The following is an 82,052-nucleotide window of genomic DNA, read 5'->3' on the forward strand; positions in this document are numbered from 1 at the left end:
CGAAATCTGTGTAGAAAAGAGAGGGGATTTTCAATGTTGACGAAGTCTAGGCTTCTGCGTATATAATAACCTTACTCCTCTCTTTTGTCTTTTCTGTTTATTTATCTAATTTAATGAATTGTAAACTTAAGACGTATATAAAAAATAGCGGTTTAGTCGTTTAAACGAAACAAAATGAATAAATTAAAGGTCTATTATAATCCGAAAAGTTAGTGTATAAAATCCGCTACTTTTCATATACAAGACCGTTGTAAGTAATGCGGAAATCGTGCTTAACATCAACATTTGAACTAAAAAAGCCAACCGCACAAACAGCACATTTGGTTTTTTTTCCAACACAGAAGCCAACGCTAAAAAAAACCAAAAGAGCTGTTTCTTGCCAACGCTCAACTTTGTTGGAAATTGATAATAATTACTTAAATTGACAGAAAAATTGAATGCTTAAACGATTAATAATATTAAACTCTGACATCTACTCAAAAGCAGATATAGAACTTGACAATTGTAATTCTCTTCAAATTGTAGGACCAAACAACATCGGAAAAAGTACGCTGATTTACGCTCTAAACTTTCTATTTATTATTGATGGAAGAGAAATGACTTTTAGCGGAAATCGAACAGGAGACAAAACTACCTTCAACCATTATTTCCCTTCGATAAATTCTAGTTTTATAATCTTTGAAATTTTCAAAAATCGCTACTACTCTATTTTGGTAAAGAAAAATGCCGAAGGCAATTTAGATTACTATAAAATTGATAGCGAATACAAAGAGAAACTTTATTTTATGGAAACTGCTAATGGTCAAAAAATTAGAAAATTTGACTCATTGCTATCTGAATTTGCTACGAATGGAATAGAACATAGTAAATTCCCTAATCGTAGAGACGTTTTTAATTTTGTATACCAAAAAGGAAAAAGAAACAACGGAGTTGTTTGGCTAAATCAAAGCGTAAATCAAGATGGACGTGGTATAAGCAATAATTTTTCTAAAATCTACAAATACTTAATAAACTCAAAATTAATCAACAACGATTCACTTAAAGAATCTTTAATTATAGCGGATAACAAAGAAAATGAGAGTGTTTCATTTTCAAAGAAAAATCAAAAAGACATTCAAACTTTATTAAGGCATAATCGAGATATAAAAGTAATCAAGAGCATTCAACGAAGCTTTTCTGATTTCAAGGAATTGGTAAATCAATACAAAGGAAAAAGTGCAATTTTGTCTGAATTAATTTTTGCATTTGACCAACAATATTCTTCACTTTATTCTGAGTTGGGAACTTCTGTTTCTAAAATGAAAACAGAAAGAGATAAAAACCGAACTTATTTAAATGAAACCCTAAATCCAAAAAAAGACAGATTGAACCAAGAATTGGGTAAAATAAAAACCCAATCGGAGCAGAAACAGAAAGATATTGACAAAAAAGATGAACTGATAAAAGAAGTTAAGTCGTTTGAGAGTTTGGAATTTTTGGAACAATCTCTTGAAAATTTGGATACTGAAAGAAAAACAAAAGAAAGTCAAATAACTCAAATAGAGCATCAAAATTTAAGCAGTAAAGACATTGAGAGCAAGGTTGAAAAATTCAAAACTCAAATCGATAAACTCACAAAACAAGTTGAGAGCTATTCAAATCAATTGATTCATCAGATATCAGATAATCAAGAGCACAAAGAATTACTAAATAGAATTCTGTCAACAGAGATAACCAGTCTGCCATCAGAAAATATTTCTTCAAAAATCAATCATATAGAGAACTTGATGAAACTTTTTGATGGAGCAATAGAATTACCTAATGACTTGAAAGGAAAATCAATAGATTCAATTGAAGATTTAAAAAAACAAGTAAGGGAATTTGAGAAAGAAAAGATTTACAATGAAAAATTACTACCAATTGCTAAAGATTTAGAAAAGCATCAAAAAGATTTAGAAGAAATAAAGAAAAAAATCAAAAATGTATCCGATAAAATTGAGAAGCTAAATAAACTACCAACTTTAGAGAAGGAATTAGAAATATTAAAAGCTGAATTCAGTAAGCTACTAGAAGAACAAGAGAAATCTACAAGAGATATTAAACTTCTTGAGGAAGAAATAAGAAAGCTAGCTGAGTCTATAAGGCAAGACGATAGAGAAATTACTACAAAAGAAAATCGAATCAAAGAAATCCAAACTTGGAAAGTAGAACTTGAACAGCTTGGAATTAAACCTATTGAATATCAATCAACGGATTCACTTGACAATATCTACAAGAACCTCAAAAGAAACTTTGAAGAAAGACGAGAAATTAAACTCAAAAAGGATAGTTTATTTGAACGCTTGAAACTAAAAACAGAAACATCTTTCGCTAATGAAATTGATTTTATTAAACACGTTGATTCTGAATTAGTAACATTAGAAGATAAACAAAAGGCAATTGATGGTTTGCTTAAAAATATATCAACCCAATTTGCAAATCCTTGTCGAACAATTTATTCAAGATTTGAAGAATTTAACTCATTCATTACAAATCAATTCAATTCAAAAATTAAGAAAATAAAAATATCCGATATCGATACCTTAAAGATTGAAATTGTAGAAAACGACAAACTTATTAAGGACTTAAATAAAATCATTCAAATTAGAGATTTAACATCAGAACTAATTTTTGACGACCAATCAGAAAACCTAAACACACTCAATAAATATTTAGACAATCAAACCACTATTACATTTAATGATTTATTTGATATCAAACTTCATCTACATAAAAAAGGACATCACAAAGTTGTAGACCTTAAAAATCAAATTGAATCTGATGGAACAGATAAAATGATTCGGTTGGTACTAATTATGTCTATTATTAATCAAATAGTTGTAAAAGATGATGAAAACAAAATTGTCCTATTTGTTGATGAAATAGGAACTATTGACGAAGCAAACAGAATTGAAATATTGAACTTCTGCAAAGAACACAATTTTATACCGATTTCAGCTGCACCACTTCATCCATATAATGGATTTGATAAATACTATCTCGTCAGAAGAAACAAAGGTAAAATCGTGGTTAGCGAGAAGAATGGAAATGTCATATTAAGAAAACCGATTGAAGCATAATGAAAGAAGTTGACTTCAAAACATATAAACTATTATTTGAAAGTAAATCGGTTTCAAAATCGGAAATACCTAAAACCGTTTTAAAATCTGATATTTTTCAAAACTTGCTTCGTGCTGAAATTTTAGAATCATTTAAACTTGGCAGAGGTTTCAAAATTATAGTTTCTAAAGAAAATGAATTTGAAAAATTTTTTAAAACGTCATTTCCAGAACAAAAAGTTAGCAAAAGCAAATCAGGAAATATTAAAAAATATAGAAACTCAAAAGCAACAAAAATTGACAATAACCCAATTTTCTTGCTAAGAGGTTTTAATTCAGTTCAAATAAACAATCAACTTACAGATATTAAAAAACAGACTCTTGATTTTGGTTTATTTTCTGTAATTCCTAATTCAATTAATGCTAATAAAATCTGCTTTGTAGAAAATTTAGAAACTTTCTTAAATGCAGAAAAACTCTTAGGTAAAAAGTATCTGTTTCTACATAAATATGGTAGAATCGGAAAAGAATCTATTTCAAAAATTAGTGCAAAGGAAGTTTTAGTTTTTGTCGATTTTGACTTTAATGGACTTGATGAATATTTACGAATAAAAGAAGTTTTTACTAATGCTCAATTGTATTTGCCTTCCAATTATAATGAACTTTTCGACAAACATTCAGCATCTTTAAAAGGAAATAAGGCTAAAATGAGCAACCTTGTAAAAAACTCGAAAGATTCAATCGTTATACAAATTCGAGAACAAGTTGCTCGTACAAATAGATTTTTAGAACAAGAAATTTTAATCAATGTTTAAGTCAGAACCGAAAACTATATTACATTTTTTGGCAACTCATTTTGACTTGTTAAGGCAACTCTTTGACATACAAGTTAAGAATGAAATTATCTTAAAAAGTCAAGTTTCTGATGCACTTAAAGAATTTGGAAGTGATATTGAGAATCAGCTTTTTGAACACAAATTACTTGTTGAACAAAATGACGATTATATAATCAATGAACCATATTTCGTTTTATTTGAGTTTGTTCTTCAACAATTCAAACCATTACTTCCAGAAGAGATTGAAAAATTTGGTCAATCGATTAGAACTTTGTTTTTAAATATAAAAGAAGGCATCAATCAAGACAAAAATATTTTGCTGGATAGAATTGAAGCTTTGGCAAACGAGATTAAGAAATTTTCAAATGCAGTAACAAATAACACAATAAGTCTTCTAAATGAATCTAGAGAATTAAAAGCAAATACTCGAAAAATTGAATATCAAGAAAAAGTACAAAAAGCTAGATATTTAATTGATTATTATATCATTCCTTTAAACACAATTTTAGATATAAATCATTCTCAATCAATCTATAATGAACTACTAAGTATTTCTCAATTTTCAAATAATAAGCGTTTTGATTATACAGACGAAAGCATAAGAAGGCAGTTCGAAAAACTTTATAATTTGTTAAGGCAAGTAGTAAAAGATATTAGCAAACAGTCTTCTATCTTAAGTAATGAACTTTTACCTCTTATAGATAGGATTAGGACAGAAAGTGAATATTTACAAGGTTTTCACTTGTATTTAACAAATGGAAACTGCTATAAGAGGATTAAACCACCAGAGCTTTTTAATACAACAAGGGATAATCTTTATAATCCGTTTATTTACGAAAACACAAAAGAATATTTTGACCAATTTAAAAATGAAGAAGATGTATTTATCGAAGAGGAAACAGAAATTGTAGACCAATGGATTTTCAATAAAAGTGAATACAAATCACAGCTAAACTCAAAACTTCCAGTTGACGACTTTTTTACTTGGTGTAAAACAACATTGGAAAACGAAAACGAGAACTTTGATTTTGACAACTACTTTATGGTAACGAGTTTAATCTTTGAAGAAGATTATGAAGTACAACAGGACAAAGAGAATCGAAATATTTCTTTTAAAACGGAACAAGGAGAGCTAATAATGCCAAAACTAAAAATCACTAAAAAAGAAAATGTATCCAAATAAACACAAACAAATAGTTACATCTTTAATGGATGGAAGATTTATAACCATTGACGAATCTTACTTTGATATCGTAAAGGATAATCAAGATTTCTATGCTGAATTTTTTGATAAGTCGTTTGGTTTTGAATTAAAGAAAACACAAGAATTTTATTATCTAATTTCAAAAGAAACAAATGAAAATACTTCTCGTGATATAAGCATATTTTTCTCAATCTTCTGCTATGAACTAGATAAAGACGGAAAGAATTTTATGGATGAATTAGGGTTTTCGGACTTTCACATTGACGAAATAGTTGATTACATAAAAAATAGCTCTTGGTCTGATATAGTTAAATCAAATAAGCAATTAAATGATGCAGATAGTATCAAAAGGTTAGTTGGTTCTACAATGGTAAAAAGGAACATAGCTGTTAAACATTCAGATGACAACTATTCATTTACAAAAGCATATAAATTATTCATTGATTTTGCACGTGAATTGATAAAATCTGAACCGAATAATGCCAACGCCTAAGCCATACACATTTGCAATTCGCTTCAGCCATCACACAAGCCCAAAATTGCAAAAGAGTATGTCTTGCCAACGCACAGATTTGAGCTAAACAAGAAACATCGGAAAACAACCTGAATGAAAAAAGCACTACTTACAACAAAGTACTGTGGTAAAAAACAAGTAAAAACTCATTAATTTTTCACTAAAGTACTTCTGTAATTTGTATCATAAAGCAACTAGTATTTTGCAACTGCAAATAAGTGTTTTTGTCAATTAAAGAAATCTCAATAGCTGTAAAAACTAGAGAAGTATTTTATATACTAACTTGCTCACTTAGAACTTAAATAAGTTTTATAAAAACCTATTGACAACTATAAATAAAATCGCATAAAAAAATCCGCACTCAATGATTAGATTGCGGATTTTTAATATTAATTAATTCTAATTATTTAGGCATTACTACAGAGTCAATTGCATGAATTACTCCATTTGATGCTGCAACATCTGCAATTACTACTTTAGATTTGTTTCCTATTTCATCGGTTAACATTACATTACCATCTTCTAGAGATGCCACTAGTTTTCCTCCTTGAACAGTAGCAACTTCAAATTTTCCTTTATTAGCTTTAATTGCTTCGACTACAGCTGCAGCTTCAAATTTTCCTGAAACAACATGGTATGTTAATATAGAGGTTAATGTTTCTTTACTTTCTGGTTTTAGTAAACTTGTCACTGTTCCTTCTGGTAATTTATTAAAGGCATCGTTTGTTGGTGCAAACACTGTAAAGGGACCTTTACCACTTAAAGTTTCTACCAGATCTGCTGCTTTTACTGCTGCAACTAACGTGGAGAAATTTTTGTTTCCTACAGCAACTCCAACAATATTAGGCGTTTCCTGAACCTCTTTTTTAGTCTCTTCTACTTTTTGAGCCACTTCCTTGTTTGTAGTTTCTACTTCTTTTTGAGCGTCTTTGCAAGACGTTAATCCAATAAGACCAACAAGTGCAAAGGCCATAAATACATTTTTTGTTTTCATAGTTTTTGTTTTTAGATTTACTCAAAGATAAGTGATGACAATCTTAAATATTCCCAATTTTGTTTAAAGTTTAGTTAAAACATTTAAACAAAATAAGATTGAAAAATTTTTATAGCCTACTTTTTTAATGATCTATTTTTTAAATTCTCATAGAAAAAAGGGACCAAAAAGAAATCCATTTATTAAAATAGTTTGGGTTATTTCTATATCTAAAAATCGCTAGCTTTGTTTAACGAATGCTATATAACATTTGAAAACGGCTAACATCAGAAGACATTAAACGAATTTCCAAAAATAAAAATTCTTGCTTTACTAGAAATTTGCTACTCCAAATAACCCATTTCCTTCATCCAGTCGTTATTAAACATTTTACCTACATAACGGCTTCCATGGTCGTGAAAGAGTACCACAACAACATCGTCCTTAGTAAAATGTTCTTTTAATTGTAACACGCCTTTTATTGCAGAACCTGCGGAGTTGCCTAAAAACATACCTTCTTCTTTAGCAAGACGTTGTGTGTAAACACAAGCATCTTTATCGGTTACTTTAGTAAACCCATCTATTATGCTAAAGTCCACGTTTTTTGGCAGTATGTCTTCTCCAATGCCTTCGGTTACGTAAGGATAGATTTCGTTTTCGTCAAAAATTCCTGTTTCGTGGTATTTTTTAAATACTGAGCCATAGGTATCCACTCCCCAAATTTTTATATTTGGGTTTTGCTCTTTTAGGTATTTACCTACTCCAGAAATGGTTCCTCCTGTTCCTACTCCAACAACGAAGTGTGTGATTTTACCTTCGGTTTGTTTCCAGATTTCTGGTCCTGTACTTTCGTAATGCGCTACAGTATTACTTGGATTGTCGTATTGGTTAACATACCATGAGTTTGGTATTTCTTTGCCTAAACGTTTGGATACAGAGTAGTACGATCTTGGGTCGTCTGGTTCTACTGCTGTTGGGCAAACTACAACTTCTGCTCCTACTGCTTTTAATATATCTACTTTTTCTTTAGATTGCTTATCTGCCATTACAAAAATACATTTGTAGCCTTTTACAATTGCTGCTAAGGCTAAACCCATTCCTGTATTTCCAGAGGTGCCTTCTATGATTGTTCCGCCTGGTTTTAATCTGCCATCTGCTTCTGCATCTTCAATCATTTTTAATGCCATACGATCTTTAACCGAGTTTCCTGGATTAAAGGTTTCGTATTTTGAAAGCACTAAACAGGGTAAGTCTTTAGTTAATGCATTAATTTTTACTAATGGTGTATTGCCTATAGTTTCTAATATATTTTTTGCGTAATCCATACGTTATTTTTTGCTTTTGCAAATTTAAGTGTTTGCTACCAATACACGAATTATTTTTACTGTTTAATGTTGTATTCTGGATTTTGCGTTAAGGATTGAAAGGTTTGTTTGAGCTCCTCGCAGAGAGCGAGCCTTGAAAGCCTGACCCTTGTGGTAACGCCATAATTATTACATTTACTCAAACTTTATTGCTTTTACTGGCGAAATTTTGGAGATGAGCAAAGATGGGATAAGTAGCATTAGTAAGCAGAGTACAAAGGTGCCTAAATTTAGTGCTAATATGTAGGTGATGTTGATGTAAACTGGTGCTTCGGACACGTAATAGACTGATGGATCTAAGGGAAAAAGTTTGAGGTATTTTTGTGCGAATAACAATCCTAAACCTATTAAATTTCCCCAAAATAAGCCTAACAGTATAAGGTACGAGGCGTTGTACAAAAAGATTTTTTGTATGCTTTTACTGCTGCTTCCTAAGGCTTTGAGTATGCCTATCATTTGTGTGCGTTCGAGGATAAGAACGAGTAAGGCTGTAATCATATTTATGCCTGCCACGAGTATCATTATGCCAATTATACCATAAATATTTTTAACAAATATACCAATCCAATCGAATACGATTGGGTATTTTTGCTTTACAGTTACGGAGTCTATTAAAGGTGGTAAATTGTTATGTATTTCTAGGCCTTTGGTGTCTAATTCGTCGTAATTAGTGATAAAAACTTCGAAATTACCTACTTGATGGTCTTCCCATTTATTGAGTTTTTGTAAGTGTTTTATATCTCCAATTACATATAACTCGTCGAATTCTTTAAAACCAGAATTATAAATACCTACTACTTTATATGGTCGTATTCGTGGTGCTTTATCTAAATTATCTTGCAAGAAATAGGTGTTTATTCTATCGTTTAATTTAATGTTTAGTCGTTGTGATAAATACTCCGAGATTATAACCTCTACACTAATGGATTGTTTGTAATCTGGCAGTTTGCCTTGTACTAAATACTCCTCAAAATATTGCCAATCGTAATCTGCGCCAACGCCTTTAACGACTATATATTCGAAATCATCGACCTTTCTAATTACTGCAGATTTTGTTGCTACACCTTGAATGTGTGAAATGCCATCGACAGCTTTAAAGTCTGGATAAAAATCTTGGTTTTTAGAGATTGGTTTTAAACTTTCTTGCGAGTTATTATTGTCGTAATTAGAAATTGTTGCGTGTCCATTAAAAGCAACAACTTTATCTGTAATTTTTTGCTTTAAACCAATTCCTGTTGCGATTGCAATGAGCATTACAATTATGCCTATAGCAATTGCTGCAATTCCTATTTTTATTATTGGTGCGGAAATGCTACTTTTATACGATTTACTATCGATAATGCGTTTAGCTATAAAATACTCGAAATTCAAAGTTTATGATACGATTTATGATGTTCAAAAATACAGTTTTATTATTTGTTTTCTTAGTAATTTCTTGTGGAAATGGAAACCCAAAACAGAGTGCTGCGCTTGAAGATTCTACTGAAAAAACTGCTGCTAATTTAGATGTTGAAACTTCTAAAGTTACTAATAACAGCAAACAACTTGTGGTTGGTGCTAACCAAACTGCACTTTATTTGCCTTTATTAGAAGGGAAAAAAGTTGGGATTGTTGCCAACCAAACCAGTGTACTCTTTAAAGATAAAACTGAAGCTTTACAAACCACTAATTATACACATTTAGTAGATTCTTTAGTCGCTTTAAACGTAACAGTAAGTAAAGTTTTTGCGCCTGAACATGGCTTTAGAGGTACTGCTGATGCTGGAGAAGTTGTAAAAGATGGTATTGACACAAAAACTGGATTGCCTATCATTTCGCTTTACGGAAAGAATAAAAAACCTACTGCTAAGCAATTACAAGGTTTAGAGGTAATGATTTTTGATATTCAAGATGTTGGTGTTAGGTTTTATACGTATATCTCTACCCTGCATTATATAATGGAGGCGTGTGCAGAACAGAATATTCCATTAATAATTTTAGATAGACCAAATCCTAATGGTCATTACATAGATGGTCCTGTTTTGGAATTAGAACACAAAAGTTTTGTTGGTATGCATCCTGTTCCTGTTGTACATGGAATGACTATTGGCGAATATGCACAAATGATAAATGGTGAAAAATGGCTAAAAAACAAAGTTCAATGTGACATCACAGTTATTCCTGTAAAAAATTATACACACAATACGTTTTATAGCTTACCAATACAACCTTCTCCAAATTTACCAAATGATGTGGCTATAAATTTATATCCTAGTTTATGCTTTTTTGAAGGTACTAATGTAAGTGCTGGTCGAGGAACTGATAAGCAGTTTCAGGTTTTTGGGAGTCCGTTTTTAAATACTGAAATGTATAATTTTAATTACACGTTTACACCTCAACCAAACATTGGTGCAAAATATCCTAAACATGAAGGTAAACTTTGTTATGGTTTAGATTTAAGTGAAACACAGCGTTTAAACAGGTTAGATTTAAACTATGTAATTGATGCGTATAATAGCACTGAGAACAAGGATGAATTCTTTAATGATTTTTTTACCAAACTAGCTGGTACAAAATCGCTACAACAACAAATTGAAGGGAAGCACACGGCTTACGAATTAAAGAAAAATTGGGTTAGAGGCATTGAAGATTACAAGCTTAAACGCAAAGCATATTTACTTTACGACTAGTTTAAACTAATCGTAATCTTTACCATTTGGACGTTTGTTATTACGTCTATATTCTGCCCTACTTTGTACTTTAGAGCCTCTGTTTTTAATTGTAGATAAATTATAAGTTTGTTCCCTATCTTCTTGTAAAGTTGTTGGTCTTTGCTTAGGTTTTCTTTCCTTTTTAGGCTTAGTTACTTGAGCTATTTGCTCTTCTTCCTTCACTTCTTTTTTAACTTCTTTTACACTAATTGCAGGCTTAACTTCTGCCTTTGGTTTAGGCAAGGTTTTCTTTTTAACTTCTGTTTTCTTTTTAGGTTTAGGTTCTGGTTTTGATTTTTTTATTGGCTTAGGCTCCTCTTTCTTTTCTTTCTCAACCTTTTTGGTTTTTGGTTGCTTAACTTTTACAACTTTCGCTTTCTTAATCTTAGCCTTTTTAACTTTTTTTGGTTTAATTTTTTTAGCCTTAACACCTTTTACTTTTGCTTCTTTTATAGGTTTTGGCTCTTTTTTAGTTTTAACCTTTTTAATTTTAGGCTCTTTAACTTTTACAACCTTCTCTTTATTAATTTTCTGCTTTTTTTCTTTTATTTTTTTAACCTTTTTAGGCTTTACCTTCTTTGCTTTAGGAGCTGGTTTTTCTTTAACCTTCTTCGCTTTAGGCTGTTTAACTTTTACAACCTTTTCTTTCTTGTTTTTTTTAGGCTTAACTTTCTTTTCCTTTATAGGTTTTGGAAGTTTGGTCACTTTAGGTTTAACTTCTTTCTTTTTAGAATCTATTGCAGGTTTTTCTACTCTAACGTTTTTTGGTTTTTCGATTATAGGTATAACCTCGTCTGTATTAGTAGCAACCACATCTTCTAACTTCTCCTTTTTTACGCGTTTTGGTGGCGAAATATATTTTTGCCTTTCTGCTTTTGGAGCATTAGCAATCCTTGGTCTTACATTACGTTTTAATAATTCTTCTTTAGAGAGACTTGCTCTTAAAACACTCATTTGCAAATCGTCTTCAGCGCCTTCTGGCTTTACAATAAATTTTATTCGATTGAATGCTATAGCTATAATCCCTTCTGTACAATACACAGCAACAGTATATCGTCCTTCAGAAAAATGATACATTGGTATTTTTATAACCTGACTATCTACACTTAAATATCTTGTTTTTTTATTATCGTGACTAATTACGCTTGCACCTTCGATACCACGATCTGCTCTTAAAAAAAGAGTGTCTTCTGTTTTGTTAAGTTCGTGCTTTAAAAATTTTGCTTTTTCGCTAAAATTAGGCTCTAACTTAGTGATTAAATTAGATTGCGAAAAACTAAATAGTGTCGTAGCAAAAACTATTAAAGCCAATGCTTTAGTTTTTCTTGCTATTAGAAAATTTAGTTTAGTTTTTTTCAAGGAAGGGTAAGTTTAGGTTATAAAAATACTAATCGTATTTTTTACCGTTTGGTCTTAAATTATTTTTTCTGTAATCTTCTCTAGATTGCTTATCTACACTACCATCATTATAGGTAGTAATATCATATTCTATGACGCGTTTTTCGCCAATAGTAGTTTTAACAGGTCCTTTAGGAGTTGAGTTTCTTCTGTTTTTATCTCTAGAGTTAAGGACATCTGGTCGCTTTACAGTTTCTCGATCTGCCACTTGGGTTTTTGGATTTGTTTTAATATGCCTTACAACTACTTCTGGATTTGGTTTAGTCTGTACTCTTGGCCTTTTTATAACAGGTTTTTTCTTGTTTATTTTGGCAACTGTTTGCTGAGAAACTCGTTTTGTGTCTTCTACTTTTTGAGGCGCTTTTTTAGGCTTACTAGAGCTTGAAGCTATAGAAGGCGAGGACTTTACCGTTTCTTGCTTTGACTTAACAGGTTTTTTTATTGGCACTTTAGGCTTACTAACTTTTGCAATAACTTCTTTAGGCTTTGGTGTAACAGATGCTGGTTTTTTTCTAGGCTTCATGTTTCTTGCCAGTTGTTCTTCTTCAGATAAACTACCTCTTAAAATACTTTCGGCTAAATCGTCTTCTGCACCATCTGGTTTTACAATGGTTATTAGTCTGTTAAAATCAAAAGCAATAATTTTTTCTTCGGTATAAACAGCTACAGTATATCTTCCTTTTTCGAAATGGTATAATGGTATTACCACTTTCTCTGTAGTACCAATATCTATTTGCTGACTACTTTTGCCTTCGTGACTTAAAAAACTAACTCTTAAAATTTGAGTTGTAGAATGCAAATACACAGAATCTGCAGTTGCATTTAATTCATGCCTTAATCCTGTAGCATCTATATTTATATTTTTATTTAATTTAGTGAGAGAGTTTTGACTAAATGTTAAATAACAGATAGACACAAACAGAAGGGTTGTAAGTAGGTTTTTTTGACTTTTCATAATGAAAAATTTAATAATTAAATTTTGCTAAAATCAGGCTTTTTAGGGAACACCAAAAATATAGCATTTAAAATATTTATTGGCAAAGCTATACTGAAAATATAAAGAAATGTGACAAAACACCAAAATACTCGACAAAGTACTAACTTATCTGATGTTTAGAATGTTATTGTACATTTTCTCGGTCAAAAGGGCTTCTGTATTTATGGAAAGGTTGTTTTAAAAGTGCTGTTAGACTTGCGTTTTCTACTTCATCAGGAAATGTATCGACACCATATTGTATTTTTTCTCGATCTAAACTCATAAATGTTCCAAGTAAACGGTCCCAAATAGAAAAAATGTTTCCATAATTAGAATCTGTATAAGGTAATTTATAGTGATGGTGTACTTTATGCATATCTGGTGTTACAATCACATAGCTCAATGCTTTATCTAAAGCTTTAGGCATTTTAATATTAGCGTGCGAAAATTGCGTTGCCACAATAGATAACGATTGGTATAGCATTACAATACCTATTGGAGCTCCAATAATAAACACACCAAAAAGTGTGAATATAAAACGAATAACACTCTCTAAAGGATGGTGTCTATTTGCTGTTGTGGTATCTACATTATGATCTGTATGATGTACCAAATGCACCATCCACAATGGTTTTACTTTATGCTCTACATAATGCGCTAAATAAGCACCAAAAAAATCCAATAATAAAACGCCTAAAACAATATATAACCAAAGTGGTATTTCTGGTAGCCAATTGAGGATTCCAAAATTATTTTTATTTACCCAAACTGAAGTGTACAATAACAAACCAGCTAATGCAAAATTTATAACGATTGTTGTTGCTGTAAAAAATAAATTAGGCCAAGCATGTTGCCATTTTTTATACTTAAAATTTACTAGTGGCAAAATGCCTTCTAAAAACCAAAATAAGGTAATACCACCAATAAGAATAGCTGCTCTATGTGGTGACGGAATGGTTTCAAAATAATTTAAAAGCGCTTCCAAAGATTTATGTGGTTTTTAAAAATAATTTTACTTTTTTCTTATCTGCATCGCTTAGTTTACTTTCAATTTTTTGCGCAATATCATTATGTTCTAAAGCTTTATGAGCAAGATAGCTTAAAAAATAGTAAAAGGGTATGTTCGCTTTCTCTAAATTAGAGACCTCAAATTTTTCAAGCATTTTAAGTGCTTTTTTGGGATTGTTTAATACTATTTTTTTTTGTACTGCAAATAGTGCTAATTTTTCTTTAAAAACAGATTTATTGGACAATTCTGCTTTTTTTAGCTTTTTCTCTGCCTCATTAAAATAAAGATCGGCAGTTTTTATAAATTTACTTTTTAAATCTTTATTCAAATAAGTACAATATTCTTGGTATTTTACAGCTAATCTAAACGTATTAGAAAAATTATCCTTCGAATAATAATTAATTAAATCCCGCTTTAAATATTTTGTGTTTAGTGCGTATTTTTTTAAAAGTGACATCACTTCACTTTTTTTCTTGTAGCTCATTTGCTGATAAACAATTTTACCATTAGCATCTAAAATAAAAATATAAGGAATTCCTTTAACGCCATAATTTGCAGCTAAACTTTTATTAGCATCAATATCAATTTTTACAGGAACATAATTTTGCATTAAACTCTTCACATCGGTAGTATTCCAAGATTCAAAATCCATTTTTTTACAAGGTCCACACCACGATGCCCAAAAATCTACTAAAATTAATTTGTTCTCTGCTAAAGCTATTTTTTTTGCGTTTTCAAAAGAATACAACCAATTATCTGCATAAAGGGTTTGGAAACTTAGTAATAAAACACTGGTAAGAAGTACTATTTTTTTCATATTAAAATTTATTAGGTTCTAAAAATAATATTTTTATTTAATTCGCAATTTCATAGCCTCAACAATATTAAAAGCTGCTGGACAAATAGCTACATTTTGGAGTGTTAAGTTACTAATTTGTTGAAACTTTTTTCGGTTTGTATGCGGAAATTCTGCACAAGCCTTTGGTCTCACCTCATAAATCGAACAATAATTATCTGCTCCTAAAAACGTACAAGGGACAGATTGTAATACGTAATCGTTATCTTCATCAATACGCAAATACTGTTCTACAAATTGTTGTGTTTTCATTTTAAAATGTTTCGCAATTCGCGCAACATCTTTATCTGTAAATAATGGTCCAGTAGTTTTACAGCAATTGGCACATTGCAAACAATCGGTTTTTTCAAACTCATTGTCGTGCAACTCTTGCATTAAATAATCCAGTTGTTTTGGTGGCTTTTTTTTAAGCTTGGTAAAAAACGTTTTATTCTCCTTATGCTTATCTTTGGCAAGCTTTGGAAGATTATTTATAAACTCTTGCATAAAGCAAAAATAACAATAATGAGATACTGAATCCAATTCAGTATAAAAATTAATTTTTAAATGAAAGACCTATTCGGAAAAGCGTTGTTAGATTATTATAATGGAAATTATACCGAAGATATTATAACGTCAACCAATATTTCTGAAGAAGACATACTACCTCTTCCTTATTTATTTCGTAGTTTTTCTGAAATGCCTTTAATCGAACAACAGGCTTTAAAACTGTCTAGAGGAAAAATTTTAGATGTTGGTTGTGGCTCAGGTTGTCATAGCTTGTATTTACAACAGAAGCATCTACACGTAAAAGCAATAGATATTTCTAAAGGCGCTATTGAAGTTGCTAAAAAAAGAGGTGTTAAAAACGCTGAAGTTTTACCACTTTTAGAAGAAACTGAAACTTTTGATACCATTTTATTATTAATGAATGGTACAGGAATTTTTAAAGAGTTACAACAAGTTGCCACTTACTTAAGCCATTTAAAAACACTGTTAAATCCCAATGGTCAAATTTTAATAGATAGTAGTGATATTAAATACATGTATCAAGACGAAGATGGTGGATTTTGGCAGGATTTAAATACTACATATTATGGCGAATTAGACTATTATTTAAGTTATAAAAACGAGAAAGAATTGCCTCTAAAATGGCTATATCTCGATTTTAAAACGTTAAGTATAGCTTGCGCAAGGGTTGGCTTAAAATGCCAAATGCTCACCGAAGGCGAGCATTTTGATTATTTGGCTAAAGTTTTTATTTAATTATAAGTCATATCCTTTTTCAGACAATTTATTAATCACAGATTTGTATAAATCACTACTCCACATTTGTGCAATTTTGCTCATTGCAGCATTCATTTCATCTTGAGAGCCTACAATTTTCTGTCCTGTATCACTAGCGTAAAATTCGTTTAAAATCACTTTATCTCCTTCACTAAGATCTCCTTGTTTAAACATGTTTTTTCCTGCATTAGTTTTATATAACGCATTCATATTTTTTACATCTTGGTGTGTAAACAATCCTTTATATGCAGACACTATCATTTGGCTTAACTCTGCTAAAGATTCTTTTTTAACAGATTTTAATTCCGTCCAAACTTCTGCAGGCACATTTTTACTTTCGTATTGCTTTTCTACCATAGTAAACATTTGATCTACTACATTCTCGTAATACGCATACGTTCCATTACTTTTAATACATTGTTTTACATCTTCACTATATGCATCTACTTGAGCAAATACAGGCGAAATTGCCAGTGTAAGGAATAAAAAAGCTACTATTTTTTTCATGTTTTTGTTTATTAGATGTTTTTTTAAAATCAATTATTGTGCCACACCATTAATATAGGTCTCAATTACATTTATGTTTGGAATATCTTGCTCTGGGACAGTCATTATATCGTTATCTAAAATAATAAAATCTGCCGATTTGCCAACTTCTATACTTCCTTTTTCCTGGTCTTCAAAATTAGCATAAGCAGCCCAAATAGTCATTCCTTTTAATGTTTCTTCTCGTGTTAACCCATTTTCTTTATTAAATCCATTTTCAGGATACCCTTTTACATCTTGCCTAGACACAGCTGCGTAAAAGGTTAAAAACGGACTCACATGTTCTACAGGAAAATCGGTTCCTAAAGCTATTTTGCCACTAACTTCTAAGAGTTTTTTATAAGCGTAAGCACCTTTAATCCTGTCTTCTCCTACTCTATCTTCTGCCCAATACATATCGCTAGTAGCATGTGTTGGTTGAACAGAAGGGAAAATATTTATATTTTTAAACAATTCAAAATCATTATCAGTAATAATTTGAGCGTGTTCTACTCTCCAACGTCTATCAGATTGGTTTTCTAAAACCTTATTATAGGTTTGTAACACAAAACGGTTAGCAGAATCTCCAATAGCATGTGTATTCATTTGGTATTCGGAATTGGCAATTCTATTCGCTAAAGCTTCGTAATCATTAACACCAATAACCAATGCTCCAAAATGATGTTTTTGGTCAGCATAAGGCGCTTTTAAAGCAGCTCCACGAGAACCCAATGCACCATCTGCATAGACTTTAACAGATTGTACATTTAGTCGCTCTGTTTTTATTTTTCCTTTGGGTAAAAAATAGTCTAAATTTTCTTTTGTATTACTAATCATCGCATACATCTTAGTATTTAAAGTACCTGCTTGTTGTAAACTGTCTATTAAATTTATAACCTCTTTTTCTAAACCTGCATCAGAAACTGTGGTCAATCCCAAATTTGTACAAATGTTTTGAGCCTCGAGTAAGGCATCAATTTGTTGTTGTTTAGTTGATTTTGGAAAAATAGCTTCGACTAATTCCATAGGATTATCGATTAAAACACCTGTTAATTCTCCATCTTCTTTTAGTATTTCTCCACCTTCAACAATGGTGTTTTTATCAATTTTAGCCAAATCTAAAGCGGCTTGGTTACATAACATCGCATGACCATCGATACGTGTTAAAGCAACAGGTGTGTTTGGAAATAATTGATCTAATAATTTTTTGTTTGGATATTGCTTTACATCCCAATCGTTTTGGTCCCAACCTCTACCAATAATAAAGTTAGCGTTTTTCTGGTTTTGAAAATCGGTAACCCGTTTCATCACCTCGTTAAAACTTGTTGTGCCTACTAGGTTTACTTTTTGTTGGTTTAATCCTAATCCATAAAAATGGCAATGTGCATCTATAAAGCCAGGAAGTATTGTTTGTCCTTTTGCATCAATAGTAGAAGTGGAATTGTATTTTTTTTGAATAGCAGCAGTTGTACCTACTTCAATGATTTTTCCGTTTTTAATTGCGAATGCTTCAGCTGTATTAAACGAGTTGTTTACAGTATAAATGTTTCCGTTTATGACTATGCTATCGGCTTTTTGTTTTTCCGAAGTACAAGAAAACAATAACACACAAATTACAATGAGTTGAGGGATTTTCATTTTAAAAATTTTTGTAAATATAAGCATAAAAAAAGCCTCAAAAACTGAGGCTATAATTATTAATATGAAAGTTTAAAATAGATTATAATTAAAGATTCCTATTTATTTGTGAACTAGAAATCAAACTTATACGTCGCTCCTGCTAAAAACTGAATGCCTTGAACTGGTGTGTTTTGCCATTTCTCGTAGTTTTCTCCAATAATATTGTTCGCTTTAACAAATACTGAAAAACGATCGTTTATATGGTAGCCAACATGAGCATTAGCATCGAAATAACTCTCTAAAGTCACTACACTTGTTGGGTTTAAAAAAGAAGGAAAGGCTGGATTTCCAATATCATTAAATCCTGCTAAGTCTTTACGTTCGCCAACGTAAAATAAATTTGCTCCTGTAAACCATTGGTCGTTAATTTGGTAATCCATAAATAAAGACCCTTTAATTTCTGGTAAATTCCAAGCTTCGGCTTGCGAGTCTGTATTGTAAGCAAAGTATTCTACTTTAACTCCTAAGGTGAAATTTCTGTTCATATCTACACTCAATTCACCTGCAAAACTAAGGGTTGTTACATTATCGTAAACTAATCCAAACGAGTTTCCGTATTGGTAATCTTCGGAAGCATTAAAACCATAAGGCACTAAGTTATTTTGGTATAGTGCTTTGTTTTTTTCTGAAACGTAACGTGCGTTTACAGCGTAGCTCATAGTATTAGACAACTTCCCTTTTAAACCTGCAAAAGCGTTGTATTGCTGGTCTGTTGGAATTATAAATAACGTTGGTGACACAAAGGGATTGAGTTGTGCAAAATCGTAGTAGGAATTCTGGATTAATTCTCCTGTTACACCTCCAAATGCAATTAAAACATCATCTACTAACCTGTAAGAGGCATTGAAATTCGGGTAGATATATAGCTTACTTTCACTTGCCTCGGTATTATTTAAGTAATTTACAGTAAAACCTAAATCAACGGTTAAATCTTCTTGAGTTAATTGAAATGAAGGTGACAATCCTACTATAAAATTTCCATAATTAATGGCGTCTGTAGTGCTATAATTTCTATCGAAACTACCTCCTAAATAATCGAGACTTAATGCAGTTTTAACACCTTCTTCCAAAACAGGAACAGTAAATACGCCTTTAGCTTTAAACCTGTTTTCTCCAGAGTTTTGGTTGTCTCCAAAGCGTCTGAATAAAATTTCGGCAGCATTTACAACACCATCTTCAAATTTAACATCTCCACCAATGTGTGCTGTAGTAAAATTATGTGCGACATTTAAAGTATCTGCAGTGGTTTGATCAAATGTAGCCTGTGGCAAACCATACCAATTAAATTTTTGAAAGGCAAAACCACCTTCGGCATTCCAAGATAAATCGCGTAATTTTTTGGAGTAATTTAAATTGATTTTAGAATCTATAAAATCGTCGTTTAAAAGTACGTCTTCAATTCCTCCACCAGAAGAATGATGGCTTACATAAGCACCAATATTTTCGTTGTTAGAAATTTCGTGATTTAAATAGACTTCGCCTAAAACAGTGGTATAAGTTCCAACACCTAAAGTTGCGTAATGGTTATACAGTTTAACTTTTTCGGCTTTATCCACTACTGCAGCTTTTCCTTTTGCTGGAGTAAAGGTTGAGGCTACAGGAAAAGAAAATATATTATAGTGTATTTCTTTTTTAGTCGTGGTTTCCTCATCGTTTAAATTAGGTGTTTCCTTCACCTTAAAAGCATCAGAAATTGTTGGCTCATAAGGTTTTATAACATTAATAACATCTGTTTTAATGGTATCCTGTTCGCGTTCTTGAGCAAAAATTACGGTTGTAATTAATACTAAACACAATACTATGCATTGATTTCTTTTATTAAACATAAAGTTTATGTGTTTATTTAATCTTTAATTATTTTATAAGCCGTTTAAAGCAGGATCATATCCATTAGAATTTTCACAATCTGCAAAACTAACACCTTCAGGCTGAAGTCCTTTAACTAAACAGAATGTTCCTGACTTTAAATACGTGTCTTCATTTTCTACAACAATTTTGTATTTGTAAGTTCCTTCAGCTAAATCATCAAAATTATTATCTATAATTACTGGAAAAAAATTATTGGATTCACCATAATTGGAACTGGAATACACCAAATTATCTTCGTAAAAAATACTTACAGTGTGGTTGGCATAGAGTTGAATATTTTCTATTGAAAACTTATCGTTAAAACCATCATTATTAGCAGTTAAGATGTTGTACACTTTTATTTCACCTTCTGATTCGTCTAAATTATTAACATTATCTCCAAACACTGGATCTACTGAGCAACAGCCTAAAAAAACGTTCTCTTCCTCGCTAGGTGAATCCTCATTATTATTACAGGAAATACATAATAATATTCCGCTAAGTACTGTTATAATTGCTTTTCTATTCATAATTAAATTAATCTTCTGGTATAATTGAAGCGTTTGTTTTTGCTTGTTCTGTTTTTATTTTATTGAGTTCTGCTTGTGCCTCTTCAATAACATCGTCGTATTCTTTAGAGTTTTTTAATACATTTTCTAAAATATATGTGGCTTGAAAAGCATCGTCTAAAGCATAAAAGTTTTTAGCCATTACCACTAATCCTTTTGCAACGTAATATTTGTAAGTAGAATAGTCTTTTACTAGTTTTTGTAAGGTTGTATTTGAACTTGCAAAATTGCTGTCTTTATGTTTAAAATAGGCATTATAATACAACGCTTCTGCTGCAGTAATTCCTGTTGCAGTTGTTTCTACTTGCGCATAGGCTTGTCTTGCTTTAGCTTCATCATTAGTTTTTATTGCAGAACGTGCTATAATAACATGAGCATCGCTTTTAATTTTATTATCTAAATTTGAATTTAGTAGAACTTTTTCGGCGTAAGCCACAGCATTATTGTAGTTTTCTAATTGGTATTCCGCATTCATGATATTAGATTGTGCAAACACGATGTTTTGCGGAAAACTTGCTTCGTTTTCAAATCGTTTTAACTGCGGAATTGCACTAGACCAACTTTTACTGTCCAGATAAATTTGTGATAAACGCAGTAAGGCTTCTTCTGTAAATTCGCTTTGCGATGCGTTAGTAACATACTCATAATGAGGAGTTGCATTCTCTTTTAATTCTTTTTTAAAATACAGTTGTGCTAAATAAAAATGAGATTGCAAGGCATGCAATCCATTTGGAAACTGATTTAAATAGCTATTAAATTGCTTAATGGCTTTATTGGTATTGTTGTCTAAATATTGTTTTTCGGCAGATTCGTAAGTCGCATTATCCAAATCTGCATCTGTAACCTCTACGTAATCTAAGGTGTTTACCCAAGTTGCATAATCATCTACTCTACCTAAATCTATAAAAATTAATCGTGCTGTTGCTACTGCTTGATTGGCTTCTGGAGTACCAGGAAAATCCGAAGCTACTTTTTTAAGTTTAGTTAGTGCTTGCTCATTTTGTCTAGCGTTATAGTACACTAAACCTTGACGTAACATGGCTTTTGGAACAAAAATACTTGTTGGATATTCTGTAGCTAAACGCTCATACACTTGCATGGCTTTATCGTTTGCATTGCTTTTGGTGTACTCATTTCCTAAATCGTACATCGCATCGTCGCGTAATTTGGATTTTGGGTACTGCTGTAAAAAGGATACTAATGCGTTAATTTTAGTGTCTTTTTGACCTAAAAAACCTCTACTCATTGCTTTTTGGAAGCTTGCATAATCTGCTTCTACTTTACCTACTTGGATCGCTTTATCGTAAGCTTCAATAGCTTGTGTATAATTACTAGACACAAAATACGCGTCTCCAAGTCTTAAATAAGCATCGTTTAATCTTACTTTATCTTCTTGATTGCTCGTTATAAATTGATTAAAATAAGTTGTTGCTTGGCTATAGTCCTTTTTCTTAAAATAAGTATAAGCAATATTGTAGTCTATATTTTGTTTTTCTGGCGAAGTGATATTCATGCCATCAAACTGTTTAAACCCAATTAAAGCATCGTCGTAATTAGTTAAATTATAATCGGTTTCTGCTTTCCAAAACGTTGCTCTAGCTGTGTAAGTTTCGTTTTGTTGTTCTTTTAACGAGGCGTTGAATAATTGTAAAGCTTCTTGGTAATTGTTTTCATTATATAGTTCTAAACCTCTATAAAATGCTACTTTTTGGTAAGCCACTTTACTTTCAAAGCTATTTTTTCCTTTTAATAATACTAAAGCGTCTTTGTAGTTTTTGGATGTAATGTAAGAATCTATGAGTAAAATCTCGATATCTTCTTTGTATTTAGTGTTTGGGTATTTACTTAAATAATCCGACAATACTTGTGGAACAGACTGGTAAGGATTCCCAATCTCGTAACTTACTTTCGCATAATTTAGCCAAGCATCTTCTTGGATTTTTAAGTCAAAATCCATTTGAGAAGCGTTTCTAAACGCATTTAAAGCTTCTTGTTTTTTGTTAACACTTACATAACTTTCGCCTAAATGATAATATGCATTTTGAGCTACGCTATCTTTACCCTCTATTATTTTATTAAATTCTGAAATAGCGTTTTCGTAGTCTTTTTGTTTGTAATATGCATAGCCTAATTGGTAGTAATCTGTGTTATTCCATTTGCCTTTTGTGCCTTCGTAGGCTTTTAAAAACGGAATAGCCTCTGCATAGTGCTCTAAATTAAAATGGCTTTCGCCTATAATTTTGTTGAGTTGAGAGATTTCGTTTTTATCACTATTTTGTAATTGTGCTGTTGCGAGTTCTATAGCTTTTTCAAACTTGCCTAATTTAAAATTTAAATCTGCTTGATAATACGAGAGTTTTTCTTTGTATTTATCGTCGTCACCAACTTGGTCAAAATAGGTGTTTGCTTGATCGTAATCATCGCCTTCATAAGCCATAAAACCTATATAATACTTAGCTTGCGAGCCATATTTATTGGAGTTTTCTACACGAGATAAATAGTCTTTAGCTACTTTATAATTTTTGGTGGTGAATGAAGCATACCCATTATTAAAATAAAATTTTTCACGTTCTGTTCTTGCTAATGCAGCTTCATCTACTTTTGCATACCATTTTTGAGCATAGGCATATTTTCCGTTTTCAAAATAGTAGTCAGCTACATCTGTAAATGCAGAATTCTTTTTTGTACTTGTTGGGTACTCTTCTACAAATGCTTCAATAAGTTGGTCTGCATTTTTTTGATTTAAACGTACAGCACTATTAGCAATGTAATACGTGCAATCGCCTTTTAAAATAGGATCTTTAGTTTCTTTTTTAATTTTACTAAATAAAGATTGTGCAGCAAGATATTGACTGTTATTATATAGTGTAAGTGCTTTTTGATAATCGACCAAATCACTTGTATAGGTTGTAGATTGTTGCGCAATCAACTGCATGCTAAAGCATAAGGCCAAAAACAATGAAATGCTATTTTTTAAAGTCATTTAAACGCGTTTTTATTAAAAATCAAATATAATTTAATCCTAAAATGATAACGTTAGAATTTTGTTATAATTATGAACTAAGTTATTAAATGTTAAAAATGATTGTAAAGGGTTTTAGTTCTGGTTTTGCTAATCCATTATTAAATAATACTTTTACAAGTGTTAGAAATCCATAGTATTTGTGTTCTAACTTAAAGCACTTACATGTCTAAAACTTGCATCATTATCCCTTGTTACAATGAAGAACACCGACTAAAGCGTCAGGTGTTTATTGATTTTCAAAATAAAAATGATGTGTTTGATTTGTGCTTTGTAAATGATGGCAGTACAGATGCCACACAAAAAGTTTTAGAACACTTAATTCACCAAGCAAAAAACACCAGTTTTATTAATTTAAACACTAATAAAGGTAAAGCCGAAGCAATTAGAACTGCAGTTTTAAAATTAAACACCAATTACGATTTTATTGGGTATTTAGATGCCGATTTATCTACACCTTTAGAAGAAATGCAACGCATACAAAGCATAGCAATTGCTAAAAACAAAAAAATTGTAATTGGATCGCGAGTTAAAGTACTTGGTGCTTCAATACAACGAAAAGCTTATAGGCACGTTTTTGGACGAATGATTGCAACATTTATAGACGATTTTATACTTAAATTAGAAATTTACGACACGCAATGTGGAGCGAAATTGTTTGAAAGCAAGCTAGCAAACGAGTTGTTTACTCTACCTTTTAAAAGCAAATGGTTGTTTGATGTAGAGCTTTTTGCACGCGCAAAAAACACTTACGGAATTGACTTTTGTAAAGAAGAAATTTTAGAAATCCCTTTAAAACAATGGCATGACGAAGGTGATAGTAGAATCACTTTTTTAGATGTGCTAAAAACACCTTTTAATCTCCTAAAACTATATAGTCACTATCGCTAAAAATGTTAAGAACACTCAACGCTTTTATTTCACAACATAGTATTAAAGTTTTAGTGCTTTATGCTATTTTAATTCGCTTAATACTTTTTGTGATTTACCAAGGTGTAACCATATATCCTGATAGCGAAAACTATATAGATTTAGCCAATTACCTTTCTGGTTTTAGCTTAGAAAATTATACTGGAGAACGTACTCCTGGTTTTCCTGCATTAATTGCTCTTGCTAATAACAACTTACAAATTACTGTACTATTTCAGTTAGTACTTGGTGTTTTAAGCACCTATTTAGTTTATGATTTTAGTAAGATAAAATCCAAACAGATTAACTTATCGTTTTGGATTGCAACACTATATACATCGTTTTTTCATGTGCTCTTTTTTGAATTTTCTATGTTAACAGAAGCGCTTTCTATTTTTCTAGTTATTTTAAGTTTTTGGTATATTGAAAAATTTCAGTTGTTACAAAAACAAACTACAATTAAACATTATATTATTCTCTCGCTTATTTTAAGTTGGATGTATTTAACACGACCTCTTTTTATTTACTTCCCATTGGGTTTCTTCTTATTTTACAGTGTTAAGCACTTTAAATTAAAGTATATTTTAAAAAGCACACTCGTTTTAATACTTCCTTTTATAAGCTATTATGCTTGGAATAGCCTAAACGAAAAAAACATAGGTTACTTTACCAATACTTATTATTTTGGTATTAATTTATCGCAAACTGCAACCTCTTTTTTTGATAAAGCACCAGATAAAGACAAACTTATTAGAGATATTTTTGTTAAACATAGAGACTCTATTGCAATCTATGCTCCAAAAAAACACCCAATGTCTGTATGGTATGCTTACGATGAGTTGTTAGAAAAAACAAAGTTGAATGCACCAGATTTATCTAATAAACTAGGGAAAATTTCCATAGATTTATTTAAAGAGTATCCAGAATTATATATCAAACAGGTTGCTTATTCGTGGTATTTATTTTGGAATGCACCAGGCTTACATTGGAATGCAGAAAAACTTAGTAACACAAAAATTAGAGGAGGCATTAGTGTATTATGGACGCTTATTTTAAGACATGTAGTTGTTATTTTTAATGTACTGTTTATCTTTTTTGCACTAAAAACTCTAATCGCTTTTTTTAAAAACAAATTAAAACCTTTAGATTCAGACTTATTTTTGCTTTGTATTGTACTGTCAGGCTCTATTTCGCAGGCTTTAGTTGCTTATGGTACAAATTCGAGATTTAGCTTTCCTTTTTTCGCGTTAATTGTTTACTTTGTCGTTTCTAAACTATATGCTTTAAAACGCAATGTTTTCAGCTTAAAAAAATAATATAAAACGATGTCACAACCAGTTCTAGAGTTAAAAGATGTTTCTATTTTTCAAGGAGAAAGTTTAATACTATCTAACGTAAATGTAGAAGTTAACAAAGGAGATTTTGTGTATTTAATTGGAAAAACGGGCTCTGGTAAAAGTAGTTTTATGAAAATGCTTTATGGCGATTTAAAACTTAATGAAGGCGAAGGCCATATTGTAGATTTCGATTTAAAGACGTTAAAAGAAAAAGACATTCCGTTTTTAAGACGAAAACTAGGTATTGTTTTTCAGGATTTTAAACTCCTTACAGATCGTACAGTTAATGCTAATTTAATGTTTGTTTTAAAAGCTACAGGCTGGAAAGATAAAGAAAAAATGAAAGCACAAGTTGAGGCTGTTTTAGATAAAGTAGGTATGAAAACTAAAGGTTTTAAATTCCCTCACGAATTGTCTGGAGGAGAACAACAACGTATTGCTATTGCACGTGCATTACTTAACGACCCAGAACTTATATTGGCAGATGAGCCTACTGGTAATTTAGATCCTCAAACGAGTGTTGAAGTTATGGAAGTGTTACAAGAAATCAACAAAAATGGCAATACTATTTTAATGGCTACGCACGATTATGCACTGCTTTTAAAATACCCAAGTAAGACTTTAAAATGTGATGATAATAAGATTTTTGAAGTGGTACAGCGTAAAGCTTAATCTATTAGTTCACTCAATAATTTTGTGCATTTCTCTGCACCTTTTTTGTTTAAGTGATTAGCGTCAAAAAAATCCGAAGCTTCAAAAAATTCGTTATGCATTAAATTAATATAATTTACATTGCTATTGGCTTTTGCTAGCACTTTTGATGTACTATCTATAGTTTTTAAATTTTTAGCATCCAAGCCGTTTAAATAAGGCTTACTTATTGGAAAACTCACTAAATATACTTGTATGCGTTTAGCTTTACAACTGTCTATTATGGACTGCAAGCGTTTAACGTTTTTATTAATTTGTAAAGAGTCCTTTTTTACTTTACTTAATTTGCTTTTCGCAGATTCTTCTAAGTTCGGCACACTAGCTTCTAAAGTATTTAACGTTGTAAATCCGTTTGGCAATGCAGTAACTAACGACTTATTTTGTTTTGAGTTTTTATAAAATTTATAGTTTGCCTTAATAGATTTTGTGAAAACTAAGCTGTATTTTTTTAAGTTGAAAGCCGATAATTCAGGAAACTCCAAATCCATCTGGTTTGCATAATAATATTTTAAGTTTTTTAAATTGTTGGAGTAGCTTTCGTTTAAATTCCCTTCAGTAATAGTTAAAATTATATTTTTTAACTTCGGAAAACTATCTACGTGTTTATCAAATAACAATTTATCTATAATAATAGGCTGAAAATTATTTGATGCATTAAATGTTTTCGTTTTTAAATATTCTGGGTTTAAACCATAAAATGCATGCGAATCTCCAAAAACTAAAGTTTCAGCAGAAGCATAATTATTTAGAAGTTGCTCGTGTTTATAAGAATAATTTGTAGCTGTTGTTTTGTATAACGAATGGGTTAAAAAAAATAAAACTAACACAGTAATTACAACTGCAACACATCCATAAATTAAAATTTTCTTTATCAAAGCTTTACTATCTTAGTCGTTGTAAATTTTCTTTTATAATTTACTACGAATGTAATATTTTATTGATAATTTGAGCATTTAAATATCAAATACCTCTTTTAAATTTTATTTAGTTTCAAAAATTTAACAAGAAGCTATAACTATATGATTTCTATATTAATTCCAACATATAATTACGATGTATCGCCATTAGTAGCTCAATTGCATAAACAATTAAGTACCAACGCAATTGTATTTGAAATCCTAATTTTTGAGGATGGAAGCAAAAAATTTATTAATGCTGTTAGTGGTTTTAGCTCTACTAAGCTTATTATTAATAAAGAAAATTTAGGACGTGTAAAAGCAAGACAACAACTTGCGACTCTTGCACGCTATGATTGGTTACTATTTTTAGATGCAGATGTTTTACCGCAATCCAATGAGTTTATATCCAATTACTTAAAATCAAAAATATTACATTTTGATGCTGTTTTTGGAGGATTTGCATATTACGAGTCTGCTCCAAAAAAAGAGTTTATGCTACGTTGGAAATATGGTAAAACTAAAGAACAAGTACCAGCTGCAGTAAGAAACAAAACCCCTTATAAGGTTATAATTTCGGCAAATTATTTAATAAAAAAGGATGTTTTTAACACTATAAACCAACAAATTGAAGACACTAAAGGCTATGGATTTGACACCTATTTTGGTGCATTACTACAACAAAACAAAGTAAAAGTGCTACATATTGACAATACTGTTTATCACTTAGGCATAGAAAAAAGTGAAGTGTATTTAAAAAAGAAAGAAATGGCTGCTTTAACTTTATTACATTTTTACAATTCCAAATCCTATAATGAGAACAACAGTAATGATTTGCTAAAGTTTTTTTTAAAAATAAAACGTTTAAGGTTGGTTTGGTTTTTTAGTTTGGCACACACTGTTTTAGGCGCTGTAATTAAACGCCAATTAATGAGTAAAAACCCATCTATCAATCTGTTACAGCTGTATAAAATTTCGTTTATGTGCTCTGCTTATAAAAAAAATCTTAATGTTTAGATTTTTTAAATTCGTCATATTCGCGTATGTAATCGGTTTCGTCAAAAACTTCTGAGGCTAAAACTAAACACACTGCTCCTGACGAAAAATTTTCGAGTTCGCGCCAAATTCCTGGTACAATTAATAAGCCTTTATTGGGTTTATTTAAAGTTACTGTTTTTTTGTTTTTCCCATCGTCTATAATCACATCAAAACTACCACTTAATGGTAAAAGCAATTGATATAATACTTTATGCGCATGCCCTCCTCTATATGCATCACTTGGTACATCGTATAAATAGTAAACTCTATTTATTTTAAATGGAATTGTAGCATCTTCAATAACAGCAATATTACCTCTAACATCATGTATTTTAGGTATTTCAATTATTTTAACGTCTTCTATTTTCATTTTAATCTATACTTTCTATGAGATTTTTCCATTGTTTAGCACTTTGTATCATTGAAAATCTTTGGACACTTCTTACAGCATTTTGTTTACAAGTAGCATATAATTTATTATCAAATATAAAACTATTTAAAGCTTCGGAAAGTATTTTAGCATTATGATTTTCTACTAGTAAACCATTATACTTGTGTTGTATTATTTCATTTGGTCCAGACTCACAATCTACAGACACTACAGGAGTACTTAAACTTAAAGCTTCTGGCAAAACCATCGGAAATCCTTCATTTCTACTCGTTAGTACTGTAAATTTGGCGTTTTTAATATATGGAAATGGGTTGCGTGTATGTGGCAAAAACACAATAAAATTTTGCAGTTTTAATGTATTTACTTTTGTTTTAAGCATCTGCAAATCTTCACCATTACCTAATATAACTAATTTTATAGCATTATCTTTAAGTTTTGATTGTTTGTAAGCTTCAATTAAAAGTGAAATATTTTTTACTTTGTCTATTAGTCTTCCGTAGAACAAAATATACTTATAATCAATGTCAATATTTTCTGTTGCTTGTTTTGCATTGTATTCAATATCCACAGCATTATAAATAGTAACCACGTTACTTAATTTGTAAAAATTTTTAAGCTTAGTATGTATAGCATTACTTACGGTAACATGAGTTATTGAAGTATCAAAAAACAAATCGTAAATCCATTTTTGTTTTGGTAAATAATGTTCTGTTTTATAACTATGGACAACATTAACTATCTTTCTGTTTTTATAAACTAGTTTTTGAATTAAAAATTCTTTTAGTGCATTTGGTTTAGAACGATGATCTATAATAACATCAAAGTTATGAGTTTTTAAATACTTTTTAAATACTTTAAAACGCTTCCTTCTACTTAAAACATGACCATTTTTGTCTCTTAGATCTCCTAAATTTAATAGTGTGCCCTTAAAATCATATTCTATGTGATTTAATACAGTAACAATATGAACATTATAGCCTAAATCACTTAACATAATTGAATTTAAAGCTGTTGAACGTTCAACACCTCCTTTTCCTAATGAGGAAACCACTAAACAAATTTTTTTATTGTTATTTTGCAATTCTAAAGAGATTAGAAACCAAATATAGTAAATGAAAATCTTATTAATAGGAGAATATAGCAGATTGCATAATTCGCTAAAAGAAGGCTTAGTTGAACAAGGACATGAGGTTTTGCTAATTGGTACTGAAGACGGGTTTAAAAATTTTGATGTAGATATACATATTGGCTCCAAAATAGCCAAGTATCCTATTTTAAAGTTTATAAATTTAGTGCTCTATAAATTACTAAACATAAACTGTATTGAGCGTGAGCATGCGTATAGATTTAGAAAACTACTCCCTATTTTAAAGGATTACGATGTTGTACAATTAATTAATGAACGTGCAATAAAATGTAGCCCAGAGCAAGAAATAAAATTAATAAAAAAAGTAAAACAACAGAATAAAAAAATAGTTCTGTTGTCTTGTGGTGTGGATTACACAAGCGTTAAATATGCTTTGGACAAAAAATTTAGATATTCGGTTTTAACTCCTTATTTAGAAAACCCAGCATTAGAAAAAGAGTTTAAGTATGTATTAATTTATAATACTGAGCCATATTTTAAACTTCATAAATTTTTACATGAAAATAGTAATGGTGTAATCGCTTCTGATTTAGATTATCATATTCCATTAAAAAACGAAAAAAACTATTTAGGCCTTATACCCAATCCTGTTAATTATAAAAAATTAGAATACGTTGATTTATCTATAAACGAAAAAATAATAATTTTCCATGGTATAAATAGTGCCAATTATACAAAGAAAGGTAACGTGTTTTTTGAAAAAGCGTTACATAGCTTAAAAGAAAAATATAATGATAAGGTTGAAATTATAGTAACTACAGACATAAAGTACAAAGAGTATATAAAACTTTACAATAGCGCACACATTGTTTTAGACCAAGTCTATGCCTACGATCAAGGCTACAATGCTTTAGAAGCTATGGCAAAAGGAAAAGTAGTGTTTACAGGAGCTGAGCAAGAATGGTTAGATTTTTATAATCTTGAAGCAGACACTGTAGCAATTAATGCGCTACCTAATGAAGTTGACATTTTTAAAAAATTAGAATGGTTGATTTTAAATCCTGAAAACATTATTAATATCTCTAAAAACGCCAGAGCATTTATAGAAAAAGAGCACGATTATGTTGCTATTGCTAAGCGTTATGTGTCTGTTTGGGAAAATGCTTAATTAAAATCTTCGGCATCTTCACTCTCTGGAATAATCCCAAATAACGACGAACTGAAAATAAATAAAATTAAAGCATAATACATTACATAAGTCACAAAGTGAGCAATAGTTGCTCCTTCTACACCAAACTCGTCTATAAAAAACACACTTGTTGCGTATAAGATTAAGACTGAAAATGCTTCTGTAATAATATAGTGCCAAAACATTCTTTTAGCCAAAAACTGATAAGCAATTACAATAGAAAGTACTTTAATAAAATCGCCTAAAAGTTGCCATAAAAAGAGGTCTGTAACTGGTTCAAATTCTTCAGTAAAAAGTACTTTAACAATAAAAGATCTTAAAAAATAAATGACAACTAAACCTATTGCAAAAATCGGAATTATTGTTTTGTAAAAATTAAAAACTTCTGCTCTAAAATCTTTAATATTATTAATTTCTGCGAATCTAGGCAAAATATAAAGTGCTAGTAAAGAGCTTACAAACATTAAATAGTATTTAGAGATTCTATTCATAGCTTCCCAAAAACCTGCTTCTTGTATTCCTATATTATCTATTAAATAATTTCTAATAAATACAGCAACTAGAGGTAACATAAAAGCAGAAAATAATGCCATTATAGAGTATGAGCTCAGCTTTTTTGCTAAGTTTATACTCACAGCACTTGCTTTAATATAAGGTAAAAAACTGCGTTGATTTAATATAGAAACAATTGTTATTAAAAACAGTAAAGACTCAACAATTACAATGGCAGTTAAAGCTCCATCTATCCTATTTTGCCAAATTAAAAATAGCGTAATAAGAGTCCCAAACACTTGGCCTACAATATTTATTATTATAAGTGTTTTAAATTTAGAGAATCCGTTTAAAATGGAAAATGCCAACATATTTAATGCATAAAATGGCAATGCTAATGCCATAATTCTAATAACATAGGCATAATCATCATATACAGGAAAAATAAGACCATTAATATAATCTGCATTATAATAGCAAAACACAGAAATTAGTGAGGTTGAAAAAACACCTAAATAAAAAACAGTAGAAATTGTTTTAGTTAATCCAACAACGTTTGTTTTATACTGCGCTATATATTTAACAACTCCGTTATAAAGTCCTAAAATAGATATGGATTGTACTGCGCTTAATAAATTTCTTAAATTGCCAATAAACGCTAATCCTTCTGGCCCAATAAATATGGCAATTGCTTTAGATGTTAAAAAGCCTGTAAAGATTTTTACTAGCATGGACACCGAGTTTAACGATGCCAATTTTATAAGCACATTATTGTTTATGTATTTAAAAAATGCTTTCAATTAGTAGCTGTTTAATACATTAATAACTGTATCTACCTCATTGCTTTCCATAACTGGACTTATAGGAATGCTAATTATTTGCTCATGTATTTGTGCTGTAATTGGCAGTTTTAGTGACTTAAATTGAGTTAGCGCTTGTTGTAGATGTGGTGGTTTTGGATAGTGAATTAACGTTCCAATTGCGTTAGTATTTAGATAGTCTGCGAAGTGCTTTCTATCGTTAACTCTAACTACAAATACATGAAACACATGGTCGTTTAAACCACTGTAAAAAGGCATTTGTATTTTATGATTATTAATCTCAGATAAATAACGTACTGCGATTTCTCTCCTTTTTTCGTTATCGCTATCAAGTACTGGTAATTTTACGTTTAATAAGGCAGCCTGTAATTCGTCCAATCTATTATTAAAACCTACATGTTCATTTTCGTATTTTTTAGAAGAACCATAGTTACGTAATTGCCTTAATAAACTGTTTAATTCCGAATCGTTAGTGGTAATTGCACCTGCATCTCCTAAAGCGCCCAAGTTTTTTGAAGGATAGAAACTAAAAGCTGCTGCATTACTTAAATTACCTGCTTTTATACCTTTACTATTTACGGCTCCATGCGCTTGAGCAGCATCCTCTATAACTAATAGATTGTTTGTTTTAGCTAAAGCTGTTATAGATTCCATATTCGCTAATTGCCCATACAAATGCACTACTAAAACAGCCTTAGTTTTATGGGTTAAATGCTTTTTTATAGTAGAACTCTCTATATTAAAAGTATCAGGATTGGGTTCAACTAATACAGGTATTAAACCTGCTTGGATTATTGATAGTATAGAGGCTATATAGGTGTTTGCTGGCACAATAATTTCGTCACCAACACTTAGTTTTCCTAATTTTATGTAGGCTTTAAAAATTAAAATTAAAGCATCTAAACCATTACTAACACCAACACAATGTTTGGTACCACAATAGTTTGCATATTCGGTTTCAAATTGTTCTACCTGATTGCCTAATATATAATAACCAGAATCTAGAAAAACGGAAAACACCTCTTTAAATTCAGGCTCAAAACGCTTGTTTATTTTATGTAAGTCTAAAAATTTAATCATAGCATTACAGAATTTAAATTAGTATAATCACTTGTTGTAATACTATAAAAATCTTGTACTACTGTTCGCGCTCCAAAACCTTCTTTCCAATATTGTAATCCTTCGTTAATATTCTTTCCTTGGTTTTCGTTAGAAATTCCAAAATCGAAATAGCTTTTTTCTTTAAACACAGTATCTATTAAATGAACATGTAAAAAATCTAAGCTACCAAGCGCATTTTTATCTTCATTACCAGAAATATATTGTGAGTGCGCCACATGTTTAGTTTCAAAAATTGTAGTTCCTGCCACAATCTCTTCATTTTTATACACATTAAACTGCCTGATGTTTTTTGGGAATTTCTGTTTTAGCAGCTGTATTTCTTGCAGGCTATGCACAGGATTTGCATGGTGTTTTTCTAGTAAATTTTTGGTTAGAATAGTTGTCCAAAACTCATCGAAATGATCCACTTCCTTTACTACTAAACCATTTTTTAATCCTCTTTTATAGCCTTCTACTCTATCCTTAGAGTATTTAGGTTTTCTGTTTAAATTTATAACTGCCAACGCATCTCTTCTAGTAGGTTTAGCATCTAATAAAAAAAGTATATACAAAAGTTCTTCGCTAGGCACTGCTGTATATATAGAAGGTAACAATTTTAGTTCTATAGTTTCTATAGAGTGTTCATTTAGCGTTTTAAGTAAGGTTTTAAATAGCTCCAAAACCTCTCTAAACTTAGTTTTAGAATGTAAAACTAAACCTCCATAAGTTAATCCTTGATGAGAATATAGTGTGTTTCCTATTCTATTTGCAGGTAAAACAGCAATTAGCTTATTGTTTTTATAAATCATTTGCGAAAAATCATTAAATCTATCGCTGTGATAGTCCATAAAATCACGCTGAAATAAAAACGTGCTATTCTTAGCTTCAGCTATAAAAGCATCCCAAATAGGTTGCTCATTTTCTGAATATGTTTTAATTAAAAAAATAGTCTTAGCGATTTGGTTTATTAGTGCCTCAAATTACTAATTTTATTGTAATAAATTGAAAAATTAGCAGGAAATACGACTAATTACAGTAACGCTAATCTAACTTAAAAATTATTTACAAATGGTGTTCTTTAAATTTCCAACTGTTAGCTTTAGAAATAAACAGTCTATAGCATTAACCTTAAGAGTATAAATTAAAAAAGACATCCTAAACAGGATGCCTTTTTTAAATATGTAAATCCCTTTATGTTGCGTTTGGCAACCTAAGGGTATTGTAATTAAATACTCTTGTTACGTTTACGCTCTACTTCAGTTAAATAAATTTTACGCAAACGTAAGAAATTAGGAGTAACCTCAACATACTCATCTTTTTGTATGTATTCTAAAGCTTCCTCTAAACTAAATTTAATAGCTGGTACTATCTTCGCTTTATCATCTGCTCCAGAACTACGTACGTTACTCAACTTTTTAGTTTTTGTTACGTTAACAGCCATATCATCACCACGAGAATTCTCTCCAATAACCTGACCTTCGTAAATATCTTCACCTGGATCTACAAAAAACTTACCTCTATCTTGTAATTTATCAATAGAATAAGGTATTGCTTGACCTTTTTCCATAGACACTAAAGATCCATTCTGACGTTCCGGAATTCCACCTTTAAGCGGTTGGTATTCTTTAAAACGGTGTGCCATAATAGCCTCACCAGCAGTAGCAGTTAATAATTGGTTACGTAAACCAATAATACCACGAGAAGGTACTATAAACTCACAAACCATACGATCGCCTTTAGCCACCATACTTAACATTTCTCCTTTACGCATCGTTACCATTTCTATAGCTTTTCCAGAAACTGTTTCTGGCAAATCAATAGTCATTTCCTCAACTGGCTCACATTTAACACCATCAATTTCTTTTATGATAACTTGTGGTTGTCCAATTTGAAGCTCGTAACCTTCGCGACGCATAGTTTCTATTAAAACCGATAAGTGTAAGACACCACGACCAAAAACCATAAATTTATCTGCACTATCTGTTTCCTCAACACGTAAGGCTAAGTTTTTTTCAAGCTCTTTATTTAAACGATCTTTAATATGACGAGACGTTACAAACTTTCCGTCTTGTCCAAAGAAAGGCGAATCGTTAATAGTAAACAACATACTCATTGTTGGCTCATCAATAGCAATTGTTTTTAAGCCTTCAGGATTTTCAAAATCGGCAACAGTATCACCAATTTCAAAACCTTCTAAACCAACAATAGCACAAATGTCTCCTGTTTCTACTTGCTCTACTTTTAAACGGCCTAAACCTTCAAAAGTATGAAGCTCTTTAATTTTATTTTTAACAATAGAACCATCTCTTTTCACTAAAGATATATTTTGTCCTACCTTTAAACCACCTCGTGTTAATCTACCAATTGCAATACGACCAGTAAACGAAGAAAAATCTAAAGATGTAATAAGCATTTGCGTCGTTCCTTCCTCAATTTTAGGCTCAGGAATATGCTCAATAACCATATCTAAAAGTGGCTCAATATTTTCTGTTTCTTTTTTCCAATCGTCACTCATCCAATTGTTTTTGGCAGAGCCATAAACCGTTGGGAAATCTAATTGCCACTCCTCTGCACCAAGCTCAAACATTAAGTCAAACACTTTTTCGTGCACCTCATCTGGAGTACAGTTTTCTTTATCAACCTTATTGATAACCACACAAGGTTTTAAACCTAAATCAATTGCTTTTTGTAAAACAAAACGCGTTTGTGGCATTGGACCTTCAAAAGCATCTACTAAAAGTAAAACACCATCTGCCATGTTTAATACACGCTCCACTTCTCCTCCAAAATCCGCGTGACCAGGAGTGTCAATAATATTAATTTTAGTATCCTTGTAAACTACAGAAACGTTTTTAGAAGTAATTGTAATTCCTCTCTCACGCTCCAAATCGTTGTTATCTAAAATTAAATCACCTGTATTTTCGTTTTCACGAAACAGTTGACAGTGATACATAATTTTATCAACCAAAGTTGTTTTTCCGTGATCGACGTGTGCAATAATTGCAATATTTTTTGTTTTGCCCATTCTATTAGTGCCTTATTTTAAGCGTGCAAAGGTACTTAATTTTTATGGATAAATATCTATTTTATTTTTATTTGGGCATTCCCCTTTGTTGCTAGCCATTTTAAGCGCTTTAATTATGGTAACTAACTCAGCAACAAAGCGTCGCGCTATCCACTATATCTTTTTTTTGCCATTAGCCGAAGCAAAAAAAAGGATGCCGCTTCTATCGCTAATGCAGTGCTTGCCAAAAAGTAGTTTTTTAATAGTAACTTTGTACCTTAAATTTAAGACTACAACTTATGCAACTGCAAGACATACCTAAAATAAAACATACTAATTCTAATAATTTTTTCCTTTTATGTGGACCATGTGCTATAGAAAGTGAAGAAATGGCATTTCGTATTGCCGACAAAGTGGTTACTATTACCAATAAACTAGAAATCCCTTATGTATTTAAAGGCAGCTTTAAAAAGGCAAACAGAAGTAGAATAGACAGTTTTACAGGTATTGGAGACGAAAAAGCATTAGAAATACTTGCCAAAGTATCCGAAAAATTTGATGTCCCAACCGTTACAGACATTCACGAAGTTAGCGATGCTGCAAAAGCAGCACAATATGTAGATGTGTTGCAAATTCCTGCTTTTTTAGTACGCCAAACCGATTTGGTAGTAGCTGCTGCAAAAACAGGTAAAGTGGTTAATTTAAAGAAAGGACAGTTTATGAGCCCAGAAGCCATGAAACACGCTGTGCAAAAAGTAAAAGATTCTGGTAGCGACAAAGCTTGGATAACAGACCGAGGAACTATGTTTGGTTACCAAGATATGATAGTCGATTTTAGAGGCATACCAACAATGCGAAGCTATGCTCCTACTGTTTTAGATGTTACACACTCTTTACAACAACCCAACCAAAGTGTTGGTGTTACTGGAGGACGACCAGATATGATAGAAACTATTGCACGAGCTGGAATTGTAAATAATGTAGATGGTTTATTTATAGAAACTCATTTTGATCCTGCAAATGCAAAAAGTGATGGTGCAAACATGTTGCATTTAGACAATTTAGAAGGCTTATTGAGTAATTTAGTGGCCATTAGAAAAACTATAAACACTTTATAAATCTATGAGACTTCTTTTAATTTTTCTACTAGTTATTTCTGTTTCGTGTAGTAACTCTAAACGTGAGAAAAAAATTGTTACAACTAATGATGCCAAACAAAATATGGCTTTAGAAAAAGATTCTACATTAATAGAAGTTGCAGATATACCAATACATATAGACAGTACTCGCTTTTTAATTCATCCTATAGGAGAATATAAAATGTATAAATCTAGAAGCAAAATTGGTTTTGGGTCTTCTAGTTATGGTAAATCAGGTAGTTTTAATATTTCTAGCTTTAATCGGTATCAAATAAATGGCGATTTACTTAATATAAAGTTTGAATCTCTAGATACAGGAAACATTACATCTTTAACAAACAGTAATATTAGAATCCAAACCATTACTTTTTTAAGAGACATTTATAACTCTAAACAAGAGCAGTTTTTAGTTTACAAAGTCATTGATAAAGACACTAATTTAGACAAAAAACTAGATAATAACGATGTAAAGTCGTTATACATGAGTGCAATTGATGGTTCTAATTTTATAAAATTAACCGAAGAGTTTCATGAGTTAATAGATTGGAAAGTTATTACTGTTAATAATAAATTATACTTCCGTAGTCTAGAAGATTCAAATAACAATGGAGAGTTTGATAACAAAGATCAAATTCATTATCATGTTGTAGATTTTAATGCTACAAACAGAAAAGTAACCCGTTACAATCCTATTTAAAAACAGTGTTTCGAAATTAATTATTTTCCTTTTTAGGATTATAAAACGATTTTCCTTTTTGTTTTTCTGCCTCTTTTAAGATGGCAATAAAAATAGCATCATCTATAGCTTCCAAGGTTTTATAACGTAAGGATTTTACAACCTTTCGGTTTTCGCTAACCAAATAATGGTTAAATTTTTCTAGATAAGCCGAGTGCCAAAAACCTACATCCACAAATTGTTTTTTATGACTAGCATTAAAATAACAAACAGGTGTTTCGCCTAAATAATAACAGGGAATTCGCCATTTATATTTTAATTCTGCATCTGGCAAAGTATGCTCCAAAACAAGTTGCAAATGCATTAAAATAGAACGATAAGGTTCTGGCTGGTTAAGTATGTATTCTTCGGCAGGTTTCATAGTATTTAAAATAATCAAATTAAAATAAACGTATCAGTTCGAGTGTTTCGACTTTAGTAGAAATGTATCGAAAAAAATTATAAGTAAAGATACCATTCTAGTTTTTAACAGATTCTCGACACAATTTGTATAAACTTCGCTTAGGTGACTTCAAGCAAATAATATTTTGATTTCGATACTCTCACAAATCACTCGAAATGATGTTACGCAAAGCACAACATTTTATTTTTATAATAAGTTTTAAGTAATCACGTCAGTTCGAGTGTTTCGACGTTAGGAGAAATGTATCGAGAACCCAATCAAAACTTAGAACTTGTTTATACAATTTGTTCGTTCTCATAAATCGCTCGAAGTGATGTTACGCAAAGCACAACATTTTATTTTTATAATAAGTTTTAAGTAATCACGTCACGTCAGTTCGAGTGTTTCGACGTTAGGAGAAATGTATCGAGAACCCAATCAAAACTTAGAACTTCTCGATACAAAATTCTGAAAAAAGAATTTCACTCGAAGTGACAACTATAAGAGCCCATAATTTTTTTAAACGTTTTATAAAATTAAAAAAAATTTATAAGAGAACATTGGATTATTTTTATTTACTTTGTAATTCAAAGTACTTTTTATTATGAGCGAACAGGATTATTTAAAAGACATCAGTGAGATTAAAAACTTAATGAACAAAAGTTCTCGCTTTATTTCCCTTAGTGGTCTCTCTGGTATTTTAGCTGGAGTATATGCCTTAATAGGTGCTGCTGTAGCCTATTATATAGTAAGCAACTCTACTAGAGGCTATTTAATATTAGATGGTAAAATTTTTATAATTTGTGTTGCTATTTTAATGGGAGTTGCGTTTTTAAGTATTGCAACTGGTATTTATTTAACCACTAGAAAAGCAAAAAAAACTGGTGAAAAAATTTGGGATAACTCCTCCAAGCGTTTGCTTTTAAACTTTTTAATTCCGTTAATTACTGGTGGAATATATATTCTTATTATTTTAAACCAAGAACGTTATGGACACACAGCAGCTTTAATGCTAATATTTTATGGATTGGCATTAGTAAATGCTTCAAAATATAGTATTGGCGATATTCGCTATTTAGGCTATACCGAAATTATTTTAGGATTAATCTGTGCATTTTTGCCTAGTTATGGCTTCTGGTTTTGGGTTGCTGGCTTTGGAATTATGCACATAGTTTATGGCAGTATTATGCATTTTAAATACGATACAAAATGAAAAAAGCACTAAAAATTGGAGTGATTGTAACATTAATTATTTATGGTTGCGGACTGGCTTACACCTATTATTCTGACAAAAAATTTACAGCACAGTTTGAAGTGTTTGATGCAGACAAAAATGGTACTATAAGTGGTAATGAAGTTACCGAAGATGCACAACTGTATTTAAACCAAAAGGCCAAACGTAAAACTTTAAAACAAGGCGTAATATTATTAATTCCTGTGGCATTAGTAATTGGTATTATAAGCTTTGCCATAGCGTTGCTTTTTAGTAAAATGAAAAAAATTGACGATAATGAAATTAATTATGGAAGTAGAAACTAATTGGTATAAAGACATATTGTAAACAACAAACTATTATTGTAAACAGCTAAACTATTAATATCATTTAAAATAAAATTCCTGCCTTCGCAGGAAGTATTATGAGCATAATAACAAACATTAACAAAGTATTTGATCACAGAATAAGATTAGGCATTATGTCTATTTTAATGGTGAATGAGTATGCCGATTTTAATATGCTAAAAAACCTTTTAGGTGCCACAGATGGTAATTTAGCCAGCCATACCAAAGCACTTGAAAAAGCTGAATATATTACAGTCGAAAAACAGTTTATTGGCAGAAAACCAAATACACGATACAGTACTACTAAACTCGGAAAGGCTGAGTTTAAAAAGCATATTAATGCTTTAGAAAAATTAATAAATAAAACTTAACTCTATTTTTTTATCTACTTACTTTGTATTTCAAAGTACTTTTAAATAACTATTATGAAACAACTTACCATTATTATCTCGTCTATTTTATTTAGTACATTATTTTACCAACAAAACCTAGGTTTAAATCTTTCGGTTTTTAGTGTGTTTACAATCGTTGTATTAGCTATTAATAATACTAAAGCATTTAAAAACAAAACCACACTTCTTTATACTTCTATTTATTTTATAACTGCTGTTTTGGTGTTTTACCAACATACTTACTTATCTATTATTACAAATTGTATTGCCTTTTTTACTGTTATTGGTAAAATTACAGAATCTAAGTCTTCTCTATTTGTAAGTTGGTTAAATGGATTATTTTCTAGTATTGGTGGATGGTACCATCGTAATGTTGATTTTGATGACACCAAAGGGCAACCAAAACTAAAAAAAGATATTGATGTTTGGCATTGGACAAAACTTATTGGAATTCCAATAGTGTTTATTGTCGTTTTTATACTGCTTTATAAAAATGGAAATTCGGTTTTTAACGATTTAATCTCTCAAATTAGTTTCAGTTTTATCAACTTACAATGGATTCTATTTTCGATTTTAGGCTATTTCTTATTCAGTAATATTATAAATCCAATACAAGTAGAGACAACAACACAAGCCGATTTAAATACCGGAAATACACTTGTTAAAACGGAGAACGCTTCTGCGGAAGCGCTAAAAAAAGAAACACAATTAGGGACAACGTTAATGGTTTTTCTAAATATATTAATAGTGTTTTATGTGATCACAGATCTTATTGCATTAAACAGTAAAAACCTTTATACTGCTGCAGGTTTATCTAATAATGTGCATAATGGCATTAACGCTTTAATTGCGTCGATAGTGATTGCTATTGCCATAATACTGTACTTTTTTAGAGGAAATCTTAATTTTTATAAGGATAATAACACAATTAAAAATCTATCGTATGGTTGGATATTTCTAAATGCTATTTTGGTTATTCTTATCGCTATAAAAAACCATGAGTATGTTTCTGCTTTTGGATTTACGTATAAACGCATTGGTGTATATGTGTATTTATTGCTCACATTTATTGGTTTAGTAACCACGTTTTTAAAGGTGTATAGCATTAAAAACTTATTGTTTTTGTTTAGAGTAAATACTCAAATCGCATTTGTAATCCTATTGTTAGGTAGTACTATAAATTGGGATAATGAAATTACTAAATACAATATTAATTATGCTCAAAATTTAGATTTGGACTACTTGATAAACCTCTCTAACAACAATGCAGAATTACTAAACGCTTATAGCAAAACAAAAGTTTTAGACGCTACACAACATCGTAAAATTGATTATAAATACCAAGATTATGTACAACTAGTAACAAACAGAAATTGGCAAGAATACACCTTCGCAAACTATACGATTTCTAATATCCAAAAAGAGAATTACTAATGAACATTTCAGCAAACATAGGGAAGTCCATACTTTTAGCCTTTGTGGTGTTTTGGACTATAAATTTTACAGACGACATAGATTTTGATACAGATATGTTAGGATTGGCTATACTGTCAATAATTCCCATTGGGATCTGTGTTACAATAGTGATAGTTGCAACAATATGTCCTGTGTTTTGGATTTTTAGCAATAAAGACATGGATAGGAAAAAAGTATTTAAAAACTATTTTCCTTTTTATACAATAGTCGCTTTTAGCGTATGCGCTTTTGGGATTTACACTTTTAATTCGGAGGTGTTTATAATTAGTTTTTTAATAACCGCTTACATCACAACTGCTCAATCTTGGGTTTGGTTTGCAAAACAAAAATAGACTATGAAAGCATTAAGAAAACAACTTATAAACTGGCTATTTGAGGTGTCGAGCAAACTATATACTCAGCTATTTAAAAACCACGAGCCTTGGGGAATTTCTAAAAAAGAGCTCCTCTCCTACTCAAAAACCACATTTGGCTATCACTTAGGTGTGTTTTTAGAGACTAATAATTTTGAGCTTATTCCAAAAGTAGAACGACACGATTGCTACCACGTACTTACTGGTTATTGCACAAAAGTGGAAGACGAAATCGCACTACAATACCTCAGCCTAGGCAATGGCAAACGCAGTCCATATCTTTTTGGAGCAGTAATTTTAGGTACCATACTATTACCTGATTATTTGGGTTATTATATAAAATCCTATCACATAGGAAGGCAAGCTAATACGTTTCATAGCTTAGACTTTAAGCCACTTTTAAAGATAAATATGAAAGATTTTAAGCAAGCCATTTTCTCTAAAAAACAATTACAAACCATTAAAATATTACATTATGAGCACAATTAAAAAGAAGCTATTTAAATACACAAAACGGTTGTTTATTGTAGGTTTACTAATTACTAGCTTTATAATATTATGTAATATGCTTATTATTTTTAATGCTGAAGGAAAGACGTTTTCTAATATTGAAACTATTCCAGAAAATAAGGTAGGATTAGTTTTAGGTGCAAGTAAATTTACTAATGAAAACAGAATGAATTTATATTACAAATACCGTTTAGAAGCTGCTGAAGCGCTCTACAAAGCAGGAAAAATAGAATACCTATTAATAAGTGGCGACAATAGCCGAAAAGACTACGATGAGCCCTCCGACTTTAAAAACGATTTAATAGCTAAAGGCATCCCAAAACACAAAATATTTTTAGATTATGCTGGCTTTAGGACTTTAGACTCAGTAGTACGTGCAAACGCTATTTTTAGTGTTACAGAGTGTACCATTATTTCACAACAATTTCACAACGAACGAGCAGTATATCTTGCTCAAAAAAAAGGAATTAATGCCATTGCTTACAACGCAAAAGATATTAATGGTCGTTACGGTTTAAAAACAAATTTAAGAGAATACTTAGCCAAAACAAAAGCTGTAATAGATATTGTTTTTAGTGTACAGCCTAAATTTTTAGGTAAAAAAATAGACATCCAATGAAACTTACCTTTAAACCCTTCTATTTTATCTGTTTCTGCTTTCTTCTCGCAGTAGAAATAGCCATTGCTCTATTTTTAAAAGATGGTTTTATACGCTTTACTGTTGGCGATTACTTATCTGTAATGTTAGTCTATTGCTTTTTTAGAAGTGTTTCTAACTATAAACCAATACCTATTGCAATACTTACTTTAATCATTGCTTTTGGAATTGAATTTCTTCAGCTTTTTAATGTTTTAGACTGGCTACAATTAAGAGATAATTATGTAGTAGCAACTGTACTTGGCAGTCATTTTAGCATTCAAGATTTAATAGCCTATAGCTTAGGCACACTCACTATTCTAGTACTAGATTTAAAATTTATTAGCAATGAAAACAATTGAATATTTATTAACCAACAGGTTTAAAACCATAATCGCTTTAACTACAGTAATGCTATTTAGCATAGTATTACTTATGGTTAGAATAAAGCTCACACAATCCTACCATTTTCTTTTTTTAGTATGGAATTTATTTTTAGCTACTATCCCATTTGCGATAACGTGCTATTTACTCACATTAAAAAAAATGTCCATTTTTACATTTAGTATATGCTTTACAGTTTGGCTTCTGTTTTTACCAAATGCACCTTATATTATTACAGATTTGTTTCATTTAAGATTAAGCAATCCTAAATTTATCTGGTTGGATGTACTCGTAATCTCAACCTTTGCAATTAGTGGTTTACTGTTATTCTATTTTTCTATAATCGATTTTAAAACTATTATAAACAGGCAGTTTAAAAAGTTTTGGCAACCCTTATTTTATAGTCTATTTTTCTTATCTAGTTTTGGAATGTATTTAGGTCGGTTTTTACGTTATAATTCTTGGGAAATACTAAATCATCCTCAACTTATTATTTTAGATATTTGGACAATTCTAACACAACCTTCAACGCATAGTGAGGCTTGGCTATTTACAATTATTGTTGGTGCATTTTTAAGTCTTGGCTATTGGTTAATAGCCTCATTCTTAGAATTTAATGTAAAAAAATTATAAAAAATTAGCTTCGGAAGTGTGATTTATGTAAGTTTAGTATTCTAATCAAAAAAAGTTTACAATGAAAAAATCTGTAGTTCAGTTTTTATTACTTCTATTAATTGTCTCTTCGTGTAAAGAGGACAAAAAAGAAACCACTCCGTTTGAAATAGGTGACTTCACATTTTCTTCGGAATACATTACACAAAACCAGCCATTTACAATAACATATAATGGTACTGGAGATTTAGGCGACAGCCATTATTACCAAGTAAAACACGATGGTGTTTTGGCTTATGATTTAGATTTTAACGATAATAAAGCAACTATTACCATTCCAGACTCTATTGCTGCAGTTGCTTTTAATTTTAAAGTGAATGATAACTATGACGATAATGACAAAAAAGGGTATCTATTTGCTGCAAAAAACAGCAAAGACAATATAGTTAGTACTGCCGAAGCAGCCAAAGGCTTCTACCTTTTACAAACAGGACAAAATTATGGTTTAAAAGCTGATAATAAGGCAATATTAGCAACAATTGAACAAACCATTACTAACCATCCTGAATTAAAAGAAGATTTAGCATCAATGCACATTAATTTAGCAAGACAATTAGACCCTAAAAAAGGGAAAGCAGTTGCAGAGCAATACATTTCTGAGATCACCTCTAAAAAGGAATTGGGAGAAAAAGATTACTCTGCATTAGCAGGCTATTATTATACTACTAGAGACACTAAACGTGGAGACTCTATTGCTCAAATTGTGAAACAAAACTTTCCAAACAGTAAATACGCAAGCAGAGCAGTTATTAATGAGTTTTTTGATGCGAAATCTTTAAAAGAACAAGAAAATATTTTCAATAACAATAAAGAGGCGATACTAAAATCTGAAAGTGCAAAATTTGCATTTCGAGCATTAGCTATGGGACATCAAAATGCAGGAAATATGGATAAGTACAACCAGTACGTAGGTTATATTAAAGATAAATCGATAAAAGCCTCTCTATACAATTCTGTAGCTTGGCCTCTTGCCGAAAAAGGAGAAAATTTAGAAATGGCAAGCACTATCTCTAAACAATCTTTAGATTTAGTTGAAGACGAAAAAAACACATTAGAGAATAAACCGCTTTATTATACACCTAAACAATACAAAAAAAATCTAGAAAGCGCTTATAACATGTATGCAGATACTTATGCATTAATTCAATTTAAGCAAGGCAATATAAAAGAAGCAATCAAGTACCAAAGTAAAGCGATTGGAAAAGGAACAGACGCTGAATTGAACGCGCGTTATATTGAGTTTTTAATGGCAGATAAACAATATGAAACAGCAAAAGATAAAGCTGCACATTTTATTGAAGAAGGTCATAGTTCTGCAAAAATAAACGCGTTTTACATAGCTGCTCACAACGCATTAGGAACAAAAGGCGATGCCATTTTAGCCGATTTGCAAGCAAAAGCACAAGCTAAGGAATTTGAGGAACTTAAAAATTCAATGATTAGCGAAGAAGCTCCAGATTTTAATTTAAAAAATCTTGATGGTGAAAACGTAACCTTAGCCTCTTTAAAAGGAAAAACGGTAATATTAGATTTCTGGGCAACTTGGTGTGGACCTTGTAAAGCCTCTTTTCCTGGTATGCAACAAGCGGTTACTAAATACAAAGATAATAAGGATGTTGTGTTTTTATTTGTAGATACTTTTGAAGATGGAGCAAAAAGAGAAGAAAAAGTCGCTAAATTTATTAAAGATAACAACTACGATTTTCATGTATTAATAGATGAAAAAATAAAAGACAGTAACAAATACCAAGTGGCAAGTAACTTTGATATTACTGGCATACCAACTAAAATTATTATTGGTCCAAGTGGTAAAATAAACTTTAAAGCTGTTGGGTTTAGTGGCTCTAATGAAAAGCTAGTAAATGAAATTGATATGATGGTAGATTTGTTGAAGCCTTAAATTAACTCAATATTCAGTAAATAAAAAAGGCTTCCGTTTGGAAGCCTTTTTTATGTTTTAGATTAATTTACAGTAACAGTTACTGTAGCTGTTGCCGTTTCTCCAGAAGCAGAAGTAATGTAGTATTGAAACGTATCTACTCCAACAAAGTTGTTTGATGGTGTATATAATATTGTATCATCTGTTGGATCATTTGGCGTACCTCCATCATCAACAGTTACTAAACCACCTTCTGTAGTTGTACTTGATACAACATCTATCTGTCCATTATTTGGACCACTATCACCAAACGAATCAGCTCCAAAACCATTATCTGATAAAACATCAATAATATAATTTATACTATTTCCAGGTACATCAACTTGATCCTCTTGTGCTATAGGAGGAGCAACAGGGAAACTAGAAGCATCATTTGGATCTGTTCCATTTTGTGCTTCTACACAATCATCAAAACCATCATCATCACTATCTGCATCGTTTGGATCTGTTATGTTTCCGTTTGGATTACAATTAGAGTTTCCATCAATTCCTGTAGTTTCCTCACAATCTGTTAATCCATCTTGGTCGGAATCTACGTATTCTTCATAAAAATAAACTTCAGAAATAGCAGTTTGACCACTTACAGTATTGGTAGCCTTCACAAAAACTACAGTTGTTGTACCATCGTCTGTATATGGATTTGGCAATGGGTTTACATCTGCTAACGCATCTGCTTCGGTTAAGTAAAACGCATAGGTATTATTAATTAAACCAGAATATGCTTGAGCGATTAAATTGTCAAAATTAAAAGTTAAGTTTGGTAAACAGCCTTCTCCACCAAACTCAGAAGGATAAATTTGTACATCTAAATCATCTAAATAATCTGGGATTTGGTCACCATCACTATCCTCGTTCTTTGGGTTCCCATCGTTATCGTAATCTTCGTCTATTGTATTTACGCCATCATTATCATCGTCTTCATCTAAATAATCTGGTATGTCATCTTGGTCTGTATCGTCGTTTGTTAAATCATTATCTCCATTTAAATCTTCGTCTATATCAATTACGCCATCGCCATCAGAATCTGACAAATCTACACAAGACATTTGCGATCCTATATCTGTAGTTGGATCCATAAAATTACCTGTAAAAACTTCTGTAGTTTGACTATTATTTAAATCGATTACTTGTGCAGAAAACGCAGAGTTATTATCACAATAATCAATAATTAAATCTAACGCTCCATTGGTAATTGGTATAGTTTGCGTAGAGTCGTTATAAAATAGCTGCATATAGCCATTAGTAATTGCTTCTCCAGAACAATCGTTAAAAAAACCAAGCAAATAGGTTGTTTGCGCATTAGCATCTGGTACTGCAATTGTAATATTTTCGTCTGTAGAGAAAGGTCCAATTGTAGTTGTGTAATTATTATTATCGCAACCATAGTTTGGAACAGTAAGCGTTAACTCATCGTCCATTGGCACTAAACCACATTCTTGTCCGTTTACATCTGTATAGCCATACGTTCCTGTAGAGGCTAAAGCAGGTGAGTATAAATCTAATGCTGTATAAGGGAGTAAATTACCATCGGAATCGGTTAAGGTAATACAAACTGTTACAGCAGGATATTGAAAATCCCAATTCCAAAACGAAAAGTGGCTAACATTACCAACATACTTATTACCTTGTAGTGTTGCTGCTCCTTCTTCTTTCCAATAGCCATTATCATCATCAAAAGCCCAAAGTGGAATTGAATCTGGTGTTACATTTACACTTGTTGGTACTGGAGCAGATATTTGTGCTGTACTACCTTCTGCTAATTGTAATTTTCCACCAGAAGCATCAAGAAGCTCTACTGCTATCATTCCGTAAGTTTCTAAAACTCGTGGTTCTCCATTTGCATTTTCTGCAAATAACATTCCTGGCATTTGCAATTCCATAGCTTCATCGTCTGGAGTTAAGTGCTTTAACACTACTTTTACTGCTCCAGAATATGCAGTATTATTAGCATCTACAAAATCGCCATCGAAAATAACCTCTGTTCCGTTAGGTAAATTTACAGTGCTTTGTTCTCCACTATTAATTGTTGTTGTTGGCTCTAAACTCAACAACATTATGTTAACTTGATTTACAGTGTCTGACGATGGAATTAAAGCTCTAGATCCATCTATAAATCCTGCTTTTGTTGCTCTTATATAGGCGAAATTCTCAAAAACGGAAGCTTGCTCAATAGAGAATATACCATTACTATCTGTAATTGCTACCACTCCTCCAACGGTTACTGCGACTCCAGAAATTGGATTGTTGTTTTCGTTTACAATTTTACCTAAAAAACGTGCGTTTAGTTGGTTTCCGAAATTTTCAGAGAATGTAGATTCTGGTTCTTCTGTGGTTTGGTCTTCATTTAAAGGAATATTATTATCCTTTTCACAAGAAAAAAAACATACTAATAGAAAAATTGGTAATAGTTGTTTAACTAATTTCATAATGTTTGGTTTGGTTGCTATGAATATAACATTTTAAGTCTAAAAATTCCTACCAAATTATGAATTTTCACTTTAATGTCTTTTTATTTTATGTACTCATTTTTAATTATTCTTTTCCATCTACATAATCTTGCAGGTAAGAAAAGCGCTTAGTAAGTTTCCCTTCGCTTGTTGTTATCTGCGCACGTTTTAAAATTCCACGCTCATCGTTATTAAAAAATGCTGGTATTACGTGTTCTAAAAACATTTCTCCAAAACCTTCGCTTGCATCTTTTGGTAGTTCGCAAGGCAAATTATCTACAGCCATTACTGTTATTGCATTTTTGGCATCGAAAGCAACTTCTTTTTCGGTTTGTGCATTGTAGCCATAAAATGGGTCTGCAATGGTGGATGGTCTAATGGTAGTGGCTACTGGTCCATCGATATCGCAAGAGATATCTGCTACTAAATTTATACGAAAGTCTTTATGTTTAGCGTCTTCTCTTGTAAATAAATAAGGTGCATTGTTTCCATAAAAATGTCCTGCAATAAAAAAGTCTGTTTCTTTTGCATAAGGCATAAAATTACTTTCGTAACCTGTTGGGTCTTTATAAAACTCTTGTTTATTACCTACTTTACCATCTTTTCGTTTTGCATATTCCATAACGTCTGCCATAACATAAACAGGTTCTGAAAATTGTGAGGTAAGATATAAAGCGTCGCTAACTTCTTTAATTTTTAAATGGTCTAAAATTTCTTTTGCTCCTTGTGCAACTTTACCTGTTCCTGTAAGTAGTATTTTAATATTTGGTAGCGTTATTTTGTTTAATTCTGCTTTTACCTCGTTTAAATCTGCAAGGGTTTCTACTTTTGGAAGTGTGAATAGTCCATCTCTTAAACCTAAGGCTCTAAACCCATTGTAAGCGCCTACCAAACCAGCATAACGACCAAAACCAATTAAACGTGCTCCACTTTGTTTTACAATGGTTTCGTGATCGAACATTTCGATTTTTTTATCTAAAATGGCCTTTAATAGTTTGCGGTTATAAGGTTGTTTTTTTATGGTATGACTAAAGAAAAAATACTTTTTGTTTGGTATTAAAGCCTCTATTGGGACTTCCTTTACGCCAATCATTACATCGCAATCAGAAACATCTTTAGCGACTTCAAAGCCTTGTGCTTTATAGGCTTCGTCTTTAAATACGCGTATTGGAGAAGCTTCTACTTTAAAAGTAGCTTTTGGAAATTTAGATTTGGCCTCTGCTAATTTTAGTGGTGAAAATACAACACGTCTGTCTGGTGGATTTTTACGTTCTGTGATGATTGAGAATGTCATAGAAAAATAGAATTTTTATTTGTTTACGAAAATAAGTCGATTTTAATGCTTAAACAAAATTATAGACTATCAATCTGCGCGTTTAACTTCGCTTTCGCTTTTAAGCACAAAATCGCCATCGTCTTGCTTAATGTATAAGGCTTTGTTCCCTTCTTCGCCTTTACGAGTAATAGTGTTGCCTTTTATTGTTTTTGTAATTTCTTTGGTGTAGGTTTCTTGTACTTTACCTTTTGCGGTTCCGTTTCCCCATTTCCAGGTGACTGTTGTTCCTTTTTTAATCATAATTTTTTTCTTTTTATTAAATTTAAAATGAATTACTGACATTTTTTCTTAATTGTATTATAATTTTAGTTTGGAATGGCTTTTGAGTTACTATTTTTAGTAATTTCGCACTCCTTGTTATACTTATTGTTGTAATCTGGATTTGCGTTAAGGATAGAACGGCTTGTTTGAGCTCCTCGCAGAGAGCGAGTAGTGATAGCCTGACCGATTTTTGCCATTAAAAGCAAAAATGGGTAACGCCATAAAAATTACTTAGAGGGTATTGATGAGTTCCCAAAACAAGTTTGGGATTAATTCGATATCGTAAATTAAAATTTTACTATCTCATAAATTTGGGGTCGACTGGTTTTGACAGCGAGATTAATGGACTAGTAAGCACGTCGAGTAATGAAATTATACTCGTAAATACTTATTTCAACTTTTTAAACGGCGAGAATAACTACGCTTTAGCTGCCTAATCCGAATTATAGTAGGATTAAGCCTCGGCTCACAAGGTGAGCAAGCTTTATGTCTCCGGAAAGCCATGATTGACGGCGTTCCATTTGAGATATCGTAAATGTCAATATAGATTAGGTAGTGCTTTGTTGCCTTTTCGAGATGAAGAAGATAAGGTTTAAGTGGGTTGTTTCTAACCAGCTTAAACTCGAAAACCTAAGAAGAAAATAAACGTGTAGAAAGCTATTGTATTACTTGTTTGGACGAGAGTTCGATTCTCTCCGACTCCACAAAGCCTCATAATCAATAGATTATGAGGCTTTTTTTTACATAAATAGGTTTTTAGCTCTATTTTAAAATTTTAAATCTAAGCTCTACTATAGTTTTATAATTTACTTGCATACCGTCACTTAAAAATGATTTTTCTATTAAAGCTAGCGCATCCTTTTTCTGCTTTTTAAAACGTTTTAAAACACTATTGATTTGTTTTTTAGACAATCCTAATCCTGTACCGAAGTCAAGAAAATTTTGAAGTGTTATTTTTTTCTTCTTACCAGTAATTGTTAAAGCTAATTCTTCGGTATCTTCTGGATTAACAATTGTTGTGTTTAACAAATCGTAAGCTGGAGATAATGCCCAACCATAAGATGTTTTAATCATAGAAAAGTTTTTTAAATGCATATCGTTATTTGCAGTTAGGTAGTTAAAGAGCGTAAGTTCAAAAAAACGAAGTTTATCCAATAATGTATTATCTGCATGAGCGTCAATTGCTGTTCCTATGCGCTCCATTGAACCTCGGTATTTATCGAAAGCTTCTGTTACTTGAAACATATCAATCATATGTATTTTAGACCCATCCTCTGCTCTATCAATTCGTTTGGTGATATAAGACAATTCTCCTGAAGCTAATTTAATTAATGAATGAGGCACAACGCTAATATTAAATAGATTTGCCATTTTCATAGTTAAATGCTCATTTGCTGGCATTTCTGCATAATCTTTAGATGGTGGTTTAAAAATATAATTTCCTCCTAATGCACCAACTACTGTTAATCTACTATCGGCTTTATCATAGTTTAATACAGACATGGATAATTTTGGTTGTACTCCTGGAACTGACACACTTCTTTCAACAACTTGTTTTGCCAAATCATGCATATCATTTAAAGAGTATTCTATTTTAGGCGGTGTTTCTGTACCAAAAAAAGATAAGCTACATGCTGTATGAAAGTCGCTACCAGACTCTACTTCTTTATAACAATATAAACACTTACTCATCATTTTGATTTACAGCTTTAACACTTACTGCTCCAATACAGTTTTCACAACAAGCTAATAGTAAACCCATTCTGTCATTTCTATTAATTTTCCAGCTTTTTGATGCAATATCTAACAACCAACCTTCTGGTATTAAGCCTTCAAAAAAAGCAAACAAACGCTTCTCTTTATATTCTTGTTCTCTAACAGGCATAGTAAAGGTTATAAACTGTTCTGAATATTGATTCACATAATCAGCCTCATACTTAAAGGTGTAATATCCATCATTTGTCTCTGTTAAAAGACCACAAAATAAGGTATCGTAATATATTCTAGCTTGCCTCATTATTATCTAATTCTTTTAAACTCACAGGTACAAGTTTGTGACCAAACATTTTTAAAACTTGATTTACTTTACCCAAATTTAAATTTGTTTTGTTTTGCTCTATTTTTCGAATTACGGTAAGTGCTACTCCTGCTCTATCGGCAAACTCCTCTTGAGTTAAATCGACTTCTTTTCTACGTTCTTTTACAAATTCTGCTAATTCTTTCATTATATGTAATTAAATATAATTATATACAAATATAATGATTTATATGCTAAAACATATAATATGTGCAAAAATTAAAATTTTATACGCATTTACATATAAAACAAAGAAACCTTGTTTACAACAATGCTTAAAAAACTTGATAATCAAATATTACTGATTTAGAGACAATTAACCCAATATCCTCATTCAAAAAGTTCGAACTCTATCGCTTGGACTCCACTAAAAAAAACCTCTAAAGCGTTGCTGTTAGAGGGTTTTATTTTAGGCAGAATTAAAGCAACCTATAGTTGTTTTAAATTTTATTTTACAAATAAAGTATCTGTAAAATAATGCTTACAGTCTAAAAAATGCTTTTGTAACTTTAAACCACTTTGTTTGGCTAATGCTTCAATTTCTTGGAGGTCGTATTTTTTTGAAAGTTCTGTCCAAATTAATTCGTTATAATCGAAATCAAAACTTTTATTTAGTTTTTTTAAAACCACTGTTTGCTTTCTTAGGCTTACTAAATAGCTTTTTAATTGCCCTGAATTGGGATTATAATAACAATAAAAATCAAAATCATCGAGCTTAAAATCTGCATCAAACTCTTTGTTTATTCTTAGTAGCAAATTAATATTAAACCGCTTAGTTATTCCGTGAGGATCGTCGTAGGCTTTTTGGATGGTTCTTGGGTTTTTCTTTAAATCTACACCTAAGAGTAGTTTGTCGCCAGTTTTCATGCCTTCGCTAAACAGTTGTACTAATTTCACTGCCTTTTCTGGTAGATAATTGCCAATATTACTACCTAAAAAGAGTAATAGACTTGGGATATCTGTTTTAGTGTTTTCAGTATTTAAGATCTGAAAATAGTCGCCTACGCGAGGATGAATGGATAAATTAGGAAGTTTTTGTTTTAATTTAGATGTTAAATCATCCATAGCGCCTTGCGAGATATCGATGGGCACATAGTAAAAATCAACTTCTGCCTTTACTAAATATTCTAATAATTTAAAGGTTTTAAAACCATCTCCAGCACCAAGTTCTACAATATTAAAAGGTTGCTTAAAGTTTACAGCTTCTAGTATTTGTTTGGATTGAAGTGACAGTATTTCGAACTCACTGTTGGTTAAATAGTATTCAGGCATATTCATGATTTCCTGAAAGATTTTGCTTCCTGCATCATCATAAAAATATTTTGATGCTAAATGTTTATTTTTTGCAGAGAGTCCTTCTACAATGTCTTTTCCAAATTGATTCATTTAATTTTTTTTATTCTACTAATCTTATACCAGAAAACATCCATTGTAAACTAGCATGAAAGAAATTTCGATATGTTTTTCTGCTATGGTTTTTTGCTGTGGCTACAGATGCTCCACGAAGCACTTGAAGGTTTACCATAAACTTGCCATTGTATTCACCTAATGCACCTTCTGCTTTTTTAAAGTTTGGATAGGGTTGGTAAGCACTAGCTGTCCATTCCCAAACTTGTCCCCATTTAAATTTGTCTGCTGCAACTTCCCACTCAAATTCGGTAGGCAAACGCATACCTTTCCATTGTGCATAGGCAAATGCTTCGTAATAACTAATATGTGTTACTGGTAAATTTGGATCTATAGTTTCTAACCCATTTAGGTTATAATATTGCCAATTTTCGTCAATTTTATACCAATATAATGGCGTTGTAATCGTATTTTTATTTATAAAATCCCAACCTTCGGCATGCCATAAATTAAAATTAGTGTAACCACCAGCTTCTATAAACTCAATATATTCTGCATTTGTAACTAGTTTATTTGAAATTTTAAAGGGTTGAATATAGGTTTTATGAACTCCCAATTCGTTGTCGAAACAAAAACTGTTGTTTTGATGCCCAATGGTATAAACACCTTCTTCAACAGATAAAAATTCTTGTTTAATAGTTTCTTCTTTTAGCTGAAATGCCTTAGCATAAGAAGGGAATGTAGGTTGGTGTCCTAAAATGTATTTTATATCGTAGGCTAGTAATTCTTGATGTTGCTGCTCATGATTGATACCAATTTCTACTAAATTTAAAACATCTTGTTTGACATTTTTTTCTAATAATTGTGCAAGATGTTCCGTAACATATTTTCTATAATCGTAAACTTGTTTTACTGTTGGACGCGTCATTAACCCTCTGTTTGGTCTTAGCACACGATCTCCAGCATTATTGTAATAACTATTAAATAAATATGCGAAATCTGCATTATGAACCTTATAATTTTCGCTATGAGGCACCAAAATAAATTGCTCAAAAAACCAAGTAGAATGTGCAAGATGCCATTTTGGTGGCGAAACATCTATAATGGGTTGTACCGAATAATCTTCTATTTCTAAAGGGTTACAAATGTTTTCGGTTTGTTCACGAACTTCCTTAAAATGTGCTAAAAGTGAGGTGTTCAAAATACTGTTTTATATGTTTTAAATTAATTTTATTTATTATCTACTATTTAATAACCTCAACACCTCTCCAAAATGCAACATGATTTTTAATGCCTTTAGCTAACTCTGAAGGATCTTTATAAAACCAAGCTGCATTATTGTTTATTTTTCCACCAACTTCTATAGTATAATAAGATGCCTCACCTTTCCATGGACAATTAGAATGCAAATCGCTAGGTTTAAAAAATTCTTTTTTTATAGAATCGTGAGGGAAATAGTGGTTGTTTTCAATCACTACAGTAGTGTCACTTTCTGCAATAATTTGATGGTTCCAAATGGCTTTCATAAGTTATTGTTTTAATTGTTGTTGAACTGCGTTGTCTTCGCGTTTAGAACTATATTAACTTCTAAAAAAAATTAAGCTTATTGGTTAGCCTAAATACTTAGAAAAGATAATGGTTTTAATAATAAACTTCTAATATAAATTAAACCTTTTGGTTAATAAAAAAGTATAGCAGTTTATATTAATTCTCAATAAGCACAAAGTTTGGCTTGTATTTAATACGTTTAGAAGATATTTTATATAAACGCTCGTTTGGATTTTCTGGTGCAAATACAAGTTCGGTTTTTCCTTTTCTAGAAATAATATGTATAGTTTTAATTGTTTTTGCTTCCTCTTTTCCTATTCTACTATTGTTTTTGTAAAAGTCCATAGAATAGTTAGGTGACAATTTATAAGTTAGAGTATCTTTAAAAACACTTCCTAAATCTATTGGCTCGTAGATTGTATATCTGTTTTCTGAAGTTGAAATGTTTGCTTTTAAAAAGGTTAATTTTTCAGGAAAATCATTAGGTAAATAATGCAAAATTATGTCTTCGTTGTTTTTAGAGTTCGGAAAATGAATCCAATTATTTTTTGAGTTGAAGCGTCCTATATAAACATACTCTATTTGATCTAAAATAATTTTATCCTTGTAGTATTCGCTATTGTTTAAAAAGCCTTTATCTTCTTTTATATATTTATGCGAAAACGTAGTGAGGTATAAAACCAAATCCGAAATTTTATGTTTTAAAATATAGACTTCTTCTACTTTTTTTAAATCTTTAATTTCAGGATTATCAAAAAAATCTTCTGGACAATTACAAAATCTATAATTGTCAATTTCATTTGCTGTAATTTCGCAAATATTATAGACGTAAATGTCAAATTCTGAAATGCTATAAGAAAGGAGTTCTGGCTTAATTTCTAATTTACCCAAAGTATTTACATTGGTTATATAATCTTTAGACACTGTAGACAAACCAGATTTACCACAGGATAGGATTAATAGTACTATAACAATTAAAATGAAGGACTTTTTCATCGTGGCATATATAATTTATTATACTCATATCGTGCGCCAAACATAACTCTATAACCTCTGTAATAATCTGGATGATAAGGTACATTTGTTTTAAAATGTAAAAAATCTTGCAAGTCGATACTGTTTAAATTGTAAACAGATACGCTACCTCCAAAACCAGTATTTATATTAGAGGCATTTACTCTCCAACGCTGTTGGTTGTAAGAAAACTGGTTACTATCATTATAATTTAAATAATCTATCTGTAATTTATCTGCTACATCAAATGCATATTTTTGATATCCTGTATATTTATGGTAGCTCAACTCTATTAAATCTATTGGGTCTTTTATGTCGCCATGGTAACTAATTACTAATCCTCCTGTATAATACCTGTCTCTATTATCGCCTGGCCAACCTAAAACTGGTCCACCATCGTTATAATAAGAGATTTGTGCTCTACTTGCTATATTAAGATTAAAAAAGCCAACTCTTTGTGTTTCTTTCTTTTTTACTGTTATTAGATTGAGGCCAAAACTTATTGAGGATTTATATGGATTTTGAAGCGGATTTGCTGTAAATTCTGAAAAATGGTAAAAAGGCACACTCCTTTCTATGGGACTAAAGTCTTTTTTGTCTAATTGAGCAGTAGCAATAATATTTGAAAAAAAATGTATTTGAGGTGTGTACCATTTACAGCTTTGGTTTGCACCAATGCTTCCGATATTAAATAATAGGATTCCAGAATGTAGCGTAGGAAAAACACCAACATCGCCATTAATAGCATAACCAACACCACCTGTTATACTTAGTCTAAAACCAGGGCTAAAAATATTTTTCTTTTTTAAAGCAAAATTTGTCCCAAATCTATAGCCTAACTCTACACTTAACTTAGCCGAAACGCCATACTGTAACTCTGAAGATGTAAAAGAAATGTCGTTTTGAGTATGACCACACATAAAACCAAACAGCGTAATTAATAGTATTAAACACCTATGCTTCATGTATGTTTCCTGTTTATTAGTAATTATATATTTTTATTATTCCACTAATGGCTCTAAATTAATGTAGCTGTAAGACACTTCACCTATATGTTTATAAGAGGTGTCTTTTTCGTGTAAATTTCCCCAAGCAAAATGATGTTCGATCTCGTCTTCTTTATATTGATTTAAAATGTTTTCAGACAGCAAAATATACTCTTCAAAAGGTACTTTGTTTTTTAAAAGCCTATGTGCTAATATAACATCTTCACCCATTAACTTAATGTTTTTTCCAATAGGCACTGAGCTTACTTCATCTCCATAATGTAAAATGATTTTTAATCCCAATATATCTGGTATTGCATTCTCTTTAATTAAGTGTTTATGTTTTTGATGAAGCACTTCTAACTGCTTATAGAACTCTGTGTAAAACAACCTACACTGCTCTATTAAAGCTTTAAATGTTGGTAATTCTCCTGTTTTGTAAAACAAAATAGCATCGCCTTCAATTTCAGAAACTTTTAATCCAATTTTGTTGGTATAAATTACATTATTTAATAATGCTGGAATAACCTGAGCACTCAACTCAATATCTGTGGAGCTCATAAACTCTGTAAATCCACTTATATCTGGTATGCAAATTAATGTTGGCAACGAGTTGGTAGTATTGGACATCTGCTTTTTTTTTAAATTAAAATTATCTCATGCCTTGCAATCTAAATGCAATGGCAAATGCTAATACAGAGATTACGATACCAGCCATAAAAATGGTATAAGTAATACGTAAGATTTTATATTTTTTGTTTAATACTACTCCTAAAAAATATAAATCTTTACTAAGGCTACTATAGATATATTCTTTGTCTTCTAACATTTGGCCTAAAGCCCATTCAAATTCTTCGAGTTTCATTCTATGAAAATTCCCAAAAAACAGAAGGTTTACTTTTCTGTCTTTTACATCTTCTTTGGTAAATTCTCCTCGTGTTACATTTGGTCGAGTTGCTACAATAGATAATATAACGGAAGCCACACTAAAAATAACAAATATTGCTGTTGGATAGATTAAATAGTAATTAGAAGGATTATCTAACTTAGAGATTAAGTTAGATAGCACTAAAGATATTATAATCGCATTTACAGAAAGTAGAATATTGGCTTTAGTATCTGCAATATCACTTAGTTTTATATGGTTTCTTAATGCCACTCTAAATAACGTTTGCACACCTCGCTCAGAACTTTCGTTTTTATACTTGGCTTTGTAACGCGCTTTTAAATCTTCTTTATTCTCCTTAGCGCGTTGCTTTTGCTTAGACTCCATAAGCTTGGCGAGGTTTTTCTTTTTTCGTTTGCCCCATTTTTTCTTAGCGTAATCTGTATAATACTTATGTTTTTTGCCAAGCATTTTTACATTCTCTTTTCGCCATTCTTTAAGAGTATATACTTTTACGTGTTGTAACTCTAATTCAATGCGTAACAACTCGCTAACCTCTTCAAAATATTTTTTGCCAAAATGAGAAGAGTCTGCATCTTTAATAATTTCTTCTAATTTGTTTGTTGGCTCAACACCTAGTTTTGTTGCCATTATACAAGCATTAACTGCTTCTATTTTATCTTGATCAACACCTTGCTCTTTCAAAAAAGCTGTAGCAAGCTTTACACTCTCTAATTCGTGTCCTTTTCGAGTATTAATGTATCCAATATCATGTAATAATGATGCTAAGAGTAAAATTTCTGACTCATTTGCACTCACCTCTGAATTTTCAATAATTTCTTTTGTACTTTCACATACACGCTTAGTATGCTCATAATTGTGATAAGTAAATGTATTTGGTAAATTATCTGAAAATAAATCAATTACATATTTATCAGTAATTTCAATTATTGTAGACATATTCTTTTTAATTTTGATGAATAACAAAATACTAAAAAAAATACCGAAAAATCTAATATGTATAAACTTAAAACAGCTCTACTCTTAATTATTACTGTTCTTGCAACAAATTGTGCCTCTCACAAAGCACAATATAAAGAGCCTAATAAGCAAATAGAACCATTACCAACAAAAGATATTCATAGAACATTCTATCTTATTGGAGATGCAGGAAAATCTCCTATTAATGGTTTATCTACTGCATTAACAATATTTAAAAAACATATAGAAACTACGAGTAACAAAGGAGATTACGCATTATTTTTAGGAGATAATATTTATCCCTCTGGACTTCCTGATGAAAATGAAAAAGGTAGAGATTATGCTGTTAATCATTTGGATTCTCAAATAAAATCGGTTTCAAATTTTAAAGGCGAAACTGTATTTTTACCAGGAAACCACGATTGGTATGCAGATGGTGTTAAAGGTGTTAAACGCCAAGAAAAATACATTGAAGAGGCATTAGGCAAAAACACTTACAAGCCTGAAAATGGTTGCCCGTTAGAAAGTATTGAGGCAAGTGATAAAGTGCAATTAATAGTTATAGATACGCAATGGTATTTAGAAAATTGGAACAATAACCCAACAATAAATGATAAATGTGAAATAAAAACAAGAAAACGTTTTTTAGAAGAGTTAGAAGGCGAGCTTAAAAAAGCGCAAAATAAAAGAGTAGTTTTTGCCATGCACCATCCAATGTTTACTAATGGCTTACATGGAGGTTTTTATTCTGCAAAAAAACATTTATATCCAACACAATCTAAAGTTCCATTTCCTATTCTTGGTTCTTTAATCACACAAATTAGAACGCAAGGTGGTGTCTCTATTCAAGATAGATATAATGAACGTTATAATGAGCTAATGAAACGTATAGAAACCTTAGCTTTAGAGTACGATAATATTGTCTTTGCTTCTGGCCACGAACATACTTTACAATACATAGAAAACAACTCCATAAAACAAATTGTTTCTGGTTCTGGCGCTAAAGAAGCTGTAGTAGCTTTAAATAATAATGGATTATTTGCTTACGGAAGACAAGGTTTTGCACAATTAACAATTTATGATGATGGAAGTACTTGGGTAAGCTTTTATGGTGAAGAAAACGGAAACCCAAAGTTATTGTACACAAAAGAAGTACTCCCAAAAACAAGAGATGTTTTTAATACAGATACACTACCTGATACTTTTCCGGAAACTATTGAAACTTCAATATATTCTAAAGAAGAAACTGAAAAAACGGGATTCTACGAAGTCCTTTTAGGTGATCGTTATCGCGATATTTATAGTACAAAAATAAAAGTTAACGTTGCAACTTTAGACACTTTATATGGAGGCTTAGAAATTGTAAGAGCTGGTGGAGGACACCAAACAAAATCACTACGACTACAATTAAAAGATGGCCGACAATTAAATATGAGAGCGCTTCGTAAAAGTGCAACACAATATTTGCAAACTGTATTATTTAAAGACACGTATATAGAAGATGATTTTGATAATACAACTGTAGAAAATTTAGTATTAGACTTTTATACTGCTGCACATCCTTACGCGTTTCTTGCGGTTCCAGAATTATCTAATGCTGCAGATGTATATCATACAAATCCACGTTTGTTTTACATTCCAAAACACAAATATTTAGGCGATTATAATACTGATTACGGAGACGAGTTGTATATGATTGAAGAACGACCAGAAAAAAATTACACCGACGAAAGAAACTTTGGTTATGCAGACGATTTAGAAAGCACTCACGATATTATAGCTAAAATTAGAGAAGACGAAAAATACAAAATAGACGAAAACGCTTACATACGTGCTCGCCTTTTCGATATGTTATTAGGTGATTGGGACAGGCACCAAGACCAATGGAGATGGGCGCAATTTGACCAAGAAAATGGTGACAAGTTATTTAAACCCATTCCAAGGGATCGCGATCAGGTATTCTCTAATTTTGATGGTGCACTTTTAGATGTAGTAAGAACTCTCTCTGGAGCATCAAACCAATTACAAGTTTACGATGCGGAGTTAAAAGATGTAAAATGGATGAATAGTGCAGGAATTAAATTAGATAAAGTGCTTATTCAACAATCAGGTAAAGACGTTTGGTTAAAACAAGCAGAATATCTACAAACTCACATCACAGATCAAGTTATAGCAAAAGCATTTTCGCGTGTACCTAAAGAAGTTAACGATGCCTCTTTAAAAGATATACAAGAAAAATTAAAAGGACGTAGAGCAAACATTAAAGATATTGCAGAACGCTATTACAATTATCTAAACGAATTAGTAATCCTTACAGGTACAGATAAAGACGATTTTATAGAGATTACAAGAACAGGAGACAATGAAACCAATGTTAAAATCTCAAGAATTATTGGTGGAGAAAAAGGAGAAGTTTTAGTGGATAGAACCTTTAATAGGAATATAACCAAAGAGCTTTGGATTTATGGATTGGATGATGATGATGTTTTTGAAGTAAGCGGAAAAGCTAACAACCCTATTTACACCAGAATTATTGGTGGACAAAACAACGATATTTATAGAATAAAAAACGGAAGACGAATAAGAGTTTACGATCATAAATCTAAGAAAAACACAATTGAAGAAAACAATGGTGCAAAAATAGATTTTACAGATATTTATACGCATAACCTGTTCGACTTTAATAAAAACATTGTTAAAACTGGTACTATAACTCCTAGTTTAGGATACAACCCAGATGATGGTTTTTTATTAGGCGTAAGTAAAGTGATAACTAAAAAAGGATTTACTCGTAATCCGTTTTCTTCACAACATAAATTTAAAGCAGGCTACTATTTTGCGACTAATGGCTTCAGCTTAGATTACACAGGCGAATTTGCAAACTTTTTTGGAGATTGGAACCTACAAGCTTCTGGTAAATTAACAAGCGAAAATTTTTCGAATAACTTTTTTGGATACGGAAATGAAACCATAAATAATGACGATGCATTAGACTTAGATTATAACCGAGTTAAAACCAGTATATATAGTGCTAGCATTGGCATTATTAAAAAAGGAAATTTTGGTAGTGACTATGGAGTTAAATTAATTGCTGAAGGTATAAAAATAGGAAAAACTTCCGATCGTTTTATCGAAACCTTTGCCGCATCTAGTAATAATGATTTTTACAAAAGACGCTTTTTTACAGGTATAGAAGGTAACTTTAATTATGGAAGTTTTGATAATAAAATTGTTCCTACAAGAGCAATGACTTTTGATTTTTCTACTGGCTTAAAAACAGAACCTAGTGAAACTAAAAACACCTATGCCTATGTAAATACTGACATTGGATTTTACAATTCACTTTCCAGAAACAGAAAATTAGTTTTAAAAACAGATTTAAGAACGCAATTAAGATTTGGTGACGACCTTGTATTTTACCAAGCTGCAAATATTGGAGGCCAAAATGGATTAAGAGGTTATAGAACAGAACGTTTTACTGGCAAAAATGCCTTAGTAGGTAGCGCAGATTTAAGATATGCATTTAATTCATTTAAAACTAAAACCTTACCATTGCAAATAGGAATATTTGTTGGTGGTGATGTTGGTAGAGTATGGTTAAAAAATGATTTTTCCAAACAGTGGCATAACGATTATGGTGGAGGGTTTTGGGTCTCTGCAGCACAATCTGTACAAGGAACTTTTAACTTTTTTAATAGTGAAGAAGGCTTACGGTTTTCGTTTGGATTTGGATTAAGGTTTTAATTAGGATTTAGGAGTCAATGCGGTTGTTTTATGTTTCCATTTTGAGTATCCATCACTTAAATCGTATATCTTTTTAAAACCTAATGCTTTCATTTTTTTTGCACATTTAGCACTTCGACCTCCTTTTTGACAAAAAAGTAAAACTGGCTTGTCCTTATCAAGCGCTTGAATATCTACATCAAACGTAGGAGATAAAAAGTTTATATTTTGAGCAGTATCAATAGTACCAGCAAGATATTCTTTTGGAGTTCTAACGTCTATTAATTGCACGTCTTCCATTTTTAAAAAGGTTTGCATTTCTTCTGTAGTAATTTCAACAATTTCTCCAGCTCCATCACTCGTACAGCTACTAAGAGACACTATTAATAATACAAATAGATATATTGAATATTTCATGTTTTTTCTAATTTAGGTATTATATACTAGTAGTTTCTCCTTCCCATTCGCTAAAGCCTCCTATTAAGTTATAGGTGTTTTTAAATCCTAATTGGCTCATTACTGCGCATGCCTGAGCGCTTCTACCTCCTGCCTTGCAATACACATATATACTTTTTGTTTTATCTAATTTCTCAACTTCCTCAATAAAGCCTTGACCTTTATAAATATCAATATGCAATGCATTAGGTATTATACCTTCCGCTACCTCATCTTCTGTTCTCACGTCTAGAATAATAGCTTGATTATCGGTTTTTAATTGAGAATTCCAATCTTGTTGTGATAAATCTGACATAATTTTACATTTTTAGTACTGCAAAATTAACATTTCTTTAGCATATAGACGAAAAAAAACCTGAAGTGTTACAAAACTTCAGGTTTTTATTAAAGTATTTTTGCGAACTTACACTTTAATAGAGCATCCAATTGCTCTTGTTTCTTGTAATTCTACAGGATTTCCCTTCAATAAAGCATCTACAGCATCTTCTACATATTTAACCTTTACTTCTTTTTCATCTTGGTAATTATCGTCTATAGCTCCAATATAATTAACAACATTACCTTTATCTGTTTTTAATAACACAAATACATGAGGCGTTTTTGTTGCACCATATTGAGGATAAATTTCTTGATCTCTATCTATTAAATAAGGAAAAGTAAACCCTTTTTCTTTAGCTCTATTAGCCATTTCTTTTAAATTATCTCCTGGTTTAACTTTTACATTATTTGGCATAATAGCAACTACAGGAAATCCTTTTTCAGCATATTTTTTATTTAATGCCTCCACTCTATCCTCATAAGCTACTGCGTAAGGACACGTGTTACAAGTAAAAATAACGATGTAACCCTTAGCATCTTCCAAATCGGCCAGCGACATCATCTTTCCATCTATGTTTTCTAATTTAAAATCCGTAGCAACATCTCCAATTCTATAGCCTTCTTTTTCTGTATTCGAAGAGAATGCACTAATGGCTAGTATTACTGTTGCCAATAAAAATGTTTTAATTAATCGTTTCATAATCTCTAATTTAAAAATTGTTTTAGTTCTTTTTTAAGCGACTCGTAGTCAAAAGACTGTTCGTAAAATATACGCTTATTTTTATTATAAATTAATGTTGCTGGTATTGCTCCAGACCAGTCTTCACTAATTTTAGGTATCCAACTATTGGAATCTACATCATTCAATACTATTACTTCAGACTGTAATTTTTTATTTTTTATAAAAGGTATTAAACGTGTTTCGTATTGTTTTGGGAAGTCTAAACTAACCAAAATCACTTCCACTTTATTGGTGTATTCTTTATTAATTCTTTCAAAAGCAGGTAACTCTTTTACACAAGGTGCGCACCAAGTTGCCCAAAAATTAATAATATATACTGTGTCGTCTGTTTTATTTAAATAGGACTCTAATCCAGTATAATCATATACTTTTAATGCATCGCTTTGTGCATTAATATGTAGTGTTACAAGACTAAATATAAACACTAATAATAGCTGCTTCATTTTATAAAAATATTAAATACATAACAAAACAAATTATATTTAACACAAATTTGTTTTACTTTATGATAACTCTTTTTATTTAATTGAAATAATTTTGATAATAAATTAAAGCGTTCTATATTTGAAGCTTACAATAGTATATTTTTAAAACAACTAAATGAACACAAACTTAAATACAACTTGGTGGTGGAATTCTCGAAAATCAAAACTCGTGAACTAACGCTATACGTATTTAATTAACTATACAAAAAGGCTTGTCTCACGACAAGCCTTTTCATTTTTAAAAATTTTTATGAAGACTTTCAGCCTTTACACACATTATAAAAAAATATTAGCAGATACAATAACACCTGTTAGTATTTACTTAAAAATTAGAGACAAGTACCCTAACAGTATTTTGTTAGAAAGTAGTGATTACCACGCTAACGACAACAGTTTCTCGTACATCTGCTTTAATCCAATCGCCTCTATAGAAGTAAATAACGATAACATTAAACAAAACTATCCTGATGGAAGTTCAAAAACGAACAACGCCTTAAATATTTCTGTAACCGAAGAAATCCACAAGTTCACCAAACGTTTTAAAGTAAATTCAGTCGAAGAATTTAAATTTATTAATAACGGTATTTTTGGTTACACAGCTTATGATGCCGTTAAGTATTTTGAAGATATTCAGATTAGTAAAAAACCAAACTCTTTAGATATTCCAGATATTTATTATGCAGTTTATCAAAACATTATAGCTATAAATCACTTTAAAAACGAAGCGTATATTTTTGCACATTGTTTTGAAGCAGAAAATAATATAGACGAAGTTTTACAACTTATAAATTCAAAAAACTTTACCACTTACAATTTTAAAAAAGACTCCGAAATTGAATCTAATTTAACAGATAGCGAATATAAAGAACACGTAAAACTAGCAAAAAAACATTGCGCAAGAGGTGACGTTTTCCAATTAGTGCTCTCTAAAAAATTCTCACAAAGCTTTAAAGGTGACGAGTTTAACGTGTATCGTGCATTACGAAGTATAAATCCTTCACCTTACCTGTTTTATTTCGACTATGGGAACTTTAAAATTTTTGGAAGCTCGCCAGAAGCTCAACTCGTAGTCAATAATGGAATTGCCGAAATTCATCCCATTGCAGGAACATTTAAACGCTCTGGTAACGATGAAGAAGATCAACGATTAGCCAAAAAATTAGCTAATGACGATAAAGAAAATGCCGAACATGTAATGCTAGTTGATTTAGCCAGAAACGACTTAAGCCGAAACGGAAGCGAAGTAAAAGTAGAAACCTACAGAGAAGCACAGTTTTTTTCGCATGTCATACATTTGGTGAGTAAAGTAACAGGGAAAGTGCACAAAAACACACAAACCATGCAAGTGGTTGCAGATACTTTTCCTGCAGGAACACTAAGTGGTGCACCAAAACACAATGCCATGCAACTAATAGAAATGTATGAAAAAACAAGCAGAGCATTCTATGGTGGTGCAATTGGCTTTATGGATTTTAATGGTAATTATAATCACGCAATTATGATTAGAACGTTTATGAGTAAAAACCATAAATTACACTGGCAAGCAGGAGCAGGTTTGGTTTCCAAATCAAATCCAGATAATGAATTGCAAGAAGTTTATAATAAATTAGGAGCCTTAACAAAAGCCATTGAAATGGCAGAGGAGATTTAGTTAGCAGTTAGCAGTTAGCAGTTAGCAGTTAGCAGTTAGCAGTTAGCAAAAAATAAAAAGTAACATTGGGATAAGAACAAAAGCATAACTAAAATTCATGTACCAAATAAATTCAGAGAATTGAATGCCAAGGAGAAAAGTTCCAATAACAAATCCACTCCTACTTTAAAAAAGGAAGATAATTTAAAAAAAAAAGATTCCTGCCTTTGCAGGAATACAGTTTAACAAATAGATACCTGCTTTCGCAGGCATTATTATGAAAGTATTAGTAATAGACAACTACGACAGTTTTACTTACAATTTGGTTCATTATTTAGAAGACTTAAATTGTGAAGTAACCGTAAAACGAAACGACAAATTAACTCTGGAAGACGTTGACGCTTTCCATAAAATTGTGCTCTCTCCAGGACCAGGAATTCCAGACGAAGCAGGATTACTAAAAGCCATCATCAAACACTATGCTCCAACAAAAAGCATATTAGGTGTTTGTCTTGGCCAGCAAGCTATTGGAGAAGTATTTGGAGGTTCGCTTGTTAATTTAGATGAAGTCTATCATGGTGTAGCAACAAAAGTGAATATTATTGTAAATGACGAAGCACTTTTTAATAATATGGATAAAACTTTTGAAGTAGGACGTTACCACTCTTGGGTTGTAAACCCTAATTTACCTGAGCAGTTAGAAGCGACTTCTTTCGATGAGAATGGACAAATCATGTCCTTGCGACATAGATTTTACGATGTTAAAGGTGTACAATACCATCCTGAGAGCGTGTTAACGCCAAATGGGAAACAAATTTTAGAGAATTGGGTAAAAAGTTAGCAGTTAGCAGTTAGCAGTTAGCAGTTAGCAGTTAGCAGTTAGCAAAAATGAAATATAACTTTATTAGAAAAATAAAATATTATAAAAATCGAGTCCCTTTTTCCGACAAAGTCGGAATCTTGAAATGCAATAATAATGAGCGAAAGAATGGAGATACAAAGCAAAACTTAAAGCACGTAATTCAGAAAGTGAATGGTGCTCTAGCAAATGCACAACAGTCATGAATACCGAAATAAAAAAATTAAATGACGTGAGTAATTCCTTATTTCAACATGATTTTTTGGCTTGGTTTATCCTGAGCGCAGTCTAAGGGTTTTGCATCAAGGCAAAATGAACAGAGAAAAAAATTAATAAAAAAGATTCCCATTGTCGTGGGATGTAAATATGAAACAAATACTAAACAGATTAATAAACCAAGAAAGCATCTCCACTGAAGAAGCAAAAAACGTATTGGTAAATATTTCCGAAGGACTATATAACCAAAATCAAATAGCAGCCTTTTTAACCGTTTACATGATGCGAAGTATCACTATAGAAGAGCTTCAAGGTTTTCGAGACGCATTATTAGAATTGTGTATTCCTGTGGATTTATCTAATTTCAATGCCATTGATTTATGCGGAACAGGAGGCGACGGAAAAGACACTTTTAACATCTCAACCTTATCCTCGTTTATTACTGCAGGAGCTGGAGTAAAAGTTGCAAAACATGGAAATTATGGTGTCTCTTCAGCATCTGGATCCTCAAATGTTATGGAAGCCTTAGGTGTAACATTTACTAATGATGTTGATAAACTAAAACACGCAATAGATAAAGCAGGAATCTGCGTAATGCATGCGCCTTTATTTCATCCAGCAATGAAAAACGTGGCACCAATTAGACGAGATTTAGGTGTAAAAACGTTTTTTAACATGTTAGGTCCAATGGTAAATCCTGCCTTTCCAAAAAACCAAATGGTTGGTGTTTTTAATTTAGAATTACAACGTATTTATGGTTATCTCTATCAAAACACAGACAAAAACTACAGTATAGTTCATGCTTTAGATGGTTATGACGAAATTTCTTTAACAGGAAATACAAAAATCATTTCAAATACATCTGAAACCATGCTAAACCCATCGGATTTAGGAGTAGAGCAAATACAACAGTCTGAAATTTTTGGAGGCTCAACAGTTAAACAAGCTGCTAAAATCTTCAAAAACATTATAGAAGGAAAAGGTACAGCTGCTCAAAACAACGTCGTTTGTGCAAATGCTGGATTAGCCATAGCAACAGTAAATAAAATATCACATCAAGACGGATTTCAATTAGCAAAAGAAAGTCTAGAAAGTGGAAGAGCAAAAGCAAGTTTGGAGCGATTGATTGAGTTGAGCAGTTAGCAAAAATGAAAAATAACTTAGAATTAAGAAAAAACACAGTTAAAGTTCATGTCCCAAATCAATTCGGAGAATTGAACGCCAAGACGAAGAAGAGATGAAGAAAAGTTTCAAGAACATGAGAACAACGTTCGACGCGAAATTTTCAAATCGGTATTCATGCCGATAGTTATCGGGATAAAAAATTCCTTGGCTTGGTCTTGAACTTTTGGTTCGTTTTGCATCAAGGCAAAATGAATAGAAATAAAACAGAATGGATATATTACAAAAAATAGTAACAGACAAACACATCGAAGTTAACCTTCGCAAACAACTCATTCCAATTAAACAACTAGAGCAATCTATTTTATTTAAAAGAGAAACTATTTCCTTAGCAAAAAAACTAAAAGAAAGCAACACAGGAATCATCGCAGAACATAAAAGACGCTCACCTTCAAAACAAGTAATAAATCATAACCTAAACGTTTTTGATGTCGCTAAAGGCTATGAAAACGCAGGTGTTTGCGGCATGTCTGTTCTAACCGATGGAAAATATTTTGGTGGAAGTCTCGACGATCTATTAACAGCCAGAGCAAGCTGTAACTTACCATTATTGCGAAAAGAATTTATTATAGACGAGTATCAAATTATAGAAGCTAAAGCCTATGGAGCAGATGTTATTTTACTAATTGCTGCCATCTTAACTCAAACAGAAATCAAGCAATTTTCAGAATTAGCAAAACAATTACATTTAGAGGTATTACTCGAAGTTCATAATGAAGAAGAATTACAAAAATCGATAATGCCAAGTTTAGATATGTTAGGAGTAAACAATAGAAACTTAAAAACTTTTGAGGTTAGCTTAGAAACTAGCAAAAAACTAAGTGAACTAATCCCAAACGATTTTATAAAAGTATCAGAAAGTGGGATTAGTAATATTTCAGCAATTAAAGAGCTACAACCTTTTGGCTATAAAGGTTTTTTAATAGGCGAAAATTTTATGAAAACGGATAATGCAGGAGAAAGTGCTAAACAATTTATAAATAAAATCCTCCTCTAACTCCTCCAAAGGAAGAGAATTTTCACTAAAACGAATAAAATAAACTGACAAATTCTTATAATAGAATAATGAATAAAAAAGAAAAACATAACACCTCAACAGGTCCTTCTCCTCAGGAGAAGGTTAGGATGAGGATTAAAATCTGCGGAATGAAAAAGGAGAGTAACATCTTAGATGTTGCAAAACTAAATCCTGAGTTTATGGGTTTCATTTTTTACAAAAAATCGCCACGCTATTTTAATGGTAGTATTCCAGAGTTACCAGATAGCATTAAAAAAATTGGTGTTTTTGTTAACGAAACTTTCGATTATATAAAAGGAATTGTAAACAAGCATAATTTAGAAGGTGTGCAATTACATGGTAACGAATCTCCAGAATTATGCAAACAATTACAGGATTTAAACTGTACAATCATAAAAGTATTTTCTATAAAAGACAGTTTCGATTTTAATAGTTTAGAACCTTACGAAGAGGTTTGTGATTACTATTTATTCGATACAAAAGGAAAGCAGCCAGGAGGAAATGGTTACACTTTTGATTGGAGTATTTTAAAAAAATATTCGTCCATAAAACCTTATTTTTTAAGTGGTGGCATTGGATTAAATGAAATAGATCAAATCAAATCATTTTTTAAACAACCAGAAGCAGCCTTTTGTTACGCATTAGATGTAAATAGTAAATTTGAAACAAACTCTAGATTAAAAAAGGTAGAGAAGTTAAAAGCGTTTAAAATGTCATTCTGAACGAAGTAAAGAATCTTTTACAGAGATGCCATACTTCGCTCTACATAACTAAATTAGGAGTTAGGAGTTAGCAAAAATGAAAAAGAACATTGGAATAAGTAAAAACATTACAAAAGGTTATGTCCCAAATCAATTCTTAGAATTGAAAATATCAATCTGCAGAAATAATGAGCGATAAAACGTAATTGCGAAGCGAAGCTTCAAGCATGAAGTTTTGAAAGCGAATGTTCCTCAGTAATAAGAAGAATTATGAAATACAACATTAACAACAAAGGCTACTACGGAGAATTTGGAGGTGCATACATTCCAGAAATGCTCTATCCAAACGTAGAAGAATTACGACAAAACTATCTCAAGATAATGGCAGAGCCTTCTTTTAAAAAAGAGTTCGATCAATTACTTAAAGATTACGTTGGTCGTCCTTCTCCACTCTATTTCGCTAAGCGATTATCAAAAAAACACAACACCAAAATCTATCTCAAACGCGAGGATTTAAACCATACTGGAGCACACAAGATCAATAATACTATTGGTCAGATTTTAATGGCACAACGCTTAGGTAAAACTCGTATAATTGCCGAGACTGGAGCAGGACAACATGGAGTTGCAACAGCAACCGTTTGCGCTTTAATGGGAATGGAGTGTATTGTTTATATGGGAGAAATTGATATCGCACGCCAAGCTCCAAATGTTGCCAGAATGAAAATGCTTGGCGCAGAAGTTCGACCTGCTTTATCAGGAAGTCGTACACTAAAAGACGCCACAAATGAAGCCATTAGAGATTGGATAAATAATCCTGTAAACACACATTATATTATTGGAAGCGTCGTTGGACCTCATCCTTATCCAGATATGGTAGCACGTTTTCAAGCCGTTGTTTCCGAAGAAATCAAATGGCAGCTAAAAGAAAAGGAAGGTACAAACAAACCAGATTATGTGGTAGCTTGTGTTGGAGGTGGTAGTAATGCTGCTGGTGCTTATTATCATTATTTAGAAGATACAGATGTAAAACTCATTGCTGTCGAAGCTGCAGGAAAAGGTATTCATTCTGGCGAAAGTGCTGCGACATCTGTTTTAGGACGAGAAGGAATTATCCATGGCAGTAAAACCTTATTGATGCAAACTAACGACGGACAAATAACAGAGCCTTACTCCATTTCGGCAGGATTAGATTATCCAGGTGTTGGACCAATGCATGCACATTTATATAAAACTGGTCGTGCCGAATTTATTTCAATTACAGATGATGAAGCTATGACTGCAGGATTAGAACTCAGTCAATTAGAAGGTATTATTCCTGCTATAGAAACCTCTCATGCATTGGCGATTTTTGATTATAAAAAATTTAAAGAAGATGATATTGTTATCATAAATTTATCTGGTCGAGGCGATAAAGATTTACAGAATTATATTTATTATTTTAAATTATAGAATAATGGCGTTACCACAAGGGTCAGGCTTTCGGCAGTCGCTCTCTGCGAGGAGCTCCAACAAATGCCTCAACTACGAAGTAATCACGAATACCTATATTTAAAATAGAAATGAAAGAGTAATCCTTAACGCACTAACTCAACTCTAAAGACCTCACAGGTTTTTAAAACCTATGAGGTCTAGCAAAAAAAATTAAAGTTTAATTAATACAGATTCCCACTTTCGTGGGAAGTAAACATGAACAGAATAAACCAAAAATTAAAAGAAGATAAAAAGCTATTATCCATATACTTTTCCGCAGGATACCCAAGTTTAAACGATACGGTTACTATTATCGAAAACTTAGAAAAAAGTGGTGTAGATATGATAGAAATAGGATTACCATTTAGTGATCCCTTAGCAGATGGACCAACCATACAAGCCAGCTCTACGCAAGCATTAAAAAACGGAATGACTACAGAAGTACTTTTTAATCAATTAAAAGACATTCGTAAAACAGTTTCTATTCCGTTAATAATAATGGGTTATTTTAACCCAATGCTTCAATATGGTGTGGAAGCCTTCTGCAAAAAATGCAATGAAATTGGGATTGATGGATTAATTATCCCTGATTTACCAGTAGATGTCTATAACGAACAGTACAAGTCCATTTTTCAGAAATACGGTTTAATAAATGTATTTTTAATCACACCACAAACTTCTAATGAGCGTATTCATTTTATTGATTCGATATCTAATGGTTTCATTTATATGGTAAGCAGTGCCAGTGTAACAGGAAGCAATTCTGGTTTTGGCGATCAACAAACGGCTTATTTTAAGCGTATTGCAGATATGAATTTAAAAAATCCGCAAATTGTAGGATTCGGTATTTCCAACAACGAAACCTTTACTCAAGCCACTAAAAATGCTAAAGGCGCAATTATAGGTTCTGCCTTTATAAAATACTTATCAAACAACTCTGTTAATAAAATTGAAGCATTTACAACCTCTATTTTAAATTAAAATCTATATTTGGCACTCATTAACTAACTTAAAATTAAAATTTATGAAATGGTTTTTAAAAGTAGTAAGAGATAACTACGCAAATTTCTCTGGTAGAGCAAGACGTCAAGAATATTGGATGTTCTTTTTATTCCATATTATCTTTCTTTATGGTTCTATGTTTATTTCTGGCATGCTTGCAGGAGCAACAGACACACCAGCTTTTATGATAATTTATGTTATTTACGCATTTGGTATTTTAATTCCTGCGTTAGCTGTTTCAGTTAGAAGAATGCATGATGTTGGTAAAAGTGGTTGGTATATGTTAATACCAATTTACAGTTTTATTTTAGCAGTTACAGAAGGTGAAACTGGCCCTAACCAATATGGTCCAGACCCTAAAGTACCTACTAGCGAAGAAATAAACGACATAGGAAAAACAGAGATTGAGTAGTTTACGGTTTAACGTTTTTTAAACACTATCTTAAGATAATTTTAATAGCTTTTTAATACCAATTCCTTATATTAAGGTATAACATTTAAAAACAAATACTATGGGAATTATTGAAGATAATAAAAAATTTAAAACGACAAAAACACAAACAAATCCGACTAATCCAACAGGGAACGTCAATCAGAAAACTAATACTTTTGATATTGACGAAAAAACAATAAAAGATCAACAAAAGAAAAAATAAGTTTTCTTTTACATTGATAAAGAACCTGCTCTAATTTAGAGTAGGTTTTTTTATGTGTTCTTGTTTTTAATTTTATATTTGATTTTTTTAATTATAAAATAGTTATAAAGTGAATTGGTACTTAAAGGTAATAAGAGATAACTACGCAAATTTTACAGGTAGAGCAAGACGACAAGAGTATTGGATGTTCACCCTTTTTCACATCATCTTTATTGTTTCTCTAGCCTTTGTTGGTGCTTATGTAGCGGAGTTTAATGACTCTGGTATTGGTTTTATTCCATTAGGACTTTATATGCTAGCCACATTTATTCCTGCATTGGCATTAGCCTCTCGACGATTACATGACATAGGTAAAACAGGTTGGTATTATTTAGTGAGATTTATACCATATATAGGTGGAATTTGGTTTTTAATTTTAATGGTTCAGAATGGTAATGTTGGACCAAACCAATATGGACCAGACCCAAAAGGAAACAATTTTGATGAGATTAACGATATTGGAAAACCTTTATTAGACTAATGAAACTTCTCAACGACTGGAAAATTATCGCTGTGCTTTGTCTTACTTTAGGCTTAGCGCCTTTTTATCCAGAACCGCATCTTTTTGGCAAAATTAAATGGATTATTGGTGGTGCACATAACATGCAGCTTAAAGACTGGTTTGATGTTGTAATGCATGGCTTCCCTTGGGTGTTGTTACTTAGAATTGGTATTTTAAAATTAACTCCTAAAAAAGATGCTTAACATTGTTTTATTTGAACCCGAAATACCAAATAATACTGGTAATATTGGAAGACTAGCCTTAGCGTCTGGCAGCAGACTGCATTTGGTTAAACCCTTTGGTTTTGAATTATCGGATAAACGTTTAAAACGTGCTGGATTAGATTATTGGCAACACTTAGAAGTTATTTATTACGATACTATAGCCGATTTTTTCACTAAAAACAAAGACCAATCTTTTGCGTTTTTTTCAAGTCATGGTAAAAAATCGCATTGGGAACTACCATTTACAAAAAATCTCTTTTTAATCTTCGGAAAAGAATCGGTTGGATTACCAAAATCAATACTTAACGACTATCCTAATCACCTTTATAAAATTCCGTTATACAGTGAACACATTCGTAGTTTAAATCTTGCTAATGCAGTAAGTATTGTTATTTACGAAGGCTTAAGGCAACTTAAATAAGCTCATCTTCATTTCTAGCTTCAGATCAACTATACTAGTTTTTAAGTTCGTTTTTAGAAATATTTCAAAGTTTAAAAACGTTTTTTTTTCAACTAAAACTTTATGCTTTATTTAACCAAAATTTGATGGTAAAACGCTCAATTTGTGTTACATTTTAATAAAGCAAAATACAATGAAATATCATATTATAATTAACAGTGTAAAAACTGTTGAAGCGCTAGAAAATGCATGGTCTAAAGATGATTACATTCAATTATTAGATAAATTTGGATTTGAAGATGCTGGAGATGCTTCAGAAAAAGAGTTGTTGGAATTACTGTTTATGGCAATCTCAGATTTTGAGCCTGAAGAAGCAGCTGCTATTGTTTTGGATTATAAACTTTCAAATACATTAAATGAAAATCAAATAGAGCAAATTTCGCATGAAATGCTATTAGATAAAATTTCTGAAGAATATGCAGATATCGCTTTGCATCATCAGCTCTACAACATCAATCAGTTACTACACAAAGCTTTTAATGGTACATTTCCAAGTGCAAAAGCCACTCTCGTAGAATTTGAAATTTCGCCTAATAAAGAGGTTACTAAAGCCGTTGTCTTACAGGCTTTAAACGCTACATTAGCAAAAAGCAACGTTATAAAACGGTTGTTTAATGATGCTTTACAAGGACAAGAGGCTTTTGATGAAGCCGAAAGTATTATTTGGGATTTAAAACCAAATGGAGACGCTTCTTACATACTAACAACTTCGGAATATTGGATGAGTCGCGATGAGTTTACAGAAGCAGAATTTGATGTTAACGTTATTGAATTTGAAGAAGACGATGAGGATTAACTACTTTTTATTCTTCTTTAAATAGTCTAAATATAAATGCTCCACCTTAGTTCTTGCCCAAGGCATACGACGTAAAAATTTAAGGCTAGATTTTATGGAGGGATTATCTGTAAAACATTTAATATTAATTTTATAGCCTAAATATTCCCAGCCATAATGTGCTTCCAAATCGGTTAAAATTTGTTCTAGCTTTATGCCATGAAGTGGGTTGTTTGGTTGTTGTTCCATATAATAAATATATAAATGCCTATTTGAGCGAAATAAAAACTGTTTAAATACTTAATAAACACTTTGACTACGCTCAGTATGACACTGTTACTTAATCAAAGCTTTAATTTTTACTGCTTTTTCAAAATGGTCTAACTTATGCGTTTGTATCCACCAAGTGGCAGCTTCCATTAACACTTCTGGAGTATCATTTTTGTTTTTAAAAAACGCATAAAAAGATAAGCCTACATCTGTCCCTTTTTGCTTAATTTTCGCATCACAAACCTCAAGCATTTTTCTCTTTAAAGCTTCTGTCATATTAACTAACCTTTACTTCTTTTGGTGTTGCGTCCTCTACTTTTATTTCTATTTCTATTGCCACTGTTAGAGCTGCCTTGTCTGCTAGATCTAGAATCTTTGCTTTTAGGTTTGTTGTTTCGAGATTGTTGACCTCTGCCTCTGCCTTGTCCTTGTTTTATTGGAGCAGTCGAAGCATTTGGATCTGGCTCAAACCCTTCAACAATTTCAACTTCAATTTTCTGGTTAATTAGCTTTTCTATATCTCTTAAAAACGTAGTTTCATCTGCACTCACTAAAGAAATCGCTTGTCCGCTTGCTCCTGCTCTACCTGTTCTACCAATTCGGTGTACGTAATCTTCAGAAATGTTAGGCAATTCAAAATTAACCACATGTGGTAATAATGGAATATCCAAACCACGTGCAGCAATATCTGTAGCCACAAGTACATTTACAGTTCCATTTTTAAAACCAGCTAGTGCTTTTGTTCGCGCACCTTGACTCTTATTTCCATGTATTGCAGCAGCTGTAATACCAGAACTTATCATTTTTTTACACAGCTTATTAGCACCATGCTTAGTACGTGTAAAGACTAAAACTTGTTTCCAATTGCCTTCGGAAATTAATTTAATAATCAATCCTGTTTTTAATCCTTTTGCAACACGATAGACTTTTTGGCTTATTGCATCTACAGTAGAGTTTTCTGGCGTTACCTCAACTTGAACAGGATTATTTAAAATCGTATTTGCTAGTTTTCTAATGTCTTTAGAAAAGGTTGCCGAAAACATTAAATTTTGTCGTTTGCCTTGCATCAGTTTCATTACACGTTCTATATCGCGTAAAAAACCCATATCTAACATACGATCAGCTTCGTCTAAAACAAAAATTTCTACACGTTTTAGTGACAATAACCCTTGGTTTTCTAAGTCTAACAAACGTCCAGGAGTGGCAACCAAAACATCGACACCACGACGTATATTTGCTGCTTGTGGTTTTTGGTTTACACCTCCAAAAATAACAGCACTACGTATATCTAAAAACTCACTATACTCCTTTACATTGGCATAGACTTGCGCTGCTAACTCACGCGTTGGCGTTAATATTAAAGCACGTATTGGTCTGTGTCTTTCTTTTGGGTTTTCGGATAAAAGATGTAACAAAGGCAGTGTAAAACCTGCTGTTTTACCAGTTCCTGTTTGTGCAGAAGCCAACACATCGACTCCTAATAATACAGGAGGAATGGCTTTTTCTTGGATTGGACTTGGAGTAGTGTATCCTTTTTTGCTAATAGCTTTTAGCAAGGCTTCGGATAAGCCTAAAGATTTAAATGACATATATAGTATTTGGTGAATGACCTCGTAATAGCATATAGCGTCATCCTTTTTATTAGCGCCAAAGGTACAGCAAATTTATGGGATAGCTTACTTTTAAAAAAAAACTGTTTTAGTGACAACTAAAGGGTGTTTAAATTTCTATTTGCAAGTTAAATACAGGAAACAATTTGGTTTGTTTTTATAGTTGAAAAATGGTAGATTCGTTTGATGATTGGTATTAAACATTGAAACGTTTGATATCTGAGCACATTGCCATTAATTATGAAGAAAACCCTATTAATACTAATACTTATTTGCAGTAATTCAATAATTTGTCAAAATACAATTGAATTAATCGCATATGACTGCATTAATGATAGGGACTCGAATAGTGATATTTCAGAAATTAAATTTGAAATATTGACTAATCACAAAGTTATTAGTCAATCTACTAAATCTAAATATGATTTATTTAGGTTTCAAACTTCTGAAAACGAAGTCAAAATTGAATATAATAATATTTATAATCAGAAAACAGATACTACATTTTTTATTACACCTAAAACTCAAAAACTATTTTTGTGTGTCGAGAAAATGAAAGATTATGAAATTAAGACCTTTATTGAAAAAAGTCATGAGGAAAATAAGAATTGGAAATTAAAATTGTCTGGAGGTAGTTGTTTTTTGTTTACAGATACAGAGATTAAAATTATTCCTAATAAAAATGGTGCTATCCTAAAATATAAATATGTTGAAGAACGAAGTGGAAAAAAAATTAAAGAAAAAAAAGTAATTAAACTTGATAAAAGAGACCTTGATAATTTAATAATATTTGAAAAAAAATTGCGATTATTAAATTCAGCAATGAGAAGATGTACACCAGCAACTTATTACTATTTATCGTTTGGAAATGAAACAATAGAAATAAAAGACCAAACCTGTGTTGGTATATTTGAAGAATATTTATCAAAATTAATTGAAAGAAATAACTAATGGCAACAAAGTACTGTGGTAAAAAACAAGTAAAAACTCATTAATTTTCCACTAAAGTACTTCTGTAAGAATCATCATAAATTAACCCTGATTTTGCAATTGCAAAAGCCTGTTTTAAAAGCTTATTACATACTGCTATTAATGCTAATTTTTTGCTTTTTCCTTTGGCTAGTAATCGCTCATAAAGTTCTCTACATGCTTTGTTATATTTACAAGCATTAAAACTGCACACAAATAATAAATTTCGTAGTTTTTGATTACCTATTTTACTAATTGTTGTTCACACTTTTACACTCTAAAATTTGTTGGTGTTTTCCACCAATAAAAAAATGCTATGACTAATAGTTATTACTCAAACAATTGGTTTGTTTCTAAACTTAAAAATCGCTAGCTTCGTTTAACGAATGATATTAAACATTGAAACGTTTGATATCAGAGCACGTTGTAATGCATTAAAACCAATCTCGAAGTGATAGACCAAATCCTATTAAAAGACTCAATCGAATTTAACGGAACTATATCTGAACTGAAAGAAAAGATAAGGTTCAAAAGAGAACGTGAATTTAAATTGGAATGGATTGATCAAAATAACATTAAGTTTTTATCTAATATTTCATTAGGAACATTAATTGTCGATGGTTTTCATGGAGCTACTGACGGAATAAAAGGTTATGGGAAATTAAGTGAGACTGGAAATGGAAATACTCGAATTGAATTGAAAACAAAAATGCGAATTGAATTATATTTCGCACTATTTGTTTTTGTATTTATTTTCTTTTGTGGATACATGGCTGGCGAAAATTTTCCGATATGGATTTATTTATTACTTCCTATTTCTATCTTATGGTTTTGGTTTATTTTCAGAATGCAGGAAAAACGACTATTTGAAAAATTTAAAAATTATATTAACAGATTAAAATAACGTATTACAACAAAGTACTGTGGTAAAAAACAAGTAAAAACTCATTAATTTTTCACTAAAGTACTTCTGTAAGAATCATCATATATTAATCCTGATTTTGCAATTGCAAAAGCCTGTTTTAAAAGCTTATTACATACTGCTATTAATGCTAATTTTTTGCTTTTTCCTTTGGCTACTCATCGCTCATAAAGTTCTCTACATGCTTTGTTATATTTACAAGCATTAAAACTGCACATAAATAATAAATTTCGTAGTTTTTGATTACCTATTTTGCTTATTCGTGGTCGTCCTTTTACACTACTTCCACTTTGTCTTATTACTGGTGTTAATCCTGTGTAACTACATAATTCGCTTGCACTTGTAAAACGATCAAAACCTCCTGTAAAAACCACCAACATAATTGCTGTTTTTGGACCAATACCTGGAATGGTTTTTAAACGTGTTAACAGATCTTGATGATTTTCTTTTACTAAAACCAACAACTTATCTTCTACAGCTTTAATCTCTTTTTTTAGTTGTTTTAAACTGCGTTTTAAAGACATAGAAACCACTTTACTTGGATTACCTAAAACGGATTCTCCATGTATCTTGTTTTTTAACATCGTACTCTGTTTTCTATACACAGAAAGGAGTCTAACCATTTGCAAACATTCTATTTCATCTTTAGAGTTGCCTTGCCATAGTTTTAATTGTACCTGTTTTGCATATTCACAAATAAGTTTTGAATCACTTTTATCTGTCTTAACTTTAGATAACTTCATTTGGATAAAGCGTTTTACTGATAATGGATTTTCTACGGATACTTTAATACCGGATTCCAACAAATGATAAGCCAACTGGTAATGATAATAACCTGTGGCCTCCATCACGCAATGGCTATTGTCATCTAAAAGTTTTGTGAACTTTTTAAAACCAAATTCATTGTTTTTAAACTCAAAGTAATTACCATCAGAATCAGTAACGTCAAATACTAAATGACTAATGTCAATCCCAAAATATTTAATATCTTTATTCATAATAAAATGTTTTTTATGAAAGGACATACTACGCGAGTTTCAACGACTTAAAAGCGAGGTCTTAAAGCCTCATAGAACTGTACGAAATCTGTGTAGAAAAGAGAGGGGATTTTCAATGTTGACGAAGTCTAGGCTTCTGCGTATATAATAACCTTACTCCTCTCTTTTGTCTTTTGTCTTTTCTGTTTATTTATCTAATTTAATGAATTGTAAACTTAAGACGTATAAAATTAATTGCTTGGTACGAGCCTACTTACGAAAATCCTCGCGGATTTTCTATTCGGTTTGTATTTGCTAAAGTCGTTGCTTAACCACGCAACTAATCTTATACAAAACCGTTACAACCAATAGCTCAAAAATTGTAACTCCTATTTAATCCGAATTTCAAAAAACCTAATTCATCGGAATTATTTCTCACTCAAATTCTGAATTTGAATAAAAAACTCGGAATCCACTCAAACGGAATTTTTAGCTTCTTTGCGGAACTTTAGCAAGTTTGTCAAACCAAAACCTTTTAAGGAATTTACTCTTGCGGAAATAAGTCTGTTTGTGAAAATCAATTTGTTTCTAAAAAGACAAGATTTATATTTTTTGAGAATTATTGAAATACAGATTCAAAAATAAATTAAACGGATTTTATTCAGAACGTACTCACTCTACTCTATCGCTAAAGGTTGTAACAAAGTACTGTGGTAAAAAACAAGTAAAAACTCATTAATTTTTCACTAAAGTACTTCTATAAGAATCATCATATATTAATCCCGATTTTGCAATTGCAAAAGCCTGTTTTAAAAGCTTATTACATACTGCTATTAATGCTAATTTTTTGCTTTTCCCTTTGGCTACTAATCGCTCATAAAGTTCTCTACATGCTTTGTTATATTTACAAGCATTAAAACTGCACATAAATAATAAATTTCGTAGTTTTTGATTACCTATTTTGCTTATTCGTGGTCGTCCTTTTACACTACTTCCA

The 82,052-nt window shown here is 31.3% G+C and carries 81 protein-coding genes, 1 other RNA gene and 2 pseudogenes; 40 read left to right on the forward strand and 44 right to left on the reverse strand.

The features are described from left to right. The first annotated feature begins 437 nt into the window (after positions 1-437). The 4 genes from ACVC5O_RS02125 to ACVC5O_RS02140 are packed head-to-tail and all read left to right on the forward strand — an operon-like array spanning position 438 to position 5,610. Positions 438-3,098, forward strand: coding sequence for an ATP-binding protein (locus tag ACVC5O_RS02125; RefSeq protein ID WP_452219816.1), 2,661 nt, complete (start codon positions 438-440; stop codon positions 3,096-3,098). Then, the gene (locus ACVC5O_RS02130) at positions 3,098-3,892 is read left to right on the forward strand and encodes a hypothetical protein (RefSeq protein WP_452219817.1); all 795 of its coding nucleotides are present in this window, start codon (positions 3,098-3,100) and stop codon (positions 3,890-3,892) included. The genes ACVC5O_RS02125 and ACVC5O_RS02130 overlap by 1 nt, the downstream gene beginning before the upstream one ends. After that, entirely contained in the window at positions 3,885-5,096 is a 1,212-nt protein-coding gene (locus ACVC5O_RS02135) for a hypothetical protein (protein WP_452219818.1), read from the forward strand. Before ACVC5O_RS02130 ends, ACVC5O_RS02135 begins: the two co-directional genes overlap by 8 nt. Further along, positions 5,083-5,610, forward strand: coding sequence for a condensin complex protein MksE (locus tag ACVC5O_RS02140; protein ID WP_452219819.1), 528 nt, complete (start codon positions 5,083-5,085; stop codon positions 5,608-5,610). Before ACVC5O_RS02135 ends, ACVC5O_RS02140 begins: the two co-directional genes overlap by 14 nt. A gap of 424 nt (positions 5,611-6,034) precedes the next feature. On the opposite strand, the gene ACVC5O_RS02145 is transcribed toward ACVC5O_RS02140, so the two are convergent. The 3 genes from ACVC5O_RS02145 to ACVC5O_RS02155 all read right to left on the reverse strand — a co-directional run bounded on the left by ACVC5O_RS02145 (position 6,035) and on the right by ACVC5O_RS02155 (position 9,339). Next, positions 6,035-6,625, reverse strand: coding sequence for a fasciclin domain-containing protein (locus ACVC5O_RS02145; protein ID WP_452219820.1), 591 nt, complete (start codon positions 6,623-6,625; stop codon positions 6,035-6,037). A 323-nt stretch (positions 6,626-6,948) separates the two neighbouring features. Then, positions 6,949-7,929: a PLP-dependent cysteine synthase family protein gene (locus tag ACVC5O_RS02150; protein WP_452219821.1), complete on the reverse strand. Its 981-nt coding sequence runs from the start codon at positions 7,927-7,929 to the stop codon at positions 6,949-6,951. Between the two features lie 174 nt (positions 7,930-8,103). Then, on the reverse strand, positions 8,104-9,339 hold the full coding sequence (locus ACVC5O_RS02155; RefSeq protein WP_452219822.1) for an ABC transporter permease: 1,236 nt from the start codon (positions 9,337-9,339) through the stop codon (positions 8,104-8,106). A 5-nt stretch (positions 9,340-9,344) separates the two neighbouring features. Between ACVC5O_RS02155 and ACVC5O_RS02160 the strand changes: the two genes are divergently transcribed. Next, on the forward strand, positions 9,345-10,637 hold the full coding sequence (locus ACVC5O_RS02160; protein ID WP_452219823.1) for an exo-beta-N-acetylmuramidase NamZ family protein: 1,293 nt from the start codon (positions 9,345-9,347) through the stop codon (positions 10,635-10,637). Between the two features lie 6 nt (positions 10,638-10,643). On the opposite strand, the gene ACVC5O_RS02165 is transcribed toward ACVC5O_RS02160, so the two are convergent. The 5 genes from ACVC5O_RS02165 to ACVC5O_RS02185 form a co-directional block, all read right to left on the reverse strand. Continuing rightward, a complete protein-coding gene (locus ACVC5O_RS02165) occupies positions 10,644-12,017 on the reverse strand; it encodes a hypothetical protein (protein ID WP_452219824.1) in 1,374 nt (457 codons plus the stop codon). Positions 12,018-12,045: 28 nt separating this feature from the next. Beyond that, complete coding sequence (locus ACVC5O_RS02170; RefSeq protein ID WP_452219825.1) at positions 12,046-13,011, reverse strand: hypothetical protein; 966 nt, start codon at positions 13,009-13,011, stop codon at positions 12,046-12,048. Between the two features lie 166 nt (positions 13,012-13,177). Then, positions 13,178-14,017 (reverse strand): sterol desaturase family protein, encoded by an 840-nt coding sequence (locus ACVC5O_RS02175; RefSeq protein ID WP_452219826.1) that lies wholly within the window; start codon positions 14,015-14,017, stop codon positions 13,178-13,180. A 4-nt stretch (positions 14,018-14,021) separates the two neighbouring features. Beyond that, positions 14,022-14,858, reverse strand: coding sequence for a thioredoxin family protein (locus ACVC5O_RS02180; RefSeq protein ID WP_452219827.1), 837 nt, complete (start codon positions 14,856-14,858; stop codon positions 14,022-14,024). A gap of 33 nt (positions 14,859-14,891) precedes the next feature. Continuing rightward, a complete protein-coding gene (locus ACVC5O_RS02185) occupies positions 14,892-15,383 on the reverse strand; it encodes a YkgJ family cysteine cluster protein (protein WP_452219828.1) in 492 nt (163 codons plus the stop codon). 60 nt (positions 15,384-15,443) lie between these two features. Between ACVC5O_RS02185 and ACVC5O_RS02190 the strand changes: the two genes are divergently transcribed. Continuing rightward, complete coding sequence (locus tag ACVC5O_RS02190; RefSeq protein ID WP_452219829.1) at positions 15,444-16,142, forward strand: class I SAM-dependent methyltransferase; 699 nt, start codon at positions 15,444-15,446, stop codon at positions 16,140-16,142. Here the strand turns inward: ACVC5O_RS02190 and ACVC5O_RS02195 are convergent, their stop codons facing one another. From ACVC5O_RS02195 to ACVC5O_RS02215, 5 genes are all read right to left on the reverse strand, one after another. After that, entirely contained in the window at positions 16,143-16,670 is a 528-nt protein-coding gene (locus ACVC5O_RS02195) for a DUF2059 domain-containing protein (RefSeq protein ID WP_452219830.1), read from the reverse strand. A gap of 33 nt (positions 16,671-16,703) precedes the next feature. After that, positions 16,704-18,326, reverse strand: a complete 1,623-nt coding sequence (locus ACVC5O_RS02200) for an amidohydrolase (protein ID WP_452219831.1) — start codon at positions 18,324-18,326, stop codon at positions 16,704-16,706. Positions 18,327-18,439: 113 nt separating this feature from the next. Next, positions 18,440-20,194 (reverse strand): TonB-dependent receptor, encoded by a 1,755-nt coding sequence (locus tag ACVC5O_RS02205; RefSeq protein ID WP_452219832.1) that lies wholly within the window; start codon positions 20,192-20,194, stop codon positions 18,440-18,442. 33 nt (positions 20,195-20,227) lie between these two features. Continuing rightward, entirely contained in the window at positions 20,228-20,746 is a 519-nt protein-coding gene (locus ACVC5O_RS02210; protein WP_452219833.1) for a T9SS type B sorting domain-containing protein, read from the reverse strand. A gap of 7 nt (positions 20,747-20,753) precedes the next feature. Beyond that, the gene (locus tag ACVC5O_RS02215; RefSeq protein WP_452219834.1) at positions 20,754-23,768 is read right to left on the reverse strand and encodes a tetratricopeptide repeat protein; all 3,015 of its coding nucleotides are present in this window, start codon (positions 23,766-23,768) and stop codon (positions 20,754-20,756) included. Positions 23,769-23,972: 204 nt separating this feature from the next. Here ACVC5O_RS02215 and ACVC5O_RS02220 point away from each other — a divergent pair, with 204 nt between their 5' ends. The 3 genes from ACVC5O_RS02220 to ACVC5O_RS02230 are packed head-to-tail and all read left to right on the forward strand — an operon-like array spanning position 23,973 to position 26,725. Then, positions 23,973-24,698 (forward strand): glycosyltransferase, encoded by a 726-nt coding sequence (locus ACVC5O_RS02220; RefSeq protein ID WP_452219835.1) that lies wholly within the window; start codon positions 23,973-23,975, stop codon positions 24,696-24,698. Between the two features lie 2 nt (positions 24,699-24,700). After that, entirely contained in the window at positions 24,701-26,032 is a 1,332-nt protein-coding gene (locus tag ACVC5O_RS02225) for a hypothetical protein (RefSeq protein ID WP_452219836.1), read from the forward strand. 9 nt (positions 26,033-26,041) lie between these two features. Beyond that, positions 26,042-26,725 (forward strand): cell division ATP-binding protein FtsE, encoded by a 684-nt coding sequence (locus ACVC5O_RS02230; protein WP_452219837.1) that lies wholly within the window; start codon positions 26,042-26,044, stop codon positions 26,723-26,725. Here ACVC5O_RS02230 and ACVC5O_RS02235 read toward each other — a convergent pair. Beyond that, a complete protein-coding gene (locus ACVC5O_RS02235) occupies positions 26,722-27,639 on the reverse strand; it encodes a hypothetical protein (protein WP_452219838.1) in 918 nt (305 codons plus the stop codon). The two genes, ACVC5O_RS02230 and ACVC5O_RS02235, sit on opposite strands and share 4 nt — an antisense overlap. 144 nt (positions 27,640-27,783) lie before the next feature. Between ACVC5O_RS02235 and ACVC5O_RS02240 the strand changes: the two genes are divergently transcribed. Next, positions 27,784-28,677 (forward strand): glycosyltransferase family 2 protein, encoded by an 894-nt coding sequence (locus ACVC5O_RS02240; protein ID WP_452219839.1) that lies wholly within the window; start codon positions 27,784-27,786, stop codon positions 28,675-28,677. On the opposite strand, the gene ACVC5O_RS02245 is transcribed toward ACVC5O_RS02240, so the two are convergent. Both ACVC5O_RS02245 and ACVC5O_RS02250 read right to left on the reverse strand, forming a co-directional pair. After that, positions 28,667-29,068 (reverse strand): sugar 3,4-ketoisomerase, encoded by a 402-nt coding sequence (locus ACVC5O_RS02245; protein WP_452219840.1) that lies wholly within the window; start codon positions 29,066-29,068, stop codon positions 28,667-28,669. The genes ACVC5O_RS02240 and ACVC5O_RS02245 overlap by 11 nt on opposite strands. A 1-nt stretch (position 29,069) precedes the next feature. Then, a complete protein-coding gene (locus ACVC5O_RS02250) occupies positions 29,070-30,140 on the reverse strand; it encodes a glycosyltransferase (RefSeq protein ID WP_452219841.1) in 1,071 nt (356 codons plus the stop codon). Between the two features lie 61 nt (positions 30,141-30,201). Here ACVC5O_RS02250 and ACVC5O_RS02255 point away from each other — a divergent pair, with 61 nt between their 5' ends. Further along, positions 30,202-31,344, forward strand: coding sequence for a glycosyltransferase (locus ACVC5O_RS02255; protein ID WP_452219842.1), 1,143 nt, complete (start codon positions 30,202-30,204; stop codon positions 31,342-31,344). Here the strand turns inward: ACVC5O_RS02255 and ACVC5O_RS02260 are convergent. The 4 genes from ACVC5O_RS02260 to typA all read right to left on the reverse strand — a co-directional run bounded on the left by ACVC5O_RS02260 (position 31,341) and on the right by typA (position 36,804). Further along, positions 31,341-32,588, reverse strand: coding sequence for an O-antigen translocase (locus ACVC5O_RS02260; RefSeq protein ID WP_452219843.1), 1,248 nt, complete (start codon positions 32,586-32,588; stop codon positions 31,341-31,343). The genes ACVC5O_RS02255 and ACVC5O_RS02260 overlap by 4 nt on opposite strands. Before the next feature lie 69 nt (positions 32,589-32,657). Beyond that, positions 32,658-33,758, reverse strand: a complete 1,101-nt coding sequence (locus ACVC5O_RS02265) for a DegT/DnrJ/EryC1/StrS family aminotransferase (RefSeq protein WP_452219844.1) — start codon at positions 33,756-33,758, stop codon at positions 32,658-32,660. Beyond that, positions 33,755-34,627 carry a GNAT family N-acetyltransferase gene (locus ACVC5O_RS02270; protein WP_452219845.1) on the reverse strand — a complete coding sequence of 291 codons (873 nt, stop codon included), beginning with the start codon at positions 34,625-34,627 and terminating at the stop codon, positions 33,755-33,757. The genes ACVC5O_RS02265 and ACVC5O_RS02270 overlap by 4 nt, the downstream gene beginning before the upstream one ends. Before the next feature lie 377 nt (positions 34,628-35,004). Then, positions 35,005-36,804: a translational GTPase TypA gene (gene typA / locus ACVC5O_RS02275; protein WP_452219846.1), complete on the reverse strand. Its 1,800-nt coding sequence runs from the start codon at positions 36,802-36,804 to the stop codon at positions 35,005-35,007. Positions 36,805-37,082: 278 nt separating this feature from the next. On the opposite strand from typA, the gene kdsA reads away from it, so the two are divergent. Together kdsA and ACVC5O_RS02285 are read left to right on the forward strand one after the other, a co-directional pair. After that, complete coding sequence (kdsA, locus tag ACVC5O_RS02280; protein WP_452219847.1) at positions 37,083-37,901, forward strand: 3-deoxy-8-phosphooctulonate synthase; 819 nt, start codon at positions 37,083-37,085, stop codon at positions 37,899-37,901. Between the two features lie 4 nt (positions 37,902-37,905). Further along, complete coding sequence (locus ACVC5O_RS02285; RefSeq protein ID WP_452219848.1) at positions 37,906-38,619, forward strand: hypothetical protein; 714 nt, start codon at positions 37,906-37,908, stop codon at positions 38,617-38,619. 16 nt (positions 38,620-38,635) lie between these two features. Here the strand turns inward: ACVC5O_RS02285 and ACVC5O_RS02290 are convergent, their stop codons facing one another. Continuing rightward, on the reverse strand, positions 38,636-39,019 hold the full coding sequence (locus ACVC5O_RS02290; RefSeq protein ID WP_452219849.1) for a DUF1801 domain-containing protein: 384 nt from the start codon (positions 39,017-39,019) through the stop codon (positions 38,636-38,638). 625 nt (positions 39,020-39,644) lie between these two features. On the opposite strand from ACVC5O_RS02290, the gene ACVC5O_RS02295 reads away from it, so the two are divergent. The 10 genes from ACVC5O_RS02295 to ACVC5O_RS02340 all read left to right on the forward strand — a co-directional run bounded on the left by ACVC5O_RS02295 (position 39,645) and on the right by ACVC5O_RS02340 (position 46,924). Beyond that, positions 39,645-40,253 (forward strand): hypothetical protein, encoded by a 609-nt coding sequence (locus tag ACVC5O_RS02295; protein WP_452219850.1) that lies wholly within the window; start codon positions 39,645-39,647, stop codon positions 40,251-40,253. Continuing rightward, the gene (locus ACVC5O_RS02300; RefSeq protein ID WP_452219851.1) at positions 40,250-40,579 is read left to right on the forward strand and encodes a hypothetical protein; all 330 of its coding nucleotides are present in this window, start codon (positions 40,250-40,252) and stop codon (positions 40,577-40,579) included. The genes ACVC5O_RS02295 and ACVC5O_RS02300 overlap by 4 nt, the downstream gene beginning before the upstream one ends. Positions 40,580-40,677: 98 nt before the next feature. Next, on the forward strand, positions 40,678-40,971 hold the full coding sequence (locus tag ACVC5O_RS02305) for a winged helix-turn-helix domain-containing protein (RefSeq protein WP_452219852.1): 294 nt from the start codon (positions 40,678-40,680) through the stop codon (positions 40,969-40,971). 54 nt (positions 40,972-41,025) lie between these two features. Further along, positions 41,026-42,426 (forward strand): DUF4153 domain-containing protein, encoded by a 1,401-nt coding sequence (locus ACVC5O_RS02310; protein ID WP_452219853.1) that lies wholly within the window; start codon positions 41,026-41,028, stop codon positions 42,424-42,426. Further along, positions 42,426-42,800, forward strand: coding sequence for a hypothetical protein (locus ACVC5O_RS02315; RefSeq protein WP_452219854.1), 375 nt, complete (start codon positions 42,426-42,428; stop codon positions 42,798-42,800). The genes ACVC5O_RS02310 and ACVC5O_RS02315 overlap by 1 nt, the downstream gene beginning before the upstream one ends. Positions 42,801-42,803: 3 nt before the next feature. Next, positions 42,804-43,310: a hypothetical protein gene (locus tag ACVC5O_RS02320; RefSeq protein WP_452219855.1), complete on the forward strand. Its 507-nt coding sequence runs from the start codon at positions 42,804-42,806 to the stop codon at positions 43,308-43,310. Further along, complete coding sequence (locus tag ACVC5O_RS02325) at positions 43,297-43,950, forward strand: SanA/YdcF family protein (RefSeq protein ID WP_452219856.1); 654 nt, start codon at positions 43,297-43,299, stop codon at positions 43,948-43,950. Before ACVC5O_RS02320 ends, ACVC5O_RS02325 begins: the two co-directional genes overlap by 14 nt. Further along, positions 43,947-44,330, forward strand: a complete 384-nt coding sequence (locus ACVC5O_RS02330) for a ribosomal maturation YjgA family protein (RefSeq protein ID WP_452219857.1) — start codon at positions 43,947-43,949, stop codon at positions 44,328-44,330. Before ACVC5O_RS02325 ends, ACVC5O_RS02330 begins: the two co-directional genes overlap by 4 nt. Further along, on the forward strand, positions 44,317-44,985 hold the full coding sequence (locus ACVC5O_RS02335) for a DUF1361 domain-containing protein (RefSeq protein WP_452219858.1): 669 nt from the start codon (positions 44,317-44,319) through the stop codon (positions 44,983-44,985). Before ACVC5O_RS02330 ends, ACVC5O_RS02335 begins: the two co-directional genes overlap by 14 nt. A gap of 61 nt (positions 44,986-45,046) precedes the next feature. Further along, a complete protein-coding gene (locus ACVC5O_RS02340) occupies positions 45,047-46,924 on the forward strand; it encodes a TlpA family protein disulfide reductase (protein WP_452219859.1) in 1,878 nt (625 codons plus the stop codon). Between the two features lie 62 nt (positions 46,925-46,986). Here ACVC5O_RS02340 and ACVC5O_RS02345 read toward each other — a convergent pair whose 3' ends face one another. The 3 genes from ACVC5O_RS02345 to ACVC5O_RS02355 all read right to left on the reverse strand — a co-directional run bounded on the left by ACVC5O_RS02345 (position 46,987) and on the right by ACVC5O_RS02355 (position 50,986). Then, complete coding sequence (locus tag ACVC5O_RS02345; RefSeq protein ID WP_452219860.1) at positions 46,987-49,389, reverse strand: Ig-like domain-containing protein; 2,403 nt, start codon at positions 49,387-49,389, stop codon at positions 46,987-46,989. Positions 49,390-49,495: 106 nt separating this feature from the next. Beyond that, entirely contained in the window at positions 49,496-50,704 is a 1,209-nt protein-coding gene (locus ACVC5O_RS02350) for an NAD(P)-dependent oxidoreductase (RefSeq protein WP_452219861.1), read from the reverse strand. 69 nt (positions 50,705-50,773) lie between these two features. After that, positions 50,774-50,986, reverse strand: a complete 213-nt coding sequence (locus ACVC5O_RS02355) for a DUF2945 domain-containing protein (protein WP_452219894.1) — start codon at positions 50,984-50,986, stop codon at positions 50,774-50,776. 334 nt (positions 50,987-51,320) lie between these two features. Between ACVC5O_RS02355 and ssrA the strand changes: the two genes are divergently transcribed. Continuing rightward, positions 51,321-51,714: a transfer-messenger RNA gene (gene ssrA, locus ACVC5O_RS02360) on the forward strand. A gap of 55 nt (positions 51,715-51,769) precedes the next feature. On the opposite strand, the gene ACVC5O_RS02365 is transcribed toward ssrA, so the two are convergent. From ACVC5O_RS02365 to ACVC5O_RS02410, 10 genes are all read right to left on the reverse strand, one after another. Next, positions 51,770-52,699 carry a HipA domain-containing protein gene (locus ACVC5O_RS02365; protein WP_452219862.1) on the reverse strand — a complete coding sequence of 310 codons (930 nt, stop codon included), beginning with the start codon at positions 52,697-52,699 and terminating at the stop codon, positions 51,770-51,772. Beyond that, positions 52,692-53,024: a HipA N-terminal domain-containing protein gene (locus ACVC5O_RS02370; protein WP_452219863.1), complete on the reverse strand. Its 333-nt coding sequence runs from the start codon at positions 53,022-53,024 to the stop codon at positions 52,692-52,694. Before ACVC5O_RS02370 ends, ACVC5O_RS02365 begins: the two co-directional genes overlap by 8 nt. After that, positions 53,011-53,232 carry a helix-turn-helix domain-containing protein gene (locus ACVC5O_RS02375; RefSeq protein ID WP_452219864.1) on the reverse strand — a complete coding sequence of 74 codons (222 nt, stop codon included), beginning with the start codon at positions 53,230-53,232 and terminating at the stop codon, positions 53,011-53,013. The genes ACVC5O_RS02370 and ACVC5O_RS02375 overlap by 14 nt, the downstream gene beginning before the upstream one ends. Before the next feature lie 299 nt (positions 53,233-53,531). After that, on the reverse strand, positions 53,532-54,470 hold the full coding sequence (gene egtD / locus ACVC5O_RS02380; RefSeq protein WP_452219865.1) for an L-histidine N(alpha)-methyltransferase: 939 nt from the start codon (positions 54,468-54,470) through the stop codon (positions 53,532-53,534). 10 nt (positions 54,471-54,480) lie between these two features. Next, positions 54,481-55,632, reverse strand: a complete 1,152-nt coding sequence (gene egtB / locus ACVC5O_RS02385; protein WP_452219866.1) for an ergothioneine biosynthesis protein EgtB — start codon at positions 55,630-55,632, stop codon at positions 54,481-54,483. 43 nt (positions 55,633-55,675) lie between these two features. After that, the gene (locus tag ACVC5O_RS02390) at positions 55,676-55,957 is read right to left on the reverse strand and encodes a DUF427 domain-containing protein (protein WP_452219867.1); all 282 of its coding nucleotides are present in this window, start codon (positions 55,955-55,957) and stop codon (positions 55,676-55,678) included. Between the two features lie 178 nt (positions 55,958-56,135). Next, positions 56,136-56,975 (reverse strand): hypothetical protein, encoded by an 840-nt coding sequence (locus ACVC5O_RS02395; protein ID WP_452219868.1) that lies wholly within the window; start codon positions 56,973-56,975, stop codon positions 56,136-56,138. Beyond that, positions 56,972-57,958, reverse strand: a complete 987-nt coding sequence (locus tag ACVC5O_RS02400) for a hypothetical protein (protein WP_452219869.1) — start codon at positions 57,956-57,958, stop codon at positions 56,972-56,974. The genes ACVC5O_RS02395 and ACVC5O_RS02400 overlap by 4 nt, the downstream gene beginning before the upstream one ends. 36 nt (positions 57,959-57,994) lie before the next feature. Next, positions 57,995-58,609, reverse strand: a complete 615-nt coding sequence (locus tag ACVC5O_RS02405) for a DUF2652 domain-containing protein (RefSeq protein ID WP_452219870.1) — start codon at positions 58,607-58,609, stop codon at positions 57,995-57,997. A gap of 22 nt (positions 58,610-58,631) precedes the next feature. Then, a complete protein-coding gene (locus ACVC5O_RS02410; RefSeq protein ID WP_452219871.1) occupies positions 58,632-59,825 on the reverse strand; it encodes a Pycsar system effector family protein in 1,194 nt (397 codons plus the stop codon). 57 nt (positions 59,826-59,882) lie between these two features. Between ACVC5O_RS02410 and ACVC5O_RS02415 the strand changes: the two genes are divergently transcribed. After that, positions 59,883-63,590 carry a metallophosphoesterase gene (locus ACVC5O_RS02415; RefSeq protein ID WP_452219872.1) on the forward strand — a complete coding sequence of 1,236 codons (3,708 nt, stop codon included), beginning with the start codon at positions 59,883-59,885 and terminating at the stop codon, positions 63,588-63,590. Here ACVC5O_RS02415 and ACVC5O_RS02420 read toward each other — a convergent pair whose 3' ends face one another. The 4 genes from ACVC5O_RS02420 to ACVC5O_RS02435 form a co-directional block, all read right to left on the reverse strand. Further along, positions 63,591-63,986, reverse strand: a complete 396-nt coding sequence (locus tag ACVC5O_RS02420; protein WP_452219873.1) for a rhodanese-like domain-containing protein — start codon at positions 63,984-63,986, stop codon at positions 63,591-63,593. A 19-nt stretch (positions 63,987-64,005) separates the two neighbouring features. Continuing rightward, on the reverse strand, positions 64,006-64,320 hold the full coding sequence (locus tag ACVC5O_RS02425) for a rhodanese-like domain-containing protein (RefSeq protein ID WP_452219874.1): 315 nt from the start codon (positions 64,318-64,320) through the stop codon (positions 64,006-64,008). 108 nt (positions 64,321-64,428) lie between these two features. After that, positions 64,429-65,043, reverse strand: coding sequence for a thioredoxin family protein (locus ACVC5O_RS02430; protein WP_452219875.1), 615 nt, complete (start codon positions 65,041-65,043; stop codon positions 64,429-64,431). A 5-nt stretch (positions 65,044-65,048) separates the two neighbouring features. Beyond that, positions 65,049-65,528, reverse strand: coding sequence for a TlpA family protein disulfide reductase (locus ACVC5O_RS02435; protein WP_452219876.1), 480 nt, complete (start codon positions 65,526-65,528; stop codon positions 65,049-65,051). A gap of 292 nt (positions 65,529-65,820) precedes the next feature. Here ACVC5O_RS02435 and ACVC5O_RS02440 point away from each other — a divergent pair, with 292 nt between their 5' ends. The 13 genes from ACVC5O_RS02440 to ACVC5O_RS02500 all read left to right on the forward strand — a co-directional run bounded on the left by ACVC5O_RS02440 (position 65,821) and on the right by ACVC5O_RS02500 (position 76,328). After that, entirely contained in the window at positions 65,821-67,221 is a 1,401-nt protein-coding gene (locus ACVC5O_RS02440) for an anthranilate synthase component I family protein (protein WP_452219877.1), read from the forward strand. 253 nt (positions 67,222-67,474) lie between these two features. Beyond that, on the forward strand, positions 67,475-68,041 hold the full coding sequence (locus tag ACVC5O_RS02445) for an anthranilate synthase component II (protein WP_452219895.1): 567 nt from the start codon (positions 67,475-67,477) through the stop codon (positions 68,039-68,041). Between the two features lie 384 nt (positions 68,042-68,425). After that, positions 68,426-69,418 (forward strand): anthranilate phosphoribosyltransferase, encoded by a 993-nt coding sequence (gene trpD / locus ACVC5O_RS02450; protein WP_452219878.1) that lies wholly within the window; start codon positions 68,426-68,428, stop codon positions 69,416-69,418. Positions 69,419-69,668: 250 nt separating this feature from the next. Further along, complete coding sequence (gene trpC / locus ACVC5O_RS02455) at positions 69,669-70,454, forward strand: indole-3-glycerol phosphate synthase TrpC (protein ID WP_452219879.1); 786 nt, start codon at positions 69,669-69,671, stop codon at positions 70,452-70,454. Between the two features lie 68 nt (positions 70,455-70,522). Continuing rightward, positions 70,523-71,197, forward strand: a complete 675-nt coding sequence (locus ACVC5O_RS02460) for a phosphoribosylanthranilate isomerase (protein WP_452219880.1) — start codon at positions 70,523-70,525, stop codon at positions 71,195-71,197. Between the two features lie 249 nt (positions 71,198-71,446). Further along, positions 71,447-72,628: a tryptophan synthase subunit beta gene (trpB, locus tag ACVC5O_RS02465; RefSeq protein WP_452219881.1), complete on the forward strand. Its 1,182-nt coding sequence runs from the start codon at positions 71,447-71,449 to the stop codon at positions 72,626-72,628. Between the two features lie 237 nt (positions 72,629-72,865). After that, a complete protein-coding gene (trpA, locus tag ACVC5O_RS02470) occupies positions 72,866-73,630 on the forward strand; it encodes a tryptophan synthase subunit alpha (protein ID WP_452219882.1) in 765 nt (254 codons plus the stop codon). 43 nt (positions 73,631-73,673) lie between these two features. Beyond that, positions 73,674-74,063: a DUF805 domain-containing protein gene (locus ACVC5O_RS02475; protein ID WP_452219883.1), complete on the forward strand. Its 390-nt coding sequence runs from the start codon at positions 73,674-73,676 to the stop codon at positions 74,061-74,063. A 100-nt stretch (positions 74,064-74,163) separates the two neighbouring features. After that, on the forward strand, positions 74,164-74,307 hold the full coding sequence (locus tag ACVC5O_RS02480) for a hypothetical protein (RefSeq protein WP_452219884.1): 144 nt from the start codon (positions 74,164-74,166) through the stop codon (positions 74,305-74,307). A gap of 109 nt (positions 74,308-74,416) precedes the next feature. Further along, entirely contained in the window at positions 74,417-74,827 is a 411-nt protein-coding gene (locus ACVC5O_RS02485) for a DUF805 domain-containing protein (protein WP_452219885.1), read from the forward strand. Further along, on the forward strand, positions 74,827-75,051 hold the full coding sequence (locus ACVC5O_RS02490) for a hypothetical protein (RefSeq protein ID WP_452219886.1): 225 nt from the start codon (positions 74,827-74,829) through the stop codon (positions 75,049-75,051). The genes ACVC5O_RS02485 and ACVC5O_RS02490 overlap by 1 nt, the downstream gene beginning before the upstream one ends. Then, positions 75,044-75,493, forward strand: a complete 450-nt coding sequence (locus ACVC5O_RS02495) for a tRNA (cytidine(34)-2'-O)-methyltransferase (protein WP_452219887.1) — start codon at positions 75,044-75,046, stop codon at positions 75,491-75,493. Before ACVC5O_RS02490 ends, ACVC5O_RS02495 begins: the two co-directional genes overlap by 8 nt. 172 nt (positions 75,494-75,665) lie before the next feature. Beyond that, the gene (locus tag ACVC5O_RS02500) at positions 75,666-76,328 is read left to right on the forward strand and encodes a hypothetical protein (RefSeq protein WP_452219888.1); all 663 of its coding nucleotides are present in this window, start codon (positions 75,666-75,668) and stop codon (positions 76,326-76,328) included. Here the strand turns inward: ACVC5O_RS02500 and ACVC5O_RS02505 are convergent, their stop codons facing one another. From ACVC5O_RS02505 to ACVC5O_RS02515, 3 genes are all read right to left on the reverse strand, one after another. After that, complete coding sequence (locus ACVC5O_RS02505) at positions 76,329-76,556, reverse strand: VF530 family protein (protein ID WP_452219889.1); 228 nt, start codon at positions 76,554-76,556, stop codon at positions 76,329-76,331. An 87-nt stretch (positions 76,557-76,643) separates the two neighbouring features. Then, positions 76,644-76,853, reverse strand: coding sequence for a DUF6500 family protein (locus ACVC5O_RS02510; RefSeq protein WP_452219890.1), 210 nt, complete (start codon positions 76,851-76,853; stop codon positions 76,644-76,646). A gap of 5 nt (positions 76,854-76,858) precedes the next feature. Continuing rightward, positions 76,859-78,166, reverse strand: a complete 1,308-nt coding sequence (locus tag ACVC5O_RS02515) for a DEAD/DEAH box helicase (protein ID WP_452219891.1) — start codon at positions 78,164-78,166, stop codon at positions 76,859-76,861. A 261-nt stretch (positions 78,167-78,427) separates the two neighbouring features. Here ACVC5O_RS02515 and ACVC5O_RS02520 point away from each other — a divergent pair, with 261 nt between their 5' ends. Further along, positions 78,428-79,138, forward strand: coding sequence for a hypothetical protein (locus ACVC5O_RS02520; RefSeq protein WP_452219892.1), 711 nt, complete (start codon positions 78,428-78,430; stop codon positions 79,136-79,138). Positions 79,139-79,178: 40 nt separating this feature from the next. Here the strand turns inward: ACVC5O_RS02520 and ACVC5O_RS02525 are convergent. Then, positions 79,179-79,412, reverse strand: a pseudogene (locus ACVC5O_RS02525) (IS110 family transposase); the annotation flags it as partial. Positions 79,413-79,607: 195 nt separating this feature from the next. On the opposite strand from ACVC5O_RS02525, the gene ACVC5O_RS02530 reads away from it, so the two are divergent. Further along, positions 79,608-80,060, forward strand: a complete 453-nt coding sequence (locus ACVC5O_RS02530; protein ID WP_452219893.1) for a hypothetical protein — start codon at positions 79,608-79,610, stop codon at positions 80,058-80,060. Between the two features lie 44 nt (positions 80,061-80,104). Here the strand turns inward: ACVC5O_RS02530 and ACVC5O_RS02535 are convergent. Together ACVC5O_RS02535 and ACVC5O_RS02540 are read right to left on the reverse strand one after the other, a co-directional pair. Beyond that, positions 80,105-81,076 (reverse strand): annotated as a pseudogene (locus ACVC5O_RS02535) (IS110 family transposase). Between the two features lie 714 nt (positions 81,077-81,790). After that, positions 81,791-82,052, reverse strand: a 262-nt coding sequence (locus ACVC5O_RS02540) for a transposase (protein ID WP_452219416.1), incomplete at its 5' end; no start/stop codon positions are given.

Source organism: Lacinutrix salivirga (genome assembly GCF_053604675.1).

What these genes read in the sequence shown, in the direction of transcription:
- ACVC5O_RS02125 (WP_452219816.1), top strand. Translation starts at nt 438, where the DNA reads ATGCTTAAACGATTAATAATATTAAACTCTGACATCTACTCAAAAGCA.
- ACVC5O_RS02130 (WP_452219817.1), top strand. Translation starts at nt 3,098, where the DNA reads ATGAAAGAAGTTGACTTCAAAACATATAAACTATTATTTGAAAGTAAA.
- ACVC5O_RS02135 (WP_452219818.1), top strand. Translation starts at nt 3,885, where the DNA reads ATGTTTAAGTCAGAACCGAAAACTATATTACATTTTTTGGCAACTCAT.
- ACVC5O_RS02140 (WP_452219819.1), top strand. Translation starts at nt 5,083, where the DNA reads ATGTATCCAAATAAACACAAACAAATAGTTACATCTTTAATGGATGGA.
- ACVC5O_RS02145 (WP_452219820.1), bottom strand. Translation starts at nt 6,625, where the DNA reads ATGAAAACAAAAAATGTATTTATGGCCTTTGCACTTGTTGGTCTTATT.
- ACVC5O_RS02150 (WP_452219821.1), bottom strand. Translation starts at nt 7,929, where the DNA reads ATGGATTACGCAAAAAATATATTAGAAACTATAGGCAATACACCATTA.
- ACVC5O_RS02160 (WP_452219823.1), top strand. Translation starts at nt 9,345, where the DNA reads ATGATACGATTTATGATGTTCAAAAATACAGTTTTATTATTTGTTTTC.
- ACVC5O_RS02170 (WP_452219825.1), bottom strand. Translation starts at nt 13,011, where the DNA reads ATGAAAAGTCAAAAAAACCTACTTACAACCCTTCTGTTTGTGTCTATC.
- ACVC5O_RS02180 (WP_452219827.1), bottom strand. Translation starts at nt 14,858, where the DNA reads ATGAAAAAAATAGTACTTCTTACCAGTGTTTTATTACTAAGTTTCCAA.
- ACVC5O_RS02185 (WP_452219828.1), bottom strand. Translation starts at nt 15,383, where the DNA reads ATGCAAGAGTTTATAAATAATCTTCCAAAGCTTGCCAAAGATAAGCAT.
- ACVC5O_RS02190 (WP_452219829.1), top strand. Translation starts at nt 15,444, where the DNA reads ATGAAAGACCTATTCGGAAAAGCGTTGTTAGATTATTATAATGGAAAT.
- ACVC5O_RS02195 (WP_452219830.1), bottom strand. Translation starts at nt 16,670, where the DNA reads ATGAAAAAAATAGTAGCTTTTTTATTCCTTACACTGGCAATTTCGCCT.
- ACVC5O_RS02200 (WP_452219831.1), bottom strand. Translation starts at nt 18,326, where the DNA reads ATGAAAATCCCTCAACTCATTGTAATTTGTGTGTTATTGTTTTCTTGT.
- ACVC5O_RS02205 (WP_452219832.1), bottom strand. Translation starts at nt 20,194, where the DNA reads ATGTTTAATAAAAGAAATCAATGCATAGTATTGTGTTTAGTATTAATT.
- ACVC5O_RS02210 (WP_452219833.1), bottom strand. Translation starts at nt 20,746, where the DNA reads ATGAATAGAAAAGCAATTATAACAGTACTTAGCGGAATATTATTATGT.
- ACVC5O_RS02215 (WP_452219834.1), bottom strand. Translation starts at nt 23,768, where the DNA reads ATGACTTTAAAAAATAGCATTTCATTGTTTTTGGCCTTATGCTTTAGC.
- ACVC5O_RS02220 (WP_452219835.1), top strand. Translation starts at nt 23,973, where the DNA reads ATGTCTAAAACTTGCATCATTATCCCTTGTTACAATGAAGAACACCGA.
- ACVC5O_RS02225 (WP_452219836.1), top strand. Translation starts at nt 24,701, where the DNA reads ATGTTAAGAACACTCAACGCTTTTATTTCACAACATAGTATTAAAGTT.
- ACVC5O_RS02230 (WP_452219837.1), top strand. Translation starts at nt 26,042, where the DNA reads ATGTCACAACCAGTTCTAGAGTTAAAAGATGTTTCTATTTTTCAAGGA.
- ACVC5O_RS02240 (WP_452219839.1), top strand. Translation starts at nt 27,784, where the DNA reads ATGATTTCTATATTAATTCCAACATATAATTACGATGTATCGCCATTA.
- ACVC5O_RS02245 (WP_452219840.1), bottom strand. Translation starts at nt 29,068, where the DNA reads ATGAAAATAGAAGACGTTAAAATAATTGAAATACCTAAAATACATGAT.
- ACVC5O_RS02255 (WP_452219842.1), top strand. Translation starts at nt 30,202, where the DNA reads ATGAAAATCTTATTAATAGGAGAATATAGCAGATTGCATAATTCGCTA.
- ACVC5O_RS02260 (WP_452219843.1), bottom strand. Translation starts at nt 32,588, where the DNA reads ATGCTAGTAAAAATCTTTACAGGCTTTTTAACATCTAAAGCAATTGCC.
- ACVC5O_RS02265 (WP_452219844.1), bottom strand. Translation starts at nt 33,758, where the DNA reads ATGATTAAATTTTTAGACTTACATAAAATAAACAAGCGTTTTGAGCCT.
- ACVC5O_RS02270 (WP_452219845.1), bottom strand. Translation starts at nt 34,627, where the DNA reads ATGGACTATCACAGCGATAGATTTAATGATTTTTCGCAAATGATTTAT.
- typA (WP_452219846.1), bottom strand. Translation starts at nt 36,804, where the DNA reads ATGGGCAAAACAAAAAATATTGCAATTATTGCACACGTCGATCACGGA.
- kdsA (WP_452219847.1), top strand. Translation starts at nt 37,083, where the DNA reads ATGCAACTGCAAGACATACCTAAAATAAAACATACTAATTCTAATAAT.
- ACVC5O_RS02285 (WP_452219848.1), top strand. Translation starts at nt 37,906, where the DNA reads ATGAGACTTCTTTTAATTTTTCTACTAGTTATTTCTGTTTCGTGTAGT.
- ACVC5O_RS02290 (WP_452219849.1), bottom strand. Translation starts at nt 39,019, where the DNA reads ATGAAACCTGCCGAAGAATACATACTTAACCAGCCAGAACCTTATCGT.
- ACVC5O_RS02295 (WP_452219850.1), top strand. Translation starts at nt 39,645, where the DNA reads ATGAGCGAACAGGATTATTTAAAAGACATCAGTGAGATTAAAAACTTA.
- ACVC5O_RS02300 (WP_452219851.1), top strand. Translation starts at nt 40,250, where the DNA reads ATGAAAAAAGCACTAAAAATTGGAGTGATTGTAACATTAATTATTTAT.
- ACVC5O_RS02305 (WP_452219852.1), top strand. Translation starts at nt 40,678, where the DNA reads ATGAGCATAATAACAAACATTAACAAAGTATTTGATCACAGAATAAGA.
- ACVC5O_RS02310 (WP_452219853.1), top strand. Translation starts at nt 41,026, where the DNA reads ATGAAACAACTTACCATTATTATCTCGTCTATTTTATTTAGTACATTA.
- ACVC5O_RS02315 (WP_452219854.1), top strand. Translation starts at nt 42,426, where the DNA reads ATGAACATTTCAGCAAACATAGGGAAGTCCATACTTTTAGCCTTTGTG.
- ACVC5O_RS02320 (WP_452219855.1), top strand. Translation starts at nt 42,804, where the DNA reads ATGAAAGCATTAAGAAAACAACTTATAAACTGGCTATTTGAGGTGTCG.
- ACVC5O_RS02325 (WP_452219856.1), top strand. Translation starts at nt 43,297, where the DNA reads ATGAGCACAATTAAAAAGAAGCTATTTAAATACACAAAACGGTTGTTT.
- ACVC5O_RS02330 (WP_452219857.1), top strand. Translation starts at nt 43,947, where the DNA reads ATGAAACTTACCTTTAAACCCTTCTATTTTATCTGTTTCTGCTTTCTT.
- ACVC5O_RS02335 (WP_452219858.1), top strand. Translation starts at nt 44,317, where the DNA reads ATGAAAACAATTGAATATTTATTAACCAACAGGTTTAAAACCATAATC.
- ACVC5O_RS02340 (WP_452219859.1), top strand. Translation starts at nt 45,047, where the DNA reads ATGAAAAAATCTGTAGTTCAGTTTTTATTACTTCTATTAATTGTCTCT.
- ACVC5O_RS02345 (WP_452219860.1), bottom strand. Translation starts at nt 49,389, where the DNA reads ATGAAATTAGTTAAACAACTATTACCAATTTTTCTATTAGTATGTTTT.
- ACVC5O_RS02350 (WP_452219861.1), bottom strand. Translation starts at nt 50,704, where the DNA reads ATGACATTCTCAATCATCACAGAACGTAAAAATCCACCAGACAGACGT.
- ACVC5O_RS02355 (WP_452219894.1), bottom strand. Translation starts at nt 50,986, where the DNA reads ATGATTAAAAAAGGAACAACAGTCACCTGGAAATGGGGAAACGGAACC.
- ACVC5O_RS02365 (WP_452219862.1), bottom strand. Translation starts at nt 52,699, where the DNA reads ATGAGTAAGTGTTTATATTGTTATAAAGAAGTAGAGTCTGGTAGCGAC.
- ACVC5O_RS02370 (WP_452219863.1), bottom strand. Translation starts at nt 53,024, where the DNA reads ATGAGGCAAGCTAGAATATATTACGATACCTTATTTTGTGGTCTTTTA.
- ACVC5O_RS02375 (WP_452219864.1), bottom strand. Translation starts at nt 53,232, where the DNA reads ATGAAAGAATTAGCAGAATTTGTAAAAGAACGTAGAAAAGAAGTCGAT.
- egtD (WP_452219865.1), bottom strand. Translation starts at nt 54,470, where the DNA reads ATGAATCAATTTGGAAAAGACATTGTAGAAGGACTCTCTGCAAAAAAT.
- ACVC5O_RS02390 (WP_452219867.1), bottom strand. Translation starts at nt 55,957, where the DNA reads ATGAAAGCCATTTGGAACCATCAAATTATTGCAGAAAGTGACACTACT.
- ACVC5O_RS02395 (WP_452219868.1), bottom strand. Translation starts at nt 56,975, where the DNA reads ATGAAAAAGTCCTTCATTTTAATTGTTATAGTACTATTAATCCTATCC.
- ACVC5O_RS02400 (WP_452219869.1), bottom strand. Translation starts at nt 57,958, where the DNA reads ATGAAGCATAGGTGTTTAATACTATTAATTACGCTGTTTGGTTTTATG.
- ACVC5O_RS02405 (WP_452219870.1), bottom strand. Translation starts at nt 58,609, where the DNA reads ATGTCCAATACTACCAACTCGTTGCCAACATTAATTTGCATACCAGAT.
- ACVC5O_RS02410 (WP_452219871.1), bottom strand. Translation starts at nt 59,825, where the DNA reads ATGTCTACAATAATTGAAATTACTGATAAATATGTAATTGATTTATTT.
- ACVC5O_RS02415 (WP_452219872.1), top strand. Translation starts at nt 59,883, where the DNA reads ATGTATAAACTTAAAACAGCTCTACTCTTAATTATTACTGTTCTTGCA.
- ACVC5O_RS02420 (WP_452219873.1), bottom strand. Translation starts at nt 63,986, where the DNA reads ATGAAATATTCAATATATCTATTTGTATTATTAATAGTGTCTCTTAGT.
- ACVC5O_RS02425 (WP_452219874.1), bottom strand. Translation starts at nt 64,320, where the DNA reads ATGTCAGATTTATCACAACAAGATTGGAATTCTCAATTAAAAACCGAT.
- ACVC5O_RS02430 (WP_452219875.1), bottom strand. Translation starts at nt 65,043, where the DNA reads ATGAAACGATTAATTAAAACATTTTTATTGGCAACAGTAATACTAGCC.
- ACVC5O_RS02435 (WP_452219876.1), bottom strand. Translation starts at nt 65,528, where the DNA reads ATGAAGCAGCTATTATTAGTGTTTATATTTAGTCTTGTAACACTACAT.
- ACVC5O_RS02440 (WP_452219877.1), top strand. Translation starts at nt 65,821, where the DNA reads ATGAAGACTTTCAGCCTTTACACACATTATAAAAAAATATTAGCAGAT.
- trpD (WP_452219878.1), top strand. Translation starts at nt 68,426, where the DNA reads ATGAAACAAATACTAAACAGATTAATAAACCAAGAAAGCATCTCCACT.
- trpC (WP_452219879.1), top strand. Translation starts at nt 69,669, where the DNA reads ATGGATATATTACAAAAAATAGTAACAGACAAACACATCGAAGTTAAC.
- ACVC5O_RS02460 (WP_452219880.1), top strand. Translation starts at nt 70,523, where the DNA reads ATGAATAAAAAAGAAAAACATAACACCTCAACAGGTCCTTCTCCTCAG.
- trpB (WP_452219881.1), top strand. Translation starts at nt 71,447, where the DNA reads ATGAAATACAACATTAACAACAAAGGCTACTACGGAGAATTTGGAGGT.
- trpA (WP_452219882.1), top strand. Translation starts at nt 72,866, where the DNA reads ATGAACAGAATAAACCAAAAATTAAAAGAAGATAAAAAGCTATTATCC.
- ACVC5O_RS02475 (WP_452219883.1), top strand. Translation starts at nt 73,674, where the DNA reads ATGAAATGGTTTTTAAAAGTAGTAAGAGATAACTACGCAAATTTCTCT.
- ACVC5O_RS02480 (WP_452219884.1), top strand. Translation starts at nt 74,164, where the DNA reads ATGGGAATTATTGAAGATAATAAAAAATTTAAAACGACAAAAACACAA.
- ACVC5O_RS02490 (WP_452219886.1), top strand. Translation starts at nt 74,827, where the DNA reads ATGAAACTTCTCAACGACTGGAAAATTATCGCTGTGCTTTGTCTTACT.
- ACVC5O_RS02495 (WP_452219887.1), top strand. Translation starts at nt 75,044, where the DNA reads ATGCTTAACATTGTTTTATTTGAACCCGAAATACCAAATAATACTGGT.
- ACVC5O_RS02500 (WP_452219888.1), top strand. Translation starts at nt 75,666, where the DNA reads ATGAAATATCATATTATAATTAACAGTGTAAAAACTGTTGAAGCGCTA.
- ACVC5O_RS02505 (WP_452219889.1), bottom strand. Translation starts at nt 76,556, where the DNA reads ATGGAACAACAACCAAACAACCCACTTCATGGCATAAAGCTAGAACAA.
- ACVC5O_RS02510 (WP_452219890.1), bottom strand. Translation starts at nt 76,853, where the DNA reads ATGACAGAAGCTTTAAAGAGAAAAATGCTTGAGGTTTGTGATGCGAAA.
- ACVC5O_RS02515 (WP_452219891.1), bottom strand. Translation starts at nt 78,166, where the DNA reads ATGTCATTTAAATCTTTAGGCTTATCCGAAGCCTTGCTAAAAGCTATT.
- ACVC5O_RS02520 (WP_452219892.1), top strand. Translation starts at nt 78,428, where the DNA reads ATGAAGAAAACCCTATTAATACTAATACTTATTTGCAGTAATTCAATA.